The organism is Halomonas sp. GT (genome assembly GCF_002082565.1).
Lineage (GTDB): Bacteria > Pseudomonadota > Gammaproteobacteria > Pseudomonadales > Halomonadaceae > Vreelandella.
Map to the genome: position 1 here is coordinate 4,026,010 of NZ_CP020562.1, position 115,343 is coordinate 4,141,352.

The following is a 115,343-nucleotide window of genomic DNA, read 5'->3' on the forward strand; positions in this document are numbered from 1 at the left end:
TTTATGATGGAAGACTCGCGTTCGATTAGCTCCGTACTTAGCATTATGTGGGTGCTACGAGCCCTGGAACGCGTCGGTGATCATGCAAACAACCTGGCTGAGTACGTCGTCTACTTGGTCAAAGGGTTAGATATCCGCCATAGCGATCCCGACACTATCGACCCACAGGTACTTAAAAAATCTTGACCTAGCAGGCGTTTCCTCCTGCAATACGCCCAGATATTCCATCTGGGCGTTTTTTATAAGGAGCAAACATGTTGGATGCGATGACAGCGCTGAGCCGAGGCACTCGCCTGGTATACCAGAAAGGCCTACGGCGCTATATTTTCCTACCCATCTTGGTCAATATAATCGTTTATGCCAGCATGCTCAGCTTCGTGGTCAACCGCTTTTCTGGCTGGCTAGACAGTGCTATGACAATGGTGCCAAGCTGGCTAGAGTGGCTCTCATGGCTAATCTGGCCACTTTTTTTTATCAGTCTACTGCTGGTGATCTTTTTTACCTTCACCCTGGTCACCCACTTAATCGCCGCACCTTTCTATGGTTTTTTAGCAGCGAAGGTAGAACGTCAAGCGACAGGGCGTGAACCCTTAGATGACCGCGGGCTCGCTAAAACCGCCGTCGATGCCTTGGGGCGCGAGCTAGTCAAACTCGGCTATATTCTGCCACGCATGGTCATACTGTTTATCATTAGCTGGATACCCGGTCTAAACCTGATAGCCCCCATTTTGTGGATGCTTTTTTCCGCGTGGATCATGGCAATCACTTATTTAGATTATCCCATGGATAACAATAAGATTACGTTTCGCGATATGCGTACACGATTATCGCAGCGGTGGTGGCCAAGCCTCACCTACGGCGGGTTGATTATGCTAGTGACTTGGATCCCCCTCGCTAACTTGTTCTTAATTCCCGGTGCAGTAGCAGGCGCCGTATTAATGTGGGACGACCACTACCGCGGTACACGCGACATTACGCCTCATCGCTGAAGGCTTAATCGCTATAACGCTGACACAACCTATTTGTTACATTAAGTTTGTTTGGCTTCACTATTATTCTCAAGATTAAGCATAAGCCTTGTTAAGAAAATAAGGCTCCTACAAGGAATACGACCATGCTGACCCGCGCACTCTGGTTGACGGCTCTCCTCACTGGCTCAATCTCTTTCGCGTCGGCTCACGACGTTCAAACCGACCAGTTAAGGATTGCTCATCCTTTTGCCACGCCGACACCTCCCGGTGTGGTAAACGGTGCCGCTTATCTAGATATTACGGCTCATGCAGAATCCGTCACACTGGTCAGTGCGCAGACACCTGTGAGCGAAAGTGTTGAGCTACATGATATGCAGATGGAAGGCGATATGATGAAAATGCGCCACGTCAATGCTATCGAAATCGCTAAAGACGAAACGCTGACAATGCGCCCGGGTGGCGGTTATCACTTAATGCTAATGGGCTTACACCAGCCACTGGAAGAAGGTGACCGGTTTCCAATCACACTCGAATTTGCCCAGCAAGACGATATTGAAATAGAAGTTTGGGTTCAAAGTGCCCAAGAAGGAAGCAACGCGGCTGATCGCCATCATCAGCATTAATAGGGTTAATCGATAATATTCTTAATCGAAAAAGCCCTGCCAAAGCGGGGCTAATTTACTCAATAACCTTGTTTGTCACACACTTTTAACCACAGCCTTCTTTACCAGCGTGTACTGCTACCTTCTTCACGGTTTAGTTCTTCAGCGCGATAACCTGCTCTATTGTTAGCTTTAGAGTCATCATCGGTTGTGCTGGAACGGCTTGAGGGAGTGTATATCAGAGTATTGTCATTGTCGTTAATCAGATCCTTAGCTGAATAGGTCGCAGGGCCCGATGTGTTACGAGATTGAGGCTGAATAATTTCTTGGTTATCAGCACGCTCTTGGTTCAACTCAATGGAAGATTGCGCAAAAGCCATTGGGCTTGCGACAAGGCCCAGCGAGAGGCCCAAAACTGAAGTATTTTTAAAAAATGTTTTCAACAACATAAATAAAAGCTCCTTGCTACATGGAGCAACCGACAATGTAATGATACAAGGTACCTTTTTTGCCAGTCGCTGAACGTGTCATCTGAATAATTGCATTTCTAATACCAATAAACAGTGGGCAACGTGACAATGATTATACTATATACAAAAAATTAGACCCCACCGAAGTGGGGTCTTGAGCACTCTTAATATCGCGATACGTAACACTAGCTTCCTATCCGTTTGAGGGACTCCAACCTTGGAATTAACCCTAACTAGCGTGTTGACCGTCGAAAGATTCAGTCCTTGAATCTAGGAGCATCCATGCGATTTGACATCCTTGCCTCTGAATAGCTCATCCATAAGCGTAAGAGTTTTAATACCTTTTGAAAAGATATGTAACCAAAGTTAATGTTACATGCCGCTATTTTCTTCAGGCAACTCATCAGTGCTGTCATAGCCAGCATCTGAATCGCCATGATTCGTTGAGCTTGGCTCCATGTCGCTGGCGTTATCGCCTTCGTCATGGGTCAAATCTTGGCTGTCATAATCACTCGAACCTGTTGTGCTTTCAGGCTGAGAATCGACAGGCTGTTCATCTGGGGAAATATTGTTTGCTGGATCCGCTGGCTCTTGAGCAAATACCGCAGGGCTAGCAACCAGACCAAACGCTACACTTAAAATACCAGCTTTCTTGAGTAATTCCTTGGACATCATATTCCATCTCCTCGATCGCTGTTCAATACTGCTAAATGGTAAGAAAGACTGCCTTTCGGCTTACCAGTTCCTGTGGTTTTCTCTCTTACCTAAAATAATGCAGACGCCATGCCAAAAAATAAAAAATAATAAAAAAACGTTAATAAACATTAATTTATATTTTTTTAAAAAATAAATAAGACGCTTAGAATCTTTCAATTTAGGCAGGAAAAGTGGCTACAAATGGCACATGAGCATTATTTGACCATACTTATATGACACCGTGACACACTTATACAATATCTATATCTAGACAGCATTACGCGGTATGGACTCGCTTTCGACAACGCGTGATGCCGGAAAAACACAGCGAAAGAGAGCCCCTTCGCCAGGGTGGGATTCAATTTGTAGCAGTGCATCATGTCTCAGCAACACATGTTTCACAATCGCTAGACCAAGGCCCGTTCCACCGGTAGCCGTACTGCGACCTTTATCAACACGATAAAAACGCTCGGTTAAACGCGGAATGTGGACAGGGTCTATTCCTTCGCCGTCGTCGTCGACCTCAATACAAGCACTGCCCTCCGGCATGGACTTCCAGCGAAGCGTTATCTGACTACCCTCCGGGGTATAACGCACGGCATTAAAGACAAGATTAGAAATAGCACTATGCAGTTCTTGCTCGCTGCCAATGAGCCGCGCATCACTTTCAAGCACGACTTGGACATTGTGCTGTTGATTAGAGAGCGCTAGCGCATCGCGTCGAATACTGTCGAGCATTGGCCCTAACACCAGCGCATGATGATCCTCGCCTCCTTGGTCAATTTCTAATCGAGAGAGCAGTAGCAGATCATTGACTAAGTTTTGCATACGCTTCGTCTGCTCTTCCATCTGAGCGATACCTCGCCCTAAACGTGGTGGAAGTTGCTCTTTCAAGTCGCCGTAAGTTTCTAAATAACCCGTCAGTACTGTTAGCGGTGTGCGCAGCTCATGGGAAACATTGGCGACAAAATCACGACGCATCTGCTCTAGGCGATGCAAACGGGTAATGTCTCGCGCCATTACCAAGCGTTCATCATCACCATAGAGTGTAATTTGATATTGCAGGATACGACGTTCATCGATGGGCGACGTTAACGTTAGCGGCTCACCGTATTTACGTGCGTTAAAGTAGCTGATAAATCGAGGATCACGAAGCAGGTTGGTAATATGCTGGCCACGGTCGTGGGCCGTTTGTAACCCCAGCATTTCGGTCGCGGCACTATTCCACCATTCTAAGTCACCATGCCGATCTAGCATGACAACACTGTCACGCATTGCTTCGGATGATTCCTGAATACGCGCAAGGGTGGCACGCAATCGATTCTGGGTAATCCGTTGACTCTTTTGATAGCGATACAAGCGATCAAAAAGTTCGCCCCACATACCGCTTGCAGCAGGGGGTTCATCATGAGGGTGGAGCGTTAACCACTTAAAGAGTGCGCGCAGTTGGCGCAGTTGATAAACCAAGCAAACGGCAAGGCCTGCAGCAAACCCAAGCCCTGACATACCTAGCAACCATCCGAGACAAGCCCCCAGGGCAGCTAACCATGCAATCCGCCATAATTCTCGGCTCCACAAGCGCACCGTTACACCCGCGCGGAAAAACGGTACCCAGTGCCTCTCACCGTTTGAATGAGACTCTGGTGAGCTTCCCCTAAGGCCTTACGTAGACGTCGGATATGAACATCTACTGTCCGCTCCTCAACATATACGTTACCGCCCCACACTTGATCGAGCAATTGGCTACGCGTATAGGCACGTTCTTGGTGCGTCATGAAAAATTGCAGCAAACGATATTCAGTAGGCCCCATTTCCAATGCCTTGCCGTAAGCACTTACACGGTGACTCACGGGATCTAATAGCAAACCATTAATCTCGATAGGATCTTCGACGCCACGAGGGGTGGTACGTCGCAATACCGCTTTTAAGCGCGCTACCAGTTCACGGGGAGAGAAAGGCTTGGTGATATAGTCATCCGCTCCAGCCTCAAGCCCCTGAATTTTATTATCTTCTTCGCCTTTAGCGGTTAACATAATGATAGGCACTTCGGCAGTAGCTTCTTCGCGCTTTAAGCGCCTTGCAAGCTCAATACCGCTGGTACCTGGCATCATCCAGTCCAGCAAAAGTAGATCTGGCTGGTGGTCAACCATCATCGCGTGGGCATCCTGGGCGTTATCCGCTTCAAGCACGCGATAGTCAGCCATTTCCAGCGCCACTGCGATCATCTCGCGGATAGGCGCTTCATCATCGACAATCAAAACGGTCTTGGCGGTCATTCCAGGGCCTCACGGTGTTCAATGAAAGGTAAATCAAAGACATGTCAGTGACGATAACACCATGACTAGATGACAATTCTATGACATAGAGGATATTTAGCCAGTTATTGGCCACCAACTTAGTGCAATACCTGCAAAAATTAACAAACCAGACCAGTGATTATTAAGAAATGCCTGGAAGCAGCGGCCACGCTCACGACCAATCAGTAACCGTTGTTGGTGGACAAACGTGGCGGCCATAGCGGCTAGCCCAAGCCAGAAAAATCCCCCTAAACCAACACGCCACCCTACCCAGGCAAGCAGTCCCAGTGTTGCCACTTGTAGCACACCAATTATCAGACGGTCAGCGCTACCAAACAGCACCGCGGTAGATTTAATACCAATTTTAAGATCATCATCGCGGTCGACCATGGCGTATTGGGTATCGTAGGCAACGGTCCACAACACATTCGCGCTAAACAATAACCATGCTTCAAACGGGACATGACCCAATACCGCACCGAATGCCATGGGGATCGCCCAAGAGAACGCAGCCCCCAACACCACCTGAGGGAAATGGGTGTAGCGCTTCATAAAGGGGTAAATGAACGCTAATACAACACCGCCTATCGACAACAGCACCGTAAACCAGTTGGTCAATAGCACTAAAATGAAAGCAATAGCTACCAGCGCTATAAACAGCAGCTGTGCCTCGGTTTCACTGATACGCCCAGTGGCTAGCGGACGCTGCTTAGTGCGCTTTACATGGCCATCGAAATGGCGGTCAGCGTAATCATTGACCACACAGCCCGCGGCGCGCATAACGTACACACCAGCAATAAAGATCAGTAGAACATTCCGGCCAGGCACGCCTTCTGCCGCTATCCACAGCGCCCATAAGGTGGGCCACATCAATAGCCAAGTACCAATTGGGCGATCCAATCGCATTAAATGTAAAAAATCAGCCACTCGAGCCCATCCCGTTGGCCTCAACAGAGAACGGTCCATGCTTACCTCTCAAAAAGAAAACGCTGACGATAGCCTAGCGCGAAGGCAGGCCAAGATCATCTGCCATGGCGGATAAAAAATATTCCTGTACCAATAGCGATAACCCACTGTGTTGAAACACTGAGCGCCGTCCCCATACGCTGTCTGAAAGAGAAGCGCACTGTTCAGCGACAAAGCGTGGCTGATGGCGGGTGGCGTAGAGTGGCCCGCGCACCAAGTCAGGCTGTTGAAACAACCAGCTACCTAGTGAGCGCTCGCCAAGTCCATCTAACCCCTTCCCTTGTAATTGATTAAGTGGCGCTACCGAGCGTGCTACCACCCAGGGCTTATCGTCCAAACACAACGCTACTTCCCTCAGCCATGCATAGCAGCGTGGCTTAATACCCAACGCTAGCGCTTCATCTCGTAGAGGTAGGCCAATCGTTTGTCGCAACAATTGCACCCGAAACGTGCTGACGCCACCTGCAACGATTAGCCGCGTCGTTAAGGAATCCGTCGATGCCACCCACTGCCACCACGAAGCGCTCATTGCAGGACGAGCCGCAGCAACAGGAAGCCAGTGAGGAAATAGCCGATAAGGAAGTAGAGAAGCTTGCCGAACAGTAGGGGCGATCACCAGGGTCTCCAAGGCGGTCAATACACAGAAAGCTAGTGTAACATGGTGACCTCACAGGCTTTTGTTCCGCCGACTTTTGGTGATTGCATGCCCGCACAAGAAATACCGCTATTTTCCCATTCATCACTGATTATTATTGGCACCGGTATGGCGGGGATTGGTCTTGCCCGCGCCCTACGCCGACAAGGCGATACACGTGCCATTACCCTCATCAGCGCCGATAGTGGCGATGATTACAGTAAACCGCTGCTTTCTACAGGCTTTGCGAAACGCTTAACGCCAGATCAGCTCGCCCAACGCGACGCCCACAGCGTCGCAGAAGAACTTAACGCTGAGTTAATTACCCACACCCAAGTCGTACACTTGCATGTGGATAACCAGCGCATAGAACTCTGTAACGGCCAGCAACTCCACTATGACGATCTAGTGCTAGCCACTGGGGCGGCTCCCTATACGCCGTTCAGCCTGCCCGAAAATGTCGCCAAACGATGTTTCACGGTGAACGACTTAGACGAGTATCGCCAGTTTTATGCCGCATTAGGAGCAGCGTCTACTAAGCGTGTCGCGATTATCGGTGCCGGACTGGTGGGCTGCGAGTTCGCCAATGACCTTCATGCTGGCGGCCATCGAGTCACCCTCATTGCGCCAGAAAGCACACCACTGCAACGCCTGCTCCCCGAGCCGCTAGGCCGGGCGCTGGCTAATGCGTTCCAAGAAGCAGGCATCCAACTTGCGTTAGGGCATAACCTGCAAACACTGGCTCTTGACGCAGATAACGCCCTCTCACTTCGCCTTGAGAATGGCGACCATTATGCTGCCGACATCGCGCTACTCGCCACCGGCTTAGTCCCGCGCATTCAACTTGCTGAAGCAGCAGGTTTGGCGGTCACCCAGCGCGGTATCGTTGTTGATCGCCAATTACGCACCTCTCAACCGAACATATTTGCGTTGGGGGATGTGGCTTGCGTTGAGGGAGTTAACGCTATGTACGTGCAGCCCTTACAGGCGAGCGTAAAAGCGCTGGCGTCGACACTTGCCGGAAAGCCAACCGGAGTCAGCTTTGGCGCGTGGCCCGTCATTGTGAAAACGCCGTTACTACCCGTGGTTGCCTACCCACCGATCACCACACCAGCACAGTGGAGAATTGAGGGAGAAGGCGGTGAAATGACAGCGATTGCTGAAAATAAAGACGGTCGTTTGATTGGATTTGCGTTGACAGGCAGCTGCGTGAGAAGGAAAGTGGAGCTTTCCAGAGTAGCACCTGCACTGCTAGGCTGATTCTCGCCGCTTTAACGGCTAGGCTAAAAAGCCACCAGCTGGGCAGTGCCTCTAACAACACTGATGAGCTTACGCTTGATTTTCACATAGGGAGATACCTTTATGCGCAAACCTGAACTCGCCGCCGCAATTGCTGAAAACGCTGATCTATCCAAAGACAAAGCAGGTCAAGTCCTGAACGTTATTTTGGACGAAATCACTAACAGCGTTGCCAAAGGCGAAGATGTCGCTCTCATTGGTTTTGGAACGTTTACCGTGCGCCAGCGTGCCGCACGTACCGGCAAAAACCCACAAACTGGCGCGCCTTTACAGATTCCCGCCAGCAAAAACGTTGCGTTCAAGCCCGGCAAAGCGCTTAAGGACGCCGTTTCCTAATGAAACTCAAGCTGACGCTGTGGCTACTGAGCTTATTGCTTAAAAGAGCCCTGCGACGCAAACCACGCTTTCGTGAGCAACTTGAGCGAATGCGTGGCTTGGACTGGGGTGTTGCCACGGAAGACCTCAGCATTGCCCGGTATTATCGAATGACGCCGAAAGGCATTGATACAGGCAAAGGGCTACCCGTTGACCTAGACCTTGAGCTTCGTTTTCGCGATCAGGATGCCGCGTTGAAAATCCTTAAAAAGCCAACGCAACAGGCATTTCTGGATGGCATGGTAGCCGGTGAAGTCCGCCTAGTGGGCGACTCCGCCGATATGAACAAGCTTCAAAAGCTACTGAAAAATATGTAATAACTAACTCGCCACCACAAGGTGGCGGGTTCCTTCCTAAGATTCTTCTTATTGCTCCTGCTATCTTTCAAGCCAAACGCTCACTGACTAGGCTCTTGTTGCCAAGCCTTACGCTTGTTCGGCTATGCTTTAAATAGTGATGCATGCTTTAAATAGCGATGCTTTAAGTAGCCATTGAACACTACCGTTAAAAACGGTGGATAAAGACAAGCACACCCGCTTCCCTCTATACTAAGCATTAAACTAAAGTCTAAAAGAAGCGACCCATTAGAGACTCTATGCCTATTTCATTGCCCCTGCGGCGTCTATGGACCCTAGATAAGTTCGCCTACAGCCTGCGCGTGTTTATTGCGTTCAGCGGGGCACTGCTGTTTAGCGGTTTTGCAGGTGACATCGCGCTGGTGATTCCGCTTTTTTTGGGCATTATTGCGAGTGCGCTTTCTGAAACCGATGACAGCTGGCAGGGGCGCTTACAGGCGCTAGTGGTGACACTTGCCTGCTTTGCATCGGCCTCGTTTGTTGTTCAGTGGCTCTTCCCTTGGCCGTGGCTGTTCGCAGCTGGGCTGGCAGTTTCTACCTTCACGTTAATTATGCTAGGTGCCATTGGTCAGCGGTACGCGACCATTGCGTCGGGCACGTTAATCCTATCGATCTACTCAATGATCAACATTGAACAGCACGGTGGCGTGGATGCAGACGTGGCTTCCCGGCAGTTGCTGCTGCTTGCGGGAGCTGCGTGGTATGGGGTTATATCAATCCTATGGTGCGCCCTTTTTTCGCGACAGCCAGTTAAACAGAGCATGGCGCGGGTATATAAAGCGCTAGGTGAGTTTTTAATCTTGAAGTCTGCGCTGTTTGAGCCTGTCCGTGGGGTCGATCTAGAGGCGCGACGCGTGGCGCTAGCCAGGCAAAACGGCAAAGTCGTCGATGCCCTCAACCAAGCAAAAGAGATGATTTTTCGCCGCTTAGAGGGGCAGCGTGGCAGCCGCAAGCTGAACCGCTACTTACAGATTTACTTTATCGCCCAGGATATTCATGAGCGTGCAAGCTCTACCCACTACCCCTATAGCGCGCTCACCGACGCGTTTTTTCACCATGACGTGCTCTTTCGTTGCCAGCGACTCTTAGACCAGCAAGGCCGCGCCTGCCGCCAGCTAGCCAAATCGCTATTGCTTAACCGCCCCTTCGGTCATGAACAGAGCGAGCAGGCACTGGCCGACCTACGCGCCTCTATCGACAACCTAAGCGAACGCGGTAAGCCAGAATGGCGTCCGCTCATGCACCCGCTCAATGCCCTTGCCGATAACCTGTCTATCCTGGAAGCTCAGATTGCCAGTGCCCACAATCCAGACACCGACGATGACCGTCGTGATAGCTCGCTTTACGACCGCTCCCCCTCCAGCGTGCTAGAAGCGTGGAAACGCGTTCAGCTAAATTTGACGTTGGGCTCACCCACATTTCGCCATGCCGTGCGCTTATCCACCGCACTGTTAGTGGGCTATGGGTTGCTCCAGTGGCTTGATCCTGAACAGGGGTTTTGGATTTTGCTTACCACGCTGTTCGTCTGTCGCCCTAACTTTGCCACCACGCGTCGTTTTCTCTCACAGCGCATTCTCGGCACTGTGCTTGGCCTCATTGCGGGCTGGGCATCCATTAGCTTGTTCCCCCAAGCCAGTATACAAAGCATGATTGCGGTGGCTGCGGGCGTTTGTTTTTTTGCCAACCGCGAGCGTCACTACGTTATCGCCACCGCCTCTATCACACTGCTGGTACTGTGCAGCTTTAACCAGGTCGGCGACGGTTTTAATCTGATCTTACCTAGGCTATTAGATACCTTGGTGGGTTCGTTGATTGCTGGGCTAGCGGTATTTTTTATTCTGCCTGACTGGCAAGGGCGTCGACTGTATCGGGAGGCCGCAAAAGTCCTCACCAACCACCGCCGCTATTTAGATGAGATTGTTCACCAGTATGAAGAGGGAAAGCAGGACGATTTGGCTTACCGGTTAGCCCGCCGCAATGCCCACAATGCAGATGCAGCGTTCTCAACACTGCTCACCAATATGCTCCACGAGCCGGGGCACTATCGCAAACAGGATGCCGATAGCGGCCTACGCTTTCTAGTGCTGTCTAACACGCTGCTAAGCCATTTATCTGCCCTAGGCGCTCATCGCCATCAGTTGGCTGAAGATGAGGATGACGCTGCCTTAGTGCCCCTTGCCAAGCGCATCAGCGAGCTGCTGGAGCAACTGGCAGAGCAGCTCAACAAGCGCCAGCCCGTCACGCCCCTAGCTGATCACGTCAACGACCTACTCGCGCAGCTAGAGCAGAATGCCTCAGATTCCTTCGATAAGAAGGGCTCAGAGGGAGGCGAACAAGCCATTGCCCTTTACCGTCCCATCCAAAGCCAGCTACGCCTGATTGCCGCGCAGCTAGGACCCCTTGGTGAAGCCGCCAACCGTTTAACTAACGCCCCAGTAGAGAGCCACCAAGAAGTGAGCACCACTGCTTAAATGCTCCATCACGCCCTAAACCTGTCCGTAGCGCCCGGCGGCTTCGCCTAACCAGCGCCGTACTAAGACAGCGGTGACCTCAGTGTTGCCTTGAAGCGCCTGAGCAAGGGCGGTGACACGCTCTAGCTGGTCGGCATCACGTTCAAGATCAGCAATTTTCATCTGAGCCAGACCGGTTTGGCGAGTGCCGAGCACTTCGCCGGGGCCACGAATTTCCAAGTCCTTTTCAGCAATACGGAAACCGTCGGTGGTTTCGCGCATTACGCTCAGGCGCTCACGGGAGCTTTTCGATAACGGCGGGTGGTAAAGCAACACACAGAAGCTTTCCGTGCTGCCACGCCCTACTCGACCGCGCAGCTGGTGCAGTTGAGAGAGCCCCAGGCGTTCCGGGTTTTCGATAATCATCAGGCTGGCATTCGGGACATCTACACCCACTTCAATAACGGTGGTGGCCACCAACAGGTCGAGCTCACCCGTTTTGAAGGCCTCCATCACCTCAACTTTTTCGCTGGCCTTCATGCGCCCGTGAATAAGACCAATAGCGAGTTCAGGTAGCGACTGGGTTAGCTCATCACGGGTGACTTCGGCGGCCTGACACTGCAGTACCTCAGACTCTTCAATCAACGTACACACCCAATAGGCCTGACGCCCATCACTGCAGGCGTTGCGAATGCGTTCGACTACTTCGGGCCGCCGCTCATCAGATACCACCACGGTTTTAACCGGCGTACGCCCTGGCGGCAATTCATCAATTACCGATACATCCAAATCAGCGTAAGCACTCATGGCCAGCGTGCGTGGAATTGGTGTGGCGGTCATGATCAGTTGATGCGGTGTTAGCCCGCCCGCTTCGCCTTTCTCGCGCAGTGCCAAGCGTTGATGAACGCCAAAGCGATGCTGTTCATCAATAATTGCCAACCCTAAACACTGAAAGTGTACGTCGCTCTGAAACAGCGCGTGGGTGCCCACCACCATACGGGCACGGCCATCGGCAATCGCGGCTTTGGCATCTAACCGTGCTTTACCTTTTAGCTTGCCTGCCAACCAAGCCACTTCGATGCCTAGCGGTTCAAACCAGGCTTTAAACGCCCGATAGTGCTGTTCAGCAAGAATTTCCGTAGGGGCCATCATCGCCGCCTGACAATTGCCCGCCAGCGCTGAAAGCGCCGCCATCGCTGCAACGACCGTCTTCCCCGAGCCAACGTCGCCCTGCACGAGCCGTAGCATCGGAGCGGGCCGCGCAAGGTCTAGGGTAATCTCTTCCATCACGCGGCGCTGCGCACCGGTAAGGGCAAACGGTAGTTGGGCTAAAAAGCGGGTTTGCAGGCTGCGGCCCGACGGCAGCGATGGCGCACCATCCGCCTGAATACGTAACCGCACTTCACGCAGACTGAGTTGGTGAGCCAGTAGCTCTTCCAGTGCCAGCCTACGTGTGGCGGGATGATGGCCGTGGGCAAGCTGCTCAATGTCCACATCCGGTGGCGGTTGATGTAGCAGTTGCAGGCTAGCGTGTAACCCAGGCAGGTTGAACCGCTGGCGCAGGGCATCTGGAATAACGTCCGGAAGTAACTCAGGGGAGCGCTGCAGTAGCGCAAGCGCTTGCTGGGTAAGTGCGCGCAAACGCGTCTGATGCAACCCTTCAGTGGTCGGGTAAATCGGCGTGAAATACTCCTCAACCGGTGAATCGTTACCGCCGCTTAGCCGGTACTCAGGATGGTAAATTTCCAGCCCTGTTGCCCCCGCGCGCGCCTCCCCAAATGCACGCACAGTAACACCGGGGCGCATCTGTTGCTGCTGGGCAGGCGAAAAATGAAAAAAACGCAGGCTTAAAATACCGCTTCCATCGCGCACTCTGACTAACAAACTACGCCGACGTCCCTTAACAACATCGCACGCGGTGACTTCCCCTTCTATCACCGCCTCACTCCCTGCGCGCAGCAGGCCAATGGGCGTTAGCCGTGTACGGTCCTGGTAGCGCAACGGCAGGTGAAATAGCAGGTCGCTTACGCAGTCTATTCCCAATCGCGCCAACTTTAGCGCGAGCGCCTCACCAACCCCTTTCAACGACGAAACCGGTGCAGAGAGGTCACTCATGAGGATGGGCTAGCAGTGTGTACAGGCTGCTGACATTGGCTGATCGCCTTGGCTAGCGCATCAATTGCTTTTGGCCGGGGAAAGCTTGCCCGCCACGCAATGGCAACGGTGCGCGAAGGCGCTGGTTCAACAAAGGGTCGGCTCACCAGCATGGCATTTTCATACTGATCTGTGCCCAGCGCCGACTGTGGCAGTACCGTAATGCCTAATTTAGATGCCACCATATGGCGAATGGTTTCCAATGACCCCCCCTCTGCAATCAACGTATTATTTGGACTGTTAAGCTTTTGGGTAATCGCCGGACAGGCTTCTAAAATTTGATCGCGGAAGCAATGCCCTTCACCCAGCAGCAGCAATCGCTCTTCTAACAAATCTTCTTTGTGAATCGCGTCACGGCTTACCCAACGATGGCTGGCGGGCATCAATACCTCAAAATGCTCGTCGTAAATCGGCTTGGTAACCACGTCGGTCTCTGTGAAAGGCAGCGCCACAATAATGACATCCAGCTCGCCACTGCGTAACTTTGCCCGTAGAGAGCCGGTCATACCTTCTTCGATATACAACGGCATTTGCGGAGCGGCACTAGCCAGTGCTGGCACTAGATGGGGAAATAAGTAGGGGCCAATCGTATAAATTGCGCCTATGCGCAGCGGGTTAGCCAACTGGTCTTTGCCAGCATTCGCCATTTCGTAGATAAGTCGGCTCTGTTCCAGCACGCGCTGGGCTTGAGCAACGATTTTCTCTCCCAGCGGGGTGACCTGCACGGTTGATTTGGAACGTTCAAACAACGGTGTATCAAGCTCGTCTTCGAGCTTTTTCACCGCCACCGAGAGCGTTGGCTGCGAAACATGGCAGCGTTCGGCGGCACGACCAAAGTGACGTTCTTGGGCAAGGGTTACGATGTAGCGTAGTTCTGTTAAAGTCATAGTGGTGCCAGTGGCATCCTCTCGTTGCAGCTCGTTACAGGTCATCGTGATAGCGAGATGGAAAAGGACAAACAAACCCTATTGAAGATGGCACATCTCATAGGGACTTTGTATCTGATAGGGAATATTAATCAAGAGGAGTGACCAAGGTGAAGCTAACGGTACTGATTATTGGCTGCGGAGATATCGGCATAACGCTTGGACGCGAGCTACTCAGCGAAGGCCATCATGTTATCGGCGTGCGCCGTCAGGTCGAGGCATTAAAAGACTCAGGCATTGAGCCATTAGCGCTTGATCTTAACGATCTCGAAGGCGCTGGTGCAGACGCGCTGCCTCATGCTGACTACGTTATTTATTCCGTCAGCGCTGACCGTTTCGAAGAAAGTGCCTACCAAAGCGCTTATCCGGATGGCCTCAACCGTGTACTTAGTGTGCTTGAGCAGCATAAAACGCCACCAAAACGCATCTTTTTTGTGTCGTCGACCAGTGTTTATGGCCAGCAGGAAGGCGAGGTCGTTAGCGAAGACAGCCCAACCGGTTCAACCAGCTTTTCTGGCAAGCTGATGTGCGATGCTGAACAAGCACTAATTAACCATTCAATCCCCGGCACAGTCGTGCGCTTTTCCGGGATTTATGGCCCTGGCCGTGATCGTTTGATTCATCAGGTCGCAGAAGGCCGAATCGCTGCGGTTACGCCGGTCAGCTATTCCAATCGTATTCACCGTGATGATTGCACCGGTATTTTGGCGCACTTAATTCGTTGTCAGGAAAAAGGCGCTCCACTCGCTGACCTTTACCTGGGCAGTGACTGCGAGCCTGTTACCCTGCATAACGTGATGGCGTGGTTGGCCAAACAGCTCAAGGTTGAATCTACCGAGACCATGCAGTCACCACTGCGCCGCCGAACCAGTAAACGTTGCGATAATAGCCGTATCCGTGAGACGGGCTATGAGTTTCGCTATCCGACTTACAAAGAAGGCTACGCACAGGTGCTAAAAGAGGGCGGCTTCTTAACGCCACAAAAAGCCTAATCGTTTCGGTACTAATTCCTTTGCACTAACCTCAAAAAAAGAGCGAGCACTTGATGATAGAGTGCTCGCCCGTTTTTAGTGAAGACAGTTGCTGAAGACATTAGGCTCAGAGGCTTAGTCGCCAATGACCATCACAGCTTCTGCTTCTACTTGGCTGCCTTTAGGCAATGCTTTGACACCGACCGCTGCGCGGGCAGGGAAAGGCGACGAAAAGAACTCTTCCATCACCTTATTCACGATCGCAAAGTTATCCAAATCAACAAGGTATAAGTTGAGCTTGACGATATCGCCCAGCGTACCCGCAGCCTCTTCACACACCGCCTGCAGATTGGTAAATACTTGACGCGCTTGCGCCTCAAAGTCGTCAGAGATAATTTCCATTGTCTCTGGGTTCAGCGGGATCTGACCCGAAAGATACACTGTGTTGCCAGCCTTAATCGCTTGAGAGTAAGGACCGATTGCAGCGGGGGCTTTTTCTGTATTAATAACCGCTTTGTTGCTCATGAGATAGCACTCTCCTGTCGTAATTAGCGTATTTTTAGACGTAAGTTATAGATAGGGTGATTAGCGTTAAAGATTAATTCTTATGGCCCGCCATAGCGATCGCTGCCAGCCTATCGCCAGCAGCAAACTAACGGGTGATTAATTGGTCATTCTGGTTATTTTGCCGACATTAGGAAGGTTGCGTATACGCTTAATGATGCGCGCAAGATGCACTCGGCCTTTTACCGATAAAGTTAAATTAACAATTGAAAGCCGCGCATCTCGCTCTTCAATGCCGATACGCTCGATATTGGCATCGGCATCGGTCACCACGCCAGCCAGCTCTGCCACCAGCCCACGACGGCTCTCAATTTCAATGCGCAGCGCAACCGGGAAGTCTTCATCTATGCTGTCCGACCACTCAAGTGCAAACAGCTTCTCTGGGTCGTTTTTACGATCACCTAGGTTTTTGCATTCACTGCGATGTACCACCAACCCTTTGCCAACTGACAAGTGGCCAACAACGGGGTCGCCCGGCAACGGATGGCAGCAGCGGGCAAAATTAATCACCATACCTTCGCTACCGCTGATAACGACTGCTTTTTCACTATCCCCACTGAGAACGTAGTCAGCATTGCCACCATTGGAGACATCAACCAAGCGCCGCGCCACCACATGGGCCATACGATTGCCCAAGCCAAGTGACTCTAACAAAGCATCTAACGAAACGACGTCCAGCTCTTTAAATGCTTTCGCAAAAATACTTTCATCCAGTTCTTCAAGGCTGGTTTCAAACGGCGCCAGCGCCTTATTCAACAGCCGTCGCCCTAAGATAACCGCTTCTGCCTGCTGCTGGTGCTTCAATGCATGACGTATCGCGGAACGCGCTTTTGCTGTCGTGACGAAGTTGAGCCATGCCAGGTTAGGCCGTGCCCCAGGAGCAGTAATAATTTCCAGCGTTTGCCCACTTTCAAGACGCGTTGAGAGCGGTGCTAAATGGCGATCAATACGACAAGCAATGCAGTTATTGCCAATATCGGTGTGTACGCTATAAGCAAAGTCGATCACCGTCGCGCCCTGAGGCAGCTCCATGATGTCGCCTTTGGGGGTGAATACGTAGATATCGTCTGGGAAAAGATCGTTTTTGACGTGCTCAATAAACTCTAGCGAGTCACCCGCATGGCGCTGCATTTCTAGCAGGCCTTTTACCCAAGCACGGGCACGGGCATGGCTGCCTTCAGCAATCGGGTGGGTTGTTTGCCCTGCTTTATAGAGCCAGTGGGCAGCGATGCCGTTATTTGCCATCGCCTCCATCTCACGGGTGCGGATCTGCACTTCAATTGGCATCCCGCCCTGACCAAACAGCGTGGTGTGAAGACTTTGGTAGCCGTTGGCTTTTGGAATAGCGATATAATCTTTAAATCGCCCTGGTACGGGCTTATAGAGATTATGAACCACACCTAAGATGCGATAGCAGCTAGCGACATCTTCGGTAATGATGCGAAATCCGAAGACATCCATAATTTCTGCGAACGGCTTACGCTGGTCGCGCATTTTCTTATAAATCGACAGTAGATGTTTCTGCCTGCCGATCACGGTGCCTTTAAGCCCTTCATCGTCCAGACTCTGCTGTAGCGATGACTGAATTTCCCGCATCGCGCTACGGCGGTTCCCCCGCGCACTGGCCACCGCGCGCTTGATGCGTTCTGCACGCATGGGGTGAATCGCCTGGAAAGAGAGGTCTTCAAGCTCAACACGAATCGTATTGATACCTAAACGCCCCGCGATACGGGCATAAATTTCCAGCGTTTCTCGGGCAATACGGCGCTTCTTATCCGGCCGCAGTGCTCCCAGCGTGCGCATGTTATGCAGACGGTCAGCCAATTTTACGATAATGACGCGGATATCCCGCGACATCGCTAACACCATCTTCTGGAAATTTTCCGCCTGGGCGACGGCTTTGTCTTCAAAAGTGATCTGGGTCAACTTGGAAACACCATCCACCAATTCGGCGACAGGCTTACCAAATTGCACAGACAGCGCCTTTTTCGAGACACCGGTATCTTCGATGACATCATGCAGCATGGCAGCCATCAAACTTTGATGGTCCATGTGCATATTAGCCAATATATTAGCGACCGCTAAAGGGTGGGTCACATAGGGTTCACCAGAGCGACGGCGTTGGCCGTCGTGGGCTTGCTCGGCATAATAGAAAGCGCGTTTGACCTGCTGTATTTCGTCTGGAGGTAAATAGCCGCCAAGTCGATCGGCCAGGTCATCAATGGTGAACATTTACCGCGCCCCTAGTCGCTTCTAAGTCCAGTCTCTAGTAAACCTTAGTCGTCGATATGTGTCGTAGGCGTCATTGCTGGGCGCGTACGAACAGGGGCTTCAACCGGCTCATCTAGCACGGTGTGGTTTACAAGGCCGGCGGCTATTTCACGCAGCGCCATAACGGTAGGTTTATCGTTCTCCCAGGGCAGTTGCGCTTCACGAGAGCCACGGGCAAGCTGGCGCGCGCGCTGGGTAGAAATCATTACCAGCTTGAAGCGGTTCTCAACATTTTCCAGACAATCTTCAACGGTTACGCGAGCCATGGGGGCCTTCCTGTAATGACAACGCTGGGCCAGCGTTGTGGTTAAACGCCGCTGGCCCAGCAAAAAAAGTGGTAATGGAACCTGCTAGATTACTCGACGCTAGGCGCTTGTGACAAGAGCGCATCGAGCAGTGGCGCATGACGCACCTGCATCGCCTCACGTGTTAAGCGGCGACTAATCACCAGCGACTGCAACTCTTGAAGTGCTGTGGTGAAATCATCGTTGATCACTAAGTAGTCATATTCATCAAAATGGGACATTTCGCTAACGGCATCACGCATGCGCCGAGCAATCACTGCGTGTTCATCAGTTCCGCGGCTAGAAAGACGACGCTCCAGCTCGCTACGCGAGGGCGGCAAGATAAAAATCGACACTGCCGAAGGCATTTGTTCACGCACCTGCTGAGCGCCTTGCCAGTCGATCTCTAAAATAACGTCTTGCCCCGCGTCCAGAACAGTTTGCGCCGCACAGCGCGACGTACCGTAGTAATTATCAAATACCTTGGCATACTCAAAGAATTCACCGCGCTCAATCATCGCTTCAAAGTCGGCTACGTGAGTAAAGTGGTAGTTCACGCCATCCACTTCTCCCTCGCGCTTAGCTCGCGTGGTATGAGATACCGATACCTGAATACCATCCAAGCTCTCGATCAGCTCGCGGACCAGGCTGGTTTTACCAGCACCCGACGGGGCAGAAATAATAAAAAGCGTACCCTGGGACATGAAGCGCTTCCCTAATTAGCAAAAGATAGATAGCGAAATGATAGTCAGCGAAAGATCGTTGGCGAAGATAAACATGACAACGGTTATGCGTTGCACTGTGTATAAAGTAGCGCGCAGTATCGCACACCTATGCCATGGACTGTAGCGTTTCGGCGCAGCCACAAGGAGGTCGTTATGCGCAGTACGATCGTTATTTTATGCTTAATTGCCCTAGGGGTAGCGTTCCAAAAAGGGTTGATTGAGATTCCACGCCATTGGGCACCCTGGGCGCCACTCTACATCGATGATCCAATAACGCCCATCACCCAGCTAAAGCTCAAACGTCTAAACGATGACCGAGAAGCCTGTTTAGCCGCATTGGACACCGTGCCCACAAGCGGGCTCCGATACACACCATTAGCCGATTATTCCCCAACCGAAAGTTGCCCACTGACGAATATCGTGCGTATGCAGTCTAGTAGCGTTCGTTTTAACCAGAGCTTTGTCGCCACCTGCCCAATGGCGCTAGCCTGGGTAATGTATGAGCGTCATACCCTTCAGCCTGCTGCCCTGGAAATCATGGGTAGCAAAGTATCCCAGGTCAACCACGTTGGCAGCTTTGCCTGCCGTAACGTCTATGGCCGCGAAACAGGTAGGCGCAGCGAACATGCTACCGCTGAAGCATTGGATGTGGTGGGGTTTCAGTTTGAAAATGGCGAGCGCATTACGCTGATCAATCACTGGGATGACGAAGGCGAAACAGGGGAGTTTTTAAGAGCAGCAAGAGATGGCGCCTGCGACACTTTTGGTAACGTGTTGGGACCAGACTACAACGCCGCACATGCTGATCACTTTCACCTAGGCATGCGCGGCTTTCGGCTATGTCGTTAACTAGCTTGGTTAGTTAAGGCCAATCAGTCCAGGCTAATATCGTCTTCGTCCGTCGCGGCCCCTGTCGCAGCACCTGCGCCAGCACCCACAGCAGCACCTTGCGTGACATCACCACCAGTCGCAGCAGCGGCACCAGCCCCGACAGCAGCGCCTACCCCTGCACCGCTGGCCGCGCGCTCGCCTGTGGTTGAGCCGCAGCCTGCTAAGACCAGGGTTAATGCGGCAATAGCACTCAGCGTTAACAGACGCGGCGTTTTCGTTAATCGGGTATGCATAGGTCACCTCCTTATGGATTGCACCTAATCACCCTAGATAAAAGTTACAGTTTTTGTCAATTTAACGACGACAGCCAACTATTAATCACCGTTTATTGGTAGCCTTCAGCCGTATTGAATGTGCGTTTCTCAAGCCAGCGTCCCCAAACAAAAATCACTAGCCCGCAGAGTGCTAAACCGGTACCGACTAACCCCGTGCTCGACCAACTGAAACCCGCACTGATCACCAGCCCTGCTAACCACGCTCCTAATGCATTAGCCCCATTAAAAGCGGCATGGTTCAGCGAAGCGGCCATCGTTTGGGCGTCTTCTGCAACATCCATCAAACGGGTCTGCAGAGCAGGTGCTAGCGCCATGCTAGTGCCTACTAATCCTACAAATAACAGCCCCGTCCAAACGTTGTTAGCGGCAAAATAGAACAACCCCTGAATCACCGCACACCACACCAACGTAGCGGGAATTGCGCGCATCAGGTTCTTGTCCGCTGCACGGCCGCCAATTAAATTTCCAGCGATGGAGCCAAGACCAAAGATTACTAACACTAACGGCCCCAGCGCTTCACTCATACCCGCTTGCTGAGTAAGAGTGGGCATTACATAGCTAAAAATCGAGAACATGCCGCCACAACCAATACAGGCGATGGCCACCGTTACCAGCACCCGCTGCTTTATCAACGCCGACAACTCGCGCAGTGGGCTTGCTAAAGCATCGAACGGCTGCACAGGCACCCACAAGCGAATCAATAGCGCAGTCAATAACGCAATAATGCCCACCGCAGCAAAGGCAATTTGCCAACCAAATAGATTGCCTGTCCACGTGCCTAACGGCGCGCCAATTAGAATCGCCAGTGTCAATCCCATCATTACCCGTGAAATAGCACGAGCCCGCTGATCAACTGGCACGGCTCCCGCGGCCACTAGCGCAGCGATGCCAAAGTAAGCCCCATGCGGCAAACCAGCGAGAAAGCGCAGCCCTACAAATGACCAAAACCCTGGTGCCATAGCACTGGCAATGTTACCGACTGCAAATACCAGCATCAGCACAATGAGCAGCGCACGCTTAGGCGCCCGCGCTGCAAAGGCAGATATCAGTGGCGCACCCACTACTACACCAAGGGCATAACTGCTGATAGCGTAGCCCACCTGGGGCACCGTGACGGCGAGATCTTCCGCGACACGATTCATTAATCCCATAATGACGAATTCGCTGGTACCAATACCAAACCCGCCTAACGCCAACACGACTTCTGCCAACCGCGGGTTGCGTGCCAATCCCGATGACGACGCCTGCATACTTTTCTCCCCAGGCGCATTCAACACCTGCTTAATAAAACGGCCTTATATGACAACAAATGATCGCAGGATTAGACAAAAGTAGAAATATGCGCCATCAAAAAAGTTAGCGGGCGAAGGAGATAATTCCCAAGCGCAAGAACACTAATGCCCCAGTTTTGTTAGTGTGTTTTTAAATTGCTAAGCAAGCGAGACGTTCATGACTCTAGATACTATTGAGCACGCAATGGCGGCACTGGCAAAAGCCGACCCCGATATTGCCCGAGCTTACCCACTCGTTGGCGCACCCGCACCACGCCAACGCGACCAAGGCTTTGCAACGTTTTTTAGCACAATTGTAAGCCAGCAGATTTCGACGGAAGCAGCTCGCGCCATTATGGGCCGTGTGAAGGTACTGCTTCCTGAATTACACGCGAAAGCAGTCATGGACATTGAAGGCCAGGCGCTGCGAGATGCAGGACTCTCCTGGCGCAAAGTTGAGTATGCCAAAGGGCTAGCGGAAGCAGAGCTTGCAGGTACGTTCAGCGCCGATGGGGTGGCATTGCTGAACGATGACGAGGCGATTGCCGCCATCACTCAACTGCGTGGTTTTGGACGCTGGAGTGCCGAAATTTACCTGATGTTTTCGCTCCAACGCGCGGATATATTTCCCGCCGACGACCTTGCCCTACGCGTAGCGCTTGGCCGCCTAAAAAAGCTGGAAGACAAACCCACGCCTAAACAGGCTCGCCAGTTAGTCGAACACTGGGAGCCCTGGCGTAGCGTGGGTTCGCTATTTTTATGGCACTACTACCGTGGTGAACCGCTTTAAGGAACGAGCTTACCCGTCAGATCATCGTCATGATCAGAAGGCGCTGGCGGTGCCATGAGCACCTCAGGCTGAGCGATAAAACGATAAGCTAACGCCCCTAACGCCGCGCCGATCATTGGCGCTACCCAGAATAGCCACAGCTGCGCCGTCGCCCAATCACCCACATACAGAGCAACGCCCGTACTACGTGCCGGATTCACCGAGGTATTGGTCACCGGAATACTGATTAGGTGAATAAGCGTTAATCCCAAACCAATCGCCAATGGCGCAAAGCCTGCCGGTGCGCGGCCGTCGGTTGCCCCCATAATGATGAAAATAAACATCATGGTCATTACGACTTCCGTTAGCAGCGCCGCCGTCATGCTATAACCGCCGGGTGAATACTCTCCATACCCATTGGAGGCAAACCCAGCCGACACATCAAAACCCGCCTGGCCGCTCGCAATGAGATACAGCACGCCACCGGCAACAATGGCTCCCAGCACTTGCGCACCAATATAGTAAGGCAACTCTTTAGCAGGAAAGCGCCCTCCCACCCAAAGCCCAATTGATACCGCAGGATTTAAATGGCAACCAGAAATATGCCCAATCGCATACGCCATCGTAACAACCGTTAAACCAAAGGCCAACGACACTCCTAATAGGCCAATGCCTACGTCTGGAAAAGCCGCTGCTAACACCGCACTGCCACAACCACCCAATACTAACCAAAACGTACCAATTAACTCCGCTGCGTACTTTTTCATATTCCTACTCCTCTAATGACCAAGTACCATTGGGAATACCACGCCACCTAATTAAGCACCCATAAGGCCGCTCATTAATGTGTACGCAGTAATGCGTGCACTTAGTGCACGACATTTTTTAATTAACTTAAAGGAAGAAACTCATTCTTAAAAACCAACCGCATTGTTAAATTCTGGCATAGCGACTCAGTGTAAAAATTAATTCAACTAACTGCCTACAACAAAGACAAGCTTTTATATACCAGCCTTTAAAACCGGGCAACCAAATATCATCTTCGACTTTAAATTAAACAATAAGAAACAATTAACGCATTAATCATCAGCACTAAAAATCATGAATTAATTAAATCGCTAAAAAGTGTTTCTTTAACACCTTGCTTTTTAATTGACTAATGAAAACCATTAAGGAAGCACTAATGCTACTTAAAGCGCCCGCTAGTGATTAGCGGGCATCGCCTACTCATCGTTCATGCGGCCCACGATCTGAAACGAATCGCCCGTTGGGCGCACAACGATCATTTCGCCTGAGCTCACTCCACCGCCTGTGAGCGCCGTAATATTGACCTGATGGGTCACCAGCAACAAATTACCTGGGCCATGCCAAGCAGCTATGTGCTCACGCGCCGTTTGCGTGCGTGCACCTCGCTCACTGCGCTGACGAAAAAACGAATCTAACCATGGGGTTGGCTCCACGCGGCTCAACGCCATTAGCTCAGCAGTTTCCAGCGCCCGGCACCAGCGAGACGAATACACCGAGGCAATAGGCACATCCCGCTCACGAAATGAACGACCAATCGCCTCAGCCTGAGCGCGCCCCTGGGCTGAAAGGTTACGCTGTGTATCGCACTGAGAAAGCTCAAACCCAGCCGGATCACCAATGCCTGGAGCCAGTGCGTGCCGCATCAGAATCACCAAGCCGCCCTCCTGCAGCGCCTGCCAGGTTGATTCGTTTGCGTAAGCGTTGATGGGCAGTACGCCGAGAATAACGACCAGAAGCGTGAAAGTGAGAGTGCGCAAGGTGAGCATGAGGGTGTCCAATCAGGTTGGAAGCAATTAGTGAGCCTATCGCACACCACACATCGTGAGTAGCGCTAATTCAACGCCCTCGATGCTATTAGCGCCAGTCTTACCTAAGCCTTTCAATTTAGAACGGGCAGTGATGCTGCAGCCCGCTTTATCAAAATTCCGTCACTACCGTCACGCCCGCTCCTTCGAACTTATCCATGTTCATCAGCGCATCAATCGATTGCTCAAGATTGATTCGTTTGCCGATAAGCTTTTCAGGCGCCAACTTTCCAGACTGGATCATCGCCAGCATGGCGTCATAACGGTGCGCCTGCATACCATGACTGCCCAGTATTTCAAGTTCGTGGGCAATAACCTTACTCATGGGAATAGCAGGTGTGCTGTTCTCAGCCAACATCAGCCCGACCTGAATATGCTTACCGCGTTTACGCAGATTGCTGATGGAGTTAAAACAGGTCGTCGGGTGCCCCAGCGCATCTATTGATACGTGAGTGCCACCCCGGGTTATTTCCGTAACCGCTTCCACCACATTGGCTACCTTAGCGGCGTTCACGGTGGCAACGGCGCCCAATTGACGAGCCAGATTAAGCGCCTCTTCCGAAATATCGATGGCGACAACGTTAGCGCCGATGGCGTTGGCAATCATCACAGCAGAGAGACCAACACCACCGCAGCCGTGAATGGCCACCCACTGCCCTGCGGATGTTTTACCCTGATCGACCACCGCCCGAAAAGAGGTAACAAACCGGCAACCCAAACTCGCCGCCGTTGCAAACTCCAATGTCTCTGGCAGCGCGACCAAATTGACATCGGCGTAGTGAATACTCACATACTCGGCAAAGGAGCCCCAGTGCGTAAAGCCAGGCTGGAACTGGCTATCGCAAACCTGGTGATTGCCGGAGTGACACTCAGGGCAAGTGCCGCACCCGCCCACGAACGGCACTGTGACGCGGTCGCCAATACGCCATTTTTGTACGTCTTTACCCACCGCTTCAACAACGCCGGATAGCTCATGCCCGGGTACGTGGGGGAGCTGGATATCGGTATCGTGCCCTACCCAGCCATGCCAGTCGCTGCGGCATACCCCATTGGCCATCACCTTCACCACAACACCATGAGATTCTGGCGTCGGATCAGGCAACTGCTGAATTTTTGGTGGAGCGGAAAATTTCTCAAAAACAACGGCTTTCATGAGTAACTCCTAGGCATTTTTAGTTGGTTCAATATAACCAACCACGCCTGAAATTACTTTTCTGATAAATGAACACAAAGGCTGATTTTGAAGCACTCTTTCTGTTAATCGTGGAAATATGAAGAAACCTTCAAGATGAGCCAACTGGTTTCAATATACGCCAAGATCGTCGAACACCTGCTGGCGACGCCATAAGCGCCTGGAAGAATTAGGCATAATCGAGGGATACCAGGCCACACTGAACCCGTAACAGTTAGACGGCAACGCTTGGACTACGTGCTGTTTCATGGGCTGACGACACAGGCCCTCATGCCAGTTCGGCAATTCGGTGGTCGTGCAGGTGTTCAGGCTATGACGGAAGCGATGAAGTCCCAGATGCTGAAGGGAGAAGCGAGAGGGTTAAGCGGCATCTGCGCAGCGATCCAACAAGTGTGATAGGCCGCTGGATATGCTGCCTTAGAAAACAGTTTATAACGATTTCTAATATTAGTTTCCCTTCGTCATTTCGGGTAGCCTAGCGGACATATGCGTCCCACTGTTTAATGACAAAAGGTAATTACACGTGGCCAGCAGTAACTTCGAATTCCTGGAACATCACGATGAGCTTCTGGTTCGTTTGGCACAGACCGCTGAAGCCTGCTTTGTTTCTGATCCCAATACCACGCTGATTAAAATGCGCCAGCTTGGTGAAGAATTGGCGAAAACCATCGCTTCACGGTTGGGGGTAGCATCAGGAAGTGATGTGAAACAGATCGATTTACTGCGAGAGCTTGATAATACCCTTCGTTTGGATCAACAGGTAAAAGATGCTTTCCATAGCTTGAGAAAGTTGGGTAATTGCGCCGCACACGATTTGACCTCGTCCAACCACAGGGATGCGCTGAAAGCGCTTCAGGTGGGGCATGCGCTTGCCATGTGGTTTCATGTCCAATTTGGTGGTGCAAAAGCTTTGGGCTTTAAAACCAAGGCTTTCATAAAGCCCGAAGACCCCTCTGCCAGAGTCCGAGATCTTGAAGAAAAGATTCTGGAACTTCAGAAACAACATCTTTCAACCAAAGACCGCCTAACCCAGACCGAAGCCCTGAAAGAAGCCGAGGCCCTGAAAGTCCAAGCAGAAAGACAGCGTGCTGAACGCATGTCCGCCGAAAGCAGGGTGTGGGAGGAAGTGGCCACTGAGCATGAAGCGACCCTTGAAGAATACCGGGCCAAAATGAATGCCGCGAACATCTTGTACCGTAAGGCATTCACCCAGCAGGCGCCTGAAGTGCAAGCGGTACAAATCAGCAATGTTGAAAAGTCCACACTGCAGCTCAACGAAGCGGAAACACGTGTCCTAATTGACGAGCAACTCATTGAGGCTGGCTGGGAAGCTGATAGCGTCAATCTCAAATATTCCGCTGGCGCACGGCCAATTCCCAATCAAAACCGGGCTATTGCTGAATGGCCAACAGCTTCCGGCCCCGCCGACTATGTCCTGTTCATCGGCCTGATGCCTGTAGCCGTTGTAGAGGCCAAAAAGAGCGCCAGAAACGTTTATGGCAGCATCGATCAGGCCAAGCGTTATGCCAAGGGTCTTCAGGAGAAAGGTGCGTTTACCGTTGAAGAGCTTTATGGCGAGTTTCGTGTGCCGCTGGCCTTCGCAACCAATGGCCGTCCGTACCTGAAACAGCTGGAGCAGGAAAGTGGTATCTGGTTTTTGGACGTGCGCGACGATACCAACCGACGTCGAGCACTAAACGGTTGGTATTCGCCACAGGAAATAAAAACCTATCTCCGGCAAACCCCTCAGCAAGCTGAAGATGAGCTGGAGGCCATGGGGTTCGATTATCATCTTGCCTTGCGCGACTACCAGATCGAGGCCATTCGAGCGACTGAAACCCGTATCAAGCAAGGAGAAACTGCGGCCCTTATAGCCATGGCAACCGGGACAGGCAAAACCAAGACGGCTATTGCCATGGTCTATCGATTTCTCAAGGCTGAGCGCTTTCGCCGTATCCTGTTTTTGGTGGATCGCTCTGCACTGGGCGTACAGGCAACCGATGATTTCGGTGAGGTTCGACTGGAAAACCTCAATACCTTTGCAGAAACCTTTGATGTCATGGGTATAGCGCCAAACAAAACGCCCAAGGCGACACCGGATGATGCCACCAAGGTTCACGTTGCCACCGTGCAGGGTCTGGTCAAGCGAATCCTTTACCCGGCTGATGGCACGGCCAAGCCCGGTGTTGGCCAGTATGACTGCATCATTGTCGATGAATGCCACCGGGGCTATCTGCTGGATCGTGAGCTTAGCGATACCGAGCAAATGTTTCGTGACCAGAAGGACTACCAGTCAAAGTATCGCAGCGTTATCGACTACTTCGATGCTTTCAAGATCGGACTGACCGCTACGCCCGCCCTGCACACGACCGAGATTTTTGGCGCCCCTGTTTTTACCTACAGCTACACAGAAGCCGTGCTGGACGGCTATCTCAATGACCACCTTCCACCCATCCGAATACGTACAAAGCTCTCTGAAGAGGGTATCTCCTACAAGGTGAATGAACAGGTAACGGTTTACGACGTCGCCAATAACAAGATCGATACCTATAACACGCCCGATGAATTGAACTTTGATGTCAGCGATTTCAACCGTAAGGTGATTGCTCCCGAGTTCACGAGCGTTGTCACCCGATGGTTGATCGAAAGCGATTCGATCAATCCCTATTCACCGGCGAAAACACTGGTCTTTTGCGTAACAGACAAGCATGCCGATGATGTAGTTGAAGCGTTCAAGACCGCCATTGAGCATTATCATGGTGAAGTGGAAGATGACGCCGTACAAAAGATCACTGGTGCCAGTGACAAGCCTCTGGAAAAGATTCGCAGCTATAAAAATGATCGACTGCCTAACATTGCCGTCACCGTTGATTTGATGACGACAGGAATAGATGTTCCTGCCATCTGTAATCTGGTGTTTCTGCGCCGGGTGAACAGTCGGATTCTGTTTGAGCAGATGCTGGGGCGCGCCACTCGGCTATGCCCTGATATCGGTAAGGGGCCATTCCGAATCTATGACGCCGTAGATATCTACAAGCAGCTGGAAAACGTGAACACCATGAAGCCGGTGGTCACTAAAGTTGATCTTGCCTTCAAAGATCTTGAAGACGAGATGAAGCGGGACAGCGCTCCTGAGCATCAGGACCTTGCCCGGAAGCAGTTTATCTCAAAGCTTCAAGTCAAAAAGAACTACCTGCTGCCAGAGCAGGCTGACAAATTTGAAATCATTGCAGGCAAGTCTCCCGGTGAGTTCGCTCGTGAGCTCAAGAATATGCCTGTCTCACAACTCGCCGAATGGTTTACTGACAATCCAGGACTCGGTGAATTGCTTGATACCACCGTTACCAGTGGCGGTGGGGGCTGGAGACCTAATGTAGTGATTCATGATGGCAGTGATAAGATAGCGGGTATCACTACGGGCTATGGCGAGGGACAAAAACCGGAAGATTATCTGAAGGCTTTCGAAGCTTATATCAACGCCAACAGTAATCGACTGGCTGCTCTACAGACCGTGATCAACCGCCCGTGGGAGCTCACCCGCCAGAGTCTGAAGGAGCTCGCCGTCGAGCTGGAGCGCAATAAGTTTCGCGAACAGGATCTTCAGGTCGCATGGCGTGAACTAACACAGGAAGAAATAGCCGCGAAGATCATTGGGTTTATTCGACAAGCGGCGCTGGGCGAGCCTCTAATCCCTTGGGAGCAACGGGTGGATAATGCGCTGGAAACGATTCTCCAGAGCCAGCCCTGGAAGACCCCCCAGCGTGATTGGCTTAAGCTGATCGCCAAGCAGATGAAGGCCACCATCATTGTGGATGAGGCCGCGCTGAATCAGGGGCCATTTAAAGCTCAGGGCGGTATCAAACGCGCCAACAAGCTTTTTGATCAGCCCGTTACCGATATCCTCACACAGTTTAACCAAGCGCTCTGGGCATGACCCCGAGCGCCAACCACAAGAAGTAGACACCAACCATGAACACCCCGAACCTCGTCGCAAAACTCTGGAGCCTTTGTAATCTGTTGCGTGACGATGGCGTGACCTATCACGAATACATTACCGAGCTGACCTATCTGGTCTTTCTCAAAATGGTGGAAGAGACCGGGCAGGATGAACTGTTGCCAGCCGATAATACCTGGACGGACCTGGAGAACCAGAACGCGGCCAGCCGGCTGGAGTTCTACAAGAAAATGCTGATTGATCTTGGCGGCCATGGCTCAAGGATCACGCAGACGATCTATAACAATGCCCACACCGTCATCCGCAAGCCAGCGACGCTGGATAAACTGGTCACTGAAATCGACAAGCTCGATTGGTACAGCGCCCGCCAGGAAGGTCTGGGTGACATGTACGAGGGGCTGCTTGAAATCAATGCCAGCGAGAAGAAATCCGGCGCAGGTCAGTACTTCACTCCGCGTGTACTGATCAATGCCATGGTCGAACTGATGAAGCCGACCCTGGACGACGTGATTGTGGACCCGACGGCCGGTACCGGTGGTTTTCTTATCAGCGCCCACCATCATATTGGTGCCAATAACGACGTCGAGGCGCTGGATGAAGCGGCCTATGATCGTTACCAACACAAGACCTTTTATGGCATGGAATTTGTGCCGGACACCCGCCGCCTAGCATTGATGAACCTGATGCTGCATGACATCGCCATTGATGATCATCACGCCGGCATCCTGTTTGGCGATACGCTCAGTAATGAAGGAAAGCAGCTCCCCAAAGCGTCGCTGTTGCTCGCCAACCCGCCCTTTGGCACCAAGCAGGGTGGCGGCATCCCAACTCGGGATGATCTACTATTTTACAGCAGTAACAAGCAGTTGGCCTTCCTGCATTTGATGTATCACGTGATGCTCAAGCCCGGCGGCCGCGCCGCGGTGGTGCTGCCGGACAACGTACTGTTCGAGGCCGGCCAAGGTGCCCAGGTACGCCACGACCTGATGGAGAAGTGCAACCTGCACACCATTCTCCGCCTGCCCACCGGCATCTTTTATGCCGCGGGTGTCAAAACCAATGTTCTATTTTTCTCTAAGCCTGAAGACCCCACTCAGGACAAGGGCAACACACAAAATGTCTGGGTGTATGACCTGCGCACCAACATGCCGAGCTTCGGCAAGCGCACGCCCTTTACTGACAAATACCTTGAGCCATTCGAGGCCGTATTTGGTGACGACCCCAACGGCCAAAGCCCGCGGCAGGAAGGCGAGTGGTCATTCAATGCCGAGGAGATCGCCGTTGACCCTGACGCCACAGACGAGAACCAGGGCGTGAGTGACGAGCGCCTCGCCAAATCCCGCTGGCGCTGCTTTAGCCGCGAGTGGATTCGCGACACAAAGGGGGATTCGCTGGATATCAGCTGGCTAAAGGACAGTGACAGCGTGGATGCCGCTGACCTGCCCGAACCCAGCGTACTGGCTGGCGAAGCGATGAGCGAGCTGGTGCAAGCGATGGGTGAGCTGGATAGCTTGATGCGCGAGTTAGGGGCAGAGGAAGAGGCGGATGGGACCAGGATCTTGCTGAAAGAAGTCTTGGGCGAGGTGAATTCATGAGTGAACTCGAATCTCCCAATAGTTCTTGGGCCAGGGCTTCGCTGGGAGAACTAAGCAAAGTAAAAAGTGGGGTAGGCTTTCCCAAGAAATACCAGGGCCAAAGTTCCGGCGATTATCCCGTTTACAAAGTCGGGGATATCTCACGGGCCGTGACCCAAGGCCAAGGCAAGCTCAACGCGGCAAATCATTATGTGACGACGGATGAAGCGGCAGCATTAAAGGGGGCGATTTTTCGTACTGGATCAACACTGTTCGCAAAAATCGGAGAAGCCGTTAAGTTAAACCGTCGAGCCTTCGTAATTTGCCCTGGCCTCGCAGACAACAACGTTATGGCAGTTATTCCGCTCCTGCATGAGTCGGATAGGTATCTGCACTATTTTCTACGCACCGTAGATCTTTCTGAAGTTTCGCGATCAACAACAGTGCCATCAGTAAGAAAGGGCGACATAGAAGAGCTGAGAATCTCACTTCCCCCCCTCGCCGAACAAAAAGCCATCGCCGACAAACTCGACACCCTGCTGGCTCAAGTGGAAAACACCAAAGTCCGCCTTGAGTGCATCCCGCAAATCCTCAAACGCTTCCGCCAATCCGTGCTGGCAGCGGCGGTGAGTGGACGGTTGACGGAAGAGTGGCGATCAGGAGATACCCCTGAACAAGATTTCAAAAAACTCGGGGACGCCGGAGTAACAGTCAAGACTGGGCCTTTTGGCAGCGCTCTCCACAAGTCAGATTATGTGTATGGGGGAATACCGGTCATCAACCCTATGCATATATCAGAAGGGATTATCACTCCTTCTGAGTCTATGACAATCTCACAACAAAAGTACCTTAGCCTTGAAGCTTGGCACCTTCGAAAAGGCGATATCGTTGTTGGTCGTAGAGGCGAAATGGGAAGAGCAGCCGTTGTAGGTAGCGATGAAGACCAACTATGTGGAACAGGTTCTATGCTTCTGCGGGCTGGAAAAAACGCATTACCTAAATATCTTGAGATTATACTTAGATCCCCGACTGCTGTTAGTTACTTTAATTCAGCATCCGTTGGCTCGACTATGGTCAACCTCAATCAGAAGGTTATTAAAAACCTTGAGGTTTATTTCCCACCTTTAAAAGAACAAACCGAAATCGTCCGCCGCGTCGATCAACTCTTCGCTCACGCCGACCGCATTGAGCAGCAGGTCAATCAGGCGCTGGCGCGAGTGAACAACCTCACCCAATCCATCCTCGCCAAGGCGTTTCGTGGCGAGCTGACCGAGCAGTGGCGCAAAGATAACCCCGAGCTAATCAGCGGCGAGAACAGCGCCGAAGCACTGCTGGAAAAAATTAAAGCAGAACGGGCGGCCAAAGCGCCAACAAAACGGACAAGAAAGAAAGCATTTTCATGAATCTGGTTCAGCTATATATCCCTGCGATTGTTTTACGGCGCTAACAGCGAAGAGCCCGAAAAAAGGATCTCCAATGAGCCAGAAGAAGCAAAACGGCGAATCACACCATCAGCTTCCATTATTCGAGTTCGATGAGGATAATCTTGAGAAAGTTCGTCAGCATCGACCTTCTGCTGGCGAACAAGAATCAGAGTTCAGCAAATTTGTCGTTTACGTTGATGAAAGCGGGGATCATAGCCTTAAAAGTATTGATCAAACCTACCCAATCTTCGTTCTCGCCTTCTGTATATTCCACAAACGGCATTACAGTGAGGTTATCGTTCCGGCACTTCAGAAGTTCAAGTTTAATCATTTCGGCCATGATCAAGTCGTCCTACACGAAAATGAAATCAGGCGTCGAAAAGGACTTTTCAACCGGTTCAGAAATGCAGATCATCAAAACGCCTTTCTGAAGGAGCTAACGCAGATCATTGAGTTCAGTAATTTCGTACTGATCAGCGCGACCATCGATAAGCGGGCGCTTGGCAAACAGAATGTTGAGGATAATGCCTATCATATCGCGCTGGGGATATGCATGGAGACCCTGCATCAGTTTCTGAGGGAGAAAGGCGAGCATACCAAAAAGACACATGTGGTGGTGGAGTGCCGCGGCAACCAGGAAGATAAAGAGCTTGAACTGGAATTCCGCAGAATCTGTGACGGCAATAATCGGTTGAATCAGCCCCTGCCTTTTGAAATATTGTTCGCGGACAAAAAAGTGATGTCATCCGGTTTGCAGCTTGCTGATTTGGTTGCACGCCCCATCGGCTTGATGACACTCAGACCCGATCAGCCAAATAGGACTTTTGATACGCTGAAATACAAATTCTATTGCGAAGGTGGTCGAGACTGCACGGGAGCAGGTTATGAGGGGTATGGAATGCAGATTTTCCCTTATCCAAAAAGCGAAAAACCCCGATGATTACACCGAGGTTTAGACGCCGACCGGGATTGCCCAATCCATTTGCGTTTATTATAGACAGTACCGACCAGCAAGCGCAATTATTCTAGGGTAATACATAACAGGTCACTGAGAGCACCGGAAATTACCTCCCTTTATTTCCAACATACTGCTTCCATCGCCGTGGTACTTATCAACACCCAGATGCTGACCTGAGCGCGCGAGCGCTCCGGCATCCCGGTGTCTGAATTTGCACACAAGTGCGGAGTGAATGAAGAAAAACTGCTGGCTTGGGAAGCGGGTGAACAGCCCATCACCTTCCGTCAGGCGATGCAGTTTGCCGAAAAGGCCTATGTTCCTTTTGGCTACCTGTTTCTTACACAGCCGCCCGCAGAAGTGTTGCCCATTCCCGATCTTCGAACGCTGGAAGCGTCAAAGCGTCACACGCCCAAGCACAGCAGGCACACCTTCCTCCAATATGGCGGACGACAGTGATAGCGTCATTGATGACCCATGGAAAGGTTTACTAGGGGATGATTAACCGTGCCAAGGGGGCTAAATGGATCGATTAAGCATTCTGCAGCTCTCTTTGCATACCCTGGCGTTTAATCAAGCCCCACCTAGCTGACACCCTTGATAAAGCACGCACCCTGCGGCCTCACGCGCTGACGGAATTCCCAATGCATGAGCCTCATAAGCAGGCGCTTAGAGAACATTGGAAGCGCCTACATACTGATTTTCGCCTACCTGCCTATTAGCGGCGATGGTGAATAGCGTGTTCCATCATTCTATATTCTGAATCTTAAAATAGAATAAAAGTAAAAAACCATTTAAAATCAATATATTAAAACAAAATAAACACAAAAAATATGCAATTACTACCCAATACACTACCCAACTAGCGTTAGGGAAGACCCAAAACGAAGACCATACTGAAAGTATCGATTGCAGCCTCCGCTCTTTTGTTCTGCATCACTGACTATGGCCACTTCTATTCCCCAAACCGTCCCCCCCATGAAACAGAATAAATTTGTGCATCCGTTCATTTAGCGAAGGTCCTACCCTCATACGCATTAATTGCAATTTACCAAGCTCCAGCTCTACTTCCGCAACGCGCTTTGTTACTGAATCGCAGTATGCCTTTATCGCTTCGCTATCAATCACTGCGTTGTCCAATTTACCTACTAGCGCTTCATATCTGCAGCGGTGATCTATTTCTTCAGACAGGGCTTTTTGCAAGTCCTCAACAGCTTTACTTAAAACACTCTTGATCTGATTAGCCTCCTTCTTTTGCTTTTCCAGCTTCAACAAAAATGATTCTTTTTCTTTTTTATATTTTTCCGTGTCTTGCTTTTGCTCATGTACTGCATTGCTGATGACTTGGCCAAGCGTCTCCACCTGAGATTGACCGCTTTTTTTAGCCAAGGCTTTCAATTGCCTTTGAGCCTCTTTGGACATTTGGATTGATACGGGATTGCCATGCTTTTTGCGATGCTTGCGCACATTCCAATTAGCTTGCATACGGCGACTTAGCTCCCGAAAAACGGCAGTGTCTAGAACGTCCCCTAACATGTAAACCGTTTGTTGCACGCCGTATTGGTTGAGAGTTGTTGTCAACGCGCTAGGTAGTAATCCCGCCGTTGATTTGCGCACTAAGTAATTTGCAATCCAATTAAATTGCTCAAGATCCCCCACATCAACCCATTCAAACGGTCGTGTCATCAGCAGAACCTATAAAGAAAAGTGGAAGCAAAAATTCGTAAAAAACCATGCTTCATCGCTAAAGCAAAAGCATATTACAGTGTAAAGTTACAACGTAGTATAACAATGTAATAAATAATTGTTTATATAGTCCGCAATACCGGATTTTTATTTTCTATAAACTGCCGTATATTGCTTGCTATGAATGCAACAATACTGACCTACAGAGATGCTCGATTAACGCCTGAAGCGCGTTGGCTACTGATGCAGTGGGCATCAGTTATTGGTCTTGAAAAGAGTATCGACTGCCCTTTGCAAACCCTCTTTACTCGCCTAGGCCTAACGTATGCGCAAGGTCGCCGAGCTTGGGAGGTACTCATTGATAAGTACGGTGACAGGCAAGAACAGTTCATTGAAATTGAGCGCCTACCTATCAAAGGGCCAGGGAGGCCAGCTTCGCGTTATCGTTTGTCAGCAAAGCTTGTGAAGGCACTACAGAAGAGCCCATCGTCTTCTACGCACCATGCAGAAGAAATAGCCACACTCACAAAAACGACCCTACTGTCTGCTGAAAATAGAACGAAGGATTTGGTAAGAGATGGGCGTCGACGCCGCTCAAGGTTGACCTTACCTAACCGATGGCTACTCATGGTATTGCTAGCTCATGCTGATACGCCAGGTGTCATAACCAGCCTTGGAATATCAAAAATGCGCGTTCTTACGGGGATGTCACGCTCTCGCATAGATAGGCAACTGAAGAAGCTGGTCGATGTAGGGGTCATTGCGCACCATGAGCCGGGGCGATACTCACACCAAGCTAAAAAACGCAAAACCTCTATTTATTTTCTTGATTTAGCGCACCATTCATTTGGAAAACACACAAGAACGCCCAACACAATTGTGTCTCCACCCTCAAGCACCAAACCCGAGGTAACGGAATCAAGAAAAGGTGAAATAAAAAGAACAGAGTTGTTAGGTGGGATAGTGGATGCGGTGATGACTGCAGGGGTATGTACCTTGCAAATCGAAGCATTGTTGAAGGAGTACGATGCCATCAAGGATTCTGAGAGCATCGTGTCAGACGATACTAAGGAGGAATCAAAACAAGACAATGACCCCTATCGCGAAGCCAAAAACTACCAAAAAAAATATTACAAACTAAAAAGGGTTCTTGAACAAGCGCTATCACTGCTGCCAAACACGCGTTATCTAGAGGGCGGTATTGAAGAGCTTCTTAAACACTACGATGAGGAGGATGCAAACTGGTTACTTACCAGCGTTCATATCGACACTTGTCGTCTGCTAACTTACTCCTGGAATAAATTAAAAAAAGGTTTTCTCGGGCCTGAACAGCCATGCCATGACGTCATAGTGGCGACTGCTCGCCGTCTAGGCATAACCCCTAAGTATGTGATCGAAGCTGAACCTGAGCAGGAATCAGAACCCGATTCTGAAAAAACAGAAGACTATACAAAGGCGTTGGACGATGCAAAGCATCATAGGCCTTCCGAAGACGATCCAGTCACAGAGCAAATCTCTTATCACCCCTTGACGCTACTGTTTTATGCACTGTCACACCACCTAGCCAAACAGCTTCAAAGTGCCTTCAACCCTAATGAACAAGTAGATTTTGAAACAATGACCTACATGCTCGTTCCTGTTTTCCCCAGTTCACCTAACGGCACGACGTTACCCGCATTTCAGCTACGTAGCTATGGCCTGCGCTCCGAAGATGCTGATAAAGAGCCAACAACGACTATATTCCGAAGCTATGTCAGCGAGGATCTAAAAACTTATTGGCAAACGCATCATCAGGATTGCCTTTCAGCCATCAATGATGAGCCAGATGATGCAATAGCGTCAGGCACTCAAGAGCCTACCGACTCATAACCAACAGGCGCCAAAGCCACTCTCCAATTACAAAATACTCAGCTTCCTCATGTCATGAACGAATAACAGGAGTTCGTCATGAGCATGAAACTGATCCGCATCAAAGACGTCATGGAACGCACGGGACTGGCCAGATCGACGATCTATAAGTACATCAGCCTTGGGAAGTTCCCGAAACCCGTCAAGCAGACCAGTCGGGCTGTTGCCTGGGTTGAAAGTGAGATTGCTGAGTGGATTAATGACTGCATCAAGCGCAGAGATAATGAAGAAGTTTAACCCCCAGCTACATAAACTTTTTCTAATTTAATTGAAGAGCTGTTTGTCTACACTCTATCCCCTGCTGACCCCAGCGCCCACCCGCATCCGTCGATCTATCATCAACCTTTCTGACCCTTGTTTAATTATTATTAATATAAATTAACATAATCAAAGGGTAAGGGGAGGGGCCTCAAGCCCCGTACCTAAGTAGCCGCCGAAAGGCTAATAACCGATATACCACCACTGTATTGAATCCAGCAACCACTGGAGGATTAGTCGTGCCTGTCATAACCGCTCATGTCACAGCAGCCATGGGCCATCATTCTTATCAAGGAGCCTAAAATGCTACCAGTACACTCATCAAACGCTAACCTGCACTTACTCTATAACCCCATATTCAACGGGCTAAGAATTCAAAAAAAATATCTTCCTATGGCCAGTGAATACCTTCAGGCCCTTTACGATACGATGCACAAAGCACTGAATGACTACCCACGAGTTATGGCCTTTCGAATTGAACCGAGCATCCCTACGGAAATAAGCGACAGAATGACGCTAGAAGACCACAAGCGATTGATTAAACGGTTTATTGCTTCCTTTAAAGCCATCATCAAACACGACCGACAACAAAAGCGTATGAGTGGCTGGGTGCCTGCTACCAAGGTGCGCTATGTTTGGTGCCGAGAGATAGGCTGCAACGGCAAGCCGCACTACCACTTCTTTTTCCTACTCAACCGAGATGTTTATCACTTGCTAGGTAAGGCATGCTCTCCCAATGAGAATCTAGTCAACCGGGTGTCGCGTGCTTGGTACAGCGCGCTAGGGGCTGTTTGGAACCCTCAGGAACCGTGGGTTCATGTGCCTAAGAAACCGCACTATTGGATTGATCGAAATGATGCGGACAGTTTTGAGAAAGCGTTCTACCGTGCCTCTTATTTTTGTAAAGCAGAAACGAAACAGTATGGGTTAGGAGTACGAATGTTTGGAACTAGCCGAAACTGAAGACCTCATCATGATCATTGAGCAAGGTTGCTAAGCATCGCTTTGCCCACATGCCTCCACACCGCTAAACTCGACTCACTATTTTGTGGGGGCTATGTATCAGCCATGCCCAAGGTTATCGCCATACATGGAACCAACAATTAGCCACACCGTTACGCTGCAACAGCTGGAATCCTGCTTATGGGAAGCCGCCGATATTCTGCGCGGCAATATGGATGCGTCAAAGTACAAGGATTACATCTTCGGCATGATGTTCTTGAAGCGACTTTCTGATGCTTTCGAAGAAGCTCAGGAGTCGGTGGTTGAATATTACCTCAGCAGGGGCAAAAGCGAAGCCCAGGCGCGTGAGCTGGCTGATGATGAAGACGAGTACGACAAAACCTTCTATATTCCGCCGGTTGCTCGCTGGGGGGCTATCAAAAACCTTAAGCACAATATTGGCGCGGAGTTGAACAAGGCCACCGAAGCGAGTGAAAAGCACAACGCCACGCCGGAAGGCGTGCTGGTGTCTATCGACTTAAATATCAAGAACAAGCTCTCTTCTTTGGAACGCTGAAGTTTGAATATTTCTATTTGAACCGCTTCGACAACATTGAGCTGTTACAGGCGGGTATCTGCCACCATATCCATTACTACAACCACGAGCGAATCAAGACCAAACTAAAAGGCCTGAGTCCGGTACATTACCGACATCAGGCCTTGGCCGCTTAGTTTTTTACTGTCCAACTTTTTGGGGTCAGTTCACTTCACTGGATTTTTAGCTATAGCGTGATGGTTCATTTCTTTCTCACACCAATACACCAGTCCATCGAAAGGCTAGCCCTATTTCACGTTTGATTAATATCGACTTTATTCGGGTATCTGGGTAGCTTGGCTGGATTTTCTCAGCGTACCCTCCGTATGAGCGCGTCAAAGCCCCACCTCATGAAGCAGTCTCAAGGGTTGTTTTTCTAAAGTCTCATCCTGAGTTGGCGGTTCGATGGGCACTACTTGTCCGTCGGCGCTCTCCAGCAGTTCTTGGAGTTGTGAATAACTTACCGATTGATCCACGACGTACTGATTGAGCATCGGCTGCGTCTCAAGCAGTGATTGAATTCCGTGATTCTGATCTTCAAGAAACTGATATACCTGCACAAACGCAGTGCCATCGTCCCAGCCGACCTTGATGGGCTGATCGACGATATTAACCTGAGTGCCTAAAGGCACAGCACCGAATATTGCTTTAATATCTTCCGGAAACATGCGTATGCAGCCACGGCTAGCGCGCATGCCAATGCCGTCTGGATCATTGGTACCGTGAATTAGATAACCAGGTATATCGAGTAGGATGGCATGCTTGCCGAGTGGGTTATCGGGACCTGGCGGCACCACGGCGGGTGCTGATTCGCCACGCGCCGCCGCTTCTTCACGCATGGAACGTGGCGGATACCAGGCAGGATCCTCAAGCCGCATGGTAGTGGTGGTAATTCCCAGTGGGGTGTCATAGCCGTCTCGACCAATGCCGATCGGATAAGTCTCGACTCGGGGCACCTCACCTTCGCCTACCTCCGGATAATAATAGAGACGCAACTCGGCGATGTTAATGACAATACCAGTCCTATCAGCATCGGGCAGGATGTGCTGGGCTGGCACGAGCACTTCTGTTCCTACGCCCGGCACCCAAATGCTGACATCCGGATTAGCTCGACGGATTTCCTCGTAGCCCAGGTTATGGGTGCGGGCGATATCGAGGAGTGTATCCGCCTCGTTGCCTACCACTACCGTATAGGCCTCACCAATCAGGTCACCGTGTTCAGGCAACCTGTAGTGGCCCAGCGGCCACTCCCCCGTTTCTTCAGCAAGCACAGGTAAAGTGCTCAGCTGCGTAGCAATAAGCAACGCCCCTAGCCCCGTTTTAATAGTCATGGCAGTGATGGTGTTGGAGTACCTAAGCGTTAGTATCATTGTGTCTTCTTCTCTCGGCGGCACAGGTATGAACCGGGTTGGCTATGATTATCCACCGGCTGTTGGCGCGACCAGGTGATCAGCGCCATGCCAACCAGTATCATCGGGGCAGTCAGCAGCATGCCCATGGTGACCCAGCCAAACGCGAGGAAGCCGATGTGTTCATCCGGCAACCTCACGAATTCAACCGTGAAGCGAAACACGCCGTACAGCAGCAAAAAAAGACCAGAGATTAGCCCTCGCCGCCGCGGCTCAGCGGAAAACCACCACAGCAGCACGAACAGCACCACCCCTTCCAGGGCGAATTCATAAAGCGCAGAGGGGTGGCGTGGCTCTGGGCCCATGTGGGGAAACGGCATCGCCCAGGGCAGGTTGCTGACGCGCCCCGGCAGCTCGTGATTGATGAAATTCCCGATTCGCCCTGCACCAAGCCCGATCGGCACCAGTGGTGCGATGAAGTCGGTTAGGGCAAAGAAGCCGAGCCGATGCTTTCGCGCAAACCATAGCGTCGCCGCCAGCACCCCGAGCAGCCCACCATGAAAGCTCATACCGCCTTCCCAAACTTTGAACAGCCATAAGGGGTTGGCCAGGAACTGCTCTATTCCATAGAACAGGACATAGCCCAACCGGCCACCAACCACTACGCCTACAGCGGAGTAAAAGATCAGGTCGCTAATGTCATCGTGGGTTAGCTTGAGTCGATTAGCTCTAAGGCGCCCAAGCCACCAGGCGGCGACGAAGCCCACCACATACATCAGGCCATACCAGTGAATCGCGAACGGGCCGAGGCTGATGGCCACTGGATCAATCTGGGGATATTGCAACATGGGGTACCTCCCGATTTATTTGAGGTGCGACCAGTCGCGTCCACCGTTAGTACTGATCAGCAGTTGGTTGAGGTCATCGACCGCCGCCAAACGCTGTGGGTCGTGCGGATCCAGCGCCAGGTGCATCAGATAGCGCTCTTCCCAGCCGCGCTTGACTACCTCCCAATCCCGGCTGCCCTCCTCAACTCTCAGCAAGCCTACACCTATCATGAAGGCGTAAAGCTCTCCTTGGCTGGCCACCACCAGGCTCGTAGGGCGGCGCTCAGGGTATACTTGTCGCCATCGTTCGCCTCCGTCAGGACTCATCAATAGCCCGGTCTGGGTGGCGGCATAGAGTTGCTCTGGATCACGGCTCGAGGCGGCCAGGGCAATCAGCCCGGCCGGCGCCTTGGCGCGAATCTGCCAATTGGCACCACCATCCTGGCTGATTTGAAGCTGGCCAGCATTAGCTCCATAGAGTACGTTGGGAGTAGCCTCACTGATTGTCATCTGATGAAAATCTACCGGGCCGTCAACGCCGGTGGCTAATGGCGACCAGTTGCGGCCTGAATCCCTTGACTTAACCACGCCGAGGTCCCCCCCCCTGGCCGGGTGGCCGCTGGCAAAAAAGGTCTCGCCTTCTTCTGGGTGAGGAGCAAAACCCATGAAGTCATGGGTTTCCTCAGAGATCCGGCGGGCCATTCCATCACTTCCAACGGCATAAAAGCCATGGTGGGTGGCCAACCACAGTCGTTCGCTATCCGCTCGATCGACGGCCAGGCCGTGAATATGGGTCTGCTCTCGTAGTTGCTCAAGACTGATACTACTCGGTTCTCGGGAGCAACCTGAAAGCAAGGTAAGCAGGAAGGCCACGGCGAGTGGCCAGCGATAATAGGTCATGACATCACGTCCTTATCAGTCGTCAGGTGGACAAGCACCACGCAAAGCCAACGCGCAACGCCAAAGCAAAACAAGGCAAGGCAAGGCAAGGCAAGGCAAGGCAAGGCAAGCTCAACTCACACGGATCGTTGCCATCATGCCTAGCTCTTCGTGTTCGATGATGTGGCAGTGGAACAGCCAATCGCCGGGCTTGAGGAACACCATGCGCAGCCTGAGACGCTGATAAGGAGCCAGGTTGACGGTGTCCTTCCAGGCCAGCCAGGGCGCGTCTCGCCATTCCCTGTCAGCATCGCGGGTAGCGATCACCTGAAAGTGGGTGCCATGCACATGGAAGGGGTGATCCATATGGGAGTTATTGAAGACTTCCCACTCCTCTACCTCGCCAACCTGCCCCTCAAACAGGACGTCGTTCATGGCAAAGGCACGGCCGTTGATCAGAAAATCCACCTTGGGTCGAACCGCTCTATCATCGTCGCTAGCGTGACTCGCCCCATGCCCCGGCCCATGGGTTCCGTGATGGCTGTCACTGCCGCCGTGGCCGGCATGCGGATCGCCATTCACCGCACCGTGATTGTCATGGTCTGGCATCACCTCGGTCAGTTCCACTTGACGTCTCACCACTGGTTCGCCCAGGGGTTCGATATGGGACAAGGGGTCAGGTAACGCGACGGCGGGGTATACGCCAGTATTTAGGGTATGAATCGATAATAGCGGAGCAATCTCGTCCAGATGTGTGGGCTTAGCTCCCATCCAACCACGTGTATAGGGATGACTCGCCAGTTCAAAACTCTTTTCTGCTTTCTCGCTGATGCGTACTAGCAGATCGGCCCGCTCACCTGGAGTGAGCAGCAGTTCGCTGAGCGGCTGTGGCCGCTCAAGCAAACCACCATCGGTGCCAATCAGGGAAAGCTCATGTTCGTCCAGGCGTAAACGCAAGTACCGGCCAGCACAGGCATTGACCAGTCGCAGCCGTAAGGTGCTGCCGGGTGCAACATCGAGGCGTGGCTCGCGTTGGCCGTTGACCAACAGAAGCTCCCCCTCGCGTCCATTCATCCAATCTTCGCTGGTATGGGGTGCCACTTCGCCATCCAAATTCAGGCGCAGGTCGCTGACCACTAGCAGGTGTTCCTTCACCTCCATGGGTAAGTCGTCAAGCCGAGGTCTGACCAATAATGCACCTGCTAAACCATGAGCTACCTGTCGCGCAGTACCCTCATGTGGGTGGGGATGGAACCAGTGTAATCCTGCACTCCCCTTATGAAGAACATAACGATAATGTCTTGGCTTGCCTGGCAATACGGCTTCCCAGGGAGCCCCATCTTCCGTCTGTGGCACGGGCACCCCATGCCAGTGCAGCGTAGTTTCGTGCTCAAGCTCGTTTATCAGCGTAATGTCTAACTCATCCCCCTCGCGCACCTCAATCAATGGCAACACTTTGCCGTTGTAGAGCCACAACTTTGCCTCAAGCCCATCGCTCACTGGCACCGCATGGGCAGCTGGGGTTAACACACTTTGAAAGCGTCCAACCTGATCACTCAAGTTTGCAATCCGGGGCAGTGGTTGAAGGGGTCGTCCTGCAGGGATGCTAGTGTTATCTAACAGAGCTGTTGGTAACGTCTCGGTATGTCGTCCGGCCAAAGCGTGGACCAATAGGCCAGACCCAGAGAGGGCTATACCACCCAGAGTGGTATAGCGAAGAAATTCGCGACGTTTCATGGATATTCCTCGAAATTAAAAAAATCATCTTGGTCCGCCACAAACGAGCGGAATGTTCATCGATGAATTTTTAAACGCGAGGAGGCCGGTCAAAAGGCACGCGTGGAGCTGGTAACCAGTTGACTAGGTAACGAGGCAAGGTCGAAGCGGGGAAGGCTACGTCTTCGATAAGTAGCGCTAGATTCGCCGTACACTGGCCACAAGGCATACAGCACTCGGACGTATGAGAGTCATCGTGATGGTGGCTGCTATCCGATCCAGTATTCTCGATCGCTTCACTAATTGGAACAGTTTCAGTGAACAAACAGTGCTCATTTTCATGATGATCAATAGCCACTACCGTCATTGGCTGCGCCAAGGCAAGGCCCAGCAGCAAACAAAGCAACCATTTAAATGAGTGGCGAGTCATGAGAAAGAAATAATCACTGTCGAGTGGAGAATAATAAGAGTATTTCATGGCTCCATAGATACACGCAACCCAAGTGCAGCTGGCAAGTTGCCGAATCTCCAAAATTGATACAGGTCAATAAATTGCCTTATTTAACGTTCAGATATGCCTTAGGCATGCCTGAATGCCATATTGAGAATTGACCTAGGTGCTACACATATCCTCAATACTTCAGGCATCGGCCTTTGATATAGGCCTTCGACATCTGGGCCTAATATGGGCCTGTCGCTAAGGAGAACGACCATGGATATTCGCAAACTCACTCTCGCCTTCGGACTCACCCTGGCCCTCTCAGCCAGTGGTACAGGCGTTGCTTTCGCCCAGGGGATGATGGGTGACCAAGCGGGCCAAGGACGCTCCATGATGGGAGGAACGATAGGTGACGGCCAAGGCGGTATGGGGCCTGGCATGATGGGGGAAATGATGGGTGGCGGCATGATGCCCTGCCCGATGATGGCCGAGGGTATGGGCATGATGTCAATGCTCGACGATGAGCAACGCAGCGAGATGCGTGAGCTGATGCAGGAGCACCGCCCCGCCCAGTTCGAGCGCATGGGTCGGATGATGAACCTGCGCGATGACCTGATGGCCGAGATGCAACAGGATCGCCCCGACCCAGCCGCCGTGCAGGAACGCCATGCGAGCATGGCCGAATTGCACGGCGAAATGATGGCCGAGATGGTGCGCATGCGAAATGCCATGCATGACCTGATGAGCGACGAGCAGCGCCAGCAACTTGAGCAGACACCATCTGATAATGATGTCGATCCCGAGGATCATGACGCCCATCACTGAAACGCCTGACAAAATGCCCACCTGACGACTAACTTTTGCTTTCTGGAGGCGCTTAATAATGATGTCAGAGCACATGAACTTCATGATGAGTCATATGGGAGCTGTCGGCTGGCTCATGCACATCGCCATCCTGGTGCTGGTAATACTCGCCATCGCTGCACTGATCAAATACCTATTCACTTCGGGCAAGTAACGTGGGACATGCGACTTCCGGCAGTTAATAAGCGTGTGGGTGGGACTGCGCATGAAGGAGAAAGTCTATGGCAGATGCTCAAGAAAGAGACGACAAGAGAGAGAAAAACCCAACAACCACGGTCACTCTGACGGTCCCTGGCATGGGCAGCGACCACTGTGCAGGGATCGTACGCAAGACGCTTGAGCGCCTTGATGGCGTAGACGAGATCCAGACCAATATCGCCAACCATCATGTCAGCGTGACTCTCGATGAGGGTGGGCCCGATGGCACCTCCCTAAAGAAAGCCGTCGAGGGAGCTGGCTACGATGTGGCTGCCGTCAGCGGCGGTACCGGCAAGCAGCAGATCCGCCTGACCGTACCGGGCATGGGCTCGGATCACTGCGCCGGTATTGTCCGTAAGACGCTCGAGCGCCTGGAAGGCATCGAGTCGATTGACACCAATATTGCAAACCATCGAGTGTCAGTGAGCGTCACCGCCGACGGCCCTGATGGCGATGCTCTCAAAAGTGCCGTGGAAGGCGCCGGATACGACGTGGCGGCCGTCCAGACCGACCAGGCGGAGGATACCAACGGAGATGCTGAAATTGAAGAAGCCTATCTCTCTCAGGCCCGCAAGCGCCTGATCATCGCTGCTGTTCCCACCACCCTGATCATGCTGCTGATGATGCCGCACATGTTCTGGCAACCGATCCCAGGCTATCTGGCCATTGTCGCTCTACTCGCGTTTCCGGTGGTGTTCCTTTTTGGCGGTATTGCCACCCATAAGTCGACCTGGCGGTCGTTAAAGAATGGCACTTTCAACATGGACGTGCTGATCTCAATGGGTAGCCTGCCCCCCTACCTGATCGGTCTAGTCGGCTTCATTACTCCAATGACATCGTTCATCGAAATGGCCGCCACCATCATGACGTTCCATCTGTTGGGCCGCTACTTGGAGGCACTGGCCAAGGGGCGTGCATCCCAGGCCATCCGCCGCCTGATGACCCTGGGCGCCAAGACGGCACGGGTAGAGCGCGACGGTGAGGAGGTCGAGGTAACGGTGAAGGAGTTGGCTCTCGGCGACATCATGATTGTGCGTCCCGGCGACAAGATACCCACCGACGGCGAAATCGTCGAGGGCGAGAGCCACCTCGACGAGTCCATCGCTACCGGCGAGTCTATACCCGTCTACAAGAGTTCCGGCGACAGCGTGATCGGCGCGACTATCAACAAGGAGGGGAGGCTGCGGGTCAAGGCGACTCGCGTCGGCGGTGACACCTTCCTCGCCCAGGTGGTACGTCTGATCGACCAGGCCCAGGGCTCACGGGTACCCATACAGGAGTTCGCCGACCGCATGACCGGCCGCTTCGTACCGGCAGTGCTGTTCATCGCCCTCGCCAGCCTGGTTGTGTGGCTGCTGGTTCCAGACGTCATGCGCCCGATCCTCGACTGGGGCGCGAACTTCCTACCCTGGGTGAACCCCGAGGCCGCAACCCCTGTGCTGGCCATACTCGCCGCTGTGGCTGTGCTGGTCATCGCCTGCCCCTGCGCCTTGGGCCTGGCCACCCCTACGGCGCTGATGGTGGGTTCAGGGATCGGCGCCGAGCGCGGCATCCTGATCCGCTCCGGGGAGGCAATACAGACTTTCAAAGACGTCAAAGTCATCGTGCTCGACAAGACCGGAACCATTACCCGCGGCGAGCCGAAGCTGACCGAAGTGGTTACCGCCGAAGGTGTCGATGAAACCAAGCTGTTGACGCTTGCAGCCAGTGTCGAAAACGCCTCGGAACATCCCATAGCTCGCGCCATCGTGGAGGGTGCCGGCGAGCGCGGCGTCAAGCCCAGTGATGTCAGCGAGTTTCGTTCCACCGGTGCCCGTGGCGTCTCCGGCAAGGTCGATGAGACGCACGTACTGATCGGTAATCGCCTACTCCTGGAGGAAGAGGGCATACTAGGTCTGGAAGCGCTTGATGAGGCCATGCAGGGACTCGAAGGTAAAGGACGTACCGCTGTCATCGTTGCCGCCGACGGCCAAGCCATAGGCATCGTGGCGGTCGCCGATACCCTCAAAAAGGAGTCGATCGAAGCTATTCGCGGCATGCACCAGCTCGGCATACACGTGGTAATGATCACTGGTGACAACGAGCGGGCCGCCCGCGCCGTAGCCGACGAGGTTGGCATCGATGAGGTTCAGGCTGGCGTACTGCCAGAGGGCAAGGTCGAGGCCATCCGCGCGCTACAGGAGAAGCACGGTAACCACGTGGCCATGGTCGGTGACGGTATTAACGACGCCCCTGCTCTTACTCAAGCCAACGTGGGCATCGCCATCGGGGCCGGGGCAGACGTTGCCATTGAGGCAGCGGACGTGACCCTGGTGCGCGGCGAGCTGACCGCCGTGGTCGATGCCATGCTCCTATCCCGCGCCACCTACGGCAAGATCGTACAGAACCTTATCTGGGCCAGCGCCTACAACATCGCAGCCATTCCCATCGCCGCTATTGGCCTGCTGCACCCCATGATCGGTGTCATCGCTATGACGGCAAGCTCTCTCTCCGTCATTGGCAACTCGCTGCTACTCAAGCGACGCTTCGCCACAAACAACCCTCAAGGAGGCTCAAAATGAACCGCATTCACCACTGGATGATGACTGCTTGCTTAGTAATGATGGGAGTGGCCATGATCTTTCTGATGTGGCGCGGTCAGTCACTAAGCACTGGAGCCTGGCTGATGCTTCCCCTGGCACTCTGTCTTGGAATGCATTTCCTGATGCATCGCCATTCCGGTTGTCATCAAGGGGATAAGGATGAGAAGTGAACCAGCGTCATTGCATTCATGAAATCGATGACTTTGACATCGAGCATGGTGCGAGACCCAACACTTAGAAAGGGAAGCTTACTTGCATAATGCTATTTCTGAAACGGAAGAACATCTGCTCGTGTGGCTCGACCAGACCTTATGGCACTGTGCTTGAGCTTGAGAGGCACCACGTTTTCGCCAGCATTTGGCTGAACACTCAGGTAGCCAGGGCGTAAGCTACAAAGCATCTCAATGGTTTCTGGCGGCAACCCAATCTGATACGCCAACTCAGTGCGTTCGAAGATGCCGTTATCTACCAACAAATGAGCGCCGCGCATCATGAGCTTGGGCTGCTCGAAAGCGAAGGTATCATCGCCCGGCTCACCCTTCGTCCATTTACGTGCAGAGCGTCCTTTCCAAAGTCTTAATTCAAGCTGGTCCGTCAGCAGTAATAGATCGCGACAGCGTACGATCATTGAGGCCACAGAAACTTTCCAGCGAGATTTAAGCGAGAGCAAGTTATCAAGCGTTGGCCATACAACCTCCTGCGCAAAGCTCTCGGGAGGCATCAGGAAGGCGCTGGCAAAACGGTGTGCCTGCCCTTCTAAAAGGTTATAGAGCTCATTTTTCGCATATTGCGAAGCCGGAATTTTCGAGTGTAGTACTAGGTGCCCAAGTTCATGCGCTGCGTCGAAGCGGTTGCGAATCGCATTCGCTTTGTCTTCAGCGATCAGCACATAGGGTCGACCATCCAAAATGGAGACATGGGAAACGCCATCCATTTTGACATGCCCCAGGGTCGCACGAGTACAAATGATCCCAGCATTTTCCATTACTTGGATAACATTCGGAATAGGGGCAGTGCCGAGATTCCAAACCTCGCGGCATTCGCGCGCGATATCTTCTATTTCTTCATCACTGATCAGGCGGCAGTCATCGGCATCAAGCATAGGCACATTGATCTCAGGCCACTCCATTGCATCCTGAAAGAAGTCTGAAATCTCTTGAAGCCATGCTAAATACAACTGCGACCGCTCACGGGCCTGTTTATGAGCAGATGCTTGAGAGCGGAAAAAATGAGGGCGCTGTTCCCCCTGGAAAGCTAGCGGTATTGGCTTGAGAAACCACATTCGTGAAACATTGAACACGTGGCAAAGGCGATCAAAGGACTCAGCCTCAGGTAGCTGGGCACCTTTTTCCCATGCCGAAATCGTGCTGGAAGAGCGTTCAATTTGCTCTCCCAGCTCCGCGAGGGTCAAATTTTGGGCCATACGCAACTGGCTCAGCCGCTGGCCTTGAAATCCATCAACCCCTGTTCTCATGTCACTCGCTTCCGCCTTCGTTTTGGTCTCGACCTTCATCGCGACGCATGCTAGCACGCAGCTTCGGATAAGCAACATCGCCGATACCATCTATTTCGTCGTAATACTGTAAAAGCTCATCAGTGCTAATTCGCAAATGGAACCCTGCGCTTGGATCACTAAATGGAACGGCCAACACTACACCCAAAGTGGAGCTGTGATCGCTTTCTGTCCATTTAGCTGTATAGGGCAGCAATAAAGCATGCAACGAGTCGTCATTCGGACCAAGGGGCGGGGTCAACGACTGAAATAGGTCAGGATGCTGATTTTCCAGCCTTTCGTTAATAGCGCTGAACTCGCGCCGGTATTTAGCCGAAGTGGGCTGTGCCTTGTCTTGCGTCATGACACTCGTAGTAATTTGTAACGAACCAGCACGAATTAGCGCAAAGTGACCGCCTGCTGGTTGAGTAGGATAGTTGCTCACCTCAAAGCTTTCGCCAGCCTGCAAACCTAGAAGCGCCTCTTGCACCGTGTAATGATGTAACTGCGGCCCAGGGCCAGGCAGTGGTACATGCTTGAAGGTCTCTTTGAGAAAGGTATCGCTCTTCTTAAAAGCTGCTTCGATGCTTTCAAGCAACTGATTTAAATCAGGACGAGATAGCTGCTGGCAGATAAAGCGGCATAGTTCTTCTCTGTTCGTTTCTTTTTGGCTCACGATTGCCTCCAAGGCGCCGATTCGGTAAAGCAGATTATAGACCCATTTTTTCCTGTTATCCACGCAGCCATTTATTCTTGCTTGCTAACCAGGGCAAACCGACCGCTTTAGAAGTTGCCCTCTACAAAGGGTATTATGTGGCCAAAAGCCCAGCCCAAGTCACACGCTGCTAAGGAACACACGAGTACATGCCCATACTGCGATGGTTGACCCGAGACGAAGACGTGCGCGCCGCTGAAAAGGTGCCCTATCGCTTGATGGAGGAAGCGCCCGAGCTTGGCTATGGTGACCAGAATTCAGGAAACATGCTCATCCAGGGCGATAACCTCGACGCCCTCAAGGCACTACTGCCCTATTACGCCGGGCAGGTTAAGTGCATCTATATCGACCCACCCTACAATACTGGCTCCGCTTTCGAGCACTACGACGACAACCTGGAGCATTCCAAATGGCTAGCGATGATGTGGCCTCGCTTGGAGCTATTGCGTGAGCTGCTAGCTGAGGATGGGTCGATTTGGGTTAGCATTGATGATGATGAAGCTCACTACATGAAAGTGATGCTAGACGAGGTTTTTGGCAGAAAAAACTTTATTGTGAATGCACTGTGGCAGAAGAGAACGTCGCCTGACAGCCGTATCCACATGGGAGATGCGCATGACCATATTTTAGTCTATGGCTCCCAGCGCGCCCGCAATAATTTTAATGAAATCAAACTCACAGACGAACAAGCCAAAGCATATAAAAACCCAGACAATGACCCCCATGGGCCATGGGTATCAACTGATTTTACGGCGCAAGGGTATCGACCGAACCAAATGTACGAAATCACTACCCCAGCAGGAGAGAAATACACTCCTCCGCAAGGCAGATGCTGGGGAAATATCGAAGAAAATTTTAAACGCTTCCTTGCTGAAGGCCGTATGTGGTTTGGAAAAAATGGCAAGGCTAGGCCACGAATAAAAAACTACCTTTCAGAAGCCAAAGGAGTTAAATCCTGGAGTTGGTGGACCAATAAAGAGGTCGGCAACAACCAAGAAGCCAAAAAAGAAATTAATGTGCTTTTCGGACATACAAATGCTTTCGATACACCAAAGCCTGAGCGACTAATTCAGCGCGTTTTACAGATCGCCACCAATCCTGGGGATCTAGTGCTTGACAGTTTTCTGGGATCAGCCACAACAGCTGCCGTGGCGCACAAAATGGGCCGTGGATATATCGGCATCGAAATGGGCGAGCACGCCGTCACACACTGTGTTCCCAGGCTCAAACAAGTCATTGATGGTGAGCAAGGCGGCATTTCTGAAGCGCAGAATTGGCAAGGCGGCGGTGGCTTCCGTTTTTATAAGCTTGGCCCACCCGTTTTTACGGAAGGTGGCCAAATTCAGCCCGACATCAAATTCCCAGTCTTGGCAGCCCATATCTGGTTTACAGAGACGAGTACCTCGTGGTCGAAGCAGAATGATCAAACGCCGTTTCTTGGCAGCCATAATGGCCATGGTTATGCCCTCCTATACAACGGCATTCTTGGAGACAAAGCTGCTGCCAATGGAAACGTACTAACTCGGAAGACGTTAGCCGTGATTCGCGCTGCGCAGGGGGATTTTGAAGGCCCCATGACCATTTATGGCGAGCGCACCATGCTGTCAGAAGCAACGCTTGACGCCGAGCAGATCGAGTTCAAGCAAACCCCTTACGATGTTAAGGCGCGCACATGAAGTTAAAGGATTACCAACACGCCTCGCTTGATACGCTGAAAACCTACCTGGAAGAGGCGCGGGTGATTGGCCCGCAAGAGGCGTACAAAAAAATTACCGAAAAGCCTGAAATAGCGGCACGGCTTCGGGGTTATCCTGCGAAATACACGCCGATAAAAACGCTACCTGATACGCCCTATTTATGCCTACGCTTACCCACCGGAGGCGGTAAGACGATTCTCGCCGCTCACTCAATTGGCATAGCCAAAGATGCTTGGGTAGAGAAGGACTTCCCCTTGGTGCTGTGGCTTGTGCCCACAAACACCATTCGTACGCAAACGGCTGAGGCTCTTAAGAACCCCCGCCACCCCTACCGAAAAGCGCTGGACGAGGCGTTTGGTGGGCGCGTGCGAATCTTTGATATTGGCGATTTTACTCAAATCAAACCGCATGACCTACGCTCCAATCTCTGTGTGGTCGTCGGCACGGTACAAACGCTGCGCGTAAGCAATACCGATGGGCGCAAAGTCTATGCGCATAACGAGGAGATGGAGCCACACTTCTCAGCGGTTCCGCCTCAAACGCCAGAGCTAGAGCGCACTGAGAAGGGCAATATCAAATTCAGCTTCGCTAACCTGATGCATCTTCACCAGCCGCTGGTCATTATGGATGAAGCTCATAAGGCCGGCTCCAAGCTCAGCCAAGAAGTTTATGAGCGTATCAACCCGACCGCGCTCATCGAATTCACCGCCACGCCCAAGGGGTTTAATAATCTACTTCACTCCGTGACTGCCCAGGAGCTGAAAGATGAAGAGATGATCAAAATGCCCGTGGTGCTGGATGAAGCTGAGACCTGGCAAGGGGCGGTTAACTCGGCCATTTTGAAGCGCGCCGAGCTACAAGAGCATGCTGAACGCGACCGAGAAGCTTATATTCGCCCTATCGTGCTCTTTCAGGCACAAAAAAAAGGCGAAGAAGTCACCGTGGAGGTGCTGAAGCAGCACCTGATCGACAATGAGAATATTGATCCAAGTAAAATCGCCGTGGCTACTGGCGCGCAACGCGAATTAGACGGCATCAACCTATTCAAGCCTGATTGCCCTATCGAGTACGTCATCACAATCGAAGCACTCAAGGAAGGCTGGGACTGCTCTTTCGCGTATGTTTTCTGCTCGGTGGCTAATATTCGCAGCTCCACCGACGCCGAACAGCTCCTGGGCCGTGTGCTTCGCATGCCTTACGCTCAGAAACGTAAAGAGAAAGCGCTTAATAAATCCTACGCTAAGCTGGTCTCTAAGCATTTTTCTGAGGCGGCCCACAGCCTTCGCGATAAGCTCATTGATATGGGCTTTGAGGAGAGCGAGGCAGAGGACAATATCGAAGCCGAACAGCTCGGCCTTAATGATGGGTTGTTTGGACGACAGCCTCGGCCCATTCCGACGATGAAAGTCGCCATTCAGGCCAGCCAGGAAGAAGCCAGCAAGATGAACACGGCGGTGCCGTCGAAAGTACAAGTGACTTTTGATGAGAGCGGCAAGAGCCACGTGGAAGTAAAGGGCTTTCTCAAGCCCGAAGAAGCCGACACATTGATCAGCTATGCCCCTGAATCGTTTAAGCCTCAGCTTCAACAAAGCATCAACGAGCACCACGCTAAATACCAGCACGAGATACCGCCATCACAGAAGGGAGAAACCTTCACGCTGCCCCGCTTAATGGCCTACGTGCAGGGAGAGCTGGTATTTGGAGACCCGGACATTCTCATGGAGCAACATGAGTGGTCGCTTGCTGACCACCCTGCTCGCCTGGAAGCGTCCGAATTCAGTATCGTGGATACCACGAATACGTTTGAAATTGATTTGGACGGCAACCGCGTCACCATTGGCTCTGGCGATGCCGCTGAGCAGCTCACCATGAACGTCGAAGTTGACGACTGGACGCCAACCAGCCTCGTGCAATGGTTGGATCGCAAAATACGGACACCGTGGCTGAGCCAAGCTGAATTACTGGCCTGGCTAAGTGACGTCGTGACCTACCTAACACGTGACCGCGAGCTAAGCTTGTCGCAACTGATGCGCTGTAAATTTATTCTCGCTCGCAAGCTGTCTGAAAAAATTCATGGCTTCCGCCAGTCGGAACGCGAGAAGGTCTACCAAGCCAACCTGTTCGGGCCTGATGCCCATATTGAGGTTTCCTTTAACCAAGGCTTTACCTTCTTCGATGAGATGTATGCGGGAATTCAGAAATATCGCGGTGCTTACCGGTTCAAAAAACACTTCATGGGGCCTGACGACGTGCCCGTCTTTGATTCCAAAAAGGTCAATGGCGAGGAAGAGCAGTGTGCTTTTATGATCGATTCGCACCCGAGGGTAAAATACTGGACGCGTAACGTCAGCAAGCACCCAAATTCGTTCTCGCTGCCGACCTCCACCGATAAATTCTATCCAGACTTTGTCGCCCTGGTCGACGATGGCCGTCTGCTTGTCGTGGAATACAAGGGCAAAGATCGCACACCCGAGGAAAACCGCGATTCACGCGAGAAGAATCTTATCGGCCAACAATGGGCAAAGGCTTCCGATGGTAAGGCTGTCTTTGTGATGGCCACTATTGAGAAGGGTGATCCGAAGGAAGTGCGCGTGGCGATTGATGAAGTAGTAGGGAAATAGCCAACCCCTTAGCGCAAAACCCGCTCCAGTAAGGGGCCTCTGCGGTGCAGAAAAACCAAGAATCTTGTAAACGGAAAATGGAGGGGATTGCCCCCTCCATATCGCTTACTTCTTCTTACGAACCTTGATCGGGAACACCTTGCCGTTTTTAGGCCGAATAATCTTCCCGTTCTTACGGATGTAAGGCCGATAAATGATCTCGTAGTCGTCGTGAATAACGCCCATAGATCACCTCCATCTACCATCACGGCCTTAAAAACTTCGCGGCGTTGACCTTTAGCCAGGCAAAGATTAACCTTCGCCATGCTATCGAATATGGCAACTCGCTAAGAGAACAGGACCGCCATGCTAAGTCCTGCTCTTTTGCGTCCTCCTATCCAAGGCGGCAACCTTGGCTGGGAATCCTTCCTTCATGTCATCTTCCCTGACTCCCTTGTAGTAGTGTTCCAAGAAGAGAACCACTACATGTAGTATTCCTATGTCTAAATCTACATATCCGGTTGACAGGTGCCAACCCAGTCACCATATTGTCAACTTAACTCACCTTAAAACAAGGTAGAAAGTCATGCTGCATGATCGTATACATCGTGCGCGTGTCCTCAAGAATATGACCTTGCAGCAGGTAGCTGATCTGCTGGGGGGCATAACCAAGCAAGCTCTGTCGAAATATGAACAGGGCAAGGACGCGCCCAATTCGACTCGCTTGATCCAACTGGCGGACGCGCTTGGGGTTAACCCTGAGTATTTTTTCCGTTCCGACGCCGTGGAGCTGGGAAAAGTAGACTTCCGTAAGCACTCTGCCTTCGGAAAACGCCAGCAAGAAGCCGTCAAAGAACAAGTGCGTGAGCACCTTGAGCGCTATTTAGCGGCAGAGAGCCTGTTCCAAACCGACCAATCACCTAGTGAATTTTCCAAATGGCATCAGCGTTTTTCCGTATCCAATATCGATGGGGTTGAACAGGCAGCGAATAAACTGCGCGAAGAATGGCAGCTTGGGCTAAACCCCATTGCCAATCTGACTGAAACCCTGGAAGAAAATGGCATTAAAGTCGTCAGCCTTCAGGCCCATGAGAAATTTGATGGGCTTTGCGCCCTCGTCAACGATGGCGCGGATGCCGTTATTGTCAGTAATACTGAGCGTCCTGGTGAACGTCAGCGTTTTAATCTCGCCCATGAGCTGGGACATTTGGTTATGTCATTGCCTGAGGCGCTTCATGGCACTCGGGATGAAGAAAACTGGTGCCACCGCTTTGCTGGGGCGTTTCTCTTCCCTGCAAATCAAGTGCGCGTCACCTTTGGTGAGCACCGCAAACGGGTGCTGTTCCAAGAGTTTCTTTTGGCCAAGGAGGAGTGGGGTATTTCTATTCAAGCCACTTTGCGCCGGTTATATGACCTGGATATCGTTAGTTCGAGCTTATATCAGAACACTTTTCGCCTGTGGTCGATGAAGGGTTTTCGAAAAAGTGAACCTGGTCGACAAGAGCCTGAAAAATCCTATCGCCTGAAGCAATTGGTTTACAGGGCGCTGGCTGAAGGACTGGTTACTCCTTCAAGAGCAGCGGAGTTACTCAGTGTAAGCCTCGGCGAGATTGAGGAAATTATGGCAAACGGACAGGCAGGTGACAGTGAGCATGTCAGCGAAAATTCTTGTCTCTGATACTAATATCTGGATCGATCTACACCGCAGTGGCCTGCTTGAAACCGTGTTTGCCCTACCTCACCAGTTCGTAACCACCGACTTTGTGTGGCGGGAGCTAAAACAGCCCCCTGGTCAAGAGTTAACGGGATTAGGCCTTGTGGTGGAGACATTCAATGGTGAAGAAGTTGCAACGCTTTTTACGCTACGCCAAACATTAGGTAACTCCTCGCTCGCGGATGTGTCGTGCTACTTCCTTGCAAAAGAAAGAGGCTGGACGCTGCTGACCAATGACGGCGCGCTCAGGAAATCAGGACAACAAAGCAAACTAGAGGTTCGTGGTGTACTTTGGATATTAGATGAACTAGAAACTCATGCCCTTCTTCCGCCAAGCCAACTGGCCAACGCTTTGGAATCGATGCTAAAAGCAGGTGCCAGGCTACCGGAAAGCGAATGCCATCAACGATTAAACCAATGGCGATAAATACGGCGCTCAAGATGAGTGTCCCAAAGCAGGCAAAAGACTTCTTGTCGGCTATGAATATTAACCAAAAAAAAACAGCTCAACGGAAGGGTTCCGCTCCCTAAGAGCGGCGCTATATTTATATATTTAGAGTTAATCAGTTACAGATACCCCATCTCAGCAAATGACTGACAGCCATCGCTTCCCACCACTACGTGATCAATCACCTTGATATCCATCAGCCCCAGGACTTCCTTCAGGCGCTCAGTGATTCGCCTATCTGAGTCGCTGGGCTCAGGATCCCCGCTAGGGTGGTTGTGTACCAGTATCACCGCAGCTGCGTTGTAGACTAGCGCCGCCTTCAGCACCTCACGCGGGTAGACGCTGGCGGTGTCGATAGTACCCCGAAACATTTCCTCAAAGCGTATTACGCGGTGCTGTGTGTCGAGAAACAGGACGCTGAATACCTCGTGCTCATAGTCCTGGAGCAGTAGCCGCAGGTGCTCGAAAGCCTGTGAGGGCTGGGTGATCTTGCAGCCTCTGGCGAGCTTTCGTCTTGCAAAGCCTTTGGCCATGGTGATGATGTCGGTTTCGGTGACCGGGGAGGTGACGTGATAAGTGCCTGCCACTTCACCGGCTTTGAGTTTGCTATGGGGCATGATGACCTCCAAAAAATAAAAAACGCCGGGGTGGTGGCCCCAGCATCTACGTCATTAGATAGCGTGTTTAATATTGAGGTAAGGGTTCCGTCACGCAGCCATCACTTGGCTCATGCGTCGCTCCATCTCTTCATGGAAAGCTTCGACCCGTTCAGCAATGGTGCGGATCATGATGTTGTCGCGATACGTGCGCTTGATGAACAACGGCATACCCGGCCAATAGCTCACAAAGTCGATCCATTCCCGCTCGCTGACCCATAGCCCGCCCTGGCACTGGGGCACGTGCTCATCAGGTATTTCTCCATTCAGCAGTACCTCGATTTGGAACTTAGGTAGCTTGGTTTTGATTTCCAGCAGGCCGTTAGCGCCTACTAAGCTATCGGGGGAGTACCCCACGTTGTGGTTGAGAATAATGCCTACTTCACGTGGTTGCGGTTCGCCAGTGGCCTTGCAATAGAGCGCACGCGCAACGCCTTCCAGCGTTTGACCACGGCGGGTGTGCATATTCCCTTGGAACGGCTCGGCGAGCTCACCGGTAATGCGTTCGCCGATCAACTGGTGCATGTAGGTAATGGCTCCGGTACCCAGACCACCGGGGCCTTTGCCGTTAACCAATAAGGTCTTGAGTTCCGACATGGTGACGCGCCCTAATCGCGCCGCCAGCCATTCGGGCGTGCCTTGCTCCATGTTAAGTACTTGCATAGAAGCCTCCTGCAAGAGGGGGTAGAAAATCGGTTACTTAACCGCCCGCTTGGAGAGTGAGGCGCGTAGCTTGTCGAAGTCACCCTTGGGCACTTGCACGGCTGCCCCGTATTTGCCGCTGAACCACTCCTGCGTGGTGGCAGGGCATTGACTGATCAGCCGCTGGATCTGTCCCGCCTGAAAGGGTGTCACTAGTTTGATAGTAGCTTTGGTACTGTTCTTGCCGTTATCGTCTTGTCCCCGTGTAGTGATATTGAGTAGTGCGCAGAGTACGTAGCGCTTCCCATAGCTGGTAGATGAGCCAAACGCCTGTACGGCATTTTTGTTACCACTGATATCGGCGGGGAGCAGCATGCTGGTTTCTTCGCGGTGGCCATCCTTATGCATCAGTACACCGGTGATTTGAATACCGCGCTCCTGGGTTTGAATACGAAAGCTCACTGCAAAGCCATGTTTTTGCATGATGGGGCGCAAGGTATCGACGATATCCTCCAAGGTGGCATAGCAGCCATTGTTGGTTTGCCCACGCTCTTCAATGCTGGGAAGCTCGGTCTGCATCGCTGCCATGGCCGCGCTGTAGGCCATCATGGCCTGGCGGTCCATCACCCGCTCCTGCATCTGTAGTAAGCGCTCCATCTTATCGATATCGACGTCCGGGTTGAGCGCGGCACGCTCAATCACCTGGATGATGGCAGTGCTTTCCGTAAGGTTAGGAGGTACTGCAGGAACCGCTTGTAGTGAAGATGATGCAGACTCGTGATTTACCACATTAGTGTTGGTTGCCATGAGAAGGCTCCTTCAATAGTTATTAAAAATCGGCAGGGAGTTCACTGGGAGGGACAGGGCGTAGGTGCAGCTCGGTGCGATACAGCTGTCCTTTAGCCATCACGTAGGTTTCGGCATAGGTTTGCTCCTGGGTGAGCAGTCGTTCGGTCAGTTGGGTTAAGGCAATATCTAAATCGTGGCTAAGAGAGGCCATGGTGTGTGCTCCAGGTATAAAGCAAAAAGCCCAGCCTGTTAGGGACTGGGCTTATCGCGCTATCCAATGAGGGGTAGAACCAAAACGAAGAAAATCAGCGCTAAAATGATTAGAAGCAGCATGTCAGCTCACCAGCGCAAGAGCCGTTTGTAGCGCATCTTGCTTCAGCTGCGCCCCTTGACCAAACCACGCGGAATCCAGGCGGGTATCGTTACTACGCGCACGCTTGTCGTGATCCACGTACTCGGTCACGGCATTGAGAAGTCCCCAGGCGGTGTCTTTGGCCGTGTCGAGGTGGGAGCCGCGGCCTTCACCGTGGTAAAGCTTCTGTACCTTGTTGAGCGCCCGGTAATTAGGCAGCTTGGAAGGGTCGTCTATCGGCTTATCGATACCGCAGAGTACCGACTGAAAATACTGCTGTGCCTCGCGGTGATCAATCTTACGTTCCGCCAAGGCCTTCATGCGATACATGAAGTCGTTCCATTGGGAAACAGAAATACCCAGCTGGCTTTTTACCGCACGGGGATCGAACTCTGACCGGTGGGGAACCTTCACCGCTTGCGATGTGCCATCCACGGCAATCTGCAGCGTGTTGTTACACACCACCCGCACCGTGGTCGGCGTCGCCATGGTGGCCAAGGTGCCATCGCATGATGTAGCCAACAGCAGGTAGTCGTTAACTTCATCCTGGCCTTTCAGCGACGTGCTTAAGCCACTGCGTGCCAACGCCCAGAACTTACGCCCACCTTTCAGCACCCCAGCGGTTTCCAGCTCATAACCGGCGTACTCGGTGAGATCGCGGTAGAACTCCAGTATCTCTTCGGGCTGCACCACCTTATAACGCTGCGATACCACCGAGAGCGGTGCTTTGGTATCCGAGCGGTAGAGCACTTTCTGCTCGGGGAACGAGTGAATGCTGCCCAGGTGGCTGGCACCTTCAGCGATAAAGCGCACCGGCGCTTCTTCAATGTGCCAGTTCATACCGGCCTGTTGCTGCCAGACCTCTAACGGTTGTTGACGGGATAGCTGTTGCCCCAGGCCGTGCCAAGGGGTAGTGCCAACGTAAGCCATTTGTTCAACGAGATGAGCCATGAGTGAGTCTCCAGACATAAAAAAAGCGCTGACAAAGGCCAGCGCTATTAGGTGAGAAAAAGGAAAAACCAAACAGGCGCGACTCAGTGAGCCGCAGCCAAAGGGGGATAGGACTGTCGAAAGGTGTGCCCACAGGCAAGGCATAGCCAAGGGGTACCGGTACCGGGTGGCAGCCACTGAGCGAATAGAGACGTCGTTACCCGGATACCTGACTGGCCACCGGTAACCGCGCCGATCATGGCGGCTGGGAGTTTAGCGAGTGGAAAACGCGCCGTTGCCAGAAAAAGCGGTTGGGTCACCGCCGTCGCACGTAAGGCGCCTATCGCACCACCCACTACGCACCCGCTGACAACACCAATGCGTTGAGCGGTATCGAGATTGATCAGGCGGGTAGCGGCACAGCGCTGACAAGGTGGGGGCATTAGCAATGCTCCTATGCATCACGAAGCGATTCGTGGGGTGGATTCATAGGAGTGATATAGGTCTATAATTTTTTGGAAATTAGCCACTCAAAATTTACTTTAGTAAACGCTCCAATGCTGGCAATGGTGAAATGTCTCGGGCTTAGCGTTTACAACAAAATAAGCGCAACACATTAGAAGCAAAGAAGCACGAGTACCGCCCTTACGTCTCGTCGCTATGTATGGTGCCACTCGTTACCGCCTTACATTTAAGATATATCAACGCCTTGACGATGAACACTCAGTAACCTCTCCCCCCTTGCCATCTTTATGCCGGAAATGGGTATACAGGAACTGTTGAGGGCTGCCCGTTGGCGTCTCATGTACCTCAAGATGATCACTCAATAATTCAAACGAAGGGCCAAGTTGTTCGCTAAGCTGCGAGGCCGAGTATCTCACCACGTCCAAGCCACTACAGCGTGTTGGCCCCTCTGGCCCAAAGGTTGCCATCACCACGTGCCCACCGGGTACAAGGCTATGGCGAAGTTGCAGTAAATAAGCCGCGCGAGAGACTGGATCCACCAAAAAGTGAAAAACCGCACGGTCATGCCAGACGGCATAGTAATGCCCAGGCAACCTTGCTTGCGTAATGTCCCCAACACGCCATTTAACGCGGCTGGAAACGTCAGCTAAACGGCGCTGTGCAGCTTCAATGGCGCTTTCCGAAATATCCAAAACGGTAATATCGTCGTACCCAAGCGCTAGCAAATCATCTACTAGCGTTGCTTCACCGCAACCCACATCAATAATCGCCGTGTGTGGGTCTGGAGCCGCTGATTGGATATAATCAAGGGAGGCCTCTAAATGAGGCCGAAACCAGCTTACTTGGTCAGCAGACTTGCGTTGATACACCGACTCCCAGTGGTGTTTTGAATTCATTGTATCGGCCCGGCTTATTTCAGAGCGTCATAAACGCCTTATCTTCCTGATCCGTGAAGGAATACACGTCATAGGGCGCTTCCTGAGGTCCTGGCATACCCGGTGTACCGATGGGCATACCTGCCAGGCCAATGCCATCTACATCAGGCTGTTGCTCAAACAGCGCCTGTACGGCTTCCATCGGCACATGGCCCTCGATCCAATATTCACCTATTTCGATGGTATGGCACGATCCCAGACCGTAGGGAACGCCCGCCTGCTGCTTGATATCACCCAGTTCGACGTCGTCAACAATAGTGACGTTAACGCCAAGTTGCTCCAAATAGCGCGCATACTCATCACAGCAGCCACACTGGGGGTTTTTGTAAAGCGTGGCTTCATCCGGCAACGCGGCCTGAGCCTGAACCGAGGCGGCTCCTAGGAGCAAAACACTAGATAGTACCGTAGCGGTAAAACGTTTCATGAGCAATCTCCTTGAGGTGTGTGACTAAACAAATATTTGGCCAACGAGGCGATCCCCAACCCTACCAACAGTAAAAAAGTTAGCGGCATTAACCAAGCAAACCAGCCCATCGAGCTCATAAAAGCAAAACAATCTGCGTTCATCATGGTAAGTCTCCTACCAAGGCAGTAAGCAATATCGCTGTAAGCTTACAACCCTGGGGTTACCCTAAGGTCAAGCCTTGGGACCTTGCGGACAACGGAAGGTTGCTATAGATCATGTTTTCCCCCTTGGGTTCAGGCTCGTTTCAGGTTAACACCGTATAAAGAACGGGTGACAATAACCTCTGAGGTAAATGACCATGCTAAAAACCACTCTAACAACGTCTTTGTTTGCCCTTTCACTAAGCCTGATCACGGGCGTGGCGCTGGCTGCACCCGGCCACGGCGGTGGTGACAGTGGTCTAACCGAGGCTGACGTCGACCGTACGATCAGCCTTGAGGCTGGTGATATGTGGTTCGACCCTGAAGAGCTACAGATGGCGGCTGGAGAGGTGGTTAAATTTGAAATCACCAACACCGGCCATTTAGAACATGAATTTGTAATTGGAAGTAAAGAAGCCCAGGAAGAGCATCGTCAAATGATGCTAGATATGGCCAATGGTGGAGGCCATGACATGTCGAATATGGCACACGGCGGCGGTCACGACATGGCCAACATGAGCATGGCCGGCGTCACCATTGCGCCTGGTGAGACAGGGACTCTACTATGGAGTGTTCCTGATAATGCCAACGAGCTAGAGTATGCTTGTAACATCCCCGGCCACTATGAATCCGGCATGTACGGCAATTTTACACTCTAACCTGACGTATACCGATGAAACTGTTGCTACTCGAAGATGATGACTTGCTTGCGGAAAGCTTGGCAGAGAGTCTCAAGGACAACGGTTACCTAGTTGATTTGGCCGCTTCATTGAAAGCGGCCAAGTCGCTTATGGCAACCGAGCACTATGAACTGGCTATCTTGGATGTCGGCTTGCCCGACGGCTCGGGGCTGGATCTGCTCGCCCAGTGGCGCAGGCAAAAACGCGATACCCCTATTTTGATCCTGACGGCCCGCGATACCTGGGAAGATAAAGTCGTCGGCCTGGAAACAGGGGCCGATGACTACCTGACTAAACCCTTCCATGAAGCTGAGCTCATGGCCCGCTTGAAGGCCCTACTGCGCAGGCAATCCGGTCAGTTATCGCAGGTGATCACGCTTAACGGCGTGTCGCTAGATGGCGCAGGTCAACGGGTGTGCCTAGAGGACGAAGCGTGGCGTTCGCTCACGGCGACGGAGTTTCGACTACTACGTTATTTAATGCTTCATCCGGATCGCATTCACTCTAAAGAGCAGCTACTAGAGCAGCTTTATGCTTTGGAGCAGGATGCCGCCGCGCCCAACTTGGTCGAAGTTTATGTCGCTCGTCTTCGCCGTTATCTGGGTAAATCCATTATCCAAACGCGCCGCGGCCAGGGGTATTTCTTTGCTTCACATTGATCGGCGTAGTTTACGTTTTCGACTACTCGTCTGGTTAGGAGGCGTGGCGCTCTTAGTGGTGGTGACGACTTGGCTACTGCACGGCATATGGTTACAGAATCTTGCTCGGGATTTTTTGGGTGAGCGCCTTCAGCGCGAAGCCGACCATGCCGTCACCCAGCTTGAGCAAGGGGAAGCCGCCGTACCTGCCGCGCTTGACTCAGTTAGCCAAAGCTATCAAGTCTTTCATCATTTATACGTGATGCGCCTTAACGGCTCGGTGAGCGCCTCCAACCCGCAATGGCAGCAACAGCTGGCTCCTCTGCTGGAAGAAAACGGCGATGCTCTTTTGGATGTCAAACATGACGATCAGCATTTGCTGGTCTACCGCCGCCATTTTGAGTGGCAGGGTTCTAGCGGCGTATTACTGGTGGGGGAGGATTTTTCCAAAGTTGAAGCGGGCTTAGCGACGCTACACTGGTGGGTAGGCGGGATTGCCGCAGGACTTTTAGTGATGTTAATTACGCTCAACATGCTAGCTGTCAACCGCAGCCTGATCCCGCTATGGCAGCTTCGTGGACAGTTGGCCGCACTACAGGCAGGCGAGAGAGAGCGCCTTTCGCTAACCGCGCCAGCCGAGTTGGACTCTCTGGTCGCTCAGCTTAACCGCTTTATGGACGACATCGACCTGCGTCTACAGCGCTCTCGGGAGTCATTCGCCAACCTTTCCCATGCTTTAAAAACCCCGTTGGCAGCGGTTACCCAAGTACTGCGTGGCAACCGGCCTATTGATGAACGCAGGCGACTAAAGCTACTAGCCCGAGTAGAGGATATTAATGCCCAGCTGGATGCGGAACTGCGTCGTTCACGGATTGCAGGCCCTAACGCAGGGCGAATGGCCAACGTCACGCGTGATAGCTCACGACTCACCGAGATGTTCCGCAGCCTTTACCCTGAGCGTATCTTCAACCTCACCCTATCGGTACACGAGAAAGACCAAGTGCCTATTGAGGCTCACGACTTTTCTGAAATATTAGGTATCGTGCTCGATAACGCTGGTAAATGGGCGAGTAGGCGCGTTAATTGCGATATTGCCGTCTCCGCTACCACCCTCACGCTCAACATTGATGATGACGGCCTCGGCGTTGCAGAAGAGGATCTTTCGCGTTTGGGTGAGCGTGGCACACGGCTGGATGAACGCCGTCCTGGCTACGGCTTAGGCCTGTCGATTCTTGCGCAGTTAATCGCCCGTTACTCGGGGCACTCGCATTTTGCACGCAGTCCACTGGGTGGTTTGCGCGTTACGATTACATTGCCTCTAGCGGTTGAAGTGACTAATTAATCACTATTCAGCTTTGATTCAGCTTCTTCCATCAAGATGGTGCTATTCATCATTGATGGGAGTTACACATGGCACGCTCAAGCATCATTTCTCACCCGCTTTCTCGCCGACAGGTCATAAAAGGCGGCGCTGCCTTAGGGTTAGGTTCCGCGGCGGCAATGGGATTGACCCCTGCCTGGGCAAACCCCTGGGGACGCACCAATGTCTATGCGCAGGGCGTTGAAGAAGGCCCCGAGGTATCGCTGGCCATTCGCCGCGAATCACACCCGATTGATGGTAAGAATGCGATGCCCATCACCATCAATGGCACTAGCCCAGGCCCGATGATTCGTCTGAAAGAAGGTCAAGACGCGGTACTTCGTGTGACAAACCTGCTCGATGAGTCTACTTCAATTCACTGGCATGGCCTCATCCTACCGCCGGAAATGGATGGCGTGCCAGGCGTCAGCTTTGCAGGTATCGCCCCTGGTGAAACCTTTACCTACCGCTTCCCTGTTCGTCAGAACGGTACCTACTGGTACCACAGCCACTCCGGTATGCAGGAACAGCTTGGCCATGCGGGGCCGCTGATTATCGACGCCGCCGAGCGCGAGCCTATCCGTTACGACCGTGAGCATGTGTTACTGCTCACCGACTGGACCTTTGAAGACCCCATGTCGGTGTTTCGTAATCTGAAGACCATGGAAGGCTATTACAACTTCCAAGAGCGCACGATTGCTGACTTCTTCGCCGATGTGCGCGAAAAGGGTTTCGCACAAACCGCCGAAATGCGCGGCATGTGGGCTCAAATGCGCATGAGTTCGCGGGACATCGCCGATGTCACCGGCAGCACTTATACCTACCTGCTCAACGGCCACTCCCCTCAAGAAAACTGGAATGCCCTGTTCAAGGCCGGGGAGCGCATCCGACTTCGTGTGATTAATGGCTCGGCGATGTCGTACTTTGATGTACGCATTCCTGGCCTAAAAATGACCGTGGTAGCCGCCGATGGCCAGCCGGTGCAACCCGTTCCTGTTGATGAGTTCCGTATTGGCGTGGCTGAAACCTACGATGTGCTGGTTTCACCCGAAGATAACCGGGCATACACCATCTTCGCCGAATCTATGGATCGCAGCGGCTATGCCCGCGCTACCTTGGCACCGCGTGAGGGTATGCAGGCCGACATCCCTGAACGACGCCAAATTGCTGACCGCGGCATGGAAGCCATGGGCGCCCACGGCATGGGCGGGATGGATCATTCTGGCATGTCAAATATGGAAGGCATGGATCACTCCAACATGCCGGGAATGAGCGGTGACGATGCAGGTATGGAGGGAATGGACCACTCAGGCATGTCGAATATGCAAGGCATGGATCATTCGAACATGGCGGGGATGGATCACTCTAATATGGGCGGCATGGCGGGCGAGCAGGCGAAAATCGGCGCAAATGGCATGCTGGTGGCCGGTGAGGCACAGCCCGGCTCCCGCTACGACCAAGCGGGCATCGGTATCGCCCCTGACGAACGGCGCGTTTTAGTCTACCGCGATTTAAAAGCCTTCACGCCATGGCCTGACCGCCGTGAACCAGGCCGTGAGCTTGAGCTGCACCTGACCGGCAACATGGAACGCTACATGTGGTCGTTCGACGGCAAGAAGTTTAGCGAAGTGACCGGGCCCATTCATTTTGTGAAAGATGAGCGGCTGCGCCTCATCCTCATTAACGACACCATGATGGAGCACCCCATTCACCTCCACGGCATGTGGATGGAGCTAGAAAACGGCCAGGGGGAATTGATACCGCGCAAACATACCCTGAACGTGAAGCCTGGCGAGCGTGTGTCTGCACTGATCACCGCGGACGCCGAGGGCAGCTGGGCGTTCCACTGCCACCTTCTCTATCACATGGATGCCGGCATGTTCCGCGTTGTTCAGGTTTCTTAAGGAGGCAGTATGAAAACTAAGTACTACGTAACCCTCGCCAGCGCCGCCCTCGGTATGGCCGCCGCCGCTACTGCTCAGGCCGATGATGGCTATGCGGCCCCAGACAACTGGCCAGCGCCCACTGAAGAGCACAACATGGGCATGGGGCTGTTCGACCGGCTTGAATACACCGTTCCCGATAAAGGCCAAGACGCCTTGGTATGGGACTTTCAAGGCTGGTACGGCGGTGATATTAACCGCGTCTACCTCAAGTCAGAAGGCGAAAATGTCCAGGGCGACGGCGAAGATGCTGAGTTTGAATCTCTGGAACTCCTCTATAGCCGCCTAGTGGCAGATTTTTGGGAGTTACAGGGGGGTATCGGTTATCAAGGTGGTGTGTTCTCCGGTGATCACGCCGAACGCATCTATGGGGTTGTCGGCCTGCAAGGTGTGATGCCCTACGGCATTGAAACCGACGTTGCCATGCAAGTGAGTGAAGATGGCGACGTGGCCGCCAGTTTTGAAGGCGAATACGATCTGCGCCTGACACAGCGGCTCTACCTTCAGCCGCGCACAGAAATCGCCGTGGCCGCCAGTGAAGTGGAAGAATTTGGCGTCGGTGAAGGGCTTAACTCGGTGCGCGTCGGCATGCGTTTAGGTTACGAGATGTCCCGCCGTTTCGCCCCCTACATCGGTGCCTATTGGAAGAAAGAGTACGGCGATACAGCCGACCTTTCACGGGCTAGTGGTGACAACACAGAAGATACTGGAGTCGTCGCTGGTGTTAAAATAATGTTTTAACTATCTAAAAGTGTGTAACTTTTAACGTCACCCAATGGTGGCGTTTTTTATTATTTTTTATCATAAAATTCAGTTCCTTTTCAGAAACAAAGATTATTATAACAATGTGATCAACCACTGGAGTAATTGACATGAAAGTTAAATCTATTATTTTTGGAACATTAGTAGCAAGCATTCTTTCAACACCTGTATTAGCTAACTTAGGGAATACAATCCAGGATCTTCCCTTACTCGAAAGAGGCGTGTCTTCTACACAGCTGCTTGCCCAGGGGCAATCCAAGCGTTTCAATATTAACATTGAACAAGCGACTACGCTGAAAGTAGCGAGTGATCACTTTCCAGGCTTTACCAGCACTGGCAACCGTATTTCAGCGGTCCTCTATAACGAGGCAGGACAGCAAGTAGCAGGAGCTTCTAGCCCACGGGGGCACTTCGAACTTGTTAGTCAGCTACAACCTGGGAAATACCAGCTTGAGGTGACAGGTAGCTCAATGGGAGGTACTAAGGAAAATGATAATAACAGTTATGAGCTACATGTTGACTATTAATATTTAGTTGCTAATTTAAGATATAGGGCCAGCCTTTAGGCTGGCTTTTTTAACTCCACCTTTGACAGTATATATCTTTAATTTTTATTTTAGTTTTAAAATAAATGAGTAGGCTACTCTTGCCTATGTGTAGCACAAAGGTTCTATTCTTTTAATAAATACCATATTCTTAGCAAAGGAGACTCAATGCCAAGGTCAACACCCACTACCTCTGCACGGGTTTACCGGATGAAAACCGCCGAGCATATGTGCCCGTTTGGTTTGAAGACAGTTGATCTACTCAAGCGCAAAGGCTTTAAGGTCGATGACCACACCTTAACGTCCCGCGATGAGATCGACGCGTTTAAGCAACAGGAAAACGTCGACACAACGCCCCAGGTGTATATCGGTGACCAACGCATCGGTGGCTATGAAGAGCTGCGTGAGCATCTGGGAATGAGCGTGCCCAACGCAAAAAAAACCACTTACCGGCCGGTAATTGCCATTTTTGCTACTGCACTGCTGATTGGCTTAGCGATTAGCTGGGCTACCCAGGGCACACTTTTCACTGCACGCATGCCGGAGTATGCCGTTGCCACGGCGATGGTGCTGCTCGGCTTGCAAAAGCTGCAGGATGTCGAAAGTTTCAGCAGTATGTTTTTGAATTACGACCTTTTGGCCCAGCGCTACGTGCCCTACAGCTATTTTTACCCCTACGCAGAGACACTTGCAGGCATTTTAATGCTGGCCGGAGCACTAATTTGGCTGGCAGCACCACTGGCGCTATTTGTCGGAACGGTGGGGGCGGTCTCCGTGTTTAAAGCCGTGTATATCGACAAGCGTGAGCTTAAGTGCGCCTGCGTCGGCGGCAACAGCAATGTGCCCCTGGGGTTTGTGTCGCTAACCGAAAACCTGGTAATGATCGCTATGGGGCTGTGGATGCCGTTGCGGATGTTGTTGGGGTAAGACCCACACTCTTACGCCAAACCATGATATGGATCAGTTAACTGACTGGCCCATATTCAGGTTGCGTTCAGCTAACTCAACCACGCTTGGTCTTGAACTTATTCCACATTGGCTCAAGGCGGTGTACATGCACGTCTTGGGATTAATCCTCAGGAGTGTTTGCATGGCTGATCAGGATAGAACGCCACAGTACGAAGAAGGAAGTCTCTCACTAATCGGTGCCGTGGCACTTGGCACTGGGGTAATGATTGGCGCAGGTATCTTTGCGTTAACCGGACAGATGGCGGAAATGACCGGCCCTCTATTTCCCCTAGCCTTTTTGGCTGCCGCGGTTATTGTCTCTTTCAGCGCTTACTCTTACGTCAAAATGTCCAATACCTATCCATCTGCCGGGGGTATCGGCATGTATTTGCAAAAAGCGTATGGCTCAACGCTTCCTACTGCCTTTCACGCTCTCTTGATGTATTTTTCCATGGTAATCGCGCAGAGCTTTTTAGCGAGAACTTTCGGTTCTTACACTCTGGAGTTATTTGACCTGGGTGATCGCTCGCTGTTTGTGCCACTACTCGGGGTTGGCTTATTGCTAGTAGCTTTTTTGATCAATTTATCCGCCAATAAGTTGATCGAGACAGTCGCCTCGGTGCTGGGCTTCATCAAAATTGGCGGCATCATCGTGTTTGGTGTTGTCGGTGTTTTTATTGCCGATTCTATCGAAATGGGTACTGGCGGCGATGCACCATCCCCAACTATCTCCGGTTTTTTAGGCGCAACGGCGTTAGGCATTTTGGCATTCAAAGGTTTTACGACCATTACCAACAGCGGCTCGGAGCTAAAAAATCCCAAACGTAACCTGGGCAAGGCCATCATGATCTCTATCGGCTTGTGCGTGGTGATCTATGCGCTTGTTGGCTTTGCGGTTGCCAGCAACCTTTCCTTGGACGAAATTATTGAAACACAAGATTATTCGCTAGCAGCGGCGGCCCGGCCTGCGCTAGGTGAAGCCGCCGTTGGCTTTACCGTCATTTTAGCCATGCTGGCAACAGCAGGCGGGATCATCGCCAGTGTTTTCGCAGTATCACGTATGCTCGCCATGCTGACCGAAATGAAATTGGTTCCCCACCGGCATTTTCATATGCCGGGAAGTGTGCAAAAGCACACGCTGGTGTACACCATTGTTTTTGGTTTGGTGCTGACCGCATTTTTTGACCTTAGCCGCATCGCGGCGCTCGGCATTATTTTTTACCTGATCATGGATATCGCCATCCATTGGGGAGTATTGCGCCATCTCAGGGAAATCGTAGGCGCTAACGCGATCATTCTAAGCATCGCCATTTTGTTAGATGCCCTCGTATTAGTAGGCTTTGTATGGGTAAAGGCCACTTCCGACCCCCTGGTACTTATCGTTGCCATCATAGTGATGGCCGTATTATTGGTAGGCGAATGGCTATTTCTCGCCAATCTTGACAAGTCGGACAATAACGATCACTCGCATTCTCACTAGCAAGAACAGCACAAGGAGCGGTTTATGGAGATTAAAACGTTTGGAGATTTAATTGATTGGACACGTCAATTGCATGCCCATCTTGCCAAGTGCTTGGCCCACTGCGCGAATCAGCATGAGGAAGAGCGCGCGCGAATGCTTCTTAACTATCTATCTCTTCATGAGGCGGAAATGCAGCGGGTTATTGCTGGCTTTGAAGACACTGCAAGCGCCAACGTACTGCACACCTATGTCTACGACTACCTCTCTCATCAGCCTATTCGCAGCCACCGTACCTGCGATGCGCCTTACGCCACGCTAGGGTTCGATGCTATCTGCAAAGAAGTGTTAGATTTCCATGAGCAGGCCATACTTTTATATCGCAGCCTGATAGGCAAAGCCGAAATCCGCGAGGCTAAAGAACTACTTGAAACACTTCTCGACTTAGAAGAGCACGAGGCCATGCGCTTGTCGCGGCAAACTGGAAGAATGCACGATGTCTAAAGCTACAAAGCCTCTGAACAAAGCATTTTGCGGAATGGAGGTTAACCGCACACGACCAAGTACCGCGAAACTCACGCTGCAAAACTGAGTATTTAAGCTAGGAAAAGTGCCAAGACTAATTTTTATCCAACTCTGACACTTACTTTAGCGAGAAAACACCATCATCTGAACCCGCCGTGCCTGGGGCGAAGTATACCCGCTCCATGCACCCGGTTAGTCCAAGCACTAATAGGCGGTGTAGGTTATAAGAATGTGTTATGGAATATCAAGAATTGTTATAAGCTTAAGACGTTATTTAAAACCAAGTGGGCTTATTAGATTTCTTTATCGTTGATAGATGGCTCAACCAGCTCTGCCACCTTGATCAGGGCCTGTTTCCGCTCTTCATAATAGTCATACCGGTCATAAATCCCCTCCACACCTTTCAGCTTGTGATTCAAGCAACGCTCAGCAACATGACCCGGCACACCTGCTGCAGCTAGCAAGCTGCGGCAGGTACGTCGCAAGTCATGCACAGTAAACTCAGCGAGATCACCCATTTTGTTCTTGGGCTGTTGCTTCTTGCCTGGCTCCTTACCAAATAGCTTGGCAATTGCTCGGTTCAATGTGTCTTTACCCATATGGGGTTGCTTACTACTACGACGGCTAGGAAATACATACGGCGAACCAAAAGCACGAATCTTTAGCTCTTCCAGCCAAGCAATAGCTTGTGGAGGGAGAGGTATCGCAATCCCGACCCCCGATTTGCTACGTTCGCCCGGTAGATCCCAATTCGCATCGTTTAGGTCGAACTCGGACCACTTAGCCTCTGTAAGCTCTGTTTTGCGCACCCCTAAAACGACCAGCAAAGCACATGCAAGATAGTTATCACGGGTAAAGCTAGTACGGTTCTCTCTGAACACAGTAAAGGCTTTACTGAGTTCATCGATGCTTAGCGCCCTGTCGCGGCTTTTCTCAACCCCACCCGCATCGTTGACGTTGAAAGCAGATGCGGGGTTATAGGTAAGCAACCCTAGCTTGATGCTGTGATTAAATAACTGCTTTAAATACATCAAGGCATCATTAGCAATGGTTGGTCGACCACTGCTAGTTACCTTTCTGACGATGGCACGTACATCCATTGGGGTAACGCTATCCAGCGTTAGCGAACCGATGGCGGGCGCAATATCCCTCTCAAATAAGCGTTTTGGGATTTTGGGATGCTTAAGACGCTTTTCTAAATCTTGGTACCAATCGTCGAACAGATCCTGCACCGTACTGATGGATATTTTTTCTTCACGTTTGCGCTCTGTAAGAGGGTCCGTACCGTTACGAATGGCCCTCTGAGTCTCAACCACTTGTTCACGAGCTTCAGCTAGGGAGAGGTGAGGGTATTTACCCAGTGTCATACCACGACGTTTACCCGCGAAGGTATAACGGCACATCCAATAGGCAGCTCCTGCCTTAGGAATCATCAAGTACAAGCCGTTGCCATCTCCATAGCGCCCTGGCTTGGCTTCTCTGACCAATGATTGGATTCTCTTGGCAGTAAAGCTCCCCATCCCCTCGCCCCTCCATTAACGCTTCAATACTTCCCTATTTTTCAAATTATTTTCAATTACTTATGTAAAAAGTGGGTAGTACTTTCAAGTAATTTTGCCCCAATAGTGGGTAGCATGGCATTTTACTACCCACTTTACTACCCACTTGGCGCTGGCTTAAGCTGGATCTTGGTAGACAAGCGTAGACAACGCCTGATTTAAAAAATATAAAAAACAAAAATTTATACATTGTAGTAGACAACCATGGAAACTATTCAATATTCTGAATCTGCTCCCGCATCTGCTCAATCAGCACCTTTAACTCCACCGCGCAGCGGGTTGTCTCAGCCACCACGGATTTTGACGACAGCGTGTTAGCTTCGCGGTTGAGTTCCTGCATTAGGAAGTCTAATCGGCGGCCTTTGGGGCCTTTTTGGGCGAGCTGGTGGCTCACTTCTTCTATATGTGCGGTGAGGCGGTCGAGCTCTTCGTCGACGTCGGCTTTTTGTGCCACCAGTACCAGTTCGGCTTCCAGGCGTTGTGGGTCGAGTTCGGTTTTGGCGACGTCTAAGCGTTCCAGCAGTTGGGCGCGCTGGCGCTCTAAAATTTGCGGCAACAGGCTACGCACGGTAGCCACCTGCTCACTCACGGCGGTCAGGCGAGTGGTGATCATTTCGGCGAGTTTTTCGCCTTCCCGGGCGCGGGCGTCGATCAACTCGTTCAGTGCTTGATCAAATAGCGTTTTGGCGGCGGCTTTGATGGCATCTTGATCGAGGTGCTGGGTTTCCATAACGCCGGGTTGGTTAAGCAACGCCAGCGTGGTGGGCGGCACGGCACTGGGCACCTGTTGCTGAATGGCCGCCAGAGCATCGGCTATTTCTTTTAAGCGCTGGGCGTTAACCGCAGGGGCTTGGTTGGCTTCAGCGGCTTCAAAACGCAGACTGCACTCTACTTTGCCTCGCGCTAGGCGCGTGCGTAAGGCATCGCGCAGCACTGGTTCTAGCTCGCGTAGAGCGTCGGGCAAGCGAAAGTGTGGCTCCAGATAGCGCTGGTTCACCGAGCGGATTTCCACCTGCAGGGTACCAAACGGGGCGGCCTGCTCGGTGCGGGCAAAGGCGGTCATGCTGTGTACGTGGCGTGGGTTGGCCATTAAATTTTCCTGTTCATCGCGCATTTAGGTCAGTCTACCCGATCTTGTGCTGGTGGATACGTCTGCCTTGAATAGGCCCATCAGCGGTGGCGTTGACGTGTACAATGGTGGGCTTTCCCACTGTTAAATTGATGTGAGGTGCTATGCGTCCTGATGTTGTTCGCCCTAGCGGTCGTGAAGCCGACCAGCTCCGTGAAATTCGCATAACCCGCGATTACACCCGCCATGCAGAAGGGTCGGTACTGGTGGAGTTTGGCGATACCAAAGTGCTGTGTAATGCGAGCGTTGAAGCGGGCGTACCGCGTTGGCTGCGTGGTAAAAATCAGGGTTGGATCACCGCTGAGTACGGCATGTTGCCCCGTGCCACTCACACCCGAAGTGGCCGTGAAGCGACGCGTGGTAAACAGGGTGGGCGGACGCTTGAAATTCAGCGTTTGATAGGCCGTAGCCTGCGCGCGTCAGTGAACTTGAAGAAGTTGGGCGAATTCACCATTACCGTGGATTGCGATGTGATCCAGGCCGACGGCGGCACTCGTACCGCATCGATTACTGGCGGCTGCGTGGCGCTGGTAGATGCCATTCGTTATCTGCAGCGTGAGAAGAAGATCAAAGGTGACCCCTTTAAACAGCTGGTTAGCGCAATTTCGGTGGGTATTTATAAAGGCGTGCCGGTACTGGACTTGGATTATCCGGAAGATAGCAAAGCTGACACCGATCTGAACGTAGTGATGACTGAAAGCGGCGAGCTGATTGAAGTGCAGGGCACCGCGGAAGCAGGCGCGTTTAACCGTACCGAGCTGAATGCGATGCTTGATCTGGCGGAGAAAGCGGGCTCCGAGCTACGCGAAAAACAGCGCGAAGCACTGGGTATTCGCGGCTAAGCCGTTATTTAGAAGCACTCAACGCGCTCACGCAAACAGGCCAGCTTAAAAGCTGGCCTGTTGCTGAGACGGGTAATGCGACGCGGGAAAGTGAGCGCTTACAGCGCTAAGTCATACTCAACGATCAGCGGTGCAAACTCAGAGAAGGTCGCATCGTAATCGATCCACGCGTCGACCACATGGCGACGGAAGTTGGGGCCGACCAGCTGGTAGTCGATCCGCCAGCCTTCTTGGCGCTCACGGGGCACGTCTTGGTCGAGCTTTGGCCACCAGGTATATTCGCCAGCGTCGCGATTAATTTCGCGGAAGGTGTCGATAAAGCCGGTTGGGCCAAGCACCTGATCCATCCAGGCACGCTCTTCCGGGCGGAAACCAGAGGTAAGCTGATTATCCGACCAGTTGGCCAAATCGATGGTTTTATGGGCAACGTGCCAGGTACCACAGATGATGTATTCGCGACGTTTGCGCGACATCTTCGTTAGGTACTCTTGGTACTGCTCCATAAACGCCTGTTTGGCTTTTTGATCACTTCCATCAGGCATCAAGAAGGTAGCGATGCTGAAGCGGTCATAATCCGCCTGCAGAAAGCGCCCTTCGTGATCACACTGAGGGAACCCAAGGCCGTACATAATCGCCTTGGGAATTTTGCGGCAATAGAGTGCCACGCCAGAGAAACCATCTTCTTCTGCATCCAGGAAGTAGCCTTCCGGATAGAGAATATGGTCGTCCAGTTCAAAACTTTTTGCCTTAATGTTCTGCACGCAGATCACGTCGGCATCCTGCTGAGCCAGCCAGTCCAGGAAGCCACGGTCGACGGCATCACGTATACCATTGACATTGATGCTGGCAATTTTCATAAATCGTCCCTTTTGCGTCGCTGCTGTATGATACCCGACGTTTAGACGTTTGGGTAAATAGACAAACCAAATCTTGCTATTTAACCCCGTTTTATTGTTGCGTTTACTTAGATTCCTATTACTTACATTCCTATCGACAAGAGAAGACCACCGTGGCCACCACTCTACAACCCTATCAGCGCGATTTCATTGCCTTCGCTATTGAGCAGGGCGTGCTCAAGTTTGGCGAGTTCACGCTTAAGTCAGGGCGAGTAAGCCCTTACTTTTTCAATGCAGGCCTGTTTCAAACCGGCCGTGCCCTGGCCAAGCTAGGCCGATTTTACGCCCAGGCGATTGTCGATAGTGGCCTGCAGGCGGATGTATTGTTTGGTCCAGCTTATAAAGGCATTCCCTTGGCAGCGGTTACCGCCGCAGCTTTAGCCGACCACCACGACCGCGATATGCCCTACGCGTTTAATCGTAAAGAGGCCAAAACCCATGGCGAGGGGGGCAATATTGTCGGCGCGCCACTGGCTGGCGATATTTTGATCATTGATGACGTGATTACGGCCGGTACGGCTATCCGTGAAGTGATGAGCCTAATTGAGCAAAGCGGTGCCCGCGCGGGTGGCGTGATTATTGCGCTTGACCGCCAAGAGCGTGGTCAGGGCGAACAAAGCGCTATCCAGGAAGTCCAGGCTCAGTACGGCATGCCGGTTGTCAGTATTGTCACCTTAGAGCAAGTGCTTACTTACCTTGAAGAGCATGCTGGCGGCGAAATGCTTGCTTACGCCGAGGCCGTACGCGCTTATCGCGACCGCTACGGCATCACCGGCTAGACGCTGCATCTATCACTCATTGCCTAATGCGCCAGCATAGTCTTGCTGGCGCCACGCTTCATAGCTGACGATGGCAACGGCGTTGGAAAGGTTCAAGCTGCGGTTATTGGGCTGCATGGGGATGCGCAGCTTCTGTTCTGCGCGTAGCGCAGCATGGACCTGGGGCGACAGCCCTGCGGTTTCCGAACCGAACAGCAGTACATCGCCCGGCGCGAAAGCCGCGTCGCTATGAGCGCGGGTGCCTTTAGTGGTAATCGCCCATATCGTGCGCTCCTGCATCGCCGCTTGAAACGCCGTAAAATCAGCATGGCGGGTAACATTGGCTAGGTCGCGGTAATCTAGTCCGGCGCGCCGCAGCTTTTTCTCTTCGAGATCAAAGCCCAGCGGTTCAATTAAATGTAATCGGCAGCCATTGTTAGCCACCAGGCGCATAATGTTACCCGTGTTGGGTGCCATACGCGGTTCAAATAGCGCTACTTCAAACATTACCACCTGCCTATTATTAACTCATTGTGCGTTCGCCCAGCGCCGCTGATTGTAATGGAATTTGCCTAGGAAGCCTTTGATTAATGTGATGAGCGCAGGCCAGACAAGGCAAAAATCAACGAAAAAGCGGAGTTTACGGGTTGTAAATGAGCATTTTGAGGCGATTTTTAACGCAGTATGGCAAAGCGTAATAGTTAATCAGAGGTTTTCCAGAAACACTTGTAGAGGTCACCTTTAACCATGACGCCCCAACCGCCAAAGAGCATTCTTAGCCGTATTAAAGGGCTAAACCCGCGCCAGCAGGAAGCGGTGCGTTATATCAATGGCCCCTGTTTGGTCTTGGCGGGCGCGGGGTCTGGTAAAACCAGCGTTATTACCACCAAAATCGCCTATCTGGTGCAAGAGTGCGGCATGAGCGCGCGCAAAATAGCGGCGGTTACCTTTACCAATAAAGCCGCCAGGGAGATGAAAGAGCGCGTTGGGCAAATGCTGAAGGGTAAAGAGGGCCACGGGCTAACGGTGTCGACGTTTCACAATTTAGGCCTAAATATTATTCGCGGCGAGCTAAAAACCCTGGGCTACAAGCCGGGCTTTTCATTGTTTGACCCAGAAGATGCCAAAGCACTGCTGCGCGATTTGATGAACAAAGACGCTCAGGTAGACGCCGAGCAGATCAACGCAGTGCAGAGCAAAATATCCACGTGGAAGAACGACTTAGTGCTACCCAGTGACGCGCTTTCGTTTGCCGCGGATGATGACGAGCACTTTGCCGCACGGGTTTATGAAGCTTACGTGCGCCACTTAAAAGCCTATAACGCGGTGGATTTTGACGACCTGATTCTACTGCCGGTGGTTCTGCTACAACGTGACCCAGAGGCACTGACCCGCTGGCGGAACAAAATCCACTACATGCTCGTGGATGAGTATCAGGACACTAACGTTTCCCAGTACCTGTTGGTGAAACTGCTGATGGCGGAGCGGGCTACCTTTACCGTGGTTGGCGACGACGATCAGTCGATCTACGCGTGGCGCGGGGCAAGGCCTGAAAACTTGGTGACCCTTGGCGAAGACTTCCCACGCCTGAACGTTATCAAGCTGGAGCAGAACTACCGCTCGACCGGCACCATTTTGCGCGCGGCTAACACGTTAATTGCCAACAACCCGCACGTTTACGATAAAACGCTATGGTCGGATATGGGCGATGGCGCGCCTATCCGGGTCATCGTCAACCGCCATGAAGAGGCGGAGTCAGAGCGGGTAGCCAGCGAAATGCTGACTCGGCGCATCAAAGAGAAGGCGGAATGGCGAGATTTTGCGGTGCTCTATCGGGGTAATTTTCAGGCACGTTTATTAGAGCTCAAGCTGCAGCACTACCAAATTCCCTACAAGCTTTCCGGCGGTACGTCGTTTTTCTCTCGCAACGAGATCAAGGACACCATGGCCTATCTGCGGCTGTTAATTAATCCCGCCGATGACAATGCCTTTTTACGCATTGTGAACGTGCCCCGCCGCGAGATAGGCCCCGGCACGTTGGAAAAGCTAGCTAACTATGCAACAGAACGCTCTATTTCGCTGTTTGCTGCCTGCCACGAGTTGGGGTTAGAGCAAACGCTGCCGACTCGGGCCGTGGAGCGGCTTTCACGCTTTACGCATTTTATTGATGGCGTGCGCAAGCGCATGGATCAAGACGATGCCATCGCGGCCATTCGTGACATGCTGCGTGATATGGATTACGAGGCATGGCTCTATCAGAATGCCAGCGCCCCCACCGTCGCTGAACGGCGTATGGCCAACGTATGGGTTTTGATTGATCAGCTAGAAAAGTCGTTAAACCGCGACCCAGAAGATGCCGATGACTCCACTGCAACGGAAACCGATGGCGTCGAAGCTGCTATTTCGCGCTTGGTGCTTCGGGATATTCTTGAACAACAGGCCGAAGAAGACGACTCCGACCGTGTGCAACTACTTACCATGCACGCTTCGAAAGGACTGGAATTTCCCCATGTGTATTTGATGGGCTTAGAGGAAGATTTGCTGCCCCACCGCAATGCCATTGAAATGGGCACCGTGGAAGAGGAGCGCCGTCTGGCTTACGTCGGTATTACGCGAGCAAGGCGAACCTTGACACTGACATTAGCCCGCCAGCGTAAAGCGTATGGTGAACTAATGGACTGCCAGCCCAGCCGCTTTTTAGACGAACTGCCCGCTGATGATTTGGAGTGGGAGGGCCGCGCCGATAAAGAAGACCCCGAGAAAAAGCAGGCACGCGGGCAAGATGCGATTGCCGGGCTGCGTTCCTTGTTGGGTTAGCGGCAAGTCATAAGAACACAAAAAATATCCACAGGGGGTTTTCAAAACCCACCTGTGGATAGATTACACAACATCATAACAACAACAGCTTATTCCACTTCTGAAACCATGTAATCGACAACGGCCATAATCTCTTCGTCAGAAGCACTGCTACCACCACGCGGTGGCATCACGCCTTTACCGTTAAACACACTTTGGTAAAGTGCATCGACACCCTGCTCAAGGCGCGGCGCCCACGCATCAGCATCGCCAATCAAAGGGGCACCGGCAACGCCTGCCGCGTGGCAAGCAACACAACCAGCACTGGCATAAAGCGCTTCACCATCTAAACCGCTGCCACCACTAGAAGCTTCCTCTTCGCTAGTGGCCGCTTCTTCTTCACTGGCAACTGCTTCTTCTTCGCTCGCTGCAGCGTCAGTAGTCTCTTCATCGGCACTGGCATCCTCTGCCGCAGCCATATCGTCGCTAGCGCTCTCTTCAGTTGCTTCAGCAGCCGCTTCTTCGTCACCGCCACCTAGCTCGGGAACGTCCATGACAGGCTCAACCATATACGCTGTCGCCGCTTCCATCTCTTCGTCTGACAGGTTGGGGTTGCCGCCACGAGCAGGCATTGCACCAATACCATTAATCGAATGCTCTAGCAGTGTCGCGAAACCTTGTTCGGTACGCTCAGCCCACGCGGCTTCGTCGCCACGAACTGGAGCGCCAGCAGCGCCCGTTTCGTGGCACGCCATACAGACATTGTTATAAATGCCTTCGCCATCAATTTCACCGTCGCCGCTACCGCTAGCGGCTGTCGGCGCTGCTGCGCTACCACAGTCTTGGCCTTGCAAACAGAGTTGACCTACCGGCGCTAAGCGCTCAGCGATTGCGTCACGTGCTGCGTCTTGGGCATAAGCACCGGATGTGCCTGCCATGACGCCTAGGGCCGCCAGCCCGCTCATGATCAGCTTAGATTTCACTCTCACCACCTCTTGAGTTTTGTCATAAAACGTTTTGTGCTTAACCCCTGCGCGCGGCAGCGACATCATCAACTTGCGGCAACCGAGACGCCAAGACGTGCATATCGTATTAGTATACCGAGAACGCTAAGCGTAAGAAAATGCTACTAAGCGCGGCAATTCAACCTATGCCGTACGCTGGGCTTTTTTTAGCAGTTTAAAAAGGGTGCCAACGGTCATCTAAATTAACACCAAGCCAGTAAACGCTGCTGAGCATAACGCGTAAACCCTGCCTGAGCATATACACGCTTTGCGGGGATATTTTGTGCATCAACGGTGAGCGTGAAGTCACTGGCTCCCGCCTTGTTAGCCAACGCCTGCGCTTGTTGAACAATTGCCTTGCCCAGCCCCTCACCGCGCCATTCAGGCAACAGCCCCATCAACTGCAACGACCAATGTTGGGTAACAGGATTGGGAGCAAGTAATAGTACACCGACTATTTCCCCCTGATGCCACACCTGATACCAATGCTCTGGCGCATGCGGCGCTTGGTCATAAAATCCCGCAAGTAACGCGTCAATGGTGAGCGCTTCGCGAAGCGCTGGGCAGTCTAACGAGCCTTCGCTAACCTTCATTACCAGCGCCTGCTGTTGAGTGGGAGTCAATTCAGCAAAGGGGCTTAGCATCAGTAGATTAGCGGGTAAGTGAACGGTTTGGCACTGCCACACAAGATGCTCCAGGGTAGCAAGCGCCTGCATACCGTGGGTCACTAACATTGTTTCCCAGTTGGCCACATCGTCGGATAACGCCACATGGCATAGTGCAATCGGCTGCTCGTTTACCCAACCCTGTAACGCTTTTAACAGCTTATTGGCGGCCGAATTATGCTGCCTAGGTAGCCAAAGCTGCGCCATTTGGTTAGCCAACGGCTGTACCCAGGCAGCGGCTTCGATATGGCCCGCTTGGGTGGCTATCCATAGGCCATGCCAAACCGTGTCAGGACCCGCTTTTACGGTTGATAAGGCATGCTGCAATCCGGGCTGTAGTGCAGGGTCATGCACGGCAGCTAAATGCAGTAGCGCTTCACGCCGTTGTTCCGGTGGGCACTGCATTACTGTGGTAGCGAAGGAGCGGTGGCCGAAAGGGGCATGACGTGTCATGTTACGTTCCTGAGTAGCCCGCCGTGAATGAAAGGAGTCATCCATCTAAATGCGCATTTTACTGGTTGAGGACGACCCTAGCTTAGCGTCAGGGATTCGTATGGCTCTGAAACCTGAGCACTATACGGTAGATCATTTAGCCGATGGTGATAACGTACTTCATGCGCTTAAAAATGAACCCTTTGATGCAGTCATCTTGGATCTGGGTTTGCCGACAATCGATGGCATGGAAGTACTGCGCGCTATTCGGCGACATGGTAGCCAAGTGCCCATTTTGGTTCTGACTGCCCGCGATGCAGTGGATAACCGCATCGAAGGATTGGACGCGGGTGCCGACGACTATCTCACTAAACCCTTCGAAGTAGCAGAATTAAAAGCGCGCCTGCGTGCTTTATTGCGCCGCAGCCAAGGGCAAACCAGTGGCTTGCTCAACTGTCGAGGAATTAGCCTGGATCCTCAGACCTTACAGGTGAGTTATCAACATCAAGTGATCACGCTTTCGCGCCGTGAGCTAACGTTACTGCAGGAGTTTATGAGCCACCCAGGCCGTGTTTTCACCCGCGATACCTTAACGCGTTTAGTGTACGGCTGGGAGGAAGATGTCGAGAGTAACGCTATCGAAGTTCATATCCACCACTTACGACGAAAGTTGTTTCCTGAGGTGATTCGTACCGTGCGAGGGATTGGCTATGTCATGGATAAATCGTAATGGTTAACGTACACAAGGCAAGCCTATGAGTTCTATTCGCCAGCGCACCTTGGGGCTTGCACTGCTTGTGTTTGGTGCAAGCATGTTAGTCATTGGCTTTATTAGCTATCGCTATGCTGCCCATGAGATTGAAGAGCTTCATGATGCTAGCCTGGCACAAAATGCCCGTTTGCTAGAAGGACTACTTCAGGCACCAATGCCCGATAGCGATCGTGCGCTTTTATTAAACAGTGTGGAGAGCGCACTGCTACGTGCCGAGCAATCCGATAATCGCTTGGCAGGCCATCGTTATGAAAGCAAGCTGGCGTTTCAGCTTTGGGAAGGCGACCGCCTTCTACTGCGTTCCGCCAGCGCCCCCGACTCGCCGTTTAATCAGCAACCACCAGGTTACTCAACGATGAGGGTAAATCAACATGACTGGCGCGTTTATGTCCTGGAGATTATAGGCAGCAACAAGCGCGTGGTGGTGGGCGAACGAGAAGACGTTCGTGGTGAACTGATCAGCGCAGTGGCACTACGCATCTTATTACCGGATCTTATTGGTCTGCCATTACTGACACTATTACTGTGGTGGTCGATTGGCTGGGGGCTTTCCCCCTTATCACGAATGGCAGAGCAGATTCGCGCCCGCGACCCTCACCATCTAAAACCGCTGACGCTTCATCCGCTTCCCCAAGAACTGGAAACCATTTCTGGTGCCATAAACCGGCTGTTGGAACGGCTTCGCCAACTGCGTATTCGTGAAAAGCGCTTTATTGCCGATGCGGCTCACGAGCTACGCACCCCCTTCGCAGTGCTGGATTTGCATGCGCAAAATGCACTCGCTGCTGATAACGCCAATGACCGAGAGGAAGCGCTACACCACGTACGCAGCGGTGTAGCCCGTTCAACACGGCTCGTCTCTCAATTATTAACCCTCGCGCGCCTAGACCCCGAAGAAGAGCCGTTACCAGAGTATCGCCGTTCCGATGTATTACACGAGACTCGCGAAACGTTGGCAGAGCTTGCGCCACTGGCCGCCGAGCGACAACAGCAGCTGTTACTGGACGCTGATAGCCCTGCTAATTGGGAAATAGAAGAAGAGCCCGGCGCCATCGAAACACTGGTGCAAAATCTAGTCGGTAATGCCATTCAACATTCGCCTGCCCAAGGCGCTATTACGGTCACGCTTAAAGCATCAGCGAAAAGCGTTATCGTCATTGTTGATGATCAAGGGCCCGGCATCCCTGCAGCACAACGCAACCTGGTGATGGAGCGCTTCCAGCGTGCTGGACCTGGTGCTGGCGCGGGTTTAGGTCTGTCCATTGTCGAGCGTTTGGTCAAACGCCATCAGGGTGTCTTACTGCTTGATGATGCCCCTAGCGGTGGACTTCGTGTGCTGGCAACGTTTACCAGGAATGCCCTATCCCAACGCCAACCAAAAAATAATCGGCCATAAAGGGTCTGTTAAGATTCCCATAAGAATTCCGTGCAAGTGTGAAAGTACAAGACAGGCAAGTAGTTAATGACCTGTCTATTCACACAACGGAGATATCCTGATGAATATGCTCGTCCACACCCCCAAACCACTTATCCAGTTTGGCGAAACGCCACTGCTTATTACGCCAGCCGCAAAACAGATAACACCTGAAAGTCCTGCGTTATCGGTGCTAACGGATTTTACTCAGGTCACGCCCCAGTCGGTAGCCGCTGATACGCCCATCGACGATGCCCATTTAAAAATGCGCCATGGAGGTGTTCGCCTGTTGTTTGTTCTCGACAAAGCTAACCATTGCATTGGCGTACTCACCGCCAAAGAAGTTATCGGCACACGGCGCATTAACTTGGCGATGCAGCAGAGAAACCTTGATCGTACTGAAATTACAGCCGATATGATTATGACGCCCTGGCAAAAGCTTAGTGCGATGCCGTTTGAGCAACTTAACTCATTAACGATTGAAGACCTTGTGCTTTCTATGGAGCGTTTTACTGAGCAGCACTTGTTGATTACTGAACATAAGCATAATCAACCATTAAGCGTACGCGGTATTATTTCTGCCACCGATATACAACATGCCATGGGCAATAAAACCACGATGAAGGTCGCCTCTTCAGTAGTGCCTACTGCCAGTAGCTTCGCCGATATTTGCAAAGTCATTACTGGGCACGACTTATAGTCACTAAATTTACAGCAACTAAGTGAAACTAGAAAAACCTACTAACAGTATTAAAAACGCCCCTTATCAATTGATAAGAGGCGTTTTTTTTAGCTAAATTAGCTGCTAATTTAAAACAGCGCTGCGTTTATCAACAAATGCGTAGCAATACTGGCAGCATAACCCAGTAAAATAGCAGGCGCCCAGCGTAGATGGCCCGCAAAGGTATAAATACCCCGTGCTTGGCCCATTAACGCAACCCCCGCCGCAGAGCCCATCGAAAGCAGGCTACCACCAACACCAGCGGTCAAAGTAATCAGAAGCCAGTTGCCTTGCGACATATCTGGCGCCATGGAAAGCACCGCAAACATGACAGGGATGTTATCGACCACTGCTGAAATCAATCCCAAGACGACATTGGCCCACACTGGGTTCCAACTGCCATAAAGGGTTTCTGACAATAGACTTAAATAGCCCATGAAACCTAGACCACCAACACACATCACGACCCCATAGAAGAATAGCAGTGTGTCCCACTCTGAGCGGGCAATACGGCTGAAGATATCAAAAGGCACAACGCTTCCCAGTTGTTCAAGCTTCTTCCAGTCGCCGCGACGAGAGTAACGCTCACGCTTGCGCTCCAGGGAGCGCGGCAGACTGCGGCGCAGGTAATAGCCAAAGAACTGCAACAGGCCAAGGCCAAACATCATCCCCATCGCAGGCGGTAGATAAAGCACCGAGTGACACAGTACTGAAATAGCGACAGTCACCAAAAACAGCGCGATGATGCGGCGCGAGCCACGCTTTAACCAGACGTTTTCGGTAAGCGCTGCAGGCTGCCGATTGACGATGAAGAAATTCATAATCATCGACGGCACAATAAAATTGACAATGGCAGGTACCAATAGCGCAAAGAAGCCACCAAATGGCACCTGGCCTGCCTGCCACACCATCAACGTGGTGATATCACCAAACGGGCTAAACGCGCCGCCTGCGTTTGATGCTACCACCACGTTGACACAGCACAGACTAATAAACTTTTTATCGCCTTCGGCAACTTTCAATACAACCGCGCACATTAGCATCGCTGTGGTCATGTTGTTGGCAATGGCAGAAATACCAAAGGCGAGACAGCCAGTAATCCAGAACAGGCTACGATAACTAAAGCCTTTGCGCACAAGCCATGCCCGAAGGGCATCAAAGATACGGCGCTCTTCCATGGCGTTGATGTAGGTCATCGCTACCAGCAAGAACAATAACAGCTCGGTGTACTCAAGCAGCGTTTCTTTAAAGGCAGTTTCCGCTTCATGAGGCATGCCCGCCTGTACATAGACCCACGCCACCAGCGCCCAGATAAGTCCAGCGGCTACCAGTACAGGTTTGGATTTTCGCATGTGAATCAGCTCTTCGCTCATTACCAAGGCATAGGCAAGAATGAAGATGACAACAGAGGCGATACCCGCCAACGAAGCGGTAAGATCTAATGGGCCTGAAGCGGCATAGGAGAGAGAGGGAAAAGCAAACAAGCACAGCGCGATCAACAACCAAGCAAACCGGCAATTAGACTGCCGCATTGCAAGGGCGTTAGGTGGTTTCATAGTGAAGTGATCCTGGCAGGGTTAGGAATGACCGCCACGATGATAAGCACACTAATTAAGTGCTGCAACGCAGCGGGCATGCTAAAGATGCGGCTATTTGCCGCATCTTGTAAAGCAGTTTTACAACGCCAGAAAAAATTATTTTATTAGCTGTTTTTCGCGACCAAACACGCTTAGCCAAGTGATGAGGCTGATCTAAAACGGCACCTCTTTTCGAGCGCCACTGGGCAGTTCAACGCCGCACTAGTGGCTATTATTCGGTTTATCGGCGGGGCCTATGCCCAGTTGCTTAATCAGGTCATCAGCACTCTCTCCCAGGCTAGATTCATCGGCTCGCCACCAACGTCTGGAGACCCGCATAGTGTATCGACGACGGTACTCTGACGGTGTGACGCCCGTTGCACGCCGGAACAGCCGTCGAAAAGCACTGGGATCCTGATAACCGCAATATTCCATTATTTCCGTTAGTTCAATATTGGTCACTTCTAATAACTGTTTAGCCCGCTCAACGCGCAATCGATGTAGATAATCGAGCGGTGTCATTCCCTCGACTTCTTTAAAATGTCGCAGCAGCGTGCGCGGGCTAGCGGCCACTTCATGAGCGACCCGATCCAGACTGTAAGGTGCCTGAATATGCTGAAGGAGCCAATGCTTCGCTCGAAATACCACGCTGTCCCGGGTTTTCATCGAAATTCCAGAGGCATGCAGGCTGGAATGCTCAAAACGCAATGAGTGATAAAGCAACCCATTGGTGGCGATTTGTGCCAGTTCTTGGCCAGCGAAATGACGAATCAATTCCACCACCAGATCGAACACTGCTGCTGGTGCACCGGCTGTCAATATCGGCCCGTCCACCACGACCGGCCCCTCCATTGCCAACTGCACCTGAGGAAAGTGAGAAGCAAACCAATTAGCAATCATCCAGGTTACCGTGGCACGTCGGCCATCCAACGTGCCGGCCCGAGCCAGCATCACGGCACCGTTGAAACCAGCGGCTATTAAACGCCCCTGCGAGTGATAACGCGCAATGCAATCTATTTCATCAGTGCACTGATCAAGAACACGATTTAGATCAGGCACGCTTTTCATCTGTACTCCAGGAACAAAAAGCGCGGTTTGAGAAGGCGGCAATGCTTTGCGCCCCCGGGTGGGTGATTCCATATTCGATAGCCACTCGGGAAGAGGCAGCTCATTCCCCCTTGCATCAATCAACCGCCAGTGAAAAAAAGCACCTCGTTTATCCGGATTGCGTAACTGCCAAAGATTGTTAAAAGCACGCAAAATATCGATGACGCTAAACAGCGTACCCGACAAGTTATGCGGGCCATGTAATAAATCAATGCGGACTGTCATGGGCTCTCCTGGCGATATTAGCTTTTTTATTGGCGGCTTTAACCTTTCTCTAAACTACCTCCCTTACTCTTTGATATCTCTACCTATCATATTAACTATCTGGTCTGAAAAAGCCATGAACTCTGTAAATCATCGTTAATTAAAATTTTTATCGCGCTTCACGTGCTGCTTATTCCTATTTATATACCCTTTTTCTTGGCGATATTAACTCTATTGCTGTCGGTATCTGCTTTATAGCCATCGAAACTTCAGCGCTAGACTGAAAATCACCTTAAATAAACACTAGAAAGGTAATAATCAGTGAAAACTAAAACAACTAATACGTGGGGAATAGCAGGTAAACCGTTACTTTCTGGGTTAGCGTCGTCCTTAATTACCGCAGGCATAACGGCCCCGGCAATGGCCGGAGAACTGGTGTTTGGCGATCTTACTTCCGGTCTTGGCGACGGTATCGAATGGCAGCAGGGCGATACGCGCTTAAACGTACAGGGAGCGCTTTCAGTGGGCACCATACGGCGTATGGATAGTCCAAGCGAACGCCTTACCAGTGCTGAATACGGCATGAGCACGGTCAACGACGGCAACCTCAACTATCAGCGCGGCGATGCAGTCTCCACCTCTGTGGAAACGTATCTTCAAGCAGATCTCAGCCATCAAAACGTCGGTGTTTTGGTAAGTGCGAAGGGCTGGTACGACTACACTCAAAAACATCAAGATGTCACCCACGGCAGCGTCAACAATGGGTACCGTTCCGGTGAACCGCTTAGCGATGATGGCTTTGACGCTCAGGGACGGTTTTCGAATGTGGTACTGAACGATGCTTATGTATACGGCAACTTCCAGCCTGCCGGTCGTGACCTCCATATACGGCTCGGTGATCAAGCGATCCCTTGGGCAACGCCTACGACGATTGCTGGTGGCCTGCAGTCGGTGAATTCGTTTGATATCGCTGCCATACGCCGAGCAAGTTCGATTGCCGAAGCGCGCACCATTCCAATGCCATCCCTTTACGCCAAACTAGAACTGACCGACAACTTAACCGTCGATGCTTTTAATCAGTTTGAATTCCGCCCCAGTATTTATCCTGGCTGCGGTACCTTCCTATCAACCAGCGATTTTGCCCAACCTGGCTGCGAGCAATTGACGCTTAACGGTAGCGTGCTAAGCGCGCTGGCTGGCCAACCTGTTCGTACCAGTGACGGTGAAGCCATTCACAATCCACTGGATTACGTTGCCCGTGGCCCTGATCGTCACCCGAATAACAATCAGTACGGTCTTGGTTTGCAGTATTTATGGGAAGACGTTGGACTGTTTGGTTTGTATTACGCAGATTACACAAGCAGAAACTCATTCACCCAAGTCGTCCGTAATGGACCTGGGGTGCTGACACCGCCTGCGGCTAATCTAGGCCAAGCCATACCAACCGGGATAGCTGCAAATTATCAACGCGCCTTCCCTACCAACGTCCGCATGTACGCCGTTAATTTCAAAACTCGGTTACCCGACAGAACCGGTATTTATGCTGAATATAGTCTTCGCCCTAACCAACCCATTGCTTGGAACGGGGCAGACTTCGTGACTGGTCTGCTTGCTGGAACAGGACCTCTTGGCTACCTAGCCAGCACATCGACGGGCCATGTCGCACCTGGCTATGACCGTTTCCGCGTCAGCCAGCTTAATCTCGGCGCCAGCCGTCCTTTGGGGAACGTGTTAGGCGGCGAGATGAAGCTATCTGCCGAAACAGGACTGAAATATGTTCACAACTTGCCCGATACCGATGAACGCCGTTACGGACGAGCTGGCTTTGGGACCGCTGCTCACGATGACTATTCGGCATGTACTGGCCCTGCGGAGAAATGTGCAGTGGACGGTTTTGTAACGCCTTTTTCCTGGGGAGCCCGTTTTAAGTTAGAGAATAATTACATAGGTGTGATGCCAGGACTCGATCTGACGCCATCGCTAACGTTCGGCTATGACATCAAGGGCTACTCTTACGACGGTGTCTTTTCCGAAGGCCGCTACGCGGCAATACTCGGAGCACAAGGCGTATTTCAGAAACATTACGTCTTCGATATTAGCTATCAGCACACCGATGGCGGCGATTACAACCTTGTCGCAGACCGAAGCATGTTCCAGGCCAGTGTCGGCATTCGCTTCTAAACCCTGACACTGCTAACTAACACTATAAAAAGGCCATAATCATGCACCCTTCATTTGACCGACGGCGATTACTGATTGTGATGATGCTGATGGCGGTTGTCACCATCACTGTCCTGGAAAAAACCATTTTTGCTTTTGCCGGACCACAGATTATTGATGAACTTCAGCTCACACCAGAACAGTTCGGCTTTATCGGTAGTGCTTTTTTCTTTCTTTATTCCATTTCCGGTGTGCTGGTCGGTTTTCTAGCCAATCGGATGTCAAGCCGCTGGTTACTGACAGCAATGTCGGCCATCACCATGGTGGCTCAATTACTTGCCGCTTTGTCTACCAGCTTCTACGCGTTGCTCGCCAGCCGCATGCTGTTAGGAATCGGCTGTGGGCCAAGTACGGCGGTCACTCAGCATGCCTGTTTCAAGTGGTATGCCCCCCGTGAACGCGTGTTGCCGGCGGCCTTGATTCAGGTTGCCATCATGCTCGGCGCTATCATCGGTGCCATTGCCTTACCAAGACTCATCGAACAACACGGTTGGCGAACAGGCTATTTTATCATCGCAGGTATCGGCTTGATCTGGTTGATACTGTGGCTGCTTTACGGCCGCGAAGGGCAGCATGACGATACGCAAACTGCTGACGGCAGTATCATGCCGACCTTGCCCTACCGCCAACTGCTGCTCAATCGTACCTTTGTGTGCATCACCATGGTGGCGTTCTGCAGCTACCTCCCCAATGCGCTGATCTATAGCTGGTTACCCACTTACCTGCAACGCGGGCTAGGCCTAACTCCCATGCAGTCCGGTTATCTGGTACTGGCAACAACGGTTGGCATTATTGTGATCAATCTGGTGGTTTCCAGTTTCTCCCAGCGTGCCTTAAAGCGTGGTGCCAACGTTCGAAATGCCATGGTCATTCCACCCTTACTGGCCTGCCTGCTGGCTGCTGCTGCTTATATCACCATGGGATTCACAGCGACCAGTCTCGCCATGACACTGGGACTCTTTATTACTGGAAGCATACTGCTCAATCTACTGTCAGCGTTTGGATTCAGCATTGTCGCCTTTATCTCTCCCGCCAGGCAACGTGGCAGCATGCTGGCCATTCACATCTCTCTTTTGACGACGTCCGGCATGCTCGCTCCGCTTGTCGTTGCTCAGGCAATCCGTTGGCAGAACGATAACCTGGCGGCCGGTTTCGAAATGGCCATCGGCTTCTTCGGTGTCGTTCTTCTGGCCTTCACCCTGATTGGTCTCGCATTAATCGACCCGGAACGCAGTCGCCGTGAGCTTAATGCAAGTCATCCCTCTTCAGGGCTAACTGCCGCTAGCCAAGCTTAATCAAGCGATACCAACCTGTAACCACCTATCAATAGGGAACCCTTGATGGACGTATCCTGCTTTTCACAAAGCTACGCTGAAGCTCGGCAAAAATTTCTCCAGGCCTGTGCTGGCGCAGGCCTAGAGGTTGAAACCCATCTTCACCCCCTACCGGGTAGCGATGGCGAGCAATTGGCCCTTGATGTGGCACTTCTTGGGTCATCGACGGCAGCCAACCTACTGGTAATAAGCAGCGGTGTTCACGGGGTAGAAGGTTTTTGCGGCTCGGCCATTCAGGTAGACCATCTGCGCAATAGTGACTGGATGGAGCGCTGTCGTCATCAGGATCTGGCCGTCCTTTTTCTGCATGCCATCAACCCCTACGGCTTCTCCTGGCTGCGCCGGGTCAATGAAGACAATGTCGATCTCAACCGTAACTTTATTGATTTCAGTCAACCGCTGCCCGACAACCCCGACTACCGCTCTATCGCCTCGTTGCTACTGCCAAAACGTCAACCGCCCACGCTTTACAGCACCCTTGGCCTGGCGGGTTATGCCTTGCGTCACGGCACTAAAGCCCTGCAAACCGCCATTTCGCGTGGCCAGCACAGCCACCCTGATGGGCTGTTTTTCGCAGGCACCGAACCCACCTGGAGCAACCAGCAATTACGCCAAATTCTTCGCCGACTGGGAAGGCAATGCCAGCGTATCGGCTGGATAGATGTGCATACCGGGCTTGGGCCCTGCGGGGTGGGGGAGCGCATCTATAAAGGGCGCAACACCCCGGAAGATATCGCGCGGGCACGGCGCTGGTGGGGGGAAGAAGTCACCACTAACGTCGATGGCACCTCTTCATCCGCTGTACTCAACGGCACCCTTGATCTAGCGGTAATGGAAGAGTGTTCACAGGCTGAATACAACGGGATGACGCTGGAATATGGCACCAAACCCGGCCCCGCAGTGCTCAAGGCACTACGCGCCGACCAATGGTTGCAGAATCACCCAGGTATCGACAGTGCTCAGCGCACTCAGATCAAGCGCCAGCTACGCGATGCGTTCTACATCGACACTAACGAATGGAAGCAACAAATACTGGAGCAGGCCAGGGAAGTGATGGAGCTGACTCGGCGTGGTCTTCTCACGCAATAGCCCGTCACATAAGGGCATCCATGTGCATGTAACTCGGATGTTCACCTGTGAAATACATCTCAAACAACAAAGGATATTACGATGACCTTACAAGAAATATATAAAAAATATAAAGAAAATGAAGAAAAGATCGAAAAAATCCTACAGGTGCTTAAGAAATACATTGAGGTGAACGAAGATGAGGTAACGGCAACGCTGCAGAGTGTGGCAAGTGGTGAACTGGAGATGCCCGAAACCATTAGCTTTGAGGAAGAGAAACATTTTCGAGCGCTGTGCGGCTGGATTGTTTCATTTGGACCAATACAGGCCTTAGAGAAGCTTGAGACAGTACTGGCTGACCCTGAGCAGCTCAATGAACTTACTCTTGTTCAGGATCCTGAGTTTGCAGCCAACCTCACTCTTAGGGCACTCACCAGGTTAGCAGTTCTCCTGACAAGTTATATTTTCTACGATGAATTCCACTACCCGCAACCTGAGACTGGCAAGTATGATATAGCTGGTAATGACTTCGATAAACTCAAGTGGCTCTACCGCTACTGGTTCAATCAGCTTGAAGTGGCTGAAGAAGGGTCACGGCTAGAGGACTTCTTTGCATCACAAGATCTAGACATATTCAAACGGGTGGACAGCAATACGCGCGTTCCCGTTAGTCAATACACCTCTATTTCATGTGCAGGGGATCTGCTCGCCGTCGATGTTCTGACGCCGCAAAATACAACGCATTTGTTCGATGGCATCAAGGACTTTTACAGTACCGCCGACATTGTCAGCGCCAACCTAGAATCCACCGTCGATGAGAGCGAAGATATAGGGCGCACTCAGGAACCTGGCAATCCCGCCAAAATGAATACGTCAAAAGCGATGTTTGATAAATTCCGCCATGAAGCGAAAATCAACTACTTCAGTACGGCAACCAACCACGCCATGGATTGGGGTGTCAGCGGCGTCGATGCAACACTGAAGGTACTTAAAGATTCGGGTGCTTACTACTCTGGCACGACCAAAAGTGATGCTAGCGAAGGGGAAGAACGGGACGGATTCACCATAATAGAAAAAAATGGCATCAAGATTGCCATGCTGGCGTATACCTTCGACCTCAATGGCTACGAAAAAGATATTCCCACCAACATGCCCTATCTGGTGAATGTCGTTCGCTTCAACGATGCCAAGCCAAAGCCCGATTACTCACTTATTGAGAAGCAGGTAGCGGCGGCAAAAGCGAAGGGTGCAGACTGGATCATCGCTTACTGCCACTGGGGGTGGGAGTTTGAGATGTACCCCCATGTCAATATCAGGGAAGCTGCCCATAAGGTCATTGACTGCGGCGTGGATACGATTTTGGGCAATCACGCCCACGTTAGCCAACCGGCGGAACTTATCGAGCGCGAAGGCAAGCAAGATGCATTGGTGGTCTACGCGTTCGGTGACTTCGTCAGTTATCATCCGGAAAGCCGTAATTCCAAGCTTGCCTATATTGTGAAGTTCAACATCGTGAAACTCTCCGGAATTGGCATGGGTAGTGTTTCTCTAACAAACCTTCAGGCCCTACCCATTTATATTGTTAATCAGCATCTTGGTGGTAAGCGCTACGACTGCCGTATCGTCAAGTTCGATGACGTTCTGAGAAACCCGAATGGGTACGGACTAACCGAGCTGGAAAAAAGCCAACTGCCGCATTTGGAAGAAAAGGTATGGAAGGATATTCTCTCGCCGCTTTCTGGGCTCGGTACGCGTTAATAGGCAGGCAGACTTAACGGCATACTGATCGACTTGCTCGCTTATTGCCCTGACGGTCAGATATCTAGAACCGTCAGGGCATTTTTATGTCGATAACTGACGATACCAGTTGCCGATTTATTTGGCTTTTTTAACGGGCCTTGGCCAATCCAGCTTTTCCAACTGACGGCTGCGGGTAACCGCCAACGCATGCTCTGCCACGTCTTTCGCAATGGTAGAACCTGCGCCAATCGTGGCTCCTTTACCCACCGTCACGGGTGCTACTAGCGCACTATTCGAACCAATAAACGCATTGTCACCGATTTCTGTGCGGTGTTTATTCACGCCATCATAGTTACAGGTAATTGTACCCGCGCCAACATTTACATCACGACCTAAACGCGCATCACCAACGTAGCTTAAATGATTGATTTTGCTACCTTCACCGACATCCGCATTTTTGGTTTCAACAAAGTTACCTACCTTAGCTTTGACTGCTAGGCGTGTGCCGGGGCGTAACCGTGCAAAGGGGCCAACGTGGTTCAATCCAGCAGCGACGGTTGTGTCGATCACACTGTGGCTGTCGATAACGCTTTCAGCGCCAATCGTGCTGTTTTTAATCACACAGTAAGGCCCAACCCGCACACCTTCACCCAGCTCTACGTCACCTTCAAACACGCAGCCCACATCGATAAACACATCATGACCACAGGTGAGCTTGCCGCGTATATCAATTCTTGCCGGGTCGGCCAATGCTACGCCTTCAGACATTAACGCTTCAGCTTGCTGTAGTTGATAAGCGCGTTCTAACCGGGCCATTTGTGAACGATTATTCACGCCTTCAACTTCTACTGCGCTGGCTGGCTGGGCAGTACACACTTTGATGCCTTCGTTTGCCGCCATCGCAATCACATCCGTTAAATAGTACTCGCCTTGGGCATTTTCAGCAGACAGCTGTGGTAGCCATCGCTTAAGCTGAGTGCTGGTCATCGCCATGATGCCGGTATTGCATTCAGTAATGGCAAGCTGGTCGGCACTGGCATCTTTTTGCTCAATAATTGCCACTGCCTCACCGTCATCATTGCGAACAATACGCCCGTAACCTGAAGGATCTTCCAGCGTAACGGTCAGCAGGCCCATGTGTTGCTCATCAACGTGGCTGAGAAGTGCCATTAGTGATTCTCGGCGGATCATAGGCACATCACCATACAACACCAACACGTTGCCGTTACCTAACTGAGGCTGCGCTTGAGCAACCGCATGGCCGGTACCTTTTTGCTCTTCCTGAACCGCAAATGTTACAGCACTCTCTGCCAATGCTTCACGCAGCTGGTCTGCACCATGGCCAATCACGACATGCGTACGAGTAGGCGTAAGACCACTGGCAGTATCTAACACATGTTGCACCATAGATTTACCTGCCAGCGTATGCAGCACTTTTGGTGTTTGTGAGCGCATACGTGTGCCTTTTCCAGCGGCAAGGATAACGACATCAAGGTCTTGCATATTAGTCACCTGTAACGGTTTAGCGGTTGGCGGCGGGAGCTTCCCAGGCTTCAATACCCAGCTCATCTATGAGCGCTTCATCGAAATATTCCACGAAGGCGGGACTGGCCACACTTCGCCAATGATCGTTCTCTTTCACTAACATCAATACATTCAGATTATTTTCAATTGCCATCTGCATCCCTTCTTCGCTACCCGCTACCGAGATTGCCGTAGACCACGCGTCGGCCCATGCATTAGAGGGGTGAAAAACAGACACGGACGCTAACTGGTGCTTTACCGGCCGGCCGTTGCGAGGGTCGATAGTGTGGGAGAAACGCTCGCCATCTGCTTCAAAATAGTTACGATAATCTCCAGATGTTGCAACCGACATATTTTCTAGAGGAATAACGTGTTGTGCCTCAGGCACGCCGTTGTGCGGCACTTCAATCCCAACACGCCAAAGGCTTTGCTCTTCTAAATCACGGTATCCACGGGCAATTAATTCGCCACCAATATTGACGAGGTAGTTTTCAATCCCCTGTTGATCAAGATATGCCCCAACGCGGTCAGTGCCATGCCCCTTAGCTACACCGGACAAATCAGCAAACACATCGCGCGAGCGCCGCGCCTGCATAAGCTGAGTATCGATTTCAACTGCGTCATAGCCAATCGTGGCCATGCGTTCGCTAAGCTCTGCGTCTGAAGGCACCTCTTCAGGGCGAGCCTCAGGGCCAAAACTCCATAAATTGACCACATCGCCAACGGTAATATCAAACGCGCCGTTACTTGCTTCTGATACCGAATGGCTGATAGCAAGCACTTCAATTAACGCGTTAGAAAGCGGTTGCCATTCATTAAGGGGGGCGTCATTAAAGACCACAAGCTCGGCGTCATCGCGGTAAGTCGACATCGCTTGATCAACGTCGTTGAGTTCCGCTAGAAAACCTTCTTCCAGTGCATTCGCCTCGCCTTGAGTTAGCGGGTCCGCAATGGTGACTTGATAAAACGTCCCAAAAATGCCGCCTTCAAAGCGAACCGGGGGATCTAAAGGCCGATCATTTTCTGAACACCCCATTAATGCCCCAGCAGCAATGAGCAATAATCCAGAACATTTTAACCACCGAGACGTAACCTTCATTTTATTTTTCCTTGAATAAAACGCGCTGGGTTAACAATGGAAAACTTCCATAGCTGAAAAAAACTAAACGTGGAAAAAGCTAGAAGTGGAAAAACCATAGTAACCAAGCCCCAAACAGCACCCGATATACCACAAATGGCTGCATACCTAGCTTTTTAATCACAACCAGGAAGTAGTGAATACACACATAGGCGCTAATCCCAGAGAGTAAGGTGCCTACTAGCATGGCCGGTACATCAATGAGTTGAGGGTCTTTAAATAAGTTTATTGCCTCAAGGCCACCTGCCAGCACAATGACGGGAATTGACAGTAGAAATGAAAACCGTGCTGCCCCCTCTCGGCTCATTCCCACCATTAATGCTGCCGTAATGGTAATGCCTGAGCGCGATGTGCCTGGAATAAGTGCCAGTACTTGAGCGCCACCGATGATGAGCACATCTTTTAACGTCATTTGGTATTCGCTACGGACGCCACGTTTTTTCCAGTCTGCGTAACCAAGTAGCAGACCAAAAACAATCAAGCTGGTACCAATGATTAGCGTAGAGCGCATGTAACCTGAGATCACATCATGAAGCAAAAACCCGACGATACACACTGGCAACGTGGCAATAACGACCCAAAACGCCAACATGGCATCATCATTAACCGCTTGGCCGCGAAGTGCGGCCAAGCTGCTAGCGATCATTCTGCCAATTTCATGCCGAAAATAGATCACAACAGCGCTTAAACTACCAAGATGCAGTGCCACATCAAAGGCAAGGCCCTGATCTTCCCAAGCAGTCAAAACAGGAACCAATATAAGGTGGGCCGAACTCGATATAGGTAAAAATTCTGTGAGCCCCTGAACTACCGCTAACACAACTACCTGTAACCAATCCATGGGTTATCCTGTGCTTAACTATTAATGACATTGAAGTGCTTTGTGACATTCATGCGTTCGCGATGGCGCTAAGGATACACATCCCTTAATTCATTGTCCGCATCCAGCATACGAGCAAATGCACAAGAAGGTATAGAGCTAGGGTCACTGTGCGTTACAATAGACATCTATTGGAAGTATGTGCCCCAGCAAGGTCCCTCATGACTCAGACCGTAGAATCGCCAGTGGTTCCCAAGCATGAGCTAGATAGCCGAGAGGCCAAGCGTGTTACTTATATTGGCGCTTGGCTGGATGGCTTGTTGAGCATTGTTAAAGTCGTGGTTGGCTTTTGGGTGGGTTCGGCGGCGTTGATTGCCGATGGTATCCATTCACTTTCAGATCTTGTGACTGATGGTTTTGTGCTAGCCGCCATTCACTACGGCCGCCAGGAACCAGACGATGATCATCATTATGGTCATGGCCGTATAGAAACCCTTACCACGTTACTGCTGGGTAGCGTACTGATCTTTGTGGCGGGTGGTATCGCCTGGTCTAGCCTTGATCGTTTGTTCAGTGGTACGGAGGTCAATGCTCCAGGCATGGTGGCTATTGTCATTACAATCATCGCCTTGTTCAGTAAAGAGTGGATTTTTCGCTATACCATGCGTGTTGCTAAACGCGTTAAGTCTAAGCTACTGGAAGCAAACGCTTGGCATTCCCGCAGCGACGCGCTCTCCACCGCGGTAGTACTGATTGCATTAATTGGCGCGCAGTTTGGGGTTGGCTGGCTAGATGCCGTCGCCGCTATTATTGTTGGCTTATTAGTAGGCAAAGTAGGTTGGGATTTACTGTGGGAATCAGCAAGAGAATTAGTGGATACCGCGCTACCTGAAAGCGTTCAACAACAAATGCACAATGTTGCTCGAAGCGTCCCAGGGGTAGACAGTGTCCATGACTTACGTACCCGCCAGTCTGCTGGCTGGGTCATGGTCGACTTACATGTGGTGGTCGGGCCAAAAATCACTGTTTCAGAAGCCCATGAAATCGGCAACGAAGTGAGCCGTCGTTTACGGCATGAGTTTCCATTGCTCACCGATGTTATTTTTCACGTTGACCCCGAAGATGATGCCGGTGAAGGCGACCCAAGCCGTCTACCAGGCCTTCCGCTGCGCCCCGAAGTGGAAGCCGCACTAAACGAGCGCTGGTATATGCATCCTGTCTGGCGCACGTTAACCGAGCTGCAACTCCACTATTTAGACGATAAAGTATCGGTATCGCTGATTATTGGCGATTCAGTACACCAGCCACCCCAGTGTTTAGCCAGCCAACTAAAGGCACTCGCCAGCGATATTGAATGGCTGGGGCACGTTGAGGTCATGTTTATTACCCGCGCTGCCAGCAGTGCCATGCGTTAAAACTGTCTAAGCTAAAACTTAGCGCGTTAAACAAACTAAACGTTAGTCAATATGGCGGTGGCAATAGTGAAGTAAATCAAAACCCCAGAGGCGTCAATTAACGTTGTCACTAACGGTGCTGAAGCAGTGGCAGGATCGACTTTAAAGCGTTCTAGTACAAACGGTAGGCACATACCGATCATGCTACCAAACAGGACAATAGTCACCATGCTTAACGCCACGATGATGGCGACTGCTTCTCCGCCACGAAAAATCCCTATAGGTGCTACTGCAATTGCCATAGTGATGCCAAGCGAGCCAGCTACCAGAAGTTCACGGCCCAGCATCTTACTCCAGTCTTTCACACCAATATCGCCAGTCGCCATACCGCGTACCATCAACGTAGCTGCCTGAGCCCCCGCATTACCTCCACTACCGATTAACAATGGCAGGAAAAACACAAGCGCGACTTGGGCTGCAATCGTGTCCTCAAAGTAGGCAATTCCAGCGCCTGAAAAAAGATTGGCAAATACCAACAGCACCAGCCAGGTAACACGCTTGCGGTAAAGGCTCCACAGCGGAACACGGCTAACACCATCCTCTAGCTGGCCGATAGACATCCCCTTGTGGATATCCTCGGTAGCTTCCGATTCGGCAACGTCCATAGCGTCATCGTGGGTGACGATGCCTACCATACGACCATCAGCGTCCAGTACAGGCAATGCCAGCAAGTCGTAGCGGGCCACAATTCGCGCCACCTCTTCCTGCTCTTTATCGACCGGTGTGCTGATAACATCTTTAATCATGATGTCATCAACTAGCGCCCCAGGGCGGGCCACCATCAGTTGGCGCAGCGACATAGTCCCTATTAACTGGCCATCACTGTCTAACACATAAAGCTGATACACCGTTTCCGCATCTGGGGCCGTTTGGCGAACCCGCATCATGGCTTGAGACACCGTCATGCCACTGGCTATGGCGACATAGTCAGAGGTCATGATGGCGCCTGCTGTACCTTCTTCGTAGCTTGCTAGACGTTTAAGATCTTCACGTTCTTGGTGAGCCATACGACGCAACAATGCTTCACGGCGGTCCTCTCCAAGCAGATTAAACAAATCCGCACGTTCATCAGACCCCATCTCTTCGAGGAGCTTAAGCACCTGGGTATCAGACAGGTCTCCGACGACCTCAAGCTGACTCTCTCTTGGTAAATAGCCTAGAACGTTGGCGGCGCGCTCAGTCGAAAGAATATCAAGTATCGCAAGCGCTGCCGGAAGCTCCTCGTGGTCTTCGATTAGCTCTTCAATTACCTCACCAATATCTGCCGAGCGAATTTCAGCTAAACGCTCTGCCAATAGGGTTTTGTTCGGTTCCTCTTTGTTCAGCTCGTCAAGCAGCTCAGACTTTAGTTCCTGCAAGGTTTCATCGTTCAATGACATCGCTATCTCCCTTTGTGCAGACGCATATTGTGCAGGTGAGGTGTTACAGAAGAGCGTCCAGGCGCTGAATACGTTTTCTCATAGTACCAGACAAAAAAAACGCCCCTTAAACCCTCTCGGGTTCAAGGAGCGCTTTATGCACGCTAGCGTGTCTTAGCCTTTACCCGCCTTTTTGCGCAGCTGCTGAATCGTTCGCAGCTGTGCAACGGCTTCGGCAAGTTCAGCGGCAGCACGGGTATAATCCAGCTCCGCTGACTTCTCATTAAAGGCTTTCAACGCCTGCTGACGCGCTTCTTCAGCAGCGGCCTCATCGAGATCGCTTGCACGCGCGGCGGCGTCAGCCAGGATTGTTACAACATCTGGCTGTACTTCCATGAAGCCACCAGAAACAAAGAAGTTCTCTTCCTGGCCACCATCGTGGATCACGCGGATCGGGCCCGGCTGAAGCTCAGTCAGCAGCGGGGCGTGACCCGGCAAAATGCCGAGGTCACCCATAATCCCGGAAGCCACTACCTGCTCAACACTGCCTGAGAAGATAGATGCTTCAGCGCTGACGATATTGCAAGTGAAGCTATTCGCCATAGCGAATCCCCCTAATGGACGGGATTACTTCTTCATCTGGTTGGCTTTTTCGACAGCTTCGTCGATGGAGCCGACCATGTAGAAGGCCTGTTCCGGCAACTCGTCATACTCACCCGCGAGGATGCCTTGGAAGCCACGAATCGTATCTTTCAAAGAAACATACTTACCGGGCGAACCAGTGAATACCTCAGCAACGAAGAACGGCTGCGACAAGAAGCGTTGGATTTTACGCGCACGAGATACAGCCAGCTTATCTTCATCAGACAGCTCGTCCATACCCAAAATCGCGATGATATCTTTCAATTCTTTATAACGCTGCAGAACGTTCTGTACGCCACGGGCTACATCGTAGTGCTCTTCACCCACGACCAGCGGATCCAACTGACGCGACGTAGAGTCCAGCGGATCAATCGCAGGATAAATACCAAGCTCTGCGATAGAACGAGCCAATACTACGGTAGCGTCCAAGTGCGAGAAGGTCGTCGCTGGCGATGGGTCAGTCAAGTCATCCGCAGGAACGTAAACGGCCTGTACAGACGTAATAGAACCCGTTTTAGTAGAGGTGATGCGTTCCTGCAGAACGCCCATCTCTTCAGCCAGCGTCGGCTGATAACCTACCGCAGATGGCATACGACCCAGCAGTGCAGATACTTCCGTACCGGCCAGGGTGTAGCGATAGATGTTATCGACGAACAGCAGAACGTCGCGGCCTTCATCACGGAATTTCTCAGCAATGGTTAGACCGGTCAGCGCAACACGCAGACGGTTGCCAGGCGGCTCATTCATCTGACCGTAAACCAGCGATACCTTGTCGATAACGTTGGATTCAGTCATCTCGTGATAGAAGTCATTACCCTCACGCGTACGCTCACCTACACCGGCGAATACAGAGTAGCCGCTGTGTTCAGTGGCGATGTTGCGGATAAGCTCCATCATGTTAACGGTTTTACCAACACCCGCACCGCCGAATAGACCAACTTTACCGCCCTTAGCGAACGGGCAAACGAGGTCGATAACCTTGATACCGGTTTCCAGCAGCTCATTTGAAGCTGCTTGGTCAGCGTAGCTTGGTGCTTTACGGTGGATTGGCATACGTTCTTGCTCGCCAATCGGGCCAGCTTCATCAATCGGCTCACCGAGCACGTTCATGATGCGACCTAGCGTTTCCTTACCGACGGGTACGGAAATCGCGGTACCTGTGTTGGTCACGTCCAAGCCACGTTTCAAGCCCTCAGTAGAGCCCATGGCAATGGTGCGCACCACGCCGTCGCCCAGCTGTTGCTGGACTTCGAGGATGGTCTCAGCATTAGAGACCTTCAGCGCGTCGTAGACCTTGGGCACAGAGTCCCGCGGAAACTCTACGTCAATCACCGCGCCGATGATTTGTACGATACGTCCGCTCATCTTGGTTCCTCTCAAAAACCTGCAAATGAAACCTGTCTGCCGGGAGCTATCTTTGCAATAGCTAGCTCCCTAGGCGTTATACGGCAGAAGCGCCGCCGACGATCTCGGAAATTTCCTGGGTGATGGCGGCCTGACGGGCCTTGTTGTATACCATCTCCAGATCGTCGATCAGGTTGCCCGCGTTATCAGTGGCACTCTTCATAGCGATCATTCGGGCGGCCTGTTCGCACGCACCGTTTTCGACTACCGCCTGATACACCTGTGATTCGATGAATCGAACCAACAGGCTGTCTAGCAACGCCTTGGCATCCGGTTCATACAGGTAGTCCCAGCTTCCGGGACGGGCGTTTTCTTCGTCATGCTTCGCGTCTGCCCCCATATCGGACGACAGCGGAAGAAGCTGACGCACGACTGGCCGTTGCGTCATGGTGTTAACAAATTCGTTATACACCACAAACAAACGGTCAAGGCGTCCTTCGTCGTACGCTTCTAACATGACCTTGACACTACCGATCAGTCCTTCGACAGACGGCGATTCTCCCAATCCGCTCTTGGCAGCAACCAGGTTGCCCCCATAATTGCGGAAAAAGGCGCCGGCTTTAGAGCCGAGGGCACAGAAGTCTAGCTCTGCGTCTTGCTGTTTCCAGACAACGGCATCTTTCACCACTGCCTTAAACAGGTTGACGTTTAAGCCGCCACACAGACCGCGGTCAGTAGATACCACAATGTACCCAACGCGCTTCACCTCACTCCGCTCGACCATGTAGTCGTGCTTGTATTCGGGGTTTGCGTCAGCAATGTGGCCTACCACATTACGAATCTGCTTGGCATACGGCTGGCCAGCCTTCATCAGATCTTGTGCTTTACGCATTTTAGATGCAGCTACCATTTCCATGGCACTGGTAATCTTCTGCGTATTTTTTATGCTCCCGATCTGGGTGCGTATCTCTTTTGCAGCTGCCATAGCGATCTACCCTTCGTTCGTGGCTCTCAGAAAGCATGCAAGCCCGCCCGCAGGCGGGCCGGACATTACCAGCTCTGAGTCGCCTTGAACTTCTCGAGACCTGACTTCAAGCCGTCCTGAATCTCGCCGTTGTAGTCGCCGGTCTGGTTGATCTTTTCGAGCAGATCGTTGTGCTCAGACTTCATGTAATCATGCAGAGCACGTTCGAAGTCCAACACTTTATCGACGCTCACATCATCCAGATGACCTTCGTTAGCGGCGTACAGAGACAGCGCCATTTCCGCCACTGACATCGGCGAGTACTGCTTTTGCTTCATCAGTTCGGTAACGCGTTGGCCATGCTCAAGCTGCTTACGGGTCGCTTCATCAAGGTCAGAAGCAAACTGCGAGAACGCTGCTAGTTCACGGTACTGAGCCAAGGCCAGACGAACACCGCCACCCAGCTTCTTGATAATCTTAGTCTGCGCGGCACCACCAACACGAGATACGGAAAGACCTGCGTTAATCGCCGGACGAATACCGGAGTTAAACAGGTTAGTTTCCAAGAAAATCTGACCGTCAGTGATCGAGATAACGTTAGTCGGGACGAACGCAGAAACGTCACCACCTTGGGTTTCGATAATCGGCAGTGCGGTCAAAGAACCGGTTTTGCCTTTTACTGCACCGTCAGTAAACTTCTCAACGTAATCGGCATTAACGCGCGCAGCGCGCTCAAGCAGACGTGAGTGGAGATAGAAAACGTCACCAGGATAGGCTTCACGACCAGGCGGACGACGCAGCAGTAGCGATACCTGACGGTAAGCCACAGCCTGCTTGGAAAGATCGTCATAAACGATCAGTGCGTCTTCACCACGGTCACGGAAGTACTCACCCATGGTGCAACCAGAATAAGCGGCCAAGAACTGCATGGGTGCTGGATCAGCAGCACCAGCAGCGACAACGATGGTGTGCTCCATCGCGCCATGCTCTTCTAACTTGCGTACCACGTTAGCAATGGTCGACTGCTTCTGACCAATCGCTACGTAAACACAGGTAACGCCTTTGCCTTTTTGGTTGATGATCGCATCGATAGCAATGGCAGACTTACCAATCTGACGGTCACCGATAATCAGCTCACGCTGACCACGGCCGATTGGCACCATAGCATCAATAGACTTCAAACCTGTTTGGATCGGCTCGTCAACGGACTGACGGGTAATAACGCCGGGCGCTACTTTTTCTACCGCGTCAGTCATTTTGGCGTTGATATCGCCTTTGCCGTCGATAGCATTACCCAATGCATCGACCACACGACCTACCAGCTCAGGGCCTACCGGCACTTCTAAGATACGACCCGTACACTGAGCGGTCATGCCTTCTTGAAGTTGCAGATAGTCACCCAAGACAACGGCACCAACGGAGTCACGCTCCAGGTTCAGTACCATGCCAAAAATGCTGTTAGGGAATTCAATCATTTCACCAAACATCGCGTCTTCGAGGCCGTGAATTTTCACGATACCGTCGGAAACGCTGACGATGGTGCCCTGATTACGGGCTTCGGATGCGACGTCAAGCTTCTCAATTCGCTGCTTGATGATGTCGCTGATCTCGGAAGGATTCAGTTGCTGCATGCCATGTCCCTCAGACTCAAGCGGTCAGCGCTTCGGAAAGGCGATTCAATCGACCACGAACCGAACCGTCTATGACGGTATCGCCGGCACGTAGGATGACACCGCCAATAAGCGTCTTGTCCACCTGAGTAGTAATGGAGATTTCGCGATTCAGACGTTTCTTGAGTGCGTTCGCTAGCTTGGTCTGCTGTGCGGCAGTCAATTTGTAAGCTGACGTTACTGTCACTTCAACGCGCTGTTCATGTTCGGCACGCAAGTACTCGAACTGTTCAGCAATGAAGGGCAGTGCCAACAAGCGTCCTTGGTCAGCTAAGGTATCCAAAAACCGCGACAGGCCTTCTTGCTTTTCCGACAACATATCGGAAAGCAACGCTACCTTTTTGTCATTCTCAAGTTTTGGACTACCCAGCAGACGACGAACGTCGCTGTTAGCAACCGCAGCGCTTAAAAAACCAAGCGCTTGGGACCAGCTATCAAACGCCTCATGATCACGCGCGTATTCAAACGCCGCCTTAGCGTAAGGACGAGCGACGGTAAGTAATTCCGCCATGGGTCACCTCCTTACAGTTCAGCAGCAAGCTCATCAAGTAACTTGCGATGTGCTTTCTCGTCGACCGAAGCTTCTAGTACACGCTCAGCACCAATGATGGCGAGGTGAGAAACCTGGGCACGAAGCTCGTCTTTTGCTCGATTCACTTCTTGCTCGATTTCTGAACGTGCACTTGCCATTAGGCGTTCGCCTTCAGCGCGGGCCTGTTCACGTGCTTCTTCGATCATCTGAGCAGAGCGCTTGTTGGCTTGCTCGAGAATTTGAGAAGCCTGCTCCTTGCTTTCACGCAGCGTTTGTTCTGCACGCTCTTGAGCTAGCTCAAGGTCGCGAGTAGCACGGCTGGCTGCGTCTAAGCCATCAGCAATTTTCTTCTGACGCTCGTGAAGAGCGTTGCTGATCGGAGGCCACACATACTTTATGCAAAACCAGACAAAGATCGCGAAGGCGATCGTCTGCCCGATAAGCGTCATGTTGATATTCACAGGGATGTACCTCTGACAAGTTCGTGGCGACCGGAGTGAAACAAAACCGAGCGGTTAGTCCGCTCGGCTAAGCTGTCATTAACCGGCGACAACGAAGATCAGGTACATCGCGATACCAACACCGATCATCGGAACGGCGTCAAGCAGACCGGCCATGATGAAGGTTTTGGTTTGCAGTTGGTCGCCCAGTTCAGGTTGACGCGCAGTGGATTCAAGCAACTTGCCGCCCAACAAGGCGAAGCCAATGCCGGTAGCCAGTGCGCCCAGACCGATGATGATGGCAGCTGAGAGATAAACCATTTCCATGATGTTGCTCCTGAGTTTAAGTTTTGGTTAAGGGTTGAGGGTTAATGAAAGCGTTGTTGCTTGGTTTAGTGGTGTTCGTGCGCCGCGCTCAGGTATACAACCGAGAGCGTGGTAAAAATAAAGGCCTGCAGCGTAACCACAAGAATGTGGAAGATGGCCCACGGCACGTCCAACAGCCAGATAGCCCAGAACGGCAGTAGGGCAATCAGGATAAAGATAACTTCACCGGCAAACATGTTGCCGAATAGACGCAGGCCAAGGCCTAGCGGCTTCACGAGCAAACCAATCACTTCAAGCACTAAATTGAAAGGAATGAGTGCCCAGTGATTGAATGGCGTCAGTGAAAGTTCCTTCGCGAAGCCACCTGCCCCTTTAACTTTGATGCTGTAATAAATAATCAAGCAGAACACACCTAACGCCATACCTAGGGTGGCATTGGGATCAGTCGTCGGTACGATTTTCATGTACTCAACGCCAAGCTTATTGAACAGCACGGGGAAGTAATCAACTGGAATAATCTTCAGCGTATTCATGAGGAGAATCCACACGAACAGCGTCAACGCCAAAGGCGCAATAATGGGGTTACGTCCGTGGAACGTGGCGCGAGTCAGGTTCTCAATGAACTCAACCACCATCTCTACGGCGTTTTGTAAGCCACCAGGCACGCCGGTAGTGGCTAGTTTACCTGCTTTACGGAAGAGCCAAATGAACAGCAAGCCCATGGCGATTGACCAACCCATGGTGTCCAGGTGGATAGCCCAAAAGCCCATTTCACGTGCTTCTTCAGCGGAATGAGCCAACGACCAACCATTCTCTGGATGATTGCCAAAGGTTAGGTTCTGCAAGTGGTGCTGGATATAGTAAGTCGATGAGACTTCGTTTCCTGCGGCCATAGACATGTCACCTCAATAAGTTGTGCGATTTTCTGGGCATTAACCAAGGTGCTAGCCAATGCGTCAAAACAACCGCGACATAAGCACTAAAAAAGAAAGCGGGGTTTGAGGGGGGCACTACCACGAACACCAATGAAAAAAGTGTCACCGTCAAACCAAACTTACCTGCTTCGGCGCGAAATAAGTCCATCGCGCCAGATGAGCGACGCTTTGCGCTAAAAATACCAATTCGCTGTATAAAAAAAGCGTGTGGTAGCAAAGCCACTAGCGCCCCTTTAAATACCGATACTACGCCTGGCATATGTGCTATCGAAAAAGCGAGCAACATTCCCAAGAGCGTAACGACAAGTTGCGCCAGCATTAGTCGAACAAAATATGTTTTTTGTCGCTGGGTTTCCAAACGTTCCATAATTCCCCAGCACGTTAGGTTGATTAGTTTTTACAACCTGTTGCTCATCATCATAACGGACGACCTGCACAAATCTTGCGCGATTATAGGGAAGCGCTATCACACCTTCAACCGAAGTTGCACGGATTTCGCGCGTTTCGACACCTATTTGCGACCAAAGGGCTAAAAATACACCGCAACTTTCATAAGCCTGCTATTTAATATGCGCTAAAATCCCGTCGAGCTCTTCAAGGCTGGTATAACGAATCGTCACTTTCCCCTTCCCTTTTTGCCCATGATCAATAGAGACAGGCGCACCTAGCAATTCACCCAAATGTGTTTCAAGTCGTGCAACATCTGGCGTTTTGACGGTACGCGGCGGGGTCTGCGCTGGTGTCTGGTTAGCTTGTACTTTCTTAACCAACGCTTCAGTGTCACGAACGGTCAAATCATTATTGACCACTTCATGGGCAATTTGGCGTTGCTGGGTAGTGTTAAGCGAAAGCAGGGCTCGCGCATGCCCCATATCTAAATCACCGCGTTCAAGCAACGTTTGTACTTCAGGGTCTAACGCTAATAAGCGCAATAAATTGGCGACTTGAGTGCGTGATTTGCCAACTGCATCGGCTATTTGCTGCTGGGTGAGCTCGAACTCTTCCCCTAAACGTTTTAAAGCAAGCGCTTCTTCAATGGCATTTAAATTTTCGCGCTGGATGTTTTCAATCAGTGCAAGTGCAAGTGCCACCTCATCACTGACATCGCGAATAACGGCGGGGATAACATCTAATTCTGCCAACTGTGCTGCACGCCAGCGACGTTCGCCCGCGATAATTTCATAGCGGTTTTCACCCACCGGGCGAACCACAATAGGCTGCATCACCCCTTGTGCACGAATGGAATCGGCAAGCTCTTCCAATGCTTCTGGCTGAATATCCCGACGCGGCTGATATTTACCACGGGTAAGTTGGCCAAGAGGTAAGCGTTCTAGCCGTTCAGCCGCCGCTTCTTCCGTTGGTGCTGCAGGCAACAGTGATGCATCTGCACTATCCAGCGTCACGCCGCCGGTAATATCTAAACTGTCACGACGACGGGCGCCCGCACCAATCAGGGCATCCAGGCCACGTCCTAGCGCGCGTTTACGCGTCATTCGCTTCCCCTCGTACTTTTTTACGTTACAGCGATAGCCGCCGGATCATCTCTTTTGCTAGCACACGATAAGCCTGACTACCCCGCGAAAAACGCGCGTATTGAGTAACAGGCAAGCCATGGCTTGGTGCTTCAGCAACCTTCACATTGCGCGGAATGGTTGTTTTTAACAGCGCATCGCCAAAAAAATCTCTCAGCTGTTTGTCGACTTCACGCGTCAAACTGGTGCGCTTGTCGTACATGGTACGCAGAATGCCAGAAACGGCTAGATCAGGATTAACGCTCTGTTTAATCTGCTCAACAGTATCCAGCAGCGCTGATAACCCTTCCAATGCGTAGAATTCACACTGCAATGGAATAAGCACGCCATTGGCAGCTGTCAACGCATTAACGGTAAGCATATTCAGCGACGGCGGGCAGTCAATGAGGACAACATCATAAGCATCTGCGACCGTCTGCAGTGCTAATGACAAACGACTTTGGCGCTGGTCACTATCGAGAAGTTCTACTTCAGCGGCAGTTAAATCACCATTGCCTGGTAGGACGTCATATTTCACTGGAAGCCCACGAACAATTGCATCGCTTGCGGTTGTTTCTCCCAGCAACACGTCAAGTACACTTTTTTCCAGTGCGTACTTGTCGATGCCACTGCCCATGCTGGCATGCCCTTGTGGGTCTAAGTCTACCAGCAAGATACGACGATCAAGTGCTGCCAAACTAGCGGCGAGATTAACGGCTGAAGTGGACTTGCCCACACCGCCTTTTTGGTTGGTCAGGGCAATGATCTGGCTCACTACTCAACTCCTTTTGGGGTCAGAATCAACAGCTGCCGCTCGGCCGTATCGAAGGGTACGCTCAGTAAGTGACGCGCCTGAAGCTCAACATAGGCGGGTAACTCCCGCAGTTCATCATCAGCGCCACGGCCTTTCATCGCAAGCCACTGCCCGTGAGCAGCTGGTAGCGCTCGGGTTAGCGAAATAAAGTCTACCAAGCTGGCAAAGGCTCTGGAAATCACTTGATCAAATGTCTGGCCATTAAATTGCTCAACGCGTGCTTGGATTGGCGTAACGTTTGTCAACGCCAACTCCATCACTGCTTGACGTTGAAAGCGAACTTTCTTGCCATTGCTATCGAGCAGCGTTACCTGCAGTTCAGGTTTCATGATGGCAAGCACAAGGCCAGGTAAGCCTGGGCCAGCGCCTACATCAAGTATCCGTGGCCCATGCACATAAGGTGCGACAGCGGCACTATCCAACACGTGTCGGGAAACCATCTCTTCAACATCGCGTACAGCGGTGAGGTTATAAGCCTGATTCCACTTGTGCAACAACGCAAGCAAACCGAGTAGCTGTTCGCGCTGCTGGGTAGTTACAGTGGCGCCGAGCGCGGCTAGTCCTTCTTCTAACCGGGGTGCAACGGCTTCAGGCAAACTGTTGATTAACGGCGTTAATTGACTCATCCGTTAACGACCTCGGTAGTACTGACTAAACGACGTTTTTTCAAATGTATTAGCAAAATAGAGACCGCTGCGGGGGTCACGCCTGAGATTCTAGCCGCTTGAGCCAGTGTTTCAGGACGCGTTTCACTAAGCTTTTGGCGGATTTCATTGGATAACCCTTCAACCCGTTGATAATCCAGCTCTGCTGGCAGCGGTGTTGCTTCATGGCGCTTGAGCTTATCGATCTCATCCTGTTGACGGTCAATATAACCCTGATATTTCGCTTGAATTTGTACCTGCTCGGCAACCGCTTCATCGTCAACATCGCCGCTTTCAATGCCAGGCAGCGAGGTAATATCGTCATAGGTAAGCTCTGGACGCTTTAACAAGTCACTTAAACAGTATTCTCGGGGTAGGGGCCTACCAGTTTTTTCAGCAATTTTAGCGGCAGCAGGTGTATTGGGCTGTACCCAAACGGTTGCCAAACGAGCAGTTTCACGTTCGATGGCTTCGCGTTTTTGACTAAACGCCGTCCAACGTTTGTCATCGACTAAACCAAGCTCACGTCCCTTCTCAGTTAAACGCAGATCGGCATTGTCTTCGCGTAGCAGCAGACGATATTCCGCACGAGAGGTAAACATGCGGTAGGGCTCTTTGGTGCCCATGGTAATCAGGTCATCCACTAATACACCAAGATAAGCTTCATCGCGGCGAGGATGCCACGCCTCTAACTGTTTGGCGCGGCGAGCGGCATTCAAACCTGCCAGCAACCCTTGAGCTCCAGCCTCTTCATAGCCGGTAGTACCGTTAATTTGTCCGGCAAAAAACAGGTTGTGGATAAATTTAGTTTCCAAAGAGTGTTTCAAATCCCGAGGATCAAAAAAGTCGTACTCAATGGCGTAGCCAGGTCGTGTGATATGAGCGTTTTCTAAGCCTTTAATTGAGCGAACCACTTGTAGCTGGACATCGAAAGGCAACGACGTCGAGATTCCATTGGGATATAGCTCATGTGTATCCAACCCTTCAGGTTCAATAAATACCTGATGGCTTGATTTGTCGGCAAAGCGGTGAACTTTGTCTTCAATCGACGGGCAGTAACGCGGACCAACACCTTCGATTACACCGGAATACATAGGTGAGCGATCAAGGTTTGCCATGATGATTTCATGGGTGCGCTCATTGGTGTGCGCTATGTGGCAACTCACCTGCTGTGGATGCATCTCCCGTGAACCAAGGTATGACATGACTGGCGTTGGGGTATCGCCTGGCTGCTCTTCCAATGACGTGAAGTCAACGGTTTTGGCATCAATACGTGGAGGCGTCCCGGTTTTTAACCGATCAACGCGAAACGGTAATGCCCGTAAGCGTTCAGCTAAGGCGTTGGAAGGAGGGTCTCCGGCGCGGCCACCGCGGCTTTGATCTAACCCAATGTGGATAACGCCACCCAAAAACGTACCGGTTGACAACACAACGGATTCCGCATGGAAACGTATGCCTGTTTCGGTCACGACACCTCGAACGGTGTTGTTATCCACAACCAGATCGCCAGCAGCTTGCTGAAAAATCGTTAAGTTAGGCTGGTTTTCCAACATTCCCCGAATAGCAGCTTTGTAGCGAACTCGGTCTGCTTGAGCACGTGTTGCTCGAACGGCTGGACCTTTACGAGCGTTCAATACCCGGAACTGTATGCCGCCTAAGTCCGTGGCTAGCCCCATTGCACCACCGAGTGCATCAATTTCTTTTACCAGGTGGCTTTTGCCAATTCCACCAATCGCTGGATTGCACGACATTTGGCCGAGCGTTTCGATGTTGTGGGTTAGCAATAGGGTTTGACAACCCATACGAGCAGAGGCCAATGCGGCTTCAGTTCCCGCATGGCCACCGCCGATGACAATCACGTCAAAGCGGTCGGGATAGTTCAAGAGGCACCTCGTCTTGCGCCGTTTGGCACGGATGATGTGAGTCAGTATTGGTTCACTGATTGAGTAAGCCCGCCAGTATAAACCTCCTGTGGGTAACCGTCAGGTTTTTCCACACCCCAAGCTAAGCGTCCATCTATTATTAATAACAAAATAAAAATATATAAGAGAAGTTCTGTTGATGTTGTAATTACTAGTGTGGACAAAATCTGTTAATAACCTTAAAAAAACATTATATTTCATAAGTTTAAATTGTTAGCTTTTACATGATTAAACGGAGGAGTACCTGCGTAGAAGCCGTGCTGCGCCTGTGGATGAAAGTGCTACTTACGCACAGGCATGACAAACAACGGGTTATCCACCGGCCCATACCGAGTTTGTTACCGCACCTGTGAACAAGTGAAATCAGTTTTTTTAAAAGACCTTATTAGCGCTCATGGTAGGCGTCGTAGCGCGATATGACGCAACGTGTAAAAAATAGTATCCACAGGCAAAAAAAAATGGCCTGTCGCGGTGACAGACCATTTAACGGAGTACAAACGAGTAAAAACGTCAGATTAATTTCGACATTAATGCTTCAAAACACGTGCAAGGAAGGATTGTGTCCGCTCATGTTGTGGCGTATCGAACAGTTGCTCAGGGTGGCCTTGTTCAGCAATTTCGCCCTTATGGATAAAAATAACGCGGTCTGCCACTTCACGGGCAAAGCCCATTTCATGGGTCACTATCACCATGGTCATGCCTTCTTTGGCAAGTTCACGCATGGCGTCCAGCACTTCACCAATCATTTCAGGGTCAAGCGCTGATGTAGGCTCGTCAAACAGCATAAGGCGCGGTTCCATGGCCAACGCACGCGCCAGCGCGACACGCTGCTGCTGCCCGCCGGATAGCTGGCTTGGATACTTATCTGCTTGGTCGGCAATGCCAACGCGCTCTAATAGTCGTTCAGCAGTCTCTTCGGCATCTTGGCGGCTCCACCCACGCACTTTCATCGGGGCAAGGGTAACGTTGTCGCGCACGCTCAAGTGGGGAAAAAGATTGAACTGCTGAAACACCATGCCGACTTCCGTACGGATAGTTTGCAGTGCTTTACTGCTTTTACCATTGGGCAGTAACTGGTTGCCATCAACATCAAGAGAGCCCGATTGAAACTCTTCTAAGCCGTTGATACAGCGGATGAGCGTTGATTTACCAGAGCCGCTGGCACCGATGATAACGACGACTTCACCAGGGACAATTTCAAGATCAATATTATTGAGTACGTGCAGGCTGCCAAAATGCTTATTGAGCTGCTGCATACGCACAATTGGCGATTGTGTAGAGGTCATTGCACGTTCCTTATTGTCCTGCGAGGCCTCTGCGCTCAATTTGGCGCAGAATCAAAGAGAGAGTCCAGGTGATGGCAAGGTACATCAGCGCCACCATGAAATAGACCTCAAGTGCGGTAAAGGTAGTCGCAATATAAATTTGCCCTTGGCGGACTAATTCACCGACCCCGATAACTGAAAATAGCGAGGTATCTTTGATGCTTATGATGCCCTGGTTACCCAGTGGAGGAATCATGCGCCGTAGGGCTTGGGGCCAAATCACGTAGCGAAAAGCTCGGGTTCGAGATAGGCCTAATGAGAGCGATGCTTCTCGCTGACCACGTTCGATAGACTGCACGCCGCCCCGCACAATTTCAGAGATATAAGCCCCTGAATTAATGGCGATAGCGGCAATGCCGGCGACGAGTGCGTTGATAGGGCTGCCCAGCAGTTGGGGTAAGCCATAAAAGATAAACAGAACCTGCACTAAAATGGGCGTGCCGCGAAACACTTCGACGTATAAAACAGCTGGCCAGCGCAGCCAGCGCACTGGGCTAATACGCAATAAACCAAAGAATATGCCAATAAAGAAGCCGATCGCTAGGCCGCCGAACGATATAAGTAATGTCCAAGGAATACCTGGTAGTAGATAGGGGATCGACCCAAATGCGGCCGACCAATCAAACTGAAAGTTAACGTCCACGCGTTATCTCCAGAAAAATAAACAACGACACAGGGCCGGGGGTATAGCCGCCCGGCCCTGAGATGAAAAGTGCTCTTTAGTGATAGCGAACAGCGATGTTATTCGGCGCTGGGGGCTTCACCAAACCACTTTGTGTAGATTTCATCATAGGTGCCGTCTTCACGCATGGAGGCAAGTGCTTCGTTGGTAGGCTCTACCCACTCGCTGCCTTTATGGAAAACGATGCCGTATTGCTGACCCTCATATAGCGGGCCAACTACCTTGGTACGGCCTTCGCCGCGGGTTTGTGAGAAGTAGGCAACGTTAGGGGCATCGTACAGCACAGCGTCGACGTTACGGCCTAAGAGCGCCATGTACATATCGGCGGTGCCTGGATAGGGAGTAATGTCAGCATCTTCGCCAAGTTCCTGTTGAAGGAAATCGTAGCTAGTAGAGCCGATTTTTGTGGCAACGGTGAGACCCGCTAGATCTTCAATCGAAGAGACATCTTCGTTGTCGGCGCGCACGATAATTTGCAGACCTGAGTCATAATAGGGATCGGAGAAGTCGACAACTTGGGCACGCTCTTCTGTAATAGTGGTGCCTGCAATGGCGATTTCCTGGCTACCAGTTTGTACAGCAGGAATGATGCCAGAGAATTCCATAGTGGTGAGGTTAACTTCAAAGCCTGCACGTTCGGCGACTGCGTTGATGATATCCATATCAAAACCGATCATTTCGCCGGTTTCCGGATCCATCATTTCAAATGGGACAAAGCTTGGGTCAGTGGCCACATTGACAGAAGGCGTTTGTGCGAACGCGACAGTGGTACTGCCTAAGCCCAGTGCAAGGGCGGTAGCAATGACAGATTTTTTTAGTAGGTAATTCATTCGTTTCCCCGTGTTTTATTTGGTTAGCGACGCGAATTAAAGAAGATTTACTCTTATAAATTCCGTCTGCAACCGTTATTGACCTTTTAACCTTGGCGAGAAACCACCAAGGCGTCAAGTCACGGGGAGGGGGTTGTTACCAACGTTGGTTAGACCATGAAGGAAGCACCACAGCCGCAGGTGGTCGTGGCGTTGGGGTTTTGAACACGAAAACGGGCGCCTGCTAACCCTTCTTCATAGTCAATGGTTGAGCCCACCAGGTATTGGTAGGAAAGAGGGTCGACCACGAGGATCGCATCGCCAAATTCAATTAACGTGTCGTCTTCGGCCACGTTTTCAGCAAAATCAAACCCATACTGGAACCCCGAGCAGCCACCACCGGTGACATAAACGCGTAGTTTCAGCGCAGGGTTAGCCTCTTCTGCCATGAGTGCTTGGATGCGTTTCCGAGCACTATCAGACAAAAGTAGAGGCGTTGGAACAAAAGCTTCTGCACCGCTCATGGGTACCTCCCGCGAGCTTTAAGAACGAATAATCCACATCGGAGTGTGATTATGGGTAATTCCCAGCAAAATGGTCAACTATTGCTGGGAATTAGTCGTGCCTTAAGGCATCAACGCTGGGGCGTTGAGGCCCATATTTTCGTCAAAGCCAAACATGAGATTCAGGTTTTGAATCGCCTGGCCTGATGCGCCTTTAACAAGGTTATCAATTACCGAAAGTACGACCACAGTATTGCCATTACCAGGACGGTGAACAGCGATTCGGCAGGTATTATTGCCTTTGACGCTGCGAGTTTCCGGATGGCTGCCTGCAGGCATGACGTCAACAAACGGCTCGTGGGCGTAACGCTGCTCAAAGAGTGCCTGTAAATCGCCTGGCTCTTCAGTCAGCGTACTATAGAGCGTGGCATGAATGCCGCGGATCATAGGCGTTAAGTGAGGCACAAAGGTAAGCCCCACGGCGTTTGGCTGCATATCGCTCAAGCCTTGACGAATTTCAGGCAAATGGCGATGTCCGGACGCACCGTAGGCTTTCATCGATTCGCTGGCTTCGGCTAGCAGCGAGGCAACTTTGGCTCCACGGCCTGCGCCGGTAACGCCTGATTTACAGTCCGCGATTAAGTGACTTGCGTCGATCAAACCAGCTTCCAAAAGCGGCAGGTAGCCTAGTTGAACAGCCGTTGGGTAACATCCAGGTACGGCAATTAAACGGGCTTTTTTGATTTTCTCACGATGCATTTCTGGCAGGCCATACACAGCCTCTTTTAGCAGTTCCGGTGCGCCGTGGGGCTGGTCGTACCACTGGCTCCATTCGGCGGCGTCGCGTAGTCGAAAATCAGCAGATAAGTCGATTACCCGAGTACCATTGTCGAGCAATTCGCCTGCTAGTGCGTGGGCAACCCCGTGGGGTGTCGCAAAGAACACCGCATCCATAGCACCCAGCGCCTTGGCATCTGGCTCGCTAAACGTAAGTGCGTCATAGTGGCCGCGCAGGTTGGGATACATATCGCATACCTTCACGCCTGCTTCCGAGCGTGAGGTAATGGCTTCTACGCTTACCTGGGGATGCTGGGCAAGTAACCGTAACAGCTCAACGCCGGTATAGCCGGTACCGCCTACAATGCCAACCTTAATCACAAACCACTCCTTGCGCATTACGCACAGTCAGACCCAACAATAATTAACAGCCTAATGAGATACCTCAGGCTGTTGAACTGTAGCTAGCTATGATACACAAGAGAGCATGCGCATAAGAGCGCTATAGGGAAACAGGTATATGTTCACTAACGCGAACATGATGCGTAAAAACGAATAATAGGCGCAAGGACGGACGTTGTGGCACGTTTTTCCCGGTCGGATTTCACCTTGGAAAGTTTTCGTCGCCAGCTGGCGAATGTTGATGCCCTGCCTCAGCTGTGCGTGCTGGGGTTAGT

General features: G+C 51.8%; 112 protein-coding genes and 2 pseudogenes (2 of these 114 only partly in view). 51 read left to right on the plus strand and 63 right to left on the minus strand.

The window, feature by feature from the left end; genetic code table 11:
- The 3 genes from phoU to B6A39_RS18225 form a co-directional block, all read left to right on the plus strand.
- Nucleotides 1–186: the end of a phosphate signaling complex protein PhoU gene (gene phoU, locus B6A39_RS18215; RefSeq protein ID WP_083007704.1), read on the plus strand. It extends 540 nt beyond the left edge of the window; the window shows 186 of its 726 coding nt (coding positions 541–726); its start codon lies beyond the left edge, outside the window; it ends in the stop codon at nucleotides 184–186.
- Nucleotides 187–254: 68 nt separating this feature from the next.
- The gene (cysZ, locus tag B6A39_RS18220) at nucleotides 255–989 is read left to right on the plus strand and encodes a sulfate transporter CysZ (protein ID WP_083007705.1); all 735 of its coding nucleotides are present in this window, start codon (nucleotides 255–257) and stop codon (nucleotides 987–989) included.
- A gap of 125 nt (nucleotides 990–1,114) precedes the next feature.
- Nucleotides 1,115–1,594, plus strand: a complete 480-nt coding sequence (locus B6A39_RS18225) for a copper chaperone PCu(A)C (protein ID WP_083007706.1) — start codon at nucleotides 1,115–1,117, stop codon at nucleotides 1,592–1,594.
- A gap of 101 nt (nucleotides 1,595–1,695) precedes the next feature.
- On the opposite strand, the gene B6A39_RS18230 is transcribed toward B6A39_RS18225, so the two are convergent.
- From B6A39_RS18230 to B6A39_RS18255, 6 genes are all read right to left on the minus strand, one after another.
- The gene (locus B6A39_RS18230) at nucleotides 1,696–2,022 is read right to left on the minus strand and encodes a hypothetical protein (protein ID WP_083007707.1); all 327 of its coding nucleotides are present in this window, start codon (nucleotides 2,020–2,022) and stop codon (nucleotides 1,696–1,698) included.
- Nucleotides 2,023–2,415: 393 nt separating this feature from the next.
- Nucleotides 2,416–2,718, minus strand: coding sequence for a hypothetical protein (locus tag B6A39_RS18235; RefSeq protein ID WP_083007708.1), 303 nt, complete (start codon nucleotides 2,716–2,718; stop codon nucleotides 2,416–2,418).
- Nucleotides 2,719–3,006: 288 nt separating this feature from the next.
- On the minus strand, nucleotides 3,007–4,323 hold the full coding sequence (phoR, locus tag B6A39_RS18240; protein WP_083007709.1) for a phosphate regulon sensor histidine kinase PhoR: 1,317 nt from the start codon (nucleotides 4,321–4,323) through the stop codon (nucleotides 3,007–3,009).
- A 2-nt stretch (nucleotides 4,324–4,325) separates the two neighbouring features.
- Complete coding sequence (gene phoB / locus B6A39_RS18245; protein WP_009723274.1) at nucleotides 4,326–5,015, minus strand: phosphate regulon transcriptional regulator PhoB; 690 nt, start codon at nucleotides 5,013–5,015, stop codon at nucleotides 4,326–4,328.
- Nucleotides 5,016–5,111: 96 nt separating this feature from the next.
- Nucleotides 5,112–6,002, minus strand: a complete 891-nt coding sequence (ubiA, locus tag B6A39_RS18250) for a 4-hydroxybenzoate octaprenyltransferase (protein WP_083007710.1) — start codon at nucleotides 6,000–6,002, stop codon at nucleotides 5,112–5,114.
- Between the two features lie 34 nt (nucleotides 6,003–6,036).
- Nucleotides 6,037–6,618 (minus strand): chorismate--pyruvate lyase family protein, encoded by a 582-nt coding sequence (locus B6A39_RS18255; RefSeq protein WP_083007711.1) that lies wholly within the window; start codon nucleotides 6,616–6,618, stop codon nucleotides 6,037–6,039.
- 87 nt (nucleotides 6,619–6,705) lie between these two features.
- Between B6A39_RS18255 and B6A39_RS18260 the strand changes: the two genes are divergently transcribed.
- The 4 genes from B6A39_RS18260 to yccS all read left to right on the plus strand — a co-directional run bounded on the left by B6A39_RS18260 (nucleotide 6,706) and on the right by yccS (nucleotide 11,137).
- Nucleotides 6,706–7,896: an NAD(P)/FAD-dependent oxidoreductase gene (locus B6A39_RS18260; protein ID WP_083007955.1), complete on the plus strand. Its 1,191-nt coding sequence runs from the start codon at nucleotides 6,706–6,708 to the stop codon at nucleotides 7,894–7,896.
- Between the two features lie 102 nt (nucleotides 7,897–7,998).
- Entirely contained in the window at nucleotides 7,999–8,271 is a 273-nt protein-coding gene (locus tag B6A39_RS18265) for an HU family DNA-binding protein (RefSeq protein ID WP_083007712.1), read from the plus strand.
- Entirely contained in the window at nucleotides 8,271–8,627 is a 357-nt protein-coding gene (locus B6A39_RS18270) for a hypothetical protein (protein ID WP_083007713.1), read from the plus strand. The genes B6A39_RS18265 and B6A39_RS18270 overlap by 1 nt, the downstream gene beginning before the upstream one ends.
- A gap of 278 nt (nucleotides 8,628–8,905) precedes the next feature.
- Entirely contained in the window at nucleotides 8,906–11,137 is a 2,232-nt protein-coding gene (gene yccS / locus B6A39_RS18275) for a YccS family putative transporter (protein ID WP_083007714.1), read from the plus strand.
- A gap of 15 nt (nucleotides 11,138–11,152) precedes the next feature.
- On the opposite strand, the gene recG is transcribed toward yccS, so the two are convergent.
- Nucleotides 11,153–13,231 (minus strand): ATP-dependent DNA helicase RecG, encoded by a 2,079-nt coding sequence (recG, locus tag B6A39_RS18280; RefSeq protein WP_083007715.1) that lies wholly within the window; start codon nucleotides 13,229–13,231, stop codon nucleotides 11,153–11,155.
- On the minus strand, nucleotides 13,228–14,157 hold the full coding sequence (locus B6A39_RS18285) for a hydrogen peroxide-inducible genes activator (RefSeq protein ID WP_038486431.1): 930 nt from the start codon (nucleotides 14,155–14,157) through the stop codon (nucleotides 13,228–13,230). Before B6A39_RS18285 ends, recG begins: the two co-directional genes overlap by 4 nt.
- A 149-nt stretch (nucleotides 14,158–14,306) precedes the next feature.
- On the opposite strand from B6A39_RS18285, the gene B6A39_RS18290 reads away from it, so the two are divergent.
- Nucleotides 14,307–15,188: an SDR family oxidoreductase gene (locus B6A39_RS18290; protein ID WP_083007716.1), complete on the plus strand. Its 882-nt coding sequence runs from the start codon at nucleotides 14,307–14,309 to the stop codon at nucleotides 15,186–15,188.
- A 114-nt stretch (nucleotides 15,189–15,302) separates the two neighbouring features.
- On the opposite strand, the gene B6A39_RS18295 is transcribed toward B6A39_RS18290, so the two are convergent.
- The 4 genes from B6A39_RS18295 to gmk all read right to left on the minus strand — a co-directional run bounded on the left by B6A39_RS18295 (nucleotide 15,303) and on the right by gmk (nucleotide 18,990).
- Entirely contained in the window at nucleotides 15,303–15,692 is a 390-nt protein-coding gene (locus tag B6A39_RS18295; RefSeq protein WP_083007717.1) for a RidA family protein, read from the minus strand.
- A gap of 138 nt (nucleotides 15,693–15,830) precedes the next feature.
- Nucleotides 15,831–17,963 (minus strand): RelA/SpoT family protein, encoded by a 2,133-nt coding sequence (locus B6A39_RS18300; RefSeq protein ID WP_083007718.1) that lies wholly within the window; start codon nucleotides 17,961–17,963, stop codon nucleotides 15,831–15,833.
- Nucleotides 17,964–18,007: 44 nt separating this feature from the next.
- Nucleotides 18,008–18,268, minus strand: coding sequence for a DNA-directed RNA polymerase subunit omega (gene rpoZ, locus B6A39_RS18305; protein WP_083007719.1), 261 nt, complete (start codon nucleotides 18,266–18,268; stop codon nucleotides 18,008–18,010).
- An 89-nt stretch (nucleotides 18,269–18,357) separates the two neighbouring features.
- Nucleotides 18,358–18,990, minus strand: a complete 633-nt coding sequence (gmk, locus tag B6A39_RS18310; RefSeq protein WP_038479745.1) for a guanylate kinase — start codon at nucleotides 18,988–18,990, stop codon at nucleotides 18,358–18,360.
- A 174-nt stretch (nucleotides 18,991–19,164) separates the two neighbouring features.
- On the opposite strand from gmk, the gene B6A39_RS18315 reads away from it, so the two are divergent.
- Nucleotides 19,165–19,860 (plus strand): extensin-like domain-containing protein, encoded by a 696-nt coding sequence (locus B6A39_RS18315; RefSeq protein ID WP_083007720.1) that lies wholly within the window; start codon nucleotides 19,165–19,167, stop codon nucleotides 19,858–19,860.
- A gap of 23 nt (nucleotides 19,861–19,883) precedes the next feature.
- Here B6A39_RS18315 and B6A39_RS18320 read toward each other — a convergent pair whose 3' ends face one another.
- Together B6A39_RS18320 and B6A39_RS18325 are read right to left on the minus strand one after the other, a co-directional pair.
- Complete coding sequence (locus tag B6A39_RS18320; RefSeq protein WP_083007721.1) at nucleotides 19,884–20,135, minus strand: hypothetical protein; 252 nt, start codon at nucleotides 20,133–20,135, stop codon at nucleotides 19,884–19,886.
- A 92-nt stretch (nucleotides 20,136–20,227) separates the two neighbouring features.
- On the minus strand, nucleotides 20,228–21,427 hold the full coding sequence (locus B6A39_RS18325; protein ID WP_083007722.1) for an MFS transporter: 1,200 nt from the start codon (nucleotides 21,425–21,427) through the stop codon (nucleotides 20,228–20,230).
- A gap of 199 nt (nucleotides 21,428–21,626) precedes the next feature.
- Here B6A39_RS18325 and B6A39_RS18330 point away from each other — a divergent pair, with 199 nt between their 5' ends.
- Entirely contained in the window at nucleotides 21,627–22,238 is a 612-nt protein-coding gene (locus B6A39_RS18330; protein ID WP_083007723.1) for a DNA-3-methyladenine glycosylase family protein, read from the plus strand.
- Here B6A39_RS18330 and aqpZ read toward each other — a convergent pair.
- The 3 genes from aqpZ to B6A39_RS18345 form a co-directional block, all read right to left on the minus strand.
- A complete protein-coding gene (gene aqpZ, locus B6A39_RS18335; RefSeq protein ID WP_083007724.1) occupies nucleotides 22,235–22,984 on the minus strand; it encodes an aquaporin Z in 750 nt (249 codons plus the stop codon). The genes B6A39_RS18330 and aqpZ overlap by 4 nt on opposite strands.
- Before the next feature lie 456 nt (nucleotides 22,985–23,440).
- Nucleotides 23,441–24,010 (minus strand): histidine phosphatase family protein, encoded by a 570-nt coding sequence (locus B6A39_RS18340; RefSeq protein ID WP_083007725.1) that lies wholly within the window; start codon nucleotides 24,008–24,010, stop codon nucleotides 23,441–23,443.
- A gap of 151 nt (nucleotides 24,011–24,161) precedes the next feature.
- Entirely contained in the window at nucleotides 24,162–25,202 is a 1,041-nt protein-coding gene (locus B6A39_RS18345) for a zinc-dependent alcohol dehydrogenase family protein (protein ID WP_083007726.1), read from the minus strand.
- Between the two features lie 166 nt (nucleotides 25,203–25,368).
- Between B6A39_RS18345 and B6A39_RS18935 the strand changes: the two are divergent.
- The 6 genes and pseudogenes from B6A39_RS18935 to B6A39_RS18370 form a co-directional block, all read left to right on the plus strand.
- A pseudogene (locus B6A39_RS18935) lies at nucleotides 25,369–25,452 on the plus strand (winged helix-turn-helix transcriptional regulator); the annotation flags it as partial.
- A 312-nt stretch (nucleotides 25,453–25,764) separates the two neighbouring features.
- The gene (gene hsdR, locus B6A39_RS18350; RefSeq protein ID WP_083007727.1) at nucleotides 25,765–29,175 is read left to right on the plus strand and encodes a type I restriction-modification system endonuclease; all 3,411 of its coding nucleotides are present in this window, start codon (nucleotides 25,765–25,767) and stop codon (nucleotides 29,173–29,175) included.
- A gap of 35 nt (nucleotides 29,176–29,210) precedes the next feature.
- On the plus strand, nucleotides 29,211–30,791 hold the full coding sequence (locus tag B6A39_RS18355) for a class I SAM-dependent DNA methyltransferase (RefSeq protein ID WP_083007728.1): 1,581 nt from the start codon (nucleotides 29,211–29,213) through the stop codon (nucleotides 30,789–30,791).
- Nucleotides 30,788–32,173, plus strand: coding sequence for a restriction endonuclease subunit S (locus B6A39_RS18360; protein WP_083007729.1), 1,386 nt, complete (start codon nucleotides 30,788–30,790; stop codon nucleotides 32,171–32,173). Before B6A39_RS18355 ends, B6A39_RS18360 begins: the two co-directional genes overlap by 4 nt.
- A 73-nt stretch (nucleotides 32,174–32,246) precedes the next feature.
- On the plus strand, nucleotides 32,247–33,134 hold the full coding sequence (locus B6A39_RS18365) for a DUF3800 domain-containing protein (RefSeq protein WP_083007730.1): 888 nt from the start codon (nucleotides 32,247–32,249) through the stop codon (nucleotides 33,132–33,134).
- Nucleotides 33,135–33,353: 219 nt separating this feature from the next.
- Nucleotides 33,354–33,608, plus strand: coding sequence for a hypothetical protein (locus B6A39_RS18370; RefSeq protein ID WP_198036741.1), 255 nt, complete (start codon nucleotides 33,354–33,356; stop codon nucleotides 33,606–33,608).
- A 477-nt stretch (nucleotides 33,609–34,085) separates the two neighbouring features.
- On the opposite strand, the gene B6A39_RS18375 is transcribed toward B6A39_RS18370, so the two are convergent.
- On the minus strand, nucleotides 34,086–34,835 hold the full coding sequence (locus B6A39_RS18375; RefSeq protein ID WP_083007731.1) for a hypothetical protein: 750 nt from the start codon (nucleotides 34,833–34,835) through the stop codon (nucleotides 34,086–34,088).
- Nucleotides 34,836–35,015: 180 nt separating this feature from the next.
- Between B6A39_RS18375 and B6A39_RS18940 the strand changes: the two genes are divergently transcribed.
- The 5 genes and pseudogenes from B6A39_RS18940 to B6A39_RS18400 form a co-directional block, all read left to right on the plus strand.
- Nucleotides 35,016–36,704 (plus strand): hypothetical protein, encoded by a 1,689-nt coding sequence (locus B6A39_RS18940; RefSeq protein ID WP_156886240.1) that lies wholly within the window; start codon nucleotides 35,016–35,018, stop codon nucleotides 36,702–36,704.
- 78 nt (nucleotides 36,705–36,782) lie between these two features.
- On the plus strand, nucleotides 36,783–36,980 hold the full coding sequence (locus B6A39_RS18385) for a helix-turn-helix transcriptional regulator (protein ID WP_198036742.1): 198 nt from the start codon (nucleotides 36,783–36,785) through the stop codon (nucleotides 36,978–36,980).
- A 324-nt stretch (nucleotides 36,981–37,304) separates the two neighbouring features.
- Complete coding sequence (locus B6A39_RS18390) at nucleotides 37,305–37,964, plus strand: inovirus Gp2 family protein (RefSeq protein WP_198036743.1); 660 nt, start codon at nucleotides 37,305–37,307, stop codon at nucleotides 37,962–37,964.
- Between the two features lie 127 nt (nucleotides 37,965–38,091).
- Nucleotides 38,092–38,520: a type I restriction-modification system subunit M N-terminal domain-containing protein gene (locus B6A39_RS18395; RefSeq protein WP_269747966.1), complete on the plus strand. Its 429-nt coding sequence runs from the start codon at nucleotides 38,092–38,094 to the stop codon at nucleotides 38,518–38,520.
- A pseudogene (locus B6A39_RS18400) lies at nucleotides 38,505–38,675 on the plus strand (IS3 family transposase); the annotation flags it as partial. The gene B6A39_RS18395 and the pseudogene B6A39_RS18400, both read left to right, overlap by 16 nt.
- A gap of 198 nt (nucleotides 38,676–38,873) precedes the next feature.
- Here B6A39_RS18400 and B6A39_RS18405 read toward each other — a convergent pair.
- From B6A39_RS18405 to B6A39_RS18425, 5 genes are all read right to left on the minus strand, one after another.
- Nucleotides 38,874–39,908, minus strand: a complete 1,035-nt coding sequence (locus tag B6A39_RS18405; RefSeq protein WP_083007735.1) for a L,D-transpeptidase family protein — start codon at nucleotides 39,906–39,908, stop codon at nucleotides 38,874–38,876.
- Complete coding sequence (gene lgt, locus B6A39_RS18410; RefSeq protein ID WP_083007736.1) at nucleotides 39,905–40,735, minus strand: prolipoprotein diacylglyceryl transferase; 831 nt, start codon at nucleotides 40,733–40,735, stop codon at nucleotides 39,905–39,907. Before lgt ends, B6A39_RS18405 begins: the two co-directional genes overlap by 4 nt.
- Before the next feature lie 15 nt (nucleotides 40,736–40,750).
- Nucleotides 40,751–41,614 carry a F510_1955 family glycosylhydrolase gene (locus B6A39_RS18415; protein WP_083007737.1) on the minus strand — a complete coding sequence of 288 codons (864 nt, stop codon included), beginning with the start codon at nucleotides 41,612–41,614 and terminating at the stop codon, nucleotides 40,751–40,753.
- 111 nt (nucleotides 41,615–41,725) lie between these two features.
- The gene (locus B6A39_RS18420) at nucleotides 41,726–43,330 is read right to left on the minus strand and encodes a multicopper oxidase family protein (protein ID WP_083007738.1); all 1,605 of its coding nucleotides are present in this window, start codon (nucleotides 43,328–43,330) and stop codon (nucleotides 41,726–41,728) included.
- A 70-nt stretch (nucleotides 43,331–43,400) separates the two neighbouring features.
- On the minus strand, nucleotides 43,401–43,787 hold the full coding sequence (locus B6A39_RS18425; protein ID WP_083007739.1) for a hypothetical protein: 387 nt from the start codon (nucleotides 43,785–43,787) through the stop codon (nucleotides 43,401–43,403).
- A gap of 234 nt (nucleotides 43,788–44,021) precedes the next feature.
- Here B6A39_RS18425 and B6A39_RS18430 point away from each other — a divergent pair, with 234 nt between their 5' ends.
- The 4 genes from B6A39_RS18430 (at nucleotide 44,022) to B6A39_RS18440 (ending at nucleotide 47,562) form a co-directional block, all read left to right on the plus strand.
- Nucleotides 44,022–44,573 (plus strand): Spy/CpxP family protein refolding chaperone, encoded by a 552-nt coding sequence (locus B6A39_RS18430; RefSeq protein WP_083007740.1) that lies wholly within the window; start codon nucleotides 44,022–44,024, stop codon nucleotides 44,571–44,573.
- 58 nt (nucleotides 44,574–44,631) lie between these two features.
- Complete coding sequence (locus tag B6A39_RS19165) at nucleotides 44,632–44,766, plus strand: hypothetical protein (protein ID WP_263066625.1); 135 nt, start codon at nucleotides 44,632–44,634, stop codon at nucleotides 44,764–44,766.
- 67 nt (nucleotides 44,767–44,833) lie between these two features.
- Entirely contained in the window at nucleotides 44,834–47,371 is a 2,538-nt protein-coding gene (locus B6A39_RS18435) for a heavy metal translocating P-type ATPase (RefSeq protein ID WP_083007741.1), read from the plus strand.
- A complete protein-coding gene (locus B6A39_RS18440) occupies nucleotides 47,368–47,562 on the plus strand; it encodes a DUF2933 domain-containing protein (RefSeq protein WP_083007742.1) in 195 nt (64 codons plus the stop codon). The genes B6A39_RS18435 and B6A39_RS18440 overlap by 4 nt, the downstream gene beginning before the upstream one ends.
- Nucleotides 47,563–47,654: 92 nt before the next feature.
- On the opposite strand, the gene B6A39_RS18445 is transcribed toward B6A39_RS18440, so the two are convergent.
- Nucleotides 47,655–48,866 carry a helix-turn-helix domain-containing protein gene (locus tag B6A39_RS18445; protein WP_198036745.1) on the minus strand — a complete coding sequence of 404 codons (1,212 nt, stop codon included), beginning with the start codon at nucleotides 48,864–48,866 and terminating at the stop codon, nucleotides 47,655–47,657.
- A gap of 1 nt (nucleotide 48,867) precedes the next feature.
- Nucleotides 48,868–49,560, minus strand: coding sequence for a hypothetical protein (locus B6A39_RS18450; RefSeq protein ID WP_083007744.1), 693 nt, complete (start codon nucleotides 49,558–49,560; stop codon nucleotides 48,868–48,870).
- 188 nt (nucleotides 49,561–49,748) lie between these two features.
- Here B6A39_RS18450 and B6A39_RS18455 point away from each other — a divergent pair, with 188 nt between their 5' ends.
- The 5 genes from B6A39_RS18455 (at nucleotide 49,749) to B6A39_RS18470 (ending at nucleotide 56,037) form a co-directional block, all read left to right on the plus strand.
- Nucleotides 49,749–51,275, plus strand: coding sequence for a site-specific DNA-methyltransferase (locus tag B6A39_RS18455; protein WP_083007745.1), 1,527 nt, complete (start codon nucleotides 49,749–49,751; stop codon nucleotides 51,273–51,275).
- Nucleotides 51,272–53,917, plus strand: a complete 2,646-nt coding sequence (locus B6A39_RS18460) for a DEAD/DEAH box helicase (protein ID WP_083007746.1) — start codon at nucleotides 51,272–51,274, stop codon at nucleotides 53,915–53,917. The genes B6A39_RS18455 and B6A39_RS18460 overlap by 4 nt, the downstream gene beginning before the upstream one ends.
- A 345-nt stretch (nucleotides 53,918–54,262) precedes the next feature.
- Nucleotides 54,263–54,388, plus strand: a complete 126-nt coding sequence (locus B6A39_RS19170; protein ID WP_263066623.1) for a hypothetical protein — start codon at nucleotides 54,263–54,265, stop codon at nucleotides 54,386–54,388.
- A gap of 94 nt (nucleotides 54,389–54,482) precedes the next feature.
- Nucleotides 54,483–55,574, plus strand: coding sequence for a helix-turn-helix domain-containing protein (locus B6A39_RS18465; protein WP_083007747.1), 1,092 nt, complete (start codon nucleotides 54,483–54,485; stop codon nucleotides 55,572–55,574).
- The gene (locus B6A39_RS18470; protein ID WP_083007748.1) at nucleotides 55,549–56,037 is read left to right on the plus strand and encodes a hypothetical protein; all 489 of its coding nucleotides are present in this window, start codon (nucleotides 55,549–55,551) and stop codon (nucleotides 56,035–56,037) included. The genes B6A39_RS18465 and B6A39_RS18470 overlap by 26 nt, the downstream gene beginning before the upstream one ends.
- Before the next feature lie 140 nt (nucleotides 56,038–56,177).
- On the opposite strand, the gene radC is transcribed toward B6A39_RS18470, so the two are convergent.
- The 8 genes from radC to B6A39_RS18505 form a co-directional block, all read right to left on the minus strand.
- Nucleotides 56,178–56,675, minus strand: a complete 498-nt coding sequence (gene radC / locus B6A39_RS18475) for a RadC family protein (RefSeq protein WP_083007749.1) — start codon at nucleotides 56,673–56,675, stop codon at nucleotides 56,178–56,180.
- 90 nt (nucleotides 56,676–56,765) lie between these two features.
- Complete coding sequence (locus B6A39_RS18480; protein ID WP_083007750.1) at nucleotides 56,766–57,377, minus strand: lambda exonuclease family protein; 612 nt, start codon at nucleotides 57,375–57,377, stop codon at nucleotides 56,766–56,768.
- Between the two features lie 33 nt (nucleotides 57,378–57,410).
- Entirely contained in the window at nucleotides 57,411–58,163 is a 753-nt protein-coding gene (locus B6A39_RS18485; protein WP_083007751.1) for an ERF family protein, read from the minus strand.
- Between the two features lie 22 nt (nucleotides 58,164–58,185).
- Entirely contained in the window at nucleotides 58,186–58,356 is a 171-nt protein-coding gene (locus B6A39_RS18945) for a hypothetical protein (RefSeq protein ID WP_156886241.1), read from the minus strand.
- Between the two features lie 123 nt (nucleotides 58,357–58,479).
- Nucleotides 58,480–59,448: a DUF932 domain-containing protein gene (locus B6A39_RS18490; protein WP_083007752.1), complete on the minus strand. Its 969-nt coding sequence runs from the start codon at nucleotides 59,446–59,448 to the stop codon at nucleotides 58,480–58,482.
- A gap of 83 nt (nucleotides 59,449–59,531) precedes the next feature.
- Entirely contained in the window at nucleotides 59,532–59,870 is a 339-nt protein-coding gene (locus tag B6A39_RS18495; protein ID WP_083007753.1) for a hypothetical protein, read from the minus strand.
- Nucleotides 59,871–60,128: 258 nt separating this feature from the next.
- Nucleotides 60,129–60,788, minus strand: coding sequence for a class I SAM-dependent methyltransferase (locus B6A39_RS18500; RefSeq protein WP_083007754.1), 660 nt, complete (start codon nucleotides 60,786–60,788; stop codon nucleotides 60,129–60,131).
- A gap of 19 nt (nucleotides 60,789–60,807) precedes the next feature.
- Nucleotides 60,808–61,251 (minus strand): DUF411 domain-containing protein, encoded by a 444-nt coding sequence (locus B6A39_RS18505; RefSeq protein WP_083007755.1) that lies wholly within the window; start codon nucleotides 61,249–61,251, stop codon nucleotides 60,808–60,810.
- A 340-nt stretch (nucleotides 61,252–61,591) separates the two neighbouring features.
- Between B6A39_RS18505 and B6A39_RS18510 the strand changes: the two genes are divergently transcribed.
- The 9 genes from B6A39_RS18510 (at nucleotide 61,592) to B6A39_RS18550 (ending at nucleotide 70,272) form a co-directional block, all read left to right on the plus strand.
- Nucleotides 61,592–62,092: a cupredoxin domain-containing protein gene (locus B6A39_RS18510; RefSeq protein WP_083007756.1), complete on the plus strand. Its 501-nt coding sequence runs from the start codon at nucleotides 61,592–61,594 to the stop codon at nucleotides 62,090–62,092.
- A gap of 14 nt (nucleotides 62,093–62,106) precedes the next feature.
- Nucleotides 62,107–62,772: a response regulator transcription factor gene (locus B6A39_RS18515; RefSeq protein WP_083007757.1), complete on the plus strand. Its 666-nt coding sequence runs from the start codon at nucleotides 62,107–62,109 to the stop codon at nucleotides 62,770–62,772.
- Nucleotides 62,759–64,093, plus strand: a complete 1,335-nt coding sequence (locus tag B6A39_RS18520; RefSeq protein WP_083007758.1) for an ATP-binding protein — start codon at nucleotides 62,759–62,761, stop codon at nucleotides 64,091–64,093. The genes B6A39_RS18515 and B6A39_RS18520 overlap by 14 nt, the downstream gene beginning before the upstream one ends.
- 68 nt (nucleotides 64,094–64,161) lie before the next feature.
- Nucleotides 64,162–66,015 (plus strand): copper resistance system multicopper oxidase, encoded by a 1,854-nt coding sequence (locus B6A39_RS18525; protein WP_083007759.1) that lies wholly within the window; start codon nucleotides 64,162–64,164, stop codon nucleotides 66,013–66,015.
- Nucleotides 66,016–66,024: 9 nt separating this feature from the next.
- Entirely contained in the window at nucleotides 66,025–66,795 is a 771-nt protein-coding gene (locus tag B6A39_RS18530) for a copper resistance protein B (protein WP_083007760.1), read from the plus strand.
- A gap of 131 nt (nucleotides 66,796–66,926) precedes the next feature.
- Nucleotides 66,927–67,343: a hypothetical protein gene (locus B6A39_RS18535; protein WP_083007761.1), complete on the plus strand. Its 417-nt coding sequence runs from the start codon at nucleotides 66,927–66,929 to the stop codon at nucleotides 67,341–67,343.
- Between the two features lie 186 nt (nucleotides 67,344–67,529).
- A complete protein-coding gene (locus B6A39_RS18540; protein WP_083007762.1) occupies nucleotides 67,530–68,288 on the plus strand; it encodes a glutaredoxin in 759 nt (252 codons plus the stop codon).
- A gap of 163 nt (nucleotides 68,289–68,451) precedes the next feature.
- Nucleotides 68,452–69,789 carry an APC family permease gene (locus B6A39_RS18545; protein ID WP_083007763.1) on the plus strand — a complete coding sequence of 446 codons (1,338 nt, stop codon included), beginning with the start codon at nucleotides 68,452–68,454 and terminating at the stop codon, nucleotides 69,787–69,789.
- Nucleotides 69,790–69,813: 24 nt separating this feature from the next.
- On the plus strand, nucleotides 69,814–70,272 hold the full coding sequence (locus B6A39_RS18550; RefSeq protein ID WP_083007764.1) for an ATPase: 459 nt from the start codon (nucleotides 69,814–69,816) through the stop codon (nucleotides 70,270–70,272).
- Nucleotides 70,273–70,586: 314 nt separating this feature from the next.
- On the opposite strand, the gene B6A39_RS18555 is transcribed toward B6A39_RS18550, so the two are convergent.
- On the minus strand, nucleotides 70,587–71,813 hold the full coding sequence (locus tag B6A39_RS18555) for a tyrosine-type recombinase/integrase (protein WP_083007765.1): 1,227 nt from the start codon (nucleotides 71,811–71,813) through the stop codon (nucleotides 70,587–70,589).
- Between the two features lie 250 nt (nucleotides 71,814–72,063).
- Complete coding sequence (locus B6A39_RS18560) at nucleotides 72,064–72,942, minus strand: YicC/YloC family endoribonuclease (protein ID WP_083007766.1); 879 nt, start codon at nucleotides 72,940–72,942, stop codon at nucleotides 72,064–72,066.
- 143 nt (nucleotides 72,943–73,085) lie between these two features.
- Here B6A39_RS18560 and rph point away from each other — a divergent pair, with 143 nt between their 5' ends.
- On the plus strand, nucleotides 73,086–73,823 hold the full coding sequence (gene rph, locus B6A39_RS18565) for a ribonuclease PH (RefSeq protein ID WP_083007767.1): 738 nt from the start codon (nucleotides 73,086–73,088) through the stop codon (nucleotides 73,821–73,823).
- A 98-nt stretch (nucleotides 73,824–73,921) separates the two neighbouring features.
- Here rph and B6A39_RS18570 read toward each other — a convergent pair whose 3' ends face one another.
- Entirely contained in the window at nucleotides 73,922–74,680 is a 759-nt protein-coding gene (locus tag B6A39_RS18570) for an exodeoxyribonuclease III (protein ID WP_083007768.1), read from the minus strand.
- Between the two features lie 152 nt (nucleotides 74,681–74,832).
- Between B6A39_RS18570 and pyrE the strand changes: the two genes are divergently transcribed.
- Nucleotides 74,833–75,498 (plus strand): orotate phosphoribosyltransferase, encoded by a 666-nt coding sequence (gene pyrE, locus B6A39_RS18575; protein WP_083007769.1) that lies wholly within the window; start codon nucleotides 74,833–74,835, stop codon nucleotides 75,496–75,498.
- A gap of 12 nt (nucleotides 75,499–75,510) precedes the next feature.
- Here the strand turns inward: pyrE and B6A39_RS18580 are convergent, their stop codons facing one another.
- Nucleotides 75,511–75,984, minus strand: coding sequence for a tRNA (cytidine(34)-2'-O)-methyltransferase (locus B6A39_RS18580; protein WP_083007770.1), 474 nt, complete (start codon nucleotides 75,982–75,984; stop codon nucleotides 75,511–75,513).
- Between the two features lie 240 nt (nucleotides 75,985–76,224).
- On the opposite strand from B6A39_RS18580, the gene rep reads away from it, so the two are divergent.
- The gene (gene rep, locus B6A39_RS18585; RefSeq protein WP_083007771.1) at nucleotides 76,225–78,294 is read left to right on the plus strand and encodes a DNA helicase Rep; all 2,070 of its coding nucleotides are present in this window, start codon (nucleotides 76,225–76,227) and stop codon (nucleotides 78,292–78,294) included.
- An 89-nt stretch (nucleotides 78,295–78,383) separates the two neighbouring features.
- Here the strand turns inward: rep and B6A39_RS18590 are convergent, their stop codons facing one another.
- A complete protein-coding gene (locus B6A39_RS18590; protein ID WP_083007957.1) occupies nucleotides 78,384–79,256 on the minus strand; it encodes a c-type cytochrome in 873 nt (290 codons plus the stop codon).
- Between the two features lie 224 nt (nucleotides 79,257–79,480).
- Nucleotides 79,481–80,395: a GNAT family N-acetyltransferase gene (locus B6A39_RS18595; protein WP_083007772.1), complete on the minus strand. Its 915-nt coding sequence runs from the start codon at nucleotides 80,393–80,395 to the stop codon at nucleotides 79,481–79,483.
- A 49-nt stretch (nucleotides 80,396–80,444) separates the two neighbouring features.
- Between B6A39_RS18595 and B6A39_RS18600 the strand changes: the two genes are divergently transcribed.
- The 3 genes from B6A39_RS18600 (at nucleotide 80,445) to B6A39_RS18610 (ending at nucleotide 83,260) form a co-directional block, all read left to right on the plus strand.
- On the plus strand, nucleotides 80,445–81,104 hold the full coding sequence (locus tag B6A39_RS18600; RefSeq protein ID WP_083007773.1) for a response regulator transcription factor: 660 nt from the start codon (nucleotides 80,445–80,447) through the stop codon (nucleotides 81,102–81,104).
- A 25-nt stretch (nucleotides 81,105–81,129) separates the two neighbouring features.
- On the plus strand, nucleotides 81,130–82,542 hold the full coding sequence (locus B6A39_RS18605; RefSeq protein ID WP_083007774.1) for an ATP-binding protein: 1,413 nt from the start codon (nucleotides 81,130–81,132) through the stop codon (nucleotides 82,540–82,542).
- Between the two features lie 100 nt (nucleotides 82,543–82,642).
- Nucleotides 82,643–83,260: a CBS domain-containing protein gene (locus tag B6A39_RS18610; RefSeq protein ID WP_083007775.1), complete on the plus strand. Its 618-nt coding sequence runs from the start codon at nucleotides 82,643–82,645 to the stop codon at nucleotides 83,258–83,260.
- Between the two features lie 110 nt (nucleotides 83,261–83,370).
- Here B6A39_RS18610 and nhaD read toward each other — a convergent pair whose 3' ends face one another.
- Together nhaD and B6A39_RS18620 are read right to left on the minus strand one after the other, a co-directional pair.
- Complete coding sequence (gene nhaD / locus B6A39_RS18615; RefSeq protein WP_083007776.1) at nucleotides 83,371–84,837, minus strand: sodium:proton antiporter NhaD; 1,467 nt, start codon at nucleotides 84,835–84,837, stop codon at nucleotides 83,371–83,373.
- A gap of 243 nt (nucleotides 84,838–85,080) precedes the next feature.
- A complete protein-coding gene (locus tag B6A39_RS18620; protein ID WP_198036747.1) occupies nucleotides 85,081–86,190 on the minus strand; it encodes a GlxA family transcriptional regulator in 1,110 nt (369 codons plus the stop codon).
- Between the two features lie 300 nt (nucleotides 86,191–86,490).
- Between B6A39_RS18620 and B6A39_RS18625 the strand changes: the two genes are divergently transcribed.
- The 4 genes from B6A39_RS18625 to B6A39_RS18640 all read left to right on the plus strand — a co-directional run bounded on the left by B6A39_RS18625 (nucleotide 86,491) and on the right by B6A39_RS18640 (nucleotide 92,549).
- Entirely contained in the window at nucleotides 86,491–88,350 is a 1,860-nt protein-coding gene (locus tag B6A39_RS18625; protein WP_198036748.1) for a DUF1302 domain-containing protein, read from the plus strand.
- 41 nt (nucleotides 88,351–88,391) lie between these two features.
- Nucleotides 88,392–89,684: an MFS transporter gene (locus B6A39_RS18630; protein WP_083007777.1), complete on the plus strand. Its 1,293-nt coding sequence runs from the start codon at nucleotides 88,392–88,394 to the stop codon at nucleotides 89,682–89,684.
- A 45-nt stretch (nucleotides 89,685–89,729) separates the two neighbouring features.
- Complete coding sequence (locus B6A39_RS18635) at nucleotides 89,730–90,812, plus strand: M14 family metallopeptidase (protein ID WP_083007778.1); 1,083 nt, start codon at nucleotides 89,730–89,732, stop codon at nucleotides 90,810–90,812.
- 81 nt (nucleotides 90,813–90,893) lie between these two features.
- Nucleotides 90,894–92,549, plus strand: coding sequence for a CapA family protein (locus B6A39_RS18640; protein WP_083007779.1), 1,656 nt, complete (start codon nucleotides 90,894–90,896; stop codon nucleotides 92,547–92,549).
- Between the two features lie 117 nt (nucleotides 92,550–92,666).
- Here B6A39_RS18640 and glmU read toward each other — a convergent pair whose 3' ends face one another.
- From glmU to B6A39_RS18655, 3 genes are all read right to left on the minus strand, one after another.
- Nucleotides 92,667–94,034 carry a bifunctional UDP-N-acetylglucosamine diphosphorylase/glucosamine-1-phosphate N-acetyltransferase GlmU gene (gene glmU / locus B6A39_RS18645; RefSeq protein WP_083007780.1) on the minus strand — a complete coding sequence of 456 codons (1,368 nt, stop codon included), beginning with the start codon at nucleotides 94,032–94,034 and terminating at the stop codon, nucleotides 92,667–92,669.
- Between the two features lie 19 nt (nucleotides 94,035–94,053).
- Nucleotides 94,054–95,154: an FAD:protein FMN transferase gene (locus tag B6A39_RS18650; RefSeq protein ID WP_083007781.1), complete on the minus strand. Its 1,101-nt coding sequence runs from the start codon at nucleotides 95,152–95,154 to the stop codon at nucleotides 94,054–94,056.
- 79 nt (nucleotides 95,155–95,233) lie between these two features.
- Complete coding sequence (locus tag B6A39_RS18655; protein WP_083007782.1) at nucleotides 95,234–96,034, minus strand: undecaprenyl-diphosphate phosphatase; 801 nt, start codon at nucleotides 96,032–96,034, stop codon at nucleotides 95,234–95,236.
- Nucleotides 96,035–96,234: 200 nt separating this feature from the next.
- Between B6A39_RS18655 and B6A39_RS18660 the strand changes: the two genes are divergently transcribed.
- Complete coding sequence (locus B6A39_RS18660) at nucleotides 96,235–97,428, plus strand: cation diffusion facilitator family transporter (RefSeq protein ID WP_083007783.1); 1,194 nt, start codon at nucleotides 96,235–96,237, stop codon at nucleotides 97,426–97,428.
- Nucleotides 97,429–97,463: 35 nt separating this feature from the next.
- On the opposite strand, the gene mgtE is transcribed toward B6A39_RS18660, so the two are convergent.
- From mgtE to argC, 19 genes are all read right to left on the minus strand, one after another.
- Nucleotides 97,464–98,846 carry a magnesium transporter gene (mgtE, locus tag B6A39_RS18665; protein WP_083007784.1) on the minus strand — a complete coding sequence of 461 codons (1,383 nt, stop codon included), beginning with the start codon at nucleotides 98,844–98,846 and terminating at the stop codon, nucleotides 97,464–97,466.
- Nucleotides 98,847–98,999: 153 nt separating this feature from the next.
- On the minus strand, nucleotides 99,000–99,428 hold the full coding sequence (locus tag B6A39_RS18670) for a F0F1 ATP synthase subunit epsilon (protein WP_009723313.1): 429 nt from the start codon (nucleotides 99,426–99,428) through the stop codon (nucleotides 99,000–99,002).
- Between the two features lie 24 nt (nucleotides 99,429–99,452).
- Entirely contained in the window at nucleotides 99,453–100,832 is a 1,380-nt protein-coding gene (gene atpD / locus B6A39_RS18675) for a F0F1 ATP synthase subunit beta (protein ID WP_083007785.1), read from the minus strand.
- A gap of 76 nt (nucleotides 100,833–100,908) precedes the next feature.
- On the minus strand, nucleotides 100,909–101,796 hold the full coding sequence (gene atpG, locus B6A39_RS18680) for a F0F1 ATP synthase subunit gamma (protein WP_083007786.1): 888 nt from the start codon (nucleotides 101,794–101,796) through the stop codon (nucleotides 100,909–100,911).
- Nucleotides 101,797–101,861: 65 nt separating this feature from the next.
- Nucleotides 101,862–103,406, minus strand: coding sequence for a F0F1 ATP synthase subunit alpha (gene atpA / locus B6A39_RS18685; RefSeq protein WP_083007787.1), 1,545 nt, complete (start codon nucleotides 103,404–103,406; stop codon nucleotides 101,862–101,864).
- 16 nt (nucleotides 103,407–103,422) lie between these two features.
- On the minus strand, nucleotides 103,423–103,956 hold the full coding sequence (locus B6A39_RS18690) for a F0F1 ATP synthase subunit delta (RefSeq protein ID WP_009723317.1): 534 nt from the start codon (nucleotides 103,954–103,956) through the stop codon (nucleotides 103,423–103,425).
- 11 nt (nucleotides 103,957–103,967) lie between these two features.
- Entirely contained in the window at nucleotides 103,968–104,438 is a 471-nt protein-coding gene (locus B6A39_RS18695) for a F0F1 ATP synthase subunit B (protein WP_009723318.1), read from the minus strand.
- 78 nt (nucleotides 104,439–104,516) lie between these two features.
- Entirely contained in the window at nucleotides 104,517–104,744 is a 228-nt protein-coding gene (gene atpE, locus B6A39_RS18700; protein WP_007112217.1) for a F0F1 ATP synthase subunit C, read from the minus strand.
- A gap of 65 nt (nucleotides 104,745–104,809) precedes the next feature.
- Nucleotides 104,810–105,637, minus strand: a complete 828-nt coding sequence (gene atpB / locus B6A39_RS18705; protein ID WP_009723319.1) for a F0F1 ATP synthase subunit A — start codon at nucleotides 105,635–105,637, stop codon at nucleotides 104,810–104,812.
- A 7-nt stretch (nucleotides 105,638–105,644) separates the two neighbouring features.
- Nucleotides 105,645–106,046 carry an ATP synthase subunit I gene (locus B6A39_RS18710; protein ID WP_083007788.1) on the minus strand — a complete coding sequence of 134 codons (402 nt, stop codon included), beginning with the start codon at nucleotides 106,044–106,046 and terminating at the stop codon, nucleotides 105,645–105,647.
- 193 nt (nucleotides 106,047–106,239) lie between these two features.
- On the minus strand, nucleotides 106,240–107,172 hold the full coding sequence (locus B6A39_RS18715; RefSeq protein WP_083007789.1) for a ParB/RepB/Spo0J family partition protein: 933 nt from the start codon (nucleotides 107,170–107,172) through the stop codon (nucleotides 106,240–106,242).
- Between the two features lie 25 nt (nucleotides 107,173–107,197).
- The gene (locus B6A39_RS18720) at nucleotides 107,198–107,965 is read right to left on the minus strand and encodes a ParA family protein (protein ID WP_083007790.1); all 768 of its coding nucleotides are present in this window, start codon (nucleotides 107,963–107,965) and stop codon (nucleotides 107,198–107,200) included.
- Nucleotides 107,965–108,630 carry a 16S rRNA (guanine(527)-N(7))-methyltransferase RsmG gene (gene rsmG, locus B6A39_RS18725; RefSeq protein ID WP_083007791.1) on the minus strand — a complete coding sequence of 222 codons (666 nt, stop codon included), beginning with the start codon at nucleotides 108,628–108,630 and terminating at the stop codon, nucleotides 107,965–107,967. The genes B6A39_RS18720 and rsmG overlap by 1 nt, the downstream gene beginning before the upstream one ends.
- Entirely contained in the window at nucleotides 108,627–110,531 is a 1,905-nt protein-coding gene (gene mnmG / locus B6A39_RS18730) for a tRNA uridine-5-carboxymethylaminomethyl(34) synthesis enzyme MnmG (RefSeq protein WP_083007792.1), read from the minus strand. Before mnmG ends, rsmG begins: the two co-directional genes overlap by 4 nt.
- 566 nt (nucleotides 110,532–111,097) lie before the next feature.
- On the minus strand, nucleotides 111,098–111,856 hold the full coding sequence (locus tag B6A39_RS18735) for an amino acid ABC transporter ATP-binding protein (protein WP_083007793.1): 759 nt from the start codon (nucleotides 111,854–111,856) through the stop codon (nucleotides 111,098–111,100).
- Nucleotides 111,857–111,866: 10 nt separating this feature from the next.
- Entirely contained in the window at nucleotides 111,867–112,538 is a 672-nt protein-coding gene (locus tag B6A39_RS18740; RefSeq protein ID WP_083007794.1) for an amino acid ABC transporter permease, read from the minus strand.
- 98 nt (nucleotides 112,539–112,636) lie between these two features.
- Nucleotides 112,637–113,407, minus strand: a complete 771-nt coding sequence (locus B6A39_RS18745; RefSeq protein ID WP_083007795.1) for a transporter substrate-binding domain-containing protein — start codon at nucleotides 113,405–113,407, stop codon at nucleotides 112,637–112,639.
- Between the two features lie 149 nt (nucleotides 113,408–113,556).
- Nucleotides 113,557–113,910, minus strand: a complete 354-nt coding sequence (gene erpA, locus B6A39_RS18750) for an iron-sulfur cluster insertion protein ErpA (RefSeq protein ID WP_083007796.1) — start codon at nucleotides 113,908–113,910, stop codon at nucleotides 113,557–113,559.
- A 102-nt stretch (nucleotides 113,911–114,012) separates the two neighbouring features.
- The gene (gene argC / locus B6A39_RS18755; protein WP_083007797.1) at nucleotides 114,013–115,047 is read right to left on the minus strand and encodes an N-acetyl-gamma-glutamyl-phosphate reductase; all 1,035 of its coding nucleotides are present in this window, start codon (nucleotides 115,045–115,047) and stop codon (nucleotides 114,013–114,015) included.
- 198 nt (nucleotides 115,048–115,245) lie between these two features.
- Here argC and B6A39_RS18760 point away from each other — a divergent pair, with 198 nt between their 5' ends.
- Nucleotides 115,246–115,343 carry the beginning of a chloride channel protein gene (locus B6A39_RS18760; protein WP_083007798.1) on the plus strand. The gene runs 1,693 nt beyond the window's last position, so the window shows 98 of its 1,791 coding nt (coding positions 1–98); the start codon lies at nucleotides 115,246–115,248; its stop codon lies beyond the right edge, outside the window.

Bases quoted from the DNA above. Each gene is read 5' to 3' on its own strand.
- B6A39_RS18355 (WP_083007728.1), top strand. From the start codon at position 29,211: ATGAACACCCCGAACCTCGTCGCAAAACTCTGGAGCCTTTGTAATCTG.
- B6A39_RS18690 (WP_009723317.1), bottom strand. From the start codon at position 103,956: ATGGCGGAATTACTTACCGTCGCTCGTCCTTACGCTAAGGCGGCGTTT.
- B6A39_RS18425 (WP_083007739.1), bottom strand. From the start codon at position 43,787: ATGAAATACTCTTATTATTCTCCACTCGACAGTGATTATTTCTTTCTC.
- B6A39_RS18385 (WP_198036742.1), top strand. From the start codon at position 36,783: ATGAGCATGAAACTGATCCGCATCAAAGACGTCATGGAACGCACGGGA.
- B6A39_RS18430 (WP_083007740.1), top strand. From the start codon at position 44,022: ATGGATATTCGCAAACTCACTCTCGCCTTCGGACTCACCCTGGCCCTC.
- atpG (WP_083007786.1), bottom strand. From the start codon at position 101,796: ATGGCAGCTGCAAAAGAGATACGCACCCAGATCGGGAGCATAAAAAAT.
- B6A39_RS18345 (WP_083007726.1), bottom strand. From the start codon at position 25,202: ATGAAAGCCGTTGTTTTTGAGAAATTTTCCGCTCCACCAAAAATTCAG.
- B6A39_RS18285 (WP_038486431.1), bottom strand. From the start codon at position 14,157: ATGACTTTAACAGAACTACGCTACATCGTAACCCTTGCCCAAGAACGT.
- rsmG (WP_083007791.1), bottom strand. From the start codon at position 108,630: ATGAGTCAATTAACGCCGTTAATCAACAGTTTGCCTGAAGCCGTTGCA.
- B6A39_RS18640 (WP_083007779.1), top strand. From the start codon at position 90,894: ATGACCTTACAAGAAATATATAAAAAATATAAAGAAAATGAAGAAAAG.
- aqpZ (WP_083007724.1), bottom strand. From the start codon at position 22,984: ATGAAAAAGTACGCAGCGGAGTTAATTGGTACGTTTTGGTTAGTATTG.
- B6A39_RS18435 (WP_083007741.1), top strand. From the start codon at position 44,834: ATGGCAGATGCTCAAGAAAGAGACGACAAGAGAGAGAAAAACCCAACA.
- B6A39_RS18555 (WP_083007765.1), bottom strand. From the start codon at position 71,813: ATGGGGAGCTTTACTGCCAAGAGAATCCAATCATTGGTCAGAGAAGCC.
- erpA (WP_083007796.1), bottom strand. From the start codon at position 113,910: ATGAGCGGTGCAGAAGCTTTTGTTCCAACGCCTCTACTTTTGTCTGAT.
- B6A39_RS18525 (WP_083007759.1), top strand. From the start codon at position 64,162: ATGGCACGCTCAAGCATCATTTCTCACCCGCTTTCTCGCCGACAGGTC.
- radC (WP_083007749.1), bottom strand. From the start codon at position 56,675: ATGCCCCATAGCAAACTCAAAGCCGGTGAAGTGGCAGGCACTTATCAC.
- B6A39_RS18745 (WP_083007795.1), bottom strand. From the start codon at position 113,407: ATGAATTACCTACTAAAAAAATCTGTCATTGCTACCGCCCTTGCACTG.
- B6A39_RS18375 (WP_083007731.1), bottom strand. From the start codon at position 34,835: ATGACACGACCGTTTGAATGGGTTGATGTGGGGGATCTTGAGCAATTT.
- B6A39_RS18540 (WP_083007762.1), top strand. From the start codon at position 67,530: ATGCCAAGGTCAACACCCACTACCTCTGCACGGGTTTACCGGATGAAA.
- B6A39_RS18715 (WP_083007789.1), bottom strand. From the start codon at position 107,172: ATGACGCGTAAACGCGCGCTAGGACGTGGCCTGGATGCCCTGATTGGT.
- B6A39_RS18510 (WP_083007756.1), top strand. From the start codon at position 61,592: ATGCTAAAAACCACTCTAACAACGTCTTTGTTTGCCCTTTCACTAAGC.
- B6A39_RS18660 (WP_083007783.1), top strand. From the start codon at position 96,235: ATGACTCAGACCGTAGAATCGCCAGTGGTTCCCAAGCATGAGCTAGAT.
- B6A39_RS18560 (WP_083007766.1), bottom strand. From the start codon at position 72,942: ATGGCCAACCCACGCCACGTACACAGCATGACCGCCTTTGCCCGCACC.
- yccS (WP_083007714.1), top strand. From the start codon at position 8,906: ATGCCTATTTCATTGCCCCTGCGGCGTCTATGGACCCTAGATAAGTTC.
- B6A39_RS18340 (WP_083007725.1), bottom strand. From the start codon at position 24,010: ATGCTCACCTTGCGCACTCTCACTTTCACGCTTCTGGTCGTTATTCTC.
- B6A39_RS18235 (WP_083007708.1), bottom strand. From the start codon at position 2,718: ATGATGTCCAAGGAATTACTCAAGAAAGCTGGTATTTTAAGTGTAGCG.
- B6A39_RS18505 (WP_083007755.1), bottom strand. From the start codon at position 61,251: ATGAAACGTTTTACCGCTACGGTACTATCTAGTGTTTTGCTCCTAGGA.
- B6A39_RS18360 (WP_083007729.1), top strand. From the start codon at position 30,788: ATGAGTGAACTCGAATCTCCCAATAGTTCTTGGGCCAGGGCTTCGCTG.
- B6A39_RS18610 (WP_083007775.1), top strand. From the start codon at position 82,643: ATGAATATGCTCGTCCACACCCCCAAACCACTTATCCAGTTTGGCGAA.
- B6A39_RS18620 (WP_198036747.1), bottom strand. From the start codon at position 86,190: ATGACAGTCCGCATTGATTTATTACATGGCCCGCATAACTTGTCGGGT.
- B6A39_RS18405 (WP_083007735.1), bottom strand. From the start codon at position 39,908: ATGATACTAACGCTTAGGTACTCCAACACCATCACTGCCATGACTATT.
- B6A39_RS18945 (WP_156886241.1), bottom strand. From the start codon at position 58,356: ATGGCCTCTCTTAGCCACGATTTAGATATTGCCTTAACCCAACTGACC.
- B6A39_RS18415 (WP_083007737.1), bottom strand. From the start codon at position 41,614: ATGACCTATTATCGCTGGCCACTCGCCGTGGCCTTCCTGCTTACCTTG.
- B6A39_RS18445 (WP_198036745.1), bottom strand. From the start codon at position 48,866: ATGAGAACAGGGGTTGATGGATTTCAAGGCCAGCGGCTGAGCCAGTTG.
- B6A39_RS18710 (WP_083007788.1), bottom strand. From the start codon at position 106,046: ATGGAACGTTTGGAAACCCAGCGACAAAAAACATATTTTGTTCGACTA.
- B6A39_RS18570 (WP_083007768.1), bottom strand. From the start codon at position 74,680: ATGAAAATTGCCAGCATCAATGTCAATGGTATACGTGATGCCGTCGAC.
- B6A39_RS18300 (WP_083007718.1), bottom strand. From the start codon at position 17,963: ATGTTCACCATTGATGACCTGGCCGATCGACTTGGCGGCTATTTACCT.
- B6A39_RS18635 (WP_083007778.1), top strand. From the start codon at position 89,730: ATGGACGTATCCTGCTTTTCACAAAGCTACGCTGAAGCTCGGCAAAAA.
- nhaD (WP_083007776.1), bottom strand. From the start codon at position 84,837: ATGAAACCACCTAACGCCCTTGCAATGCGGCAGTCTAATTGCCGGTTT.
- B6A39_RS18390 (WP_198036743.1), top strand. From the start codon at position 37,305: ATGCTACCAGTACACTCATCAAACGCTAACCTGCACTTACTCTATAAC.
- B6A39_RS18495 (WP_083007753.1), bottom strand. From the start codon at position 59,870: ATGCCCCCACCTTGTCAGCGCTGTGCCGCTACCCGCCTGATCAATCTC.
- B6A39_RS18550 (WP_083007764.1), top strand. From the start codon at position 69,814: ATGGAGATTAAAACGTTTGGAGATTTAATTGATTGGACACGTCAATTG.
- B6A39_RS18265 (WP_083007712.1), top strand. From the start codon at position 7,999: ATGCGCAAACCTGAACTCGCCGCCGCAATTGCTGAAAACGCTGATCTA.
- rep (WP_083007771.1), top strand. From the start codon at position 76,225: ATGACGCCCCAACCGCCAAAGAGCATTCTTAGCCGTATTAAAGGGCTA.
- B6A39_RS18655 (WP_083007782.1), bottom strand. From the start codon at position 96,034: ATGGATTGGTTACAGGTAGTTGTGTTAGCGGTAGTTCAGGGGCTCACA.
- gmk (WP_038479745.1), bottom strand. From the start codon at position 18,990: ATGTCCCAGGGTACGCTTTTTATTATTTCTGCCCCGTCGGGTGCTGGT.
- B6A39_RS18315 (WP_083007720.1), top strand. From the start codon at position 19,165: ATGCGCAGTACGATCGTTATTTTATGCTTAATTGCCCTAGGGGTAGCG.
- B6A39_RS18515 (WP_083007757.1), top strand. From the start codon at position 62,107: ATGAAACTGTTGCTACTCGAAGATGATGACTTGCTTGCGGAAAGCTTG.
- B6A39_RS18225 (WP_083007706.1), top strand. From the start codon at position 1,115: ATGCTGACCCGCGCACTCTGGTTGACGGCTCTCCTCACTGGCTCAATC.
- glmU (WP_083007780.1), bottom strand. From the start codon at position 94,034: ATGCAAGACCTTGATGTCGTTATCCTTGCCGCTGGAAAAGGCACACGT.
- rpoZ (WP_083007719.1), bottom strand. From the start codon at position 18,268: ATGGCTCGCGTAACCGTTGAAGATTGTCTGGAAAATGTTGAGAACCGC.
- lgt (WP_083007736.1), bottom strand. From the start codon at position 40,735: ATGTTGCAATATCCCCAGATTGATCCAGTGGCCATCAGCCTCGGCCCG.
- B6A39_RS18485 (WP_083007751.1), bottom strand. From the start codon at position 58,163: ATGGCAACCAACACTAATGTGGTAAATCACGAGTCTGCATCATCTTCA.
- B6A39_RS19165 (WP_263066625.1), top strand. From the start codon at position 44,632: ATGATGTCAGAGCACATGAACTTCATGATGAGTCATATGGGAGCTGTC.
- atpB (WP_009723319.1), bottom strand. From the start codon at position 105,637: ATGGCCGCAGGAAACGAAGTCTCATCGACTTACTATATCCAGCACCAC.
- B6A39_RS18330 (WP_083007723.1), top strand. From the start codon at position 21,627: ATGACTCTAGATACTATTGAGCACGCAATGGCGGCACTGGCAAAAGCC.
- B6A39_RS18455 (WP_083007745.1), top strand. From the start codon at position 49,749: ATGCCCATACTGCGATGGTTGACCCGAGACGAAGACGTGCGCGCCGCT.
- B6A39_RS18490 (WP_083007752.1), bottom strand. From the start codon at position 59,448: ATGGCTCATCTCGTTGAACAAATGGCTTACGTTGGCACTACCCCTTGG.
- B6A39_RS19170 (WP_263066623.1), top strand. From the start codon at position 54,263: ATGCTAAGTCCTGCTCTTTTGCGTCCTCCTATCCAAGGCGGCAACCTT.
- B6A39_RS18500 (WP_083007754.1), bottom strand. From the start codon at position 60,788: ATGAATTCAAAACACCACTGGGAGTCGGTGTATCAACGCAAGTCTGCT.
- B6A39_RS18530 (WP_083007760.1), top strand. From the start codon at position 66,025: ATGAAAACTAAGTACTACGTAACCCTCGCCAGCGCCGCCCTCGGTATG.
- atpA (WP_083007787.1), bottom strand. From the start codon at position 103,406: ATGCAGCAACTGAATCCTTCCGAGATCAGCGACATCATCAAGCAGCGA.
- B6A39_RS18420 (WP_083007738.1), bottom strand. From the start codon at position 43,330: ATGAAACGTCGCGAATTTCTTCGCTATACCACTCTGGGTGGTATAGCC.
- B6A39_RS18270 (WP_083007713.1), top strand. From the start codon at position 8,271: ATGAAACTCAAGCTGACGCTGTGGCTACTGAGCTTATTGCTTAAAAGA.
- phoB (WP_009723274.1), bottom strand. From the start codon at position 5,015: ATGACCGCCAAGACCGTTTTGATTGTCGATGATGAAGCGCCTATCCGC.
- B6A39_RS18440 (WP_083007742.1), top strand. From the start codon at position 47,368: ATGAACCGCATTCACCACTGGATGATGACTGCTTGCTTAGTAATGATG.
- cysZ (WP_083007705.1), top strand. From the start codon at position 255: ATGTTGGATGCGATGACAGCGCTGAGCCGAGGCACTCGCCTGGTATAC.
- B6A39_RS18670 (WP_009723313.1), bottom strand. From the start codon at position 99,428: ATGGCGAATAGCTTCACTTGCAATATCGTCAGCGCTGAAGCATCTATC.
- B6A39_RS18325 (WP_083007722.1), bottom strand. From the start codon at position 21,427: ATGCAGGCGTCGTCATCGGGATTGGCACGCAACCCGCGGTTGGCAGAA.
- B6A39_RS18395 (WP_269747966.1), top strand. From the start codon at position 38,092: ATGGAACCAACAATTAGCCACACCGTTACGCTGCAACAGCTGGAATCC.
- B6A39_RS18320 (WP_083007721.1), bottom strand. From the start codon at position 20,135: ATGCATACCCGATTAACGAAAACGCCGCGTCTGTTAACGCTGAGTGCT.
- B6A39_RS18535 (WP_083007761.1), top strand. From the start codon at position 66,927: ATGAAAGTTAAATCTATTATTTTTGGAACATTAGTAGCAAGCATTCTT.
- B6A39_RS18365 (WP_083007730.1), top strand. From the start codon at position 32,247: ATGAGCCAGAAGAAGCAAAACGGCGAATCACACCATCAGCTTCCATTA.
- B6A39_RS18465 (WP_083007747.1), top strand. From the start codon at position 54,483: ATGCTGCATGATCGTATACATCGTGCGCGTGTCCTCAAGAATATGACC.
- mgtE (WP_083007784.1), bottom strand. From the start codon at position 98,846: ATGTCATTGAACGATGAAACCTTGCAGGAACTAAAGTCTGAGCTGCTT.
- B6A39_RS18600 (WP_083007773.1), top strand. From the start codon at position 80,445: ATGCGCATTTTACTGGTTGAGGACGACCCTAGCTTAGCGTCAGGGATT.
- B6A39_RS18295 (WP_083007717.1), bottom strand. From the start codon at position 15,692: ATGAGCAACAAAGCGGTTATTAATACAGAAAAAGCCCCCGCTGCAATC.
- B6A39_RS18580 (WP_083007770.1), bottom strand. From the start codon at position 75,984: ATGTTTGAAGTAGCGCTATTTGAACCGCGTATGGCACCCAACACGGGT.
- B6A39_RS18940 (WP_156886240.1), top strand. From the start codon at position 35,016: ATGAATGCAACAATACTGACCTACAGAGATGCTCGATTAACGCCTGAA.
- B6A39_RS18735 (WP_083007793.1), bottom strand. From the start codon at position 111,856: ATGACCTCTACACAATCGCCAATTGTGCGTATGCAGCAGCTCAATAAG.
- atpD (WP_083007785.1), bottom strand. From the start codon at position 100,832: ATGAGCGGACGTATCGTACAAATCATCGGCGCGGTGATTGACGTAGAG.
- B6A39_RS18650 (WP_083007781.1), bottom strand. From the start codon at position 95,154: ATGAAGGTTACGTCTCGGTGGTTAAAATGTTCTGGATTATTGCTCATT.
- B6A39_RS18230 (WP_083007707.1), bottom strand. From the start codon at position 2,022: ATGTTGTTGAAAACATTTTTTAAAAATACTTCAGTTTTGGGCCTCTCG.
- B6A39_RS18545 (WP_083007763.1), top strand. From the start codon at position 68,452: ATGGCTGATCAGGATAGAACGCCACAGTACGAAGAAGGAAGTCTCTCA.
- rph (WP_083007767.1), top strand. From the start codon at position 73,086: ATGCGTCCTGATGTTGTTCGCCCTAGCGGTCGTGAAGCCGACCAGCTC.
- B6A39_RS18460 (WP_083007746.1), top strand. From the start codon at position 51,272: ATGAAGTTAAAGGATTACCAACACGCCTCGCTTGATACGCTGAAAACC.
- recG (WP_083007715.1), bottom strand. From the start codon at position 13,231: ATGAGTGACCTCTCTGCACCGGTTTCGTCGTTGAAAGGGGTTGGTGAG.
- atpE (WP_007112217.1), bottom strand. From the start codon at position 104,744: ATGGAAATGGTTTATCTCTCAGCTGCCATCATCATCGGTCTGGGCGCA.
- B6A39_RS18595 (WP_083007772.1), bottom strand. From the start codon at position 80,395: ATGACACGTCATGCCCCTTTCGGCCACCGCTCCTTCGCTACCACAGTA.
- B6A39_RS18605 (WP_083007774.1), top strand. From the start codon at position 81,130: ATGAGTTCTATTCGCCAGCGCACCTTGGGGCTTGCACTGCTTGTGTTT.
- B6A39_RS18630 (WP_083007777.1), top strand. From the start codon at position 88,392: ATGCACCCTTCATTTGACCGACGGCGATTACTGATTGTGATGATGCTG.
- B6A39_RS18260 (WP_083007955.1), top strand. From the start codon at position 6,706: ATGCCCGCACAAGAAATACCGCTATTTTCCCATTCATCACTGATTATT.
- ubiA (WP_083007710.1), bottom strand. From the start codon at position 6,002: ATGGACCGTTCTCTGTTGAGGCCAACGGGATGGGCTCGAGTGGCTGAT.
- B6A39_RS18480 (WP_083007750.1), bottom strand. From the start codon at position 57,377: ATGCAAGTACTTAACATGGAGCAAGGCACGCCCGAATGGCTGGCGGCG.
- B6A39_RS18470 (WP_083007748.1), top strand. From the start codon at position 55,549: ATGTCAGCGAAAATTCTTGTCTCTGATACTAATATCTGGATCGATCTA.